The 115,343-nt window shown below is 60.5% G+C and carries 94 protein-coding genes and 3 pseudogenes (2 of these 97 running past the window's edge); 52 read left to right on the top strand and 45 right to left on the bottom strand.

The window, feature by feature from the left end; all coding sequences use genetic code 11:
* The 5 genes from hslU to ACVVH8_RS02105 form a co-directional block, all read right to left on the bottom strand.
* A protein-coding gene (hslU, locus tag ACVVH8_RS02085; protein WP_315445292.1) for an ATP-dependent protease ATPase subunit HslU crosses the window boundary here: on the bottom strand, positions 1 to 753 show its 5' portion. 585 nt of this gene lie to the left of the window's left edge; 753 of the gene's 1,338 nt are visible here — the first part of the coding sequence; its start codon is at positions 751 to 753; the stop codon falls past the left edge of the window.
* 49 nt (positions 754 to 802) lie between these two features.
* Positions 803 to 1,339 carry an ATP-dependent protease subunit HslV gene (gene hslV, locus ACVVH8_RS02090; RefSeq protein ID WP_003220875.1) on the bottom strand — a complete coding sequence of 179 codons (537 nt, stop codon included), beginning with the start codon at positions 1,337 to 1,339 and terminating at the stop codon, positions 803 to 805.
* A 289-nt stretch (positions 1,340 to 1,628) separates the two neighbouring features.
* Positions 1,629 to 2,336 (bottom strand): SPOR domain-containing protein, encoded by a 708-nt coding sequence (locus tag ACVVH8_RS02095; protein ID WP_103307342.1) that lies wholly within the window; start codon positions 2,334 to 2,336, stop codon positions 1,629 to 1,631.
* Between the two features lies 1 nt (position 2,337).
* A complete protein-coding gene (gene argS / locus ACVVH8_RS02100) occupies positions 2,338 to 4,074 on the bottom strand; it encodes an arginine--tRNA ligase (RefSeq protein WP_103307341.1) in 1,737 nt (578 codons plus the stop codon).
* A 210-nt stretch (positions 4,075 to 4,284) separates the two neighbouring features.
* Positions 4,285 to 6,504, bottom strand: coding sequence for a primosomal protein N' (locus ACVVH8_RS02105; protein WP_475228255.1), 2,220 nt, complete (start codon positions 6,502 to 6,504; stop codon positions 4,285 to 4,287).
* A gap of 290 nt (positions 6,505 to 6,794) precedes the next feature.
* Here ACVVH8_RS02105 and rpmE point away from each other — a divergent pair, with 290 nt between their 5' ends.
* The 3 genes from rpmE (at position 6,795) to ACVVH8_RS02120 (ending at position 9,292) form a co-directional block, all read left to right on the top strand.
* Entirely contained in the window at positions 6,795 to 7,025 is a 231-nt protein-coding gene (gene rpmE / locus ACVVH8_RS02110) for a 50S ribosomal protein L31 (protein WP_103305455.1), read from the top strand.
* Positions 7,026 to 7,039: 14 nt separating this feature from the next.
* A complete protein-coding gene (locus ACVVH8_RS02115) occupies positions 7,040 to 7,840 on the top strand; it encodes a thermonuclease family protein (RefSeq protein ID WP_103305459.1) in 801 nt (266 codons plus the stop codon).
* Between the two features lie 183 nt (positions 7,841 to 8,023).
* Positions 8,024 to 9,292 (top strand): malic enzyme-like NAD(P)-binding protein, encoded by a 1,269-nt coding sequence (locus ACVVH8_RS02120; protein WP_103305454.1) that lies wholly within the window; start codon positions 8,024 to 8,026, stop codon positions 9,290 to 9,292.
* Positions 9,293 to 9,553: 261 nt separating this feature from the next.
* On the opposite strand, the gene ACVVH8_RS02125 is transcribed toward ACVVH8_RS02120, so the two are convergent.
* Complete coding sequence (locus tag ACVVH8_RS02125) at positions 9,554 to 11,998, bottom strand: penicillin-binding protein 1A (RefSeq protein WP_371919322.1); 2,445 nt, start codon at positions 11,996 to 11,998, stop codon at positions 9,554 to 9,556.
* A gap of 218 nt (positions 11,999 to 12,216) precedes the next feature.
* Here ACVVH8_RS02125 and ACVVH8_RS02130 point away from each other — a divergent pair, with 218 nt between their 5' ends.
* The 24 genes and pseudogenes from ACVVH8_RS02130 (at position 12,217) to gspM (ending at position 39,681) form a co-directional block, all read left to right on the top strand.
* Positions 12,217 to 13,281 carry a pilus assembly protein PilM gene (locus ACVVH8_RS02130; protein ID WP_103305452.1) on the top strand — a complete coding sequence of 355 codons (1,065 nt, stop codon included), beginning with the start codon at positions 12,217 to 12,219 and terminating at the stop codon, positions 13,279 to 13,281.
* Positions 13,281 to 13,847, top strand: coding sequence for a PilN domain-containing protein (locus tag ACVVH8_RS02135; protein WP_475228257.1), 567 nt, complete (start codon positions 13,281 to 13,283; stop codon positions 13,845 to 13,847). The genes ACVVH8_RS02130 and ACVVH8_RS02135 overlap by 1 nt, the downstream gene beginning before the upstream one ends.
* Entirely contained in the window at positions 13,844 to 14,467 is a 624-nt protein-coding gene (gene pilO, locus ACVVH8_RS02140) for a type 4a pilus biogenesis protein PilO (RefSeq protein WP_103305450.1), read from the top strand. The genes ACVVH8_RS02135 and pilO overlap by 4 nt, the downstream gene beginning before the upstream one ends.
* Positions 14,464 to 14,991 carry a pilus assembly protein PilP gene (locus ACVVH8_RS02145; protein ID WP_103305449.1) on the top strand — a complete coding sequence of 176 codons (528 nt, stop codon included), beginning with the start codon at positions 14,464 to 14,466 and terminating at the stop codon, positions 14,989 to 14,991. Before pilO ends, ACVVH8_RS02145 begins: the two co-directional genes overlap by 4 nt.
* Positions 14,992 to 15,004: 13 nt before the next feature.
* Positions 15,005 to 17,086 carry a type IV pilus secretin PilQ gene (locus ACVVH8_RS02150; RefSeq protein WP_475228259.1) on the top strand — a complete coding sequence of 694 codons (2,082 nt, stop codon included), beginning with the start codon at positions 15,005 to 15,007 and terminating at the stop codon, positions 17,084 to 17,086.
* Positions 17,087 to 17,090: 4 nt separating this feature from the next.
* Entirely contained in the window at positions 17,091 to 17,609 is a 519-nt protein-coding gene (aroK, locus tag ACVVH8_RS02155) for a shikimate kinase AroK (protein WP_045122260.1), read from the top strand.
* Between the two features lie 153 nt (positions 17,610 to 17,762).
* On the top strand, positions 17,763 to 18,863 hold the full coding sequence (aroB, locus tag ACVVH8_RS02160) for a 3-dehydroquinate synthase (RefSeq protein WP_213027297.1): 1,101 nt from the start codon (positions 17,763 to 17,765) through the stop codon (positions 18,861 to 18,863).
* A gap of 10 nt (positions 18,864 to 18,873) precedes the next feature.
* Positions 18,874 to 20,466 carry an AAA family ATPase gene (locus tag ACVVH8_RS02165; protein WP_475228262.1) on the top strand — a complete coding sequence of 531 codons (1,593 nt, stop codon included), beginning with the start codon at positions 18,874 to 18,876 and terminating at the stop codon, positions 20,464 to 20,466.
* Positions 20,467 to 20,816: 350 nt separating this feature from the next.
* Entirely contained in the window at positions 20,817 to 25,262 is a 4,446-nt protein-coding gene (gltB, locus tag ACVVH8_RS02170) for a glutamate synthase large subunit (protein ID WP_475228264.1), read from the top strand.
* A 33-nt stretch (positions 25,263 to 25,295) separates the two neighbouring features.
* On the top strand, positions 25,296 to 26,714 hold the full coding sequence (locus tag ACVVH8_RS02175) for an FAD-dependent oxidoreductase (protein WP_007909438.1): 1,419 nt from the start codon (positions 25,296 to 25,298) through the stop codon (positions 26,712 to 26,714).
* Positions 26,715 to 26,960: 246 nt separating this feature from the next.
* Positions 26,961 to 28,028 (top strand): uroporphyrinogen decarboxylase, encoded by a 1,068-nt coding sequence (gene hemE, locus ACVVH8_RS02180; RefSeq protein WP_083367241.1) that lies wholly within the window; start codon positions 26,961 to 26,963, stop codon positions 28,026 to 28,028.
* A 286-nt stretch (positions 28,029 to 28,314) separates the two neighbouring features.
* Positions 28,315 to 29,782 (top strand): annotated as a pseudogene (gene gbpA, locus ACVVH8_RS02185) (N-acetylglucosamine-binding protein GbpA).
* A 74-nt stretch (positions 29,783 to 29,856) separates the two neighbouring features.
* Positions 29,857 to 30,405, top strand: coding sequence for a cytochrome b (locus ACVVH8_RS02190; RefSeq protein WP_213027299.1), 549 nt, complete (start codon positions 29,857 to 29,859; stop codon positions 30,403 to 30,405).
* 7 nt (positions 30,406 to 30,412) lie between these two features.
* Complete coding sequence (locus ACVVH8_RS02195) at positions 30,413 to 30,919, top strand: type II secretion system protein N (RefSeq protein WP_256583568.1); 507 nt, start codon at positions 30,413 to 30,415, stop codon at positions 30,917 to 30,919.
* 8 nt (positions 30,920 to 30,927) lie between these two features.
* The gene (gene gspD / locus ACVVH8_RS02200; protein WP_475228267.1) at positions 30,928 to 32,817 is read left to right on the top strand and encodes a type II secretion system secretin GspD; all 1,890 of its coding nucleotides are present in this window, start codon (positions 30,928 to 30,930) and stop codon (positions 32,815 to 32,817) included.
* A complete protein-coding gene (gspE, locus tag ACVVH8_RS02205; protein WP_475228269.1) occupies positions 32,814 to 34,286 on the top strand; it encodes a type II secretion system ATPase GspE in 1,473 nt (490 codons plus the stop codon). Before gspD ends, gspE begins: the two co-directional genes overlap by 4 nt.
* 3 nt (positions 34,287 to 34,289) lie before the next feature.
* A complete protein-coding gene (gene gspF, locus ACVVH8_RS02210; protein WP_475228272.1) occupies positions 34,290 to 35,498 on the top strand; it encodes a type II secretion system inner membrane protein GspF in 1,209 nt (402 codons plus the stop codon).
* Positions 35,499 to 35,501: 3 nt separating this feature from the next.
* Positions 35,502 to 35,960 (top strand): type II secretion system major pseudopilin GspG, encoded by a 459-nt coding sequence (gene gspG / locus ACVVH8_RS02215; RefSeq protein WP_103305439.1) that lies wholly within the window; start codon positions 35,502 to 35,504, stop codon positions 35,958 to 35,960.
* Positions 35,960 to 36,427: a type II secretion system minor pseudopilin GspH gene (gene gspH, locus ACVVH8_RS02220; protein WP_213027304.1), complete on the top strand. Its 468-nt coding sequence runs from the start codon at positions 35,960 to 35,962 to the stop codon at positions 36,425 to 36,427. Before gspG ends, gspH begins: the two co-directional genes overlap by 1 nt.
* On the top strand, positions 36,420 to 36,803 hold the full coding sequence (gene gspI / locus ACVVH8_RS02225) for a type II secretion system minor pseudopilin GspI (RefSeq protein ID WP_103305437.1): 384 nt from the start codon (positions 36,420 to 36,422) through the stop codon (positions 36,801 to 36,803). Before gspH ends, gspI begins: the two co-directional genes overlap by 8 nt.
* Positions 36,796 to 37,302 carry a prepilin-type N-terminal cleavage/methylation domain-containing protein gene (locus ACVVH8_RS02230; RefSeq protein WP_213027306.1) on the top strand — a complete coding sequence of 169 codons (507 nt, stop codon included), beginning with the start codon at positions 36,796 to 36,798 and terminating at the stop codon, positions 37,300 to 37,302. The genes gspI and ACVVH8_RS02230 overlap by 8 nt, the downstream gene beginning before the upstream one ends.
* Positions 37,299 to 38,147: a type II secretion system minor pseudopilin gene (locus tag ACVVH8_RS02235; RefSeq protein ID WP_475228274.1), complete on the top strand. Its 849-nt coding sequence runs from the start codon at positions 37,299 to 37,301 to the stop codon at positions 38,145 to 38,147. The genes ACVVH8_RS02230 and ACVVH8_RS02235 overlap by 4 nt, the downstream gene beginning before the upstream one ends.
* The gene (gene gspL / locus ACVVH8_RS02240; RefSeq protein ID WP_475228276.1) at positions 38,144 to 39,238 is read left to right on the top strand and encodes a type II secretion system protein GspL; all 1,095 of its coding nucleotides are present in this window, start codon (positions 38,144 to 38,146) and stop codon (positions 39,236 to 39,238) included. The genes ACVVH8_RS02235 and gspL overlap by 4 nt, the downstream gene beginning before the upstream one ends.
* An 8-nt stretch (positions 39,239 to 39,246) precedes the next feature.
* A complete protein-coding gene (gspM, locus tag ACVVH8_RS02245; protein ID WP_475228278.1) occupies positions 39,247 to 39,681 on the top strand; it encodes a type II secretion system protein GspM in 435 nt (144 codons plus the stop codon).
* On the opposite strand, the gene ACVVH8_RS02250 is transcribed toward gspM, so the two are convergent.
* Positions 39,674 to 40,948, bottom strand: coding sequence for an MFS transporter (locus tag ACVVH8_RS02250; protein WP_103305432.1), 1,275 nt, complete (start codon positions 40,946 to 40,948; stop codon positions 39,674 to 39,676). The genes gspM and ACVVH8_RS02250 overlap by 8 nt on opposite strands.
* A gap of 118 nt (positions 40,949 to 41,066) precedes the next feature.
* On the opposite strand from ACVVH8_RS02250, the gene ACVVH8_RS02255 reads away from it, so the two are divergent.
* Entirely contained in the window at positions 41,067 to 41,963 is an 897-nt protein-coding gene (locus ACVVH8_RS02255) for a LysR family transcriptional regulator (RefSeq protein ID WP_103305431.1), read from the top strand.
* A gap of 144 nt (positions 41,964 to 42,107) precedes the next feature.
* Here the strand turns inward: ACVVH8_RS02255 and ACVVH8_RS02260 are convergent, their stop codons facing one another.
* Positions 42,108 to 42,545 (bottom strand): excinuclease, encoded by a 438-nt coding sequence (locus tag ACVVH8_RS02260; RefSeq protein WP_103305430.1) that lies wholly within the window; start codon positions 42,543 to 42,545, stop codon positions 42,108 to 42,110.
* A 225-nt stretch (positions 42,546 to 42,770) separates the two neighbouring features.
* Here ACVVH8_RS02260 and ACVVH8_RS02265 point away from each other — a divergent pair, with 225 nt between their 5' ends.
* Positions 42,771 to 43,154: a type II toxin-antitoxin system PemK/MazF family toxin gene (locus ACVVH8_RS02265; protein ID WP_213027310.1), complete on the top strand. Its 384-nt coding sequence runs from the start codon at positions 42,771 to 42,773 to the stop codon at positions 43,152 to 43,154.
* A gap of 213 nt (positions 43,155 to 43,367) precedes the next feature.
* On the opposite strand, the gene ACVVH8_RS02270 is transcribed toward ACVVH8_RS02265, so the two are convergent.
* From ACVVH8_RS02270 to ACVVH8_RS02370, 21 genes are all read right to left on the bottom strand, one after another.
* Positions 43,368 to 44,171 carry a hypothetical protein gene (locus ACVVH8_RS02270; RefSeq protein ID WP_315445309.1) on the bottom strand — a complete coding sequence of 268 codons (804 nt, stop codon included), beginning with the start codon at positions 44,169 to 44,171 and terminating at the stop codon, positions 43,368 to 43,370.
* 25 nt (positions 44,172 to 44,196) lie between these two features.
* Positions 44,197 to 45,423, bottom strand: a complete 1,227-nt coding sequence (locus ACVVH8_RS02275; protein WP_103305427.1) for a beta-ketoacyl-ACP synthase — start codon at positions 45,421 to 45,423, stop codon at positions 44,197 to 44,199.
* Positions 45,423 to 46,151 carry a 3-ketoacyl-ACP reductase FabG2 gene (locus ACVVH8_RS02280; protein WP_213027312.1) on the bottom strand — a complete coding sequence of 243 codons (729 nt, stop codon included), beginning with the start codon at positions 46,149 to 46,151 and terminating at the stop codon, positions 45,423 to 45,425. The genes ACVVH8_RS02275 and ACVVH8_RS02280 overlap by 1 nt, the downstream gene beginning before the upstream one ends.
* Positions 46,144 to 46,608, bottom strand: a complete 465-nt coding sequence (locus ACVVH8_RS02285; protein ID WP_213027313.1) for a hotdog family protein — start codon at positions 46,606 to 46,608, stop codon at positions 46,144 to 46,146. The genes ACVVH8_RS02280 and ACVVH8_RS02285 overlap by 8 nt, the downstream gene beginning before the upstream one ends.
* Positions 46,605 to 47,801: a beta-ketoacyl-[acyl-carrier-protein] synthase family protein gene (locus ACVVH8_RS02290; protein WP_475228281.1), complete on the bottom strand. Its 1,197-nt coding sequence runs from the start codon at positions 47,799 to 47,801 to the stop codon at positions 46,605 to 46,607. The genes ACVVH8_RS02285 and ACVVH8_RS02290 overlap by 4 nt, the downstream gene beginning before the upstream one ends.
* A complete protein-coding gene (locus ACVVH8_RS02295; RefSeq protein ID WP_177431435.1) occupies positions 47,798 to 48,403 on the bottom strand; it encodes a hypothetical protein in 606 nt (201 codons plus the stop codon). Before ACVVH8_RS02295 ends, ACVVH8_RS02290 begins: the two co-directional genes overlap by 4 nt.
* Positions 48,403 to 49,128, bottom strand: coding sequence for a class I SAM-dependent methyltransferase (locus ACVVH8_RS02300; protein WP_475228283.1), 726 nt, complete (start codon positions 49,126 to 49,128; stop codon positions 48,403 to 48,405). Before ACVVH8_RS02300 ends, ACVVH8_RS02295 begins: the two co-directional genes overlap by 1 nt.
* The gene (locus ACVVH8_RS02305) at positions 49,125 to 50,372 is read right to left on the bottom strand and encodes an NAD(P)/FAD-dependent oxidoreductase (RefSeq protein WP_103305422.1); all 1,248 of its coding nucleotides are present in this window, start codon (positions 50,370 to 50,372) and stop codon (positions 49,125 to 49,127) included. Before ACVVH8_RS02305 ends, ACVVH8_RS02300 begins: the two co-directional genes overlap by 4 nt.
* Entirely contained in the window at positions 50,359 to 51,522 is a 1,164-nt protein-coding gene (locus ACVVH8_RS02310; RefSeq protein WP_475228286.1) for a cation:proton antiporter, read from the bottom strand. The genes ACVVH8_RS02305 and ACVVH8_RS02310 overlap by 14 nt, the downstream gene beginning before the upstream one ends.
* Positions 51,519 to 53,858, bottom strand: coding sequence for an MMPL family transporter (locus ACVVH8_RS02315; protein WP_475228288.1), 2,340 nt, complete (start codon positions 53,856 to 53,858; stop codon positions 51,519 to 51,521). Before ACVVH8_RS02315 ends, ACVVH8_RS02310 begins: the two co-directional genes overlap by 4 nt.
* The gene (locus tag ACVVH8_RS02320) at positions 53,842 to 54,444 is read right to left on the bottom strand and encodes an outer membrane lipoprotein carrier protein LolA (RefSeq protein ID WP_103305419.1); all 603 of its coding nucleotides are present in this window, start codon (positions 54,442 to 54,444) and stop codon (positions 53,842 to 53,844) included. The genes ACVVH8_RS02315 and ACVVH8_RS02320 overlap by 17 nt, the downstream gene beginning before the upstream one ends.
* Entirely contained in the window at positions 54,444 to 54,866 is a 423-nt protein-coding gene (locus tag ACVVH8_RS02325) for an acyl-CoA thioesterase (RefSeq protein WP_103305418.1), read from the bottom strand. Before ACVVH8_RS02325 ends, ACVVH8_RS02320 begins: the two co-directional genes overlap by 1 nt.
* Positions 54,859 to 56,403, bottom strand: coding sequence for an HAL/PAL/TAL family ammonia-lyase (locus tag ACVVH8_RS02330; RefSeq protein ID WP_103305417.1), 1,545 nt, complete (start codon positions 56,401 to 56,403; stop codon positions 54,859 to 54,861). The genes ACVVH8_RS02325 and ACVVH8_RS02330 overlap by 8 nt, the downstream gene beginning before the upstream one ends.
* The gene (locus ACVVH8_RS02335) at positions 56,384 to 57,331 is read right to left on the bottom strand and encodes an LpxL/LpxP family acyltransferase (protein ID WP_475228291.1); all 948 of its coding nucleotides are present in this window, start codon (positions 57,329 to 57,331) and stop codon (positions 56,384 to 56,386) included. Before ACVVH8_RS02335 ends, ACVVH8_RS02330 begins: the two co-directional genes overlap by 20 nt.
* Positions 57,328 to 58,062 carry a glycosyltransferase family 2 protein gene (locus ACVVH8_RS02340; protein ID WP_475228293.1) on the bottom strand — a complete coding sequence of 245 codons (735 nt, stop codon included), beginning with the start codon at positions 58,060 to 58,062 and terminating at the stop codon, positions 57,328 to 57,330. Before ACVVH8_RS02340 ends, ACVVH8_RS02335 begins: the two co-directional genes overlap by 4 nt.
* Positions 58,063 to 58,190: 128 nt before the next feature.
* Entirely contained in the window at positions 58,191 to 59,870 is a 1,680-nt protein-coding gene (locus ACVVH8_RS02345; protein WP_475228296.1) for an ApeI family dehydratase, read from the bottom strand.
* Positions 59,867 to 60,412, bottom strand: coding sequence for a COG4648 family protein (locus ACVVH8_RS02350; protein ID WP_103305413.1), 546 nt, complete (start codon positions 60,410 to 60,412; stop codon positions 59,867 to 59,869). The genes ACVVH8_RS02345 and ACVVH8_RS02350 overlap by 4 nt, the downstream gene beginning before the upstream one ends.
* On the bottom strand, positions 60,409 to 60,663 hold the full coding sequence (locus tag ACVVH8_RS02355) for an acyl carrier protein (protein ID WP_007909503.1): 255 nt from the start codon (positions 60,661 to 60,663) through the stop codon (positions 60,409 to 60,411). The genes ACVVH8_RS02350 and ACVVH8_RS02355 overlap by 4 nt, the downstream gene beginning before the upstream one ends.
* Before the next feature lie 9 nt (positions 60,664 to 60,672).
* Positions 60,673 to 60,933, bottom strand: a complete 261-nt coding sequence (locus tag ACVVH8_RS02360; RefSeq protein ID WP_103305412.1) for a phosphopantetheine-binding protein — start codon at positions 60,931 to 60,933, stop codon at positions 60,673 to 60,675.
* On the bottom strand, positions 60,914 to 61,723 hold the full coding sequence (locus tag ACVVH8_RS02365) for a lysophospholipid acyltransferase family protein (RefSeq protein WP_103305411.1): 810 nt from the start codon (positions 61,721 to 61,723) through the stop codon (positions 60,914 to 60,916). Before ACVVH8_RS02365 ends, ACVVH8_RS02360 begins: the two co-directional genes overlap by 20 nt.
* Positions 61,699 to 62,424 carry a beta-ketoacyl synthase chain length factor gene (locus ACVVH8_RS02370; protein WP_213027324.1) on the bottom strand — a complete coding sequence of 242 codons (726 nt, stop codon included), beginning with the start codon at positions 62,422 to 62,424 and terminating at the stop codon, positions 61,699 to 61,701. Before ACVVH8_RS02370 ends, ACVVH8_RS02365 begins: the two co-directional genes overlap by 25 nt.
* A gap of 357 nt (positions 62,425 to 62,781) precedes the next feature.
* Between ACVVH8_RS02370 and ACVVH8_RS02375 the strand changes: the two genes are divergently transcribed.
* Complete coding sequence (locus tag ACVVH8_RS02375; RefSeq protein ID WP_103305409.1) at positions 62,782 to 63,552, top strand: ParA family protein; 771 nt, start codon at positions 62,782 to 62,784, stop codon at positions 63,550 to 63,552.
* A gap of 129 nt (positions 63,553 to 63,681) precedes the next feature.
* Here the strand turns inward: ACVVH8_RS02375 and trxC are convergent, their stop codons facing one another.
* Positions 63,682 to 64,116 carry a thioredoxin TrxC gene (gene trxC, locus ACVVH8_RS02380; protein WP_475228298.1) on the bottom strand — a complete coding sequence of 145 codons (435 nt, stop codon included), beginning with the start codon at positions 64,114 to 64,116 and terminating at the stop codon, positions 63,682 to 63,684.
* A gap of 194 nt (positions 64,117 to 64,310) precedes the next feature.
* Between trxC and ACVVH8_RS02385 the strand changes: the two genes are divergently transcribed.
* The 3 genes from ACVVH8_RS02385 (at position 64,311) to ACVVH8_RS02395 (ending at position 65,560) form a co-directional block, all read left to right on the top strand.
* Positions 64,311 to 64,607: a type II toxin-antitoxin system HigB family toxin gene (locus tag ACVVH8_RS02385; protein ID WP_475228300.1), complete on the top strand. Its 297-nt coding sequence runs from the start codon at positions 64,311 to 64,313 to the stop codon at positions 64,605 to 64,607.
* Entirely contained in the window at positions 64,604 to 65,005 is a 402-nt protein-coding gene (locus ACVVH8_RS02390; RefSeq protein ID WP_103305406.1) for a helix-turn-helix domain-containing protein, read from the top strand. The genes ACVVH8_RS02385 and ACVVH8_RS02390 overlap by 4 nt, the downstream gene beginning before the upstream one ends.
* Before the next feature lie 99 nt (positions 65,006 to 65,104).
* Positions 65,105 to 65,560, top strand: coding sequence for a hypothetical protein (locus tag ACVVH8_RS02395; protein ID WP_103305405.1), 456 nt, complete (start codon positions 65,105 to 65,107; stop codon positions 65,558 to 65,560).
* Positions 65,561 to 65,587: 27 nt separating this feature from the next.
* Here the strand turns inward: ACVVH8_RS02395 and ACVVH8_RS02400 are convergent, their stop codons facing one another.
* The 7 genes and pseudogenes from ACVVH8_RS02400 to ACVVH8_RS02430 form a co-directional block, all read right to left on the bottom strand.
* On the bottom strand, positions 65,588 to 66,112 hold the full coding sequence (locus ACVVH8_RS02400) for a hypothetical protein (protein ID WP_213027326.1): 525 nt from the start codon (positions 66,110 to 66,112) through the stop codon (positions 65,588 to 65,590).
* Positions 66,112 to 67,272, bottom strand: a complete 1,161-nt coding sequence (locus ACVVH8_RS02405; RefSeq protein WP_475228302.1) for a hypothetical protein — start codon at positions 67,270 to 67,272, stop codon at positions 66,112 to 66,114. The genes ACVVH8_RS02400 and ACVVH8_RS02405 overlap by 1 nt, the downstream gene beginning before the upstream one ends.
* 90 nt (positions 67,273 to 67,362) lie before the next feature.
* Positions 67,363 to 68,826 carry a protein adenylyltransferase SelO gene (selO, locus tag ACVVH8_RS02410; RefSeq protein WP_475228304.1) on the bottom strand — a complete coding sequence of 488 codons (1,464 nt, stop codon included), beginning with the start codon at positions 68,824 to 68,826 and terminating at the stop codon, positions 67,363 to 67,365.
* Positions 68,827 to 68,874: 48 nt separating this feature from the next.
* On the bottom strand, positions 68,875 to 72,228 hold the full coding sequence (gene mscK, locus ACVVH8_RS02415; RefSeq protein WP_103305401.1) for a mechanosensitive channel MscK: 3,354 nt from the start codon (positions 72,226 to 72,228) through the stop codon (positions 68,875 to 68,877).
* A gap of 34 nt (positions 72,229 to 72,262) precedes the next feature.
* A complete protein-coding gene (locus tag ACVVH8_RS02420; RefSeq protein ID WP_103305400.1) occupies positions 72,263 to 74,005 on the bottom strand; it encodes a potassium/proton antiporter in 1,743 nt (580 codons plus the stop codon).
* Positions 74,006 to 74,245: 240 nt separating this feature from the next.
* On the bottom strand, positions 74,246 to 75,118 hold the full coding sequence (locus tag ACVVH8_RS02425; protein ID WP_371042268.1) for a methyl-accepting chemotaxis protein: 873 nt from the start codon (positions 75,116 to 75,118) through the stop codon (positions 74,246 to 74,248).
* 30 nt (positions 75,119 to 75,148) lie between these two features.
* Positions 75,149 to 75,940 (bottom strand): annotated as a pseudogene (locus ACVVH8_RS02430) (MCP four helix bundle domain-containing protein); the annotation flags it as partial.
* 210 nt (positions 75,941 to 76,150) lie between these two features.
* Here ACVVH8_RS02430 and ACVVH8_RS02435 point away from each other — a divergent pair.
* The 4 genes and pseudogenes from ACVVH8_RS02435 to ACVVH8_RS02450 all read left to right on the top strand — a co-directional run bounded on the left by ACVVH8_RS02435 (position 76,151) and on the right by ACVVH8_RS02450 (position 78,717).
* The gene (locus ACVVH8_RS02435; protein WP_103305398.1) at positions 76,151 to 76,381 is read left to right on the top strand and encodes a hypothetical protein; all 231 of its coding nucleotides are present in this window, start codon (positions 76,151 to 76,153) and stop codon (positions 76,379 to 76,381) included.
* Positions 76,378 to 76,680: a cell division protein ZapA gene (locus ACVVH8_RS02440; protein ID WP_064117128.1), complete on the top strand. Its 303-nt coding sequence runs from the start codon at positions 76,378 to 76,380 to the stop codon at positions 76,678 to 76,680. The genes ACVVH8_RS02435 and ACVVH8_RS02440 overlap by 4 nt, the downstream gene beginning before the upstream one ends.
* A 144-nt stretch (positions 76,681 to 76,824) precedes the next feature.
* Positions 76,825 to 77,850: pseudogene (locus ACVVH8_RS02445) on the top strand (HAMP domain-containing protein); the annotation flags it as partial.
* A 135-nt stretch (positions 77,851 to 77,985) separates the two neighbouring features.
* Positions 77,986 to 78,717: a methyl-accepting chemotaxis protein gene (locus ACVVH8_RS02450; protein WP_371917814.1), complete on the top strand. Its 732-nt coding sequence runs from the start codon at positions 77,986 to 77,988 to the stop codon at positions 78,715 to 78,717.
* A gap of 147 nt (positions 78,718 to 78,864) precedes the next feature.
* Here ACVVH8_RS02450 and ACVVH8_RS02455 read toward each other — a convergent pair whose 3' ends face one another.
* Together ACVVH8_RS02455 and putA are read right to left on the bottom strand one after the other, a co-directional pair.
* Complete coding sequence (locus ACVVH8_RS02455) at positions 78,865 to 80,667, bottom strand: acyl-CoA dehydrogenase (RefSeq protein ID WP_475228307.1); 1,803 nt, start codon at positions 80,665 to 80,667, stop codon at positions 78,865 to 78,867.
* Positions 80,668 to 80,896: 229 nt separating this feature from the next.
* Entirely contained in the window at positions 80,897 to 84,850 is a 3,954-nt protein-coding gene (putA, locus tag ACVVH8_RS02460; protein ID WP_475228309.1) for a trifunctional transcriptional regulator/proline dehydrogenase/L-glutamate gamma-semialdehyde dehydrogenase, read from the bottom strand.
* A 457-nt stretch (positions 84,851 to 85,307) separates the two neighbouring features.
* Here putA and putP point away from each other — a divergent pair, with 457 nt between their 5' ends.
* The 4 genes from putP to ACVVH8_RS02480 all read left to right on the top strand — a co-directional run bounded on the left by putP (position 85,308) and on the right by ACVVH8_RS02480 (position 90,505).
* Positions 85,308 to 86,792 (top strand): sodium/proline symporter PutP, encoded by a 1,485-nt coding sequence (putP, locus tag ACVVH8_RS02465; protein ID WP_103305393.1) that lies wholly within the window; start codon positions 85,308 to 85,310, stop codon positions 86,790 to 86,792.
* A gap of 350 nt (positions 86,793 to 87,142) precedes the next feature.
* Positions 87,143 to 89,158, top strand: coding sequence for a type VI secretion system Vgr family protein (locus ACVVH8_RS02470; protein WP_475228312.1), 2,016 nt, complete (start codon positions 87,143 to 87,145; stop codon positions 89,156 to 89,158).
* Positions 89,148 to 89,852 carry a DUF4123 domain-containing protein gene (locus tag ACVVH8_RS02475; protein ID WP_475228315.1) on the top strand — a complete coding sequence of 235 codons (705 nt, stop codon included), beginning with the start codon at positions 89,148 to 89,150 and terminating at the stop codon, positions 89,850 to 89,852. The genes ACVVH8_RS02470 and ACVVH8_RS02475 overlap by 11 nt, the downstream gene beginning before the upstream one ends.
* A gap of 332 nt (positions 89,853 to 90,184) precedes the next feature.
* Positions 90,185 to 90,505: a hypothetical protein gene (locus ACVVH8_RS02480; RefSeq protein ID WP_475228317.1), complete on the top strand. Its 321-nt coding sequence runs from the start codon at positions 90,185 to 90,187 to the stop codon at positions 90,503 to 90,505.
* A gap of 100 nt (positions 90,506 to 90,605) precedes the next feature.
* Here ACVVH8_RS02480 and ACVVH8_RS02485 read toward each other — a convergent pair whose 3' ends face one another.
* Positions 90,606 to 90,929, bottom strand: coding sequence for a hypothetical protein (locus ACVVH8_RS02485; RefSeq protein WP_475228320.1), 324 nt, complete (start codon positions 90,927 to 90,929; stop codon positions 90,606 to 90,608).
* Between the two features lie 370 nt (positions 90,930 to 91,299).
* Here ACVVH8_RS02485 and ACVVH8_RS02490 point away from each other — a divergent pair, with 370 nt between their 5' ends.
* Positions 91,300 to 92,139: a 23S rRNA (adenine(2030)-N(6))-methyltransferase RlmJ gene (locus tag ACVVH8_RS02490; RefSeq protein ID WP_007915674.1), complete on the top strand. Its 840-nt coding sequence runs from the start codon at positions 91,300 to 91,302 to the stop codon at positions 92,137 to 92,139.
* Positions 92,140 to 92,265: 126 nt separating this feature from the next.
* Here the strand turns inward: ACVVH8_RS02490 and msrA are convergent, their stop codons facing one another.
* The 5 genes from msrA to aceE form a co-directional block, all read right to left on the bottom strand.
* Entirely contained in the window at positions 92,266 to 92,931 is a 666-nt protein-coding gene (gene msrA / locus ACVVH8_RS02495; protein WP_093430120.1) for a peptide-methionine (S)-S-oxide reductase MsrA, read from the bottom strand.
* A 203-nt stretch (positions 92,932 to 93,134) separates the two neighbouring features.
* Positions 93,135 to 95,831, bottom strand: a complete 2,697-nt coding sequence (locus tag ACVVH8_RS02500; protein ID WP_103305388.1) for a putative bifunctional diguanylate cyclase/phosphodiesterase — start codon at positions 95,829 to 95,831, stop codon at positions 93,135 to 93,137.
* A gap of 243 nt (positions 95,832 to 96,074) precedes the next feature.
* Positions 96,075 to 97,472, bottom strand: coding sequence for an alkaline phosphatase D family protein (locus tag ACVVH8_RS02505; RefSeq protein WP_475228322.1), 1,398 nt, complete (start codon positions 97,470 to 97,472; stop codon positions 96,075 to 96,077).
* Between the two features lie 281 nt (positions 97,473 to 97,753).
* Positions 97,754 to 99,724 (bottom strand): dihydrolipoyllysine-residue acetyltransferase, encoded by a 1,971-nt coding sequence (gene aceF / locus ACVVH8_RS02510; protein ID WP_475228325.1) that lies wholly within the window; start codon positions 99,722 to 99,724, stop codon positions 97,754 to 97,756.
* An 11-nt stretch (positions 99,725 to 99,735) separates the two neighbouring features.
* Positions 99,736 to 102,381, bottom strand: a complete 2,646-nt coding sequence (gene aceE / locus ACVVH8_RS02515; RefSeq protein WP_213027339.1) for a pyruvate dehydrogenase (acetyl-transferring), homodimeric type — start codon at positions 102,379 to 102,381, stop codon at positions 99,736 to 99,738.
* A 384-nt stretch (positions 102,382 to 102,765) separates the two neighbouring features.
* Between aceE and glnE the strand changes: the two genes are divergently transcribed.
* The 10 genes from glnE to ACVVH8_RS02565 form a co-directional block, all read left to right on the top strand.
* Complete coding sequence (gene glnE / locus ACVVH8_RS02520; protein WP_475228327.1) at positions 102,766 to 105,705, top strand: bifunctional [glutamate--ammonia ligase]-adenylyl-L-tyrosine phosphorylase/[glutamate--ammonia-ligase] adenylyltransferase; 2,940 nt, start codon at positions 102,766 to 102,768, stop codon at positions 105,703 to 105,705.
* 359 nt (positions 105,706 to 106,064) lie between these two features.
* Positions 106,065 to 107,099, top strand: coding sequence for a lipopolysaccharide heptosyltransferase II (gene waaF / locus ACVVH8_RS02525; protein WP_475228329.1), 1,035 nt, complete (start codon positions 106,065 to 106,067; stop codon positions 107,097 to 107,099).
* 1 nt (position 107,100) lies between these two features.
* On the top strand, positions 107,101 to 108,162 hold the full coding sequence (gene waaC / locus ACVVH8_RS02530; RefSeq protein ID WP_103304612.1) for a lipopolysaccharide heptosyltransferase I: 1,062 nt from the start codon (positions 107,101 to 107,103) through the stop codon (positions 108,160 to 108,162).
* Entirely contained in the window at positions 108,162 to 109,283 is a 1,122-nt protein-coding gene (locus ACVVH8_RS02535) for a glycosyltransferase family 4 protein (RefSeq protein WP_475228331.1), read from the top strand. Before waaC ends, ACVVH8_RS02535 begins: the two co-directional genes overlap by 1 nt.
* Entirely contained in the window at positions 109,283 to 110,089 is an 807-nt protein-coding gene (rfaP, locus tag ACVVH8_RS02540) for a lipopolysaccharide core heptose(I) kinase RfaP (protein WP_213027341.1), read from the top strand. Before ACVVH8_RS02535 ends, rfaP begins: the two co-directional genes overlap by 1 nt.
* Entirely contained in the window at positions 110,089 to 110,823 is a 735-nt protein-coding gene (locus ACVVH8_RS02545; RefSeq protein ID WP_103304615.1) for a lipopolysaccharide kinase InaA family protein, read from the top strand. The genes rfaP and ACVVH8_RS02545 overlap by 1 nt, the downstream gene beginning before the upstream one ends.
* Entirely contained in the window at positions 110,820 to 111,572 is a 753-nt protein-coding gene (locus ACVVH8_RS02550) for a lipopolysaccharide kinase InaA family protein (RefSeq protein WP_213027342.1), read from the top strand. Before ACVVH8_RS02545 ends, ACVVH8_RS02550 begins: the two co-directional genes overlap by 4 nt.
* Complete coding sequence (locus ACVVH8_RS02555; RefSeq protein ID WP_475228333.1) at positions 111,572 to 113,023, top strand: lipopolysaccharide kinase InaA family protein; 1,452 nt, start codon at positions 111,572 to 111,574, stop codon at positions 113,021 to 113,023. Before ACVVH8_RS02550 ends, ACVVH8_RS02555 begins: the two co-directional genes overlap by 1 nt.
* A 226-nt stretch (positions 113,024 to 113,249) precedes the next feature.
* Positions 113,250 to 113,585 carry a YceK/YidQ family lipoprotein gene (locus ACVVH8_RS02560; RefSeq protein WP_103304618.1) on the top strand — a complete coding sequence of 112 codons (336 nt, stop codon included), beginning with the start codon at positions 113,250 to 113,252 and terminating at the stop codon, positions 113,583 to 113,585.
* 172 nt (positions 113,586 to 113,757) lie between these two features.
* Positions 113,758 to 115,343, top strand: partial view of a carbamoyltransferase family protein gene (locus ACVVH8_RS02565; protein ID WP_103304619.1) — the 5' portion only. 169 nt of this gene lie beyond the right edge of the window; 1,586 of the gene's 1,755 nt are visible here — the first part of the coding sequence; it begins with the start codon at positions 113,758 to 113,760; the stop codon falls past the right edge of the window.

The raw sequence follows: 115,343 nt of genomic DNA on the forward strand, positions 1-115,343 counted from the left end.
CACGATACCGTGCTGCTCGACGGCTTCCAGCGCCTTGGCTTTCAGCTCTTCTTCATTGACCAGACGCCCGGCTTCTTCGTCGCGTACCAGTTTCAGTGCTTCTTTGACCTTGAGCTTGCGGGACTTCTTCTTGCCCTTGCCCATGTTGGCAAACAGCGACTGCAACTGGTTGGTCATCTCTTCCATGCCGGGCGGCGTGGCGATTTCGATGCCGGCCACTTCGGCGACTTCGATGTCGATTTCCTTGTCGTCCAGCTGACCTTCTCGCAGGCGCTTGCGGAACAGCTGACGGGTGTTGGAATCCGAGCTTGGCGCTTCTTCATTGCTGAAGCCCATGCGAGCCGGCGGCAGCAGGGCGTCGAGGATACGGTCCTCGGCGGCGTCTTCGGCGCGGTGACGAACGCGGGTCATTTCCTGCTCGCGCAGCATCTTGATCGCAGCATCGGCGAGATCACGGATGATCGATTCGACGTCACGGCCGACATAGCCGACTTCGGTGAACTTGGTCGCTTCGACCTTGATGAACGGCGCGTTGGCCAGTTTCGCCAGACGACGGGCGATCTCGGTTTTACCGACACCGGTCGGGCCGATCATCAGGATGTTCTTCGGGGTCACTTCAACGCGCAGCTCTTCAGGCAGCTGCATGCGGCGCCAGCGGTTGCGCAGGGCAATCGCGACGGCGCGCTTGGCATCGTCCTGGCCGATGATGTGGCGGTTGAGTTCGTGGACGATTTCGCGGGGAGTCATGGACATAATAATTGGCGGTCCTCAAGCAGAAAAAAGCCGTGGCGCAGGGGCCGTATCAGGCTTCTTCAGCGAGATCCTGCTCCTCAATGGTCTGAGTGTGGTTGGTGAATACACAGATGTCGGCGGCGATACCGAGGGCGGTTTCGACGATTTCCCGGGCCGACAGATCGGTCTTTTTCAGCAGGGCGCTGGCTGCTGCCTGCGCGTACCCGCCGCCGGAACCCATGGCGATCAGGCCATTCTCCGGTTCGACCACGTCACCGTTGCCGGTAATGATCAGGGAGGCGTCCTTGTTGGCGACCGCGAGCATGGCTTCGAGGCGGCTCAGGGAACGGTCGGTGCGCCATTCTTTGGCGAGTTCGACGGCGGCGCGGATCAGGTGGCCCTGATGTTTCTCAAGCTGGCCTTCGAAACGTTCGAACAGGGTGAAGGCGTCGGCGGTGGCACCGGCGAAACCGGCGATGACCTGGCCGTGGTACAGGCGACGCACTTTTTTCGCGTTGCCTTTCATCACGGTATTGCCGAGAGAAACCTGGCCGTCGCCGCCCATGACGACTTTGCCGTGGCGGCGGACTGAAACGATGGTGGTCAAGGGAAGAGTCTCCACACTGCAGGGCGAAAATGCCTTATGCCCATTCATATGGGGGTGGTGGAGAGGATTTCAACCGGGAGGGTCAATGGGAGACGAATGGTGTGTGATGACTGTGGCGAGGGGATTTATCCCCGATGGGGCGCGAAGCGCCCCTGAATCCTGCAATGGCGGTAAGACTGACACACCGCGAACGCTGGATTTACGACTGCTGCGCAGCCGGTCGGGGATGAATCCCCTCACCACAGTGATTGTGGGCAGCCTCGGAATGAGGCGCCCACGGGGTGGACAATCAGCGGCTCTGGCGTTGTTGTAACAACAGGTTGCTGAAACCGGCGCCAGCCAGTTGTTTCTGTGCCGTGGTCAGTTGTTCGCGGTTGCTGAACGGGCCGACCAAAACGCGATACCAGGTTTCATCCTTGACCGTGCCGGACTCAACCGCCACCGCCTGCCCGAGCAGAATGATCTGCGCACGGACCTTGTCGGCATCCGTCTCTTTGCGGAACGAGCCGGCCTGGAGGAAGAACTTCGTCACCGGTGCCGCTTTGGCCACCGGTGGCGCTGGCGGCGGGGTAATCCCGGCCAGTGCCGCTTGCGCCCGTGCGGTGTCGATTTTTGCCGCTTCCGCCGGAGTGACCGGAGTCGTCGGCACTTGCGGTGTCGGCAGGGTTTTCTCCGGCACGGCATCCGGCGGCACGATCACTTCCGATTCCGGCAGCAGCGTGTAGAAGTCGTACTTTGGCTTCACAGGTTGCGTCGGGCTCGGCGGGGTCTTGTTGGCCTCGGCGATCTTCGACGCTTTCTGCTGTTGCGCCTGCTCGACCTTCTCACGCTTGACCGTGTCGCTGCCCTTGCCCGGCTCCAGCTTCATCAGGAACACGATGAACGCACCGACCGTCAGGCCGATGGCCATCCACAGCCAGCCCGGAATCGGTTGCTTCGCAGGAGCTTGGTAACGGCTGGCGCCACGCTTGGGTGCAGGTTTTTTCTTGGCAGCCAACTTACATACGCTCCAGAGTTTCCAGACCCAACAGCTCCAGGCCTTGCTTGAGGGTGCGGCCGGTCAGCGCGGCCAGGCGCAGACGGCTCTGCATCTGGGCCGGCGTTTCGGCGGCGAGGATCGGGCAGTTCTCGTAGAAGCTGGAGAACAGACCGGCGACGTCATACAGGTAGGTGCAGAGAATGTGCGGCGTGCCTTTGTCGGACACGTTGTTCAGCACTTCGCCGAACTGCGCCAGTTTCGCTGCCAGCTCTTGCTCGTGTGCCGCGTCGAGAACGATCTGGCCGTCGACTTCGCTGAAGTCCTTGCCCAGTTTGCGGAACACACCGGCGACGCGGGTGTAGGCATACAGCAGATACGGCGCGGTGTTGCCTTCGAAGTTCAGCATCAGGTCGAAGTTGAAGCTGTAGTCGCTGGTGCGGTGCTTGGACAGGTCGGCGTATTTCACCGCGCCGATGCCGACGACTTTGGCGATGTTGCGCAGTTCGTCTTCGGCAAGCTCCGGATTCTTCTCTTTCACCAGGTTGTAGGCACGTTCCTGCGCTTCGGTCAGCAGGTCGATCAGCTTCACGGTGCCGCCATCACGGGTCTTGAACGGACGGCCGTCGGCGCCGTTCATGGTGCCGAAGCCCATGTGTTCCATTTCCATCGGATGGGTCACGAAACCGGCCTTGCGCGCCACGGCGAACACTTGCTGGAAGTGCAGGGCCTGACGCTGGTCGACGAAGTACAGCGCGCGATCGGCTTTCAGCTTGCCGCTGCGGTAGCGCACGGCCGCCAGGTCGGTTGTGGCGTAGAGGTAGCCGCCGTCAGCCTTGACGATGATCACCGGCAGCGGGTCGCCGTCGGCGTTCTTGAATTCGTCGAGGAACACGCACTGGGCACCGTTGCTTTCGACCAGCATACCGGCGGCTTTCAGGTCGTTGACCACGTTGATCAGGTCGTCGTTGTAGGCGCTTTCGCCCATCACGTCGGCCATGGTCAGTTTGACGTTGAGCAGTTCGTAGATTTTCTGGCAGTGCGACAGCGAGATGTCCTTGAACTTGGTCCACAGCGCCAGGCACTCGGCATCGCCGGCCTGCAACTTGACCACCAGGCCACGGGCGCGGTCGGCGAATTCTTCGGACTCGTCGAAACGCTGCTTGGCGGCGCGGTAGAAGTTTTCCAGATCGGACAGCTCGTCGCTGGTGATCGGGTTTTCCTGCAGATAGGCCATCAGCATTCCGAACTGGGTGCCCCAGTCGCCGACGTGGTTCTGACGGATCACTTCGTCGCCGAGGAATTCGAGAACGCGGGCCACGCCGTCACCAATGATGGTCGAGCGCAGGTGGCCAACGTGCATTTCCTTGGCCAGGTTCGGCGCCGACAGGTCGACCACGGTGCGCTGCGCAGGACCAGCCTTGCGTACGCCAACATGGGCGTCGGCCAGCGCGGCGTCGAGGCGCGAAGCCAGAGCCTGAGTGTTCTGGAAGAAATTGATGAAGCCCGGGCCGGCGATTTCGGCCTTGGTGACGTTTTCGTCAGCCGGCAGTGCGGCGATGATTTTTTCCGCCAGGTCGCGCGGTTTCATGCCAGCAGGCTTGGCCAGCATCATGGCGATGTTGCTGGCGAAGTCGCCGTGGGTCTTGTCGCGGGCGTTCTCCACCTGGATCGCCGGCGTCAGGCCTTCAGGCAACACACCTTCGTTGACGAGTTGGGTGAGGGCTTGTTGGATCAGCTGGCGAATGGTGTCTTTCATGGTCTTCTCTTTCGACCGCAAGCGCGGCGGCGCATCGATGCGCGGGTGGAAAAACTGGGCATTATCCGTTGCGAAGACGGGCTTGCCAACCTTAGCAGGCAGGATGTGGATGTGTGGTGACAAATAGAACGCTTTCGCGAGCAGGCTCGCTCACACAGGTACAGCGCAGTCCTTGTGGGAGCGAGCCTGCTCGCGAAGACGATCTTCAGATCAATACAAATCCACGGGATCGACATCCAGCGACCAGCGCACCGCCCGCCCACTCGGCATCTGCTCCAGCACCAGCAGCCAACTGGCGAGCAATCGATGCAGCGGTGCCCGTGCAGTCGCCTGCAACAAAAGCTGCGCACGATAACGCCCGGCGCGTCGTTCCATCGGCGCCGGCACCGGCCCGAGCAATTCAATCCCTCTCAGCCCCTGCTCGACCAGCAAACGCTCGGCCTCGCTGCACGCCTCGTCAAGAAAACCTTCAGCCTGCCCCGGCTTGTGCGCTTCAGCGCGCAGCAACGCCAGATGCGCGAACGGCGGCAGACCAGCGGCGCGACGCTCGCTCAGGGCCTGCTCGGCAAAGGCGAAATAACCCTGTTCGGTCAGTTGCACCAATAAAGGATGGTCGGCGAGGTGGGTCTGGATGATCACCTTGCCCGGCTCTTCTGCCCGCCCGGCACGCCCGGCGACCTGCACGATCAACTGCGCCATGCGTTCGCTGGCGCGGAAGTCACCGGAAAACAATCCGCCGTCGGCATCCAGAATCGATACCAGCGTCACCCGTGGGAAGTGGTGCCCCTTGGCCAACATCTGCGTGCCGACCAGGATGCACGGCTGGCCTTTTTGAATCGTTGCGAACAACTGATTCATCGCGTCCTTGCGCGAAGTGCTGTCGCGATCAACCCGCAGCACCGGGTAATCGGGGAAGAGGATCGCCAGGCGCTCTTCGGCGCGCTCGGTGCCAGCACCCACCGGGCGCAAATCGACCTTGTTGCACTTCGGGCACTGGCGCGGCGTGCGTTCGACGTTGCCGCAGTGGTGGCAGCGCAGTTCGCCGTAGCGCTGGTGCACGGTCATTCGCGCGTCACAACGCGAGCACTCGGACATCCAGCCGCAATCGTGGCACAGCAGCGTTGGCGCAAAGCCGCGACGGTTGAGGAACACCAGCACCTGTTGCCCATTCGCCAATGTCTGGCCGATGGCTTGCTGCATCGGCCCGGAAATGCCGCTGTCCAGCGGACGGCTTTTCACGTCCAGGCGCAGGAAGCGCGGCTGCTTGGCACCGCCGGCGCGCTCGTTCAGGCGCAACAGGCCATAACGGCCGGTGTAGGCGTTATGCAGGCTTTCCAGCGAAGGTGTCGCGGAGCCAAGGACGATCGGGATGTTTTCCTGCCGCGCCCGTACCAGTGCCAGATCGCGGGCGTGGTAGCGCAGACCTTCCTGCTGTTTATAAGAGCCATCGTGTTCTTCGTCGATGATGATCAGGCCCGGATTCTTCATCGGCGTGAACAGCGCCGAACGGGTGCCGATAATAATGTCGGCCTCGCCATCGCGTGCAGCGAGCCAGGCGTCGAGGCGTTCGCGATCATTGACCGCCGAGTGCAGCAGGGCGATGCGCGCATTGAAACGCTGTTCGAAGCGGGCGAGGGTCTGCGGGCCGAGGTTGATCTCCGGGATCAGCACCAGCGCCTGTTTGCCGGCCTCAAGGGTTTCGTGGATCAACTGCAAATAGACTTCGGTCTTGCCGCTGCCGGTGACGCCGGCCAGCAGGAAGGCGTGATAACTGTCGAAGCCGGCGCGAATCGCTTCATAGGCGGCGCGTTGTTCGGCATTGAGTGGCAACTCCGGTTGCGCGAGCCAATGTTCATGGCGTGCGCCCGGTGCATGACGGCGGATTTCCACTTGCACCAGATTTTTCGCCAGCAGCAGATCGAGGCTGTCCTTGCTCAACATCAGTTTGCTCAGCAACTGATGGGCGACACCGTGCGGGTGTTGAGCCAATGTGGTTAGCGCCTCACGCTGGCGCGGTGCGCGGGCGATACGCGGGTCATCAACGCTGGCGCCCGGCACCACTGACCAGAAACGTTCCTGCCGGGCCTCGGCCGGTTCGCCCTGACGCAACAATACCGGCAGTGCCCAACTCAAGGTGTCGCCGAGGCTGTGCTGGTAATACTGGGAAGTCCACAGACACAGTTTGAACAGCGCTGGCGGCAGCGGCGGCGTGGCATCAAGCAGGGCCAGCGCCGGTTTGAGTTTTTCCACCGGCACTTCGCTGGTGTCGGTGACCTCGACCAGAATCCCGATCATCTCGCGCCGGCCGAACGGCACCCGCAGACGCATGCCCGGTTGTAATTGCTCGCGCAGCACGCCGACCGGCGCTCGATAGTCGAACAGGCGGCGCAAGGGCGATGGCAAGGCAAGGCGCAGAATGGCGTCGGGCACGCGGGGGGATCTCTATCAACGGACGATTAAAAGGACTGTGTAAATAGCTTGTGGGAGCGAGCCGGCTCGCGAAAGCGGTGTGTCAGGCGAAGAAAATGCTGGCTGATAGATCGTTTTCGCGAGCAGGCTCGCTCCTACAGAGGATCGCGTATTGGGTCGGGAGCCTAGCAGACGGTCGGTCTAAGGGACAGCTTGCGCGATTGACATTGTCTGGTAGAATCCGCGGCCTAATTACGTGCGGTATTCAACAATAGTGTTGAGTGGCGGCACGCTAGCCTGAGGAAGACATCATGAAAGCTGATATTCATCCAACATACGAAGTCACCGCAGTTACCTGCAGCTGTGGCAACAAGTTCGAAACTCGTTCGAACTTGGCCAAGCCTCTGGCGATCGACGTTTGCAACGAATGCCACCCGTTCTACACCGGTAAGCAAAAGACTCTGGACACTGGCGGCCGCGTTCAGCGCTTCGCCGACCGTTTCGGTGCTTTCGGCAAGAAACCTGCTCCAGCAGCAGAGTAAGGTTGAAGAGCCCGGTGGGCTTTTCCTCACTGCTGAAAAAGGCGTCCCTCGCGGGCGCCTTTTTTATGTCCGCGATTTGGCTGTCCGGCGCTCAGGCCTTCTGCCCGACGCCTTCGGAAATGACCACGGTGACGGTGCAGCGCGTGGTCGATGGCGATACCGTGCGCCTGACCGACGGTCGCAGTGTGCGCATGATCGGCCTCAACACGCCTGAACTGGGCAAGCAGGGTCGCAGCGATGAACCGTTTGCCGTGGCGGCGCGCAAACGCCTTGAGGCGCTGGTGGCCGATAGCGGCGGACGAGTCGGTTTGCGCCTCGGCAAGCAAGTCAAAGACCATTACGGGCGTACGCTCGCTCACCTCTATAACGTCAGCGGCGCCAGTCTCGAAGCGCAAATGCTCGCCGATGGCCTGGGTTTTCAGGTCGCGGTGGCACCGAATGTCGATCTGGTTGCCTGTCAGCAAGCCGCCGAGCGCAGCGCGCGTCAGGCGGGTCGAGGCGTCTGGCGGCAGTCTCCTGTACTGAAAGCAGAGCAGATCCAGCGCTCTGGTTTTGCCGTGGTCAGCGGTCGTGTGAGCAAGGTGCAGCGCAATCGCGGTGGAATCTGGATCGAGTTGCAGGACACACTTGTATTGCGCGTTGCACCCAATCTGGTCGGACAATTTGACAATGCACGCCTGCAAGCTCTGAAGGGCCAGCAGATCGAGGCTCGTGGCTGGGTGGTGGATCGTTCGCGGCGCGGAGGATTGCAGGCGGGTCAGCCGCGTTGGTTGCTGCCACTGACTGATCCTTCGATGTTTCAAAGTACGCGCTGAAGAAAAATTGTAGACATTTTTTCTGTCGATTGTGAACAGTCAAGCCCTTGTGCGCCGTGGCTCTTGGCCCAAAGTCGTAGGACAGGGCGCTTGACAGGGGTGACTGCTCAGTCTTGTGGGGACTTTGCGAGGCGCGTATCCTCGCTGACCAGTCTGTCCAACAGTAAAAAGCGGAATGCCAAAATGTCTGATCTGAAAACTGCCGCTCTCGAATATCATGCCAATCCTCGTCCAGGGAAGCTGAGTGTCGAGCTCACCAAGGCCACTGCTACCGCCCGCGACCTGTCGCTGGCCTACAGCCCCGGCGTAGCTGAACCAGTGCGTGAGATCGCTCGCGATCCTGAACTGGCCTACAAATACACCGGCAAGGGCAACCTGGTTGCAGTCATTTCCGATGGCACCGCGATTCTGGGTCTGGGTAACCTCGGCCCACTGGCCTCCAAGCCAGTGATGGAAGGTAAAGGCGTGCTGTTCAAGCGCTTCGCCGGCATCGACGTTTTCGACATCGAAGTGGATTCCGAAAGCCCGCAGGCCTTCATCGACACCGTAAAACGCATCTCCATCACTTTCGGTGGTATCAACCTGGAAGACATCAAAGCCCCTGAGTGCTTTGAGATCGAACGTGCTCTGATTGAGCAGTGCGACATTCCGGTATTCCACGATGACCAGCACGGCACCGCGATCGTGACCGCTGCGGGCATGATCAACGCCCTGGAAATCGCCGGCAAAACCCTGCCGGAAGCGAAAATCGTCTGTTTGGGCGCCGGCGCTGCTGCCATCTCCTGCATGAAACTGCTGGTGAGCATGGGCGCACGCATCGAAAACATCTTCATGGTCGACCGTACCGGCGTGATCCACTCCGGCCGTGACGACCTGAACCAGTACAAAGCCGTATTCGCCCACGCCACCGAGAAGCGCAGCCTGGCTGACGCTCTGCAAGGCGCTGACGTATTCGTCGGCCTGTCCGGCCCGAACCTGCTGAGCGCTGAAGGCCTGCTGTCGATGGCGGCCAATCCGATCGTGTTCGCCTGCTCGAACCCGGATCCGGAAATTTCCCCGGAACTGGCACACGCCACCCGCAGCGACGTGATCATGGCCACCGGCCGTTCGGACTACCCGAACCAGGTCAACAACGTACTGGGCTTCCCGTTCATCTTCCGTGGTGCCCTGGACGTTCGCGCCAAGCGCATCAACGAAGAAATGAAAGTGGCTGCCGCCAACGCCCTGCGTGAACTGGCCAAGCTGCCTGTTCCACAGGACGTATGCGATGCCTACGGTGGTGCTCCGCTGGAATTCGGCCGTGAGTACATCATTCCGAAGCCAATGGACAAGCGCCTGATCACCCTGATCTCCGACGCTGTGGCCAAGGCCGCAATCGAGACCGGTGTGGCCACCCTGCCGTATCCGAAGAACTACCCGCTGAAAAGCGTGGATGACGTGTTCAACGGCTAAGATGTTGTAGCGCTTCAAACAAAAGCCCCGGCTCGTGAGAGTCGGGGCTTTTGTTTATCTGAAGAATTTGTGTCGGGTCTGGCCCCATCGCTGGCAAGCCAGCTCCCACAAAAGGTGAAGTGAGGCGGATATCGCGCAGGCTTCACAGACACTGTGGGAGCTGGCTTGCCAGCGATGGGGCCAGTACATCCGCTGCTAATCCGGCAGGTATAAAAAAGCCCCGCACTTCTCACGAAGGCGGGGCTTTTTGTCGGTTCGGGATCAGAACAAATCGATCGGCGCCTGTTCATCCGCCGGCAACGGACTGCCCGGCGCGGTGCCATTACCCAGCTCATTCACCGAGGGTGGCGTGTCTTCAGACTTGAACAGCTCGAAGTAGGCGCCAGGCGTACTCGGCGTCGCCGCACGGCCGCTGACCGGATCCACTCGCAGGCTCAGCAAACCTTCCGGCTCAGGCTGGACGTGAGGCGGCTTGTCCTTCAGTGCAGCGCCCATGTAATTCATCCAGATCGGCAGTGCCACGGTGCCGCCGAACTCGCGACGACCGAGACTTTCCGGCTGGTCGAAGCCCGTCCACACCGTGGTCACGTAATCGGCGTTGTAGCCGGAGAACCAGGCATCTTTCGATTCGTTGGTCGTACCGGTTTTACCGGCGATGTCGCTACGGCCTAGAGCCAGTGCACGACGGCCGGTGCCGAGCTTGATCACGTCCTGCAACATGCTGTTGAGGATGTACGTGGTGCGACCGTCGACAATCCGCTCGGCTACGGCCGGCGCTTGGGGCGCCGCTGCAGCGCCCGGGGCTTCACCCGGAACCGGTGCGGCGTTGACGGTAAACGACTGATTGGCTGGCGCCGCAATGCCATCAGTGGCCGAGCCACCCTGCGGCACGGTTGGCGGGTTGGCGACGAACAGCGTGTCGCCATTGCGGCTTTCGATCTTGTCGATGATGTACGGGGTGATCTTGTAGCCGCCGTTGGCAAACGTGCTCCAACCAGTAGCGATCTCCATCGGCGTCAGGGTCGCGGTGCCCAGCGCCAGCGACAGGTTCGGCGGCAGATCCTGCTTGTTAAAGCCGAAGCGGGTGATGTAGTCGATGGTCTTGCCCACGCCCATGGCTTGCAACAGGCGGATCGACACCAGGTTGCGCGACTTGTACAGCGCTTCACGCAGACGGATCGGACCAAGGAAGGTGTTGGTGTCGTTCTTCGGACGCCAGACCTTGTCCAGATACTCGTCGACAAACACGATCGGCGCGTCGTTGACCAGCGTCGCAGCTGTGTATCCGCTATCCAGCGCGGCGCTGTAGACGAACGGCTTGAAGCTCGAACCCGGCTGACGCTTGGCCTGCATGGCGCGGTTGTAGTTGCTCTGCTCGAAAGCGAAACCACCGACCAGCGAGCGGATCGCGCCGTTCTGCGGATCCAGCGACACCAGCGCGCCTTGCGCCTGAGGAATCTGGCTGAACTTCAGCGAGTTGTCCTTCTGGCGCTGCACGCGAACCAGATCACCGACCTGAGCCACATCCGACGGCTGACGCGGGTTGGCGCCCATGCTGTTGGTATTGAGGAATGGACGGGCCCATTTCATCGTGTCCCAGGCGACATGCTCTTCGCCGGTGCGGGTCAGCACTTGCAGGCCGTTCTTCTCGACCTGCGTGACGATTGCCGGTTCCAGACTGCTGATGGTGCGTTGCTTGGTCAGTTCGTTGGCCCACGCCTCACGGGTCTTGCCCGGCAGGCGCGACTCGGGGCCACGGTAGCCGTGACGCTGGTCGTAGGTCATCAAACCTTCGTGCAGCGCGGTGTTGGCCATTTCCTGCAGATTGCTCGGCACCGTGGTGGTGACGCGGAAACCTTCGGTGTAAGCGTCGCTGCCATAACGGCCGACCATTTCGGCACGGGCCATTTCGGCGATGTACGGGGCGTTCACTTCCGGGGTCGGCACGTGATAGCTGGCGTTCAGCGGTTCGTTGATCGCGGCGGTGTAGTCCGCCTCGCTGATCTTGCCGAGCTTGTACATGCGGCCGAGGATCCAGTCGCGACGTTCTTTGCTGCGCGCCGGGTTGGCCAACGGGTTGAAGCGCGAAGGGGCTTTCGGCAGGCCGGCGATCATCGCCATCTGCGCCAGGCTGACGTCGCGGATCGACTTGCCGTAATACACCTGCGCCGCCGCCTCGATGCCGTAGGCGCGGTTGCCCAGATAGATCTTGTTGACGTACAGCTCAAGGATCTCGTCCTTGGTCAACTGTCGTTCGATCTGCAGGGCCAGAAGAATTTCGGTGGTTTTGCGCGAGAAGCTGCGTTCGCTGGTCAGGAAGAAGTTCTTCGCCACCTGCATGGTGATGGTGCTGCCGCCGGACTGAATGTGCCCGCTCTTGACCAGTTGGGTCGCGGCACGCATCAGGCTGCTTGGATCGACGCCGTAATGGTTGGCGAAATTGTCGTCTTCAGCACTTAGTAACGCATTGATGAAATTGGGTGGAATGTCGGCGAAACGGATCGGTGTACGGCGCATTTCGCCAAATTCTGCGATCAACTTGTTATCGCTGCTGTAGACCCTCAGAGGAATCTGCAACTGAATGCTTCTCAGAGCCTCCACGGATGGCAAACCCGGACTAAGGTAAAGATACGCGCCGCTGAGACCTAAAAGCAGTCCGCAGAAAACGGCGACGATGGACCAACCGAAAAATTTCAGCAGACGAATCAAGGCGTTTGGACATCCAGGGCAAGAATGAATTTGGCGACGGGGCTCCGGCAACACACAGAGCCATCCGCGCAGGCAGTAAAAAGCGGAAAAAATCGCTGGGCATTATAAGCACTTTTCTGCTGGGGGCGTCATTTGCGCTTCTGTCAAGACGGGGTGAAGGAACGCAATGCGTATTACAGAGTCCGTAACTCACGGAAAGTCATAGGGAATTGGTAGTGCTGGGACTCTTCAATAAAAAGACCAATACGTTACTGGGGATCGACATCAGCTCCACGTCAGTGAAGCTGCTGGAACTGAGCCGTCAGGGTGATCGCTACCGGGTCGAGGCGTATGCGGTGGAGCCATTGCCAGCGAACGCCGTGGTCGAAAAGAACATCGCCGAACTCGAAGGCGTTGGCCAGGCTCTGACCCGGGTGCTGGTCAAGGCACGCACCGGGGTCAAGAGCGTCGCGGTGGCGGTGGCCGGTTCTGCCGTGATCACCAAGATCATCGAAATGGACGCCGGGCTGTCCGACGACGAGCTGGAAAATCAGCTCAAGATCGAAGCCGACCAATACATTCCCTATCCGCTGGACGAGGTCGCCATCGACTTTGAAGTCCAGGGCGTTTCTGCGCGCAACCCCGAGCGAGTCAACGTACTGCTCGCCGCCTGCCGCAAGGAAAACGTCGAAGTCCGTGAAGCGGCGCTGGCACTCGCCGGGCTGACCGCGCGCGTGGTCGATGTCGAGGCTTATGCGCTGGAGCGCTCGTTCGGCTTGCTCGCAACGCAACTGGCCGCGTCGCAAGAGCGCCTGACGGTGGCGGTGGTCGACATCGGCGCGACCATGACCACCCTCAGCGTCCTGCACAACGGCAAGATCATCTACACCCGCGAGCAGTTGTTCGGCGGCCGGCAACTGACCGAGGAAATCCAGCGTCGTTATGGCCTGACAATCGAGCAGGCGGGGCTGGCGAAAAAGCAGGGCGGCCTGCCTGACGACTACGTCAGCGATGTGCTGCAGCCGTTTCGCGAAGCACTGGTGCAACAGGTGTCGCGTTCATTGCAATTCTTCTTCGCTTCCGGGCAGTACAACGCGGTCGATCACATTCTGCTCGCCGGTGGCACGGCGTCGGTGCCGGGGCTGGATCGCTTGATCGAGCAGCGCCTGGACACGCCGACGCAAGTGGCCAATCCATTTTCCGCCATGGCCTTGAGCAGCAAGGTCAACGCCGGAGCCCTGGCCAGTGACGCGCCGGCCCTGATGATTGCCTGCGGGCTCGCGCTCAGGAGTTTCGACTGATGGCGCGGATCAACCTTTTACCCTGGCGCGAGGAGCGCCGCGAAGAGCGGCGCAAACGCTTCCTGCTGGCGTTGATCGGCGTAGTGGCCGGTTCGGTGGGGGCGGTGTTTATCGCCGACCAGATCGTCAGCGCCGCCATCGATCGGCAAGTCGCACGCAACGATTACATCGGCAAGCAAATTGCCGTAGTCGACGAGCGGATCAAACAGATCAGTGACCTCAAGGCGCACCGCCAGCAACTGGTCGAGCGCATGCGCATCATCCAGGACCTGCAGGGCAACCGGCAGGTCAGCGGCCGAATCTTCGATCAACTGGCGCGAACGCTGCCGGACGGCGTTTATTTCACTGACGTGAAAATGGCCGGGAAGATTTTGTCGATCAGCGGCGCTGCCGAGTCGAACAACCGCGTCTCCGAGTTGATGCGCAATCTGGACGCCTCTGACTGGTTCGATGCACCGAGCCTGACTGAGGTCAAAGCGACTTCCGCCGATCAACTGGAGCAGGCCAATGTCTTTCAGTTGACCGTTCGTCAGACTCAGCCGAAGACGCTGGAGGACGACCAATGAAACCGTCCGACTGGCTGGAAAGCTTGCGCAACATCGACTTCAACGACCTCGACACCAGCAACATCGGCTCCTGGCCAGGCGCAGTCAAAGCCATCGCCGGGGCACTGCTGATGGTGCTGGTGTTGGCGCTTGGCTATAACTTTTTCATCAGTGACATGGAAAACCAGCTTGAGCTCAAGCGCGAGGAGGAAACCACGCTCAAGGAGCAGTTCGCCAGCAAGGCGCATATTTCCGCCAATCTGGAGCTGTACACCCAACAGATGAAGGAGATGGAAAACTCCTTCGGCGTGTTGCTGCGACAGTTGCCCAGCGACACCGAGGTACCGGGCCTGCTGGAAGACATCACGCGTACCGGGCTGGGCAGCGGCCTTGAGTTCGAAGAAATCAAACTGCTTCCGGAGGTCACCCAGCCGTTCTACATCGAGCTGCCGATCCAGATCACCGTCACCGGCGCCTATCACGACCTCGCCACTTTCGTCAGTGGTGTGGCCGGTTTACCGCGCATCGTTACCCTGCACGACTTCGAACTGGCGCCGGCCAATAAAGAAGGCGGGCCGAAACTGCGCATGAGCATCCTCGCCAAGACGTACCGCTATAACGACAAGGGGCTGCAGAAATGAGCCCGACTCGTTATTTCGCACTGGCAGTGGTGTTGCTGGCATTGAGCGGTTGTGGTGGTGGCGATGATTTCAGCGATCTCGATGCCTACATGAATGAAGTGCGGTTGCGCCCGGCGGGCAAGATCGAGCCCACGCCGACATTCCGCTCTTACCCGACCTTTACTTACAGCGCCGCCAACCTGCGCAGTCCCTTTTCGCGCCAGGTGCGCGTCGATCTGGCCGGGCAAAGGCACGGCTCGCGCAACGTCAAACCCGACCCCAATCGGGTCAAGCAATACCTCGAAGGTTTCAACATCGAGCAGTTCGAGATGGTCGGCACGATTGCCAACGCCACTGGCTCTTTTGCGCTGTTGCGTGGAGCTGGCGGTGTGCATCGGCTGAAAGTCGGCGATTACCTGGGACGCAACGACGGTCGCATCGTGGCCATCAGCGCCACTCAGGTCGATGTGGTCGAAATCGTCCCCGACGGCGAAGGCGCCTGGCTGGAACGTCCGCGCACCATTCCTTTGAAAGAGCACTCATAGTGGAAGTCGAACAATGAACAGGATTTTCTCCACCCTCGGTTTTTCGCTATGGATAGCGCTGATGTCGCCGATGGTACTCGCGGCCAATCTGAAGACGCTGGACGTGGCGGCGTTGCCGGGTGACCGCGTCGAACTGAAGCTGTCGTTCGATGGCCCGCCGCCGCAACCCAAGGGCTACACCACCGATTCACCGGCGCGAATCGCCCTGGATTTGCCCGGGGTTGCCAGTCGGTTGGCCAGCAAGAACCTCGACCTGGGCAGTGGCAACGCGCGCACGGCCACGGTGGTTGAGGCCAAGGATCGCACGCGGTTGATCGTCAGCCTCACCCAGCCAGCGCCTTACAACACGCGAGTCGAAGGCAACAATCTGTTCGTGGTGGTCGGTCAGGGGGCGCCGGCAAGCGCTCCCCGTCCCGCCGCTGTTGCTCCAGTGCGCGCGACTGCGGCAGGGGCTCCCGCCAAAGCGTTCGTGCCGAAAACCAAAGCCATTCGCGGCGTGGACTTTCAGCGCGGCACCGCAGGCGAAGGCAATGTGGTCATCGACCTGTCCGACCCGACCATCGCTCCGGATATTCAGGAACATGACGGCAAGATCATCCTCAGCTTCGCCCGCACGCAATTGCCCGACAAGCTGCGGGTACGCCTCGACGTCAAGGATTTCGCCACGCCCGTGCAGTTCGTCAACGCTGCTGCAACAGGCGATCGCGCGATCATTACCGTTGAGCCCAGCGGTACCTTCGACTATTCCACCTACCAGACCGACAACAAGTTGACCGTCAGCATCCGTCCGATGACCGTCGACGATCTGCAAAAGCGCAACGCCGATCGTCAGGCCTACGTCGGCGACAAGCTGTCGCTGAATTTTCAGGACATCGACGTGCGCTCGGTGCTGCAACTGATCGCCGACTTCACCAACCTCAATCTGGTGGCCAGCGATACGGTGCAGGGCGGCATCACTCTGCGTCTGCAAAATGTGCCATGGGATCAGGCGCTGGATCTGGTGCTGAAAACCAAGGGGCTGGACAAGCGCAAGATCGGCAATGTGCTGCTGGTCGCCCCGGCAGACGAAATCGCCGCCCGCGAGCGCCAGGAACTGGAGTCGCAAAAACAGATCGCCGAACTGGCACCGCTGCGCCGTGAACTGCTGCAGGTGAACTACGCCAAGGCTGCCGACATCGCCAAGCTGTTCCAGTCGGTGACCAGCGCCGAAGCGAAAATCGACGAGCGCGGCTCGATCACCGTCGACGAGCGAACCAACAACATCATTGCCTACCAGACTCAGGACCGGCTCGACGAACTACGGCGAATCGTGGCGCAACTGGATATTCCCGTGCGTCAGGTGATGATCGAGGCGCGAATCGTCGAAGCCAACGTCGATTACGACAAGAGTCTGGGCGTGCGCTGGGGTGGGTCGATCCAGAACAAGGGCAACTGGAACACTTCCGGCGTCAGTAACGGCTCGTCGACCACCATCGGCACCCCGGGCAGCACCAGCACCAATTCGCCGTTCGTCGATATGGGCACCGTCAACAATACTTCGGGGATTGGCATTGCCTTCATCACCGACAACGTTTTGCTCGATCTTGAGCTGACTGCCATGGAGAAAACCGGCAATGGCGAAATTGTTTCGCAGCCCAAGGTGGTGACTTCCGACAAGGAGACCGCGAAGATCCTCAAGGGCACCGAAATTCCTTATCAGGAGGCCAGCTCAAGTGGCGCCACTTCGGTGTCGTTCAAGGAAGCTTCGCTGTCGCTGGAGGTGACGCCGCAGATCACCCCGGACAACCGCATCATCATGGAGGTCAAGGTCACCAAGGACGAGCCTGATTACCTGAACAAAGTGCAGGATGTACCGCCGATCAAAAAGAACGAGGTCAACGCCAAAGTGCTGGTAAACGACGGCGAGACCATCGTGATTGGGGGCGTTTTCTCAAATACTCAAAGCAAGGTCGTAGATAAAGTGCCATTTCTTGGCGATGTGCCGTATCTTGGCCGCCTTTTCCGGCGTGATGTGGTTTCGGAGAAAAAATCCGAGCTGCTGGTATTTCTCACTCCGCGTATCATGAATAACCAGGCGATTGCTGTGAGTCGTTGATTCTGTGCGAAATTTGATTCTTGTAGGACCGATGGGGGCTGGAAAAAGCACCATCGGCCGATTACTGGCCAAAGAGCTGCGCCTGCCGTTCAAAGATTCCGACAAGGAAATTGAACTGCGTACGGGCGCCAATATCCCGTGGATCTTCGACAAGGAAGGCGAGCCCGGCTTTCGCGATCGTGAGCAGGCGATGATCGCCGAGCTGTGCGCGTTCGACGGCGTGGTACTGGCGACCGGCGGCGGTGCGGTGATGCGTGACGCCAATCGCAAGGCTCTGCATGAGGGCGGTCGTGTGGTGTATCTGCACGCCTCCGTCGAACAGCAGGTTGGCCGCACCTCCCGCGACCGCAACCGGCCGTTGCTACGCACTGCCGATCCGGCGAAAACCCTGCGTGATCTGCTCGCGATCCGTGATCCGCTTTATCGGGAAATCGCCGATCTGGTGGTGGAAACCGACGAACGGCCGCCGCGCATGGTCGTGCTCGACATTCTCGACCGCCTGGCGCAGCTTCCTCCCCGTTAAAGCATCGCCTGAAATGCGCTATCCTCGGCGTCCTGTCACCGCCCGCCGAGGTTGTGGCGGATGGCGTGCGAGCGGCGTCATACCCGCTATAGGCCGCAGACAACCAATAATTCAGGGCAGGACGCCTGCTTTCCATCTTCACTGTGGGGACACATGCAGACACTCAAGGTCGATTTAGGCGAGCGCAGCTACCCGATTCATATTGGCGAAGGTTTGTTGGATCAGCCCGAGCTGCTGGCGCCGCATATTCATGGGCGGCAGGTGGCAATCATCTCCAACGAGACCGTTGCGCCGCTCTATCTCGAACGTCTGACTCGCAGCCTTTCGCAGTTTTCGGTGATTTCCGTGGTTTTGCCCGACGGCGAAGCCTTCAAGAACTGGGAAACCCTGCAACTTATCTTTGACGGCTTGCTGACCGCTCGTCATGACCGCCGCACCACCGTAATCGCCCTCGGCGGCGGTGTGATCGGCGACATGGCCGGTTTTGCTGCGGCTTGCTACCAGCGCGGCGTCGATTTCATCCAGATTCCTACCACCTTGTTGTCCCAGGTCGATTCGTCGGTGGGTGGCAAGACCGGGATCAACCATCCGCTGGGCAAGAATATGGTCGGTGCGTTCTATCAGCCGAACGTCGTGCTGATCGATACTGCGTCCCTGAAAACCCTTCCAGAGCGCGAGCTGTCGGCGGGTCTGGCGGAAGTCATCAAGTACGGTCTGATCTGCGACGAGCCGTTCCTGACCTGGCTCGAAGACAATGTCGACGCCCTGCGTGCACTGGATCAAAAGGCTCTGACGTATGCCATCGAGCGCTCCTGCGCGGCCAAGGCTGCTGTGGTGGGTGCCGATGAAAAAGAAACCGGCGTACGCGCCACGCTCAATCTCGGCCACACCTTCGGCCACGCCATCGAGACCCACATGGGCTATGGTGTCTGGTTGCATGGTGAGGCGGTGGCGGCTGGCACCGTGATGGCGCTGGAGATGTCCGCGCGTCTCGGCTGGATCAGCGAGCAGGAGCGTGATCGCGGCATTCGTCTGTTCCAGCGCGCCGGTCTGCCGGTGATCCCGCCTGAAGAGATGAGCGAGGCCGATTTTCTCGAACACATGGCAATCGACAAAAAAGTGATCGACGGTCGTCTGCGCCTGGTGCTGCTGCGCCGGATGGGCGAAGCGGTAGTGACCGCCGATTATCCGAAAGAGGTTCTACAGGCCACGCTGGGAGCGGATTACCGCGCCCTGGCTCAGCTTAAAGGTTAATAAGATTCCGATGACTAGTTTGCATGCCGACGAGGCGTTTCTCGGCCATTTCCAGTTAAGTCACGACCCCTTCGCGCCTAGGGTGCCGGGCTTTAAATTCTTCCCGGCCCAGCGCAAACCGGTGCTGGGTCAACTGCATCACCTGGCGCGATACAGCCAGTTGCTGCTGGTGGTCACCGGCCCGCAGGGCAGCGGCAAGACTCTGCTGCGTCAGGCGCTGGTGGCTAGCACCAACAAGCAATCGGTGCAGAGCGTGGTGGTTTCCGCGCGCGGTGCCGGCGATGCCGCGGGCGTGCTGCGTCAGGTCGCTCAGGCGCTGAACGTGGCCCAGGCTGAAGTCGGTGCGATTCTGGATCAGGTGGTGCAACTCGCGCTGACCGGCCAGGAAGTCTATCTGCTGGTGGACGACGCCGAGCAGCTCGACGAATCCGCTCTCGAAGCGCTGATGGCGTTGGGTGCTGGCGCGCCGGAAGGTCGCCCGCATGTGTTCCTGTTCGGTGAGTCGTCGCTGATCGCTCAGCTTGAGGCTTTGCACCTTGAGGAAGAGCGTTTCCACGTCATCGAATTGCAGCCGTACACCGAAGAAGAGACCCGCGAGTATCTCGACCAACGGCTGGAAGGTGCAGGCCGGGGTGTCGAACTTTTCACCGCGGATCAGATCTCTGATATTCACGAAAGCTCCGAGGGTTGGCCGGGCAACATCAACCAGGTCGCTCGCGATGCTCTGATCGAAGTCATGATTGCCAGCCGCTCTGCGGTCAAGCGTCCAAGTATGGGGTTCAACATGCCGAAGAAACACGTATTGGCGATTTCCGCCGTCGTTGTGGTCGCGGTCGCCGCCGCCTGGCTGATGCCGGGTCGCAACAAGGCGCCAACCACCGGCGCGCCAGCCAACGAGCAGGCGCAACTGCCATTGGGTCAGGGCGCAGCGAATGGCGGCGCACCGAACGTTGAGTTCGCCGGTAATACGCAGCCGATGCCGTTGCCGCTGGTCGGCAACTCGCAGCCGGTGATGCGCGGTCCGTTGGCCGAAGCGGCTGGCGGGATCACCGAGGGTGACGACGGCGTGCCTTTGGAAGGTTCCAGCGATACACCGCCAACCGTGACCACTTCGGCACCGCCTGCCGGCGTTCCGGCCGGTCCTGCACCGACTCCGGTTCCAGTGCCAGCAGCCAAACCGACCCCGGCACCGACGCAAATCGCCACCGCCAAGCCTGCTCCGGCAGCGCCAGCGGCGAAACCGGCTCCAGCGCCAGCCAAGCCAGTTGTCGCTGCCAAACCGGCCGAGAAGCCGGTTACCGTCGCCAAAGCCGCCGGTAGCAGCTGGTACGCCGGGCAGCCGACCAGCAACTACGTGGTGCAGATCCTCGGCACCAGCTCCGAAGCGACCGCGCAGAACTTCGTCAAGGAGCAGGGCGGCGAGTACCGTTATTTCAAGAAAGTCCTCAACGGCAAGCCTCTCTACGTGATCACCTACGGCAACTTCGCCAGCCGTGATGCAGCCGTTTCTGCCATCAAGGCCTTGCCAGCGAAGGTTCAGGCTGGTAAACCTTGGCCTCGCACTGTCGCCAGCGTCCAACAGGAACTGGCAACAACTCGCTGAAGATTCGGCGGCCTTACCCAGGCCGCCTCTCCAAGCACCTCAAAATTTCTACGAGTGCGCGCCGTCTCTACAGACCGCGTGCCTTGTGGTGTCTGCGTCACAGTAGTCTTTGAGTCGTTGCGGTCAAAATTAAAAAAGTTTTGACTAGCACAGCAGATCGCTTTAAACCTTTCACAAATGCGACATAGATTTGCGACATTTCGTCGTCAAATTTGTGAGCGTCTGTGTCGCTGTGTACAATGACCACCCTTTTGCCCCCGCTAAGCCGGCGTACGTTCGGCGCGGATCGCAAGTGGTTGAATTGAAAAGAAATTTGCCTCGAAAAGAGGCAGCCTGGTGAGAAAGTGTCTATGAAAGCAGGTCTGTACCAACCAGATGAATTCAAGGATAACTGCGGTTTCGGCCTGATAGCCCATATGCAGGGCGAACCCAGTCATACCCTTTTGCAAACGGCCATTGAGGCCCTGACCTGCATGACCCACCGCGGTGGGATTAATGCCGACGGCAAGACCGGTGACGGTTGCGGTCTGCTGATTCAAAAGCCTGATGCGTTCCTGCGCGCCATTGCTCAGGAAACCTTCAGTGTCGAGTTGCCCAAGCAATACGCTGTGGGCATGGTCTTCTTCAACCAGGATCCGGCCAAGGCCGAAGCCGCTCGCGAAAACATGAATCGCGAGATCCTTGCCGAAGGCCTGCAACTGATCGGCTGGCGCAAAGTGCCGATCGACACCAGCGTCCTCGGCCGCCTGGCCCTTGAGCGCCTGCCGCAGATCGAGCAGGTGTACATCGGCGGTGAAGGCCTGAGCGATCAGGACATGGCGGTCAAGCTGTTCAGCGCCCGTCGTCGCTCGTCGGTCTCCAATGCCGTCGATTCCGACCACTACATCTGCAGCTTTTCGCACAAGACCATCATTTATAAAGGGCTGATGATGCCGGCCGATCTGGCCGCGTTCTATCCAGACCTGAGTGACGAGCGCCTGCAAACCGCGATCTGCGTGTTCCACCAGCGCTTCTCCACCAACACCTTGCCGAAATGGCCGCTGGCGCAGCCATTCCGCTTTCTCGCCCACAACGGCGAGATCAACACCATCACTGGTAACCGCAACTGGGCACAGGCCCGACGGACCAAGTTCACCAATGATCTGATGGATCTGGAAGAGCTCGGCCCGCTGGTCAACCGTGTCGGTTCCGACTCCTCGAGCATGGACAACATGCTGGAGCTGATGGTCACCGGCGGCATCGACCTGTTCCGTGGCGTGCGGATGATCATTCCGCCTGCATGGCAGAACGTCGAAACCATGGACCCGGATCTGCGTGCGTTCTACGAGTACAACTCGATGCACATGGAACCGTGGGACGGCCCGGCCGGCGTGGTCATGACCGACGGTCGCTACGCGGTGTGCCTGCTCGACCGTAACGGTCTGCGTCCGGCGCGCTGGGTCACCACCACCAACGGTTTCATCACTGTTGCTTCGGAAATCGGCGTGTGGAACTACCAGCCAGAAGACGTGATCGCCAAGGGCCGTGTCGGTCCGGGGCAGATCCTCGCCGTGGACACCGAAACCGGGCAGATCCTCGACACTGACGCGATCGACAACCGTCTGAAATCCCGTCATCCCTACAAGCAATGGCTGCGCAAGAATGCCCTGCGCATCCAGGCGACCATGGAAGACAACGACCACGGTTCGGCGTTCTACGACGTCGATCAGCTCAAGCAGTACATGAAGATGTATCAGGTCACGTTCGAAGAGCGTGATCAGGTACTGCGCCCGCTCGGCGAACAAGGCTACGAAGCCGTGGGTTCGATGGGCGATGACACGCCGATGGCCGTGCTGTCCCAGCGTGTGCGCACGCCGTACGACTATTTCCGTCAGCAGTTCGCGCAGGTCACCAACCCGCCGATCGACCCGCTGCGTGAAGCGATCGTGATGTCGCTGGAAATCTGCCTCGGTGCCGAGCGCAACATTTTCCAGGAGTCGCCGGAACACGCCTCGCGCGTGATCCTCAGCTCGCCGGTTATTTCCCCGGCCAAGTGGCGCTCGCTGATGAACCTCGACCGCCCGGGTTTCGAGCGGCAGATCATCGACCTCAACTACGACGAAAGCGTCGGCCTCGAAGCGGCGATCCGCAACGTTGCCGATCAGGCTGAAGAAGCCGTGCGTGCCGGGCGTACCCAGATCGTGCTGAGCGACCGCCATATCGCCCCGGGCAAGCTGCCGATCCACGCTTCGCTGGCGACCGGTGCAGTGCATCACCGTCTGACCGAAAAAGGCCTGCGCTGCGACTCCAACATCCTTGTTGAAACTGCGACCGCCCGTGACCCGCACCACTTTGCGGTGCTGATCGGTTTCGGCGCCTCGGCGGTGTATCCGTTCCTGGCTTATGAAGTGCTGGGTGACCTGATCCGTACCGGTGAAGTGCTGGGCGACCTCTACGAGGTGTTCAAGAACTACCGCAAAGGCATCACCAAAGGTCTGCTGAAGATTCTGTCGAAGATGGGTATCTCGACCATCGCTTCGTACCGTGGTGCGCAGCTGTTCGAAGCCATCGGTTTGTCCGAGGAGGTTTGCGACCTGAGCTTCCGTGGCGTGCCGAGCCGCATCAAGGGCGCGCGTTTCGTCGACATCGAAGCCGAGCAGAAAGCACTCGCCACCGAAGCCTGGAGCCCGCGCAAGCCGATCCAGCAGGGCGGTCTGCTGAAGTTCGTCCACGGTGGCGAATATCACGCCTACAACCCGGACGTGGTCAACACCCTGCAAGCCGCTGTGCAGCAGGGCGACTACGCCAAGTTCAAGGAATACACCTCACTGGTGGATAACCGCCCGGTGTCGATGATCCGTGACCTGCTCAAGGTCAAGACCCTCGACACGCCGCTGGACATCAGCGAAATCGAACCGCTGGAATCGGTGCTCAAGCGCTTCGACTCCGCCGGTATCTCGCTGGGCGCACTGTCGCCGGAAGCTCACGAAGCCCTGGCCGAAGCCATGAACCGTCTCGGTGCGCGTTCCAACTCCGGCGAAGGCGGCGAAGACCCGGCGCGCTACGGCACCATCAAGAGCTCGAAAATCAAGCAGGTCGCGACGGGCCGTTTCGGGGTCACCCCGGAATACCTGGTCAACGCCGAAGTGCTGCAGATCAAGGTCGCTCAAGGCGCCAAGCCGGGCGAGGGCGGGCAACTGCCGGGCGGTAAAGTCAACGGGCTGATCGCCAAGCTGCGTTACGCAGTGCCGGGCGTGACCCTGATTTCGCCACCGCCGCACCACGACATCTATTCGATCGAAGACTTGTCGCAGCTGATTTTCGACCTGAAACAGGTCAACCCGAAGGCGCTGGTCTCGGTGAAACTCGTTGCTGAAGCAGGCGTCGGCACCATCGCCGCTGGTGTGGCCAAGGCCTATGCGGACTTGATCACCATCTCAGGCTACGACGGTGGCACCGGTGCTTCGCCGCTGACCTCGATCAAATACGCGGGCGCACCGTGGGAACTGGGCTTGGCTGAAACCCACCAGACCCTGCGCGGCAATGACCTGCGCGGCAAAGTCCGGGTGCAGACCGACGGTGGCCTGAAAACCGGCCTCGACGTGATCAAGGCTGCGATTCTCGGCGCCGAAAGCTTCGGCTTCGGTACCGCGCCAATGATCGCCCTGGGCTGCAAATACCTGCGCATCTGCCACCTGAACAACTGCGCCACCGGCGTCGCGACTCAGAATGAGAAGCTGCGCAAGGATCACTACATCGGCACCGTCGACATGGTGGTGAATTTCTTCACCTACGTCGCCGAAGAAACCCGTGAGTGGCTGGCCAAGCTCGGCGTGCGCTCCCTCGAAGAGCTGATCGGTCGTACCGATCTGCTGGAAATCCTCGAAGGTCAGACCGCCAAGCAACATCACCTGGATCTGACCCCGCTGCTGGGCAGCGATCACATCCCGGCGGACAAACCTCAGTTCTGCGGCGTTGAGCGCAACCCGCCGTTCGACCAAGGCCTGCTGGCCGAGAAAATGGTCGAGATGGCGTCGTCGGCAATCAACGACATGAGTGGTGCCGAGTTCGATCTGGACATCTGCAACTGCGACCGTTCGATCGGCGCACGGATCTCCGGCGAAATCGCACGCAAGCATGGCAACCAAGGCATGGCGAAAGCGCCGATCACCTTCCGCTTCAAAGGCACGGCCGGGCAGAGCTTCGGCGTGTGGAACGTCGGCGGCCTGAACATGTATCTGGAAGGTGACGCCAACGACTACGTCGGCAAAGGCATGACCGGCGGCAAGCTGGTCATCGTGCCGCCGAAGGGCAGCGTCTATCAGACTCAAAACAGCGCCATCATCGGCAACACCTGCCTGTACGGCGCCACCGGCGGCAAGCTGTTCGCTGCCGGCACCGCAGGCGAGCGTTTCGCCGTGCGTAACTCCGGTGCCCACACGGTTGTGGAAGGCACTGGCGATCACTGCTGCGAGTACATGACCGGTGGTTTTGTCTGCGTTCTGGGCAAGACCGGTTACAACTTCGGCTCTGGCATGACCGGTGGTTTCGCCTACGTGCTCGATCAGGACAACACCTTCGTTGACCGGGTCAACCACGAACTGGTGGAAATCCAGCGGATCAGCGGCGAGGCGATGGAAGCCTATCGCAGCCACCTGCAAAACGTGCTGAACGAGTACGTCGCGGAAACCGACAGCGAGTGGGGTCGTGAACTCGCCGAAAACCTCGATGACTACCTGCGCCGTTTCTGGCTGGTCAAGCCGAAGGCTGCCAACCTGAAATCGTTGCTTTCCAGCACTCGTGCCAACCCGCAGTGATATGCGCCTGAAGAGTTTGATGAGGTTTTAACAATGGCTGAACGTCTGAATAACGACTTCCAGTTCATCGATGTCGGGCGCAAAGATCCGAAGAAGAAACTGTTGCGTCAACGCAAGAAAGAGTTCGTCGAGATCTACGAACCGTTCAAACCCCAGCAGTCGGCCGACCAGGCCCACCGCTGCCTGGGTTGCGGCAACCCGTATTGCGAATGGAAGTGCCCGGTGCACAACTTCATTCCCAACTGGCTCAAATTGGTGGCTGAGGGCAACATCCTCCAGGCCGCCGAACTGTCGCACCAGACCAACACCCTGCCGGAAGTCTGCGGCCGGGTGTGCCCGCAGGATCGTCTGTGCGAGGGTGCCTGCACCCTCAACGACGGCTTCGGCGCGGTGACCATCGGTTCGGTCGAGAAATACATCACCGACACCGCGTTCGCCATGGGCTGGCGCCCGGACATGTCCAAGGTCAAGCCAACCGGCAAGCGTGTCGCGATCATCGGTGCAGGCCCGGCGGGCCTCGGTTGTGCCGACGTGCTGGTGCGCGGCGGCGTGACCCCGGTGGTGTTCGACAAGAACCCGGAAATCGGTGGTCTGCTGACCTTCGGCATTCCCGAGTTCAAGCTTGAGAAGACCGTGCTGAGCAATCGTCGCGAAGTCTTCACCGGCATGGGCATCGAATTCCGTCTGAATACCGAAGTCGGCAAAGACGTAACCATGGAGCAATTGCTCGCCGAATACGATGCGGTGTTCATGGGCATGGGCACCTACACCTACATGAAGGGCGGCTTTGCCGGTGAGGACCTGCCGGGCGTTTATGACGCGCTGGACTTCCTGATCGCCAACGTCAACCGCAATCTGGGCTTTGAAAAGTCGCCGGAAGACTTCGTCGACATGAAAGGCAAGAAGGTTGTGGTGCTCGGTGGCGGCGACACGGCGATGGACTGCAACCGCACGTCGATCCGTCAGGGCGCCAAGTCGGTGACCTGTGCCTATCGTCGTGACGAAGCGAACATGCCCGGCTCGCGCAAAGAGGTGAAAAACGCCAAGGAAGAAGGCGTGAAATTCCTCTACAACCGCCAGCCGATCGCGATCGTTGGCGAAGACAAGGTTGAAGGTGTGAAGGTGGTCGAGACCCGTCTCGGCGAACCGGACGCCCGTGGCCGTCGCAGCCCCGAGCCGATCCCCGGTTCCGAAGAGATCATCCCGGCCGACGCCGTGGTCATCGCTTTCGGTTTCCGCCCAAGCCCGGCGCCGTGGTTCGAGCAGTTCGAGATCCAGACCGACAGCCAGGGCCGCGTCGTTGCGCCTGAGCAAGGTCAGTACAAGCACCAGACCAGCAACCCGAAAATCTTTGCCGGTGGCGACATGGTGCGCGGTTCCGACCTGGTGGTGACGGCGATCTTTGAAGGCCGTAATGCTGCCGAAGGGATTCTCGATTACCTGGGCGTCTAACCCCCGCTCGAAAGTACAACGCAGTACCTGTGGGAGCTGGCTTGCCAGCGATGCAGACACCTCGGTTTCTCAGTCAGACCGAGGTGATGCTATCGCTGGCAAGCCAGCTCCCACAGTGTTTTGTGGTGTTACAAAGTCGGTGTTCCAGCGCAATAAATTGACCCGATAGACAAAAGGCTGACCTGCATCCGTGCCTTTTCCCTCGCGCTCTGAGAAAATGCCCGCACTTTTTTTCCGGATGCCGACATGACTGCCCTGAAGAACGACCGTTTCCTCCGCGCCCTGCTCAAGCAACCCGTAGACGTCACCCCCGTGTGGATGATGCGCCAGGCCGGCCGCTACTTGCCGGAATACCGCGCCAGCCGTGCCCACGCCGGTGATTTCATGAGCCTGTGCATGAATCCGGAATTCGCTTGCGAAGTCACCCTGCAACCGCTCGACCGCTATCCGCAACTGGACGCGGCGATCCTGTTCTCCGACATCCTCACCATCCCCGACGCGATGGGCCAAGGTCTGTACTTCGAGACCGGTGAAGGTCCGCGCTTCAAGAAAGTCGTCAGCACTCTGGCTGATATCGAAGCCTTGCCGATTCCTGATCCGCACAAAGACCTTGGCTACGTGATGGACGCGGTCAGCACCATCCGTCGCGAACTGAACGGCCGTGTGCCGCTGATCGGCTTCTCTGGCAGCCCGTGGACCCTGGCGACGTACATGGTTGAAGGCGGCTCGTCGAAAGACTTCCGCAAGACCAAGGCGATGCTCTACGACAACCCGCAAGCCATGCACCTGCTTTTGGACAAGCTGGCGCAGTCGGTGACTTCGTACCTCAACGGCCAGATCATGGCCGGCGCGCAAGCGGTGCAGATCTTCGATACCTGGGGCGGCAACCTGTCGGCGGCGGCGTATCAGGAATTCTCCCTGGCCTACATGAAGAAAATCGTCAGCGGCCTGATCCGCGAGCACGACGGTCGCAAGGTGCCGGTGATCCTCTTCACCAAGAACGGCGGCCTGTGGCTGGAAAGCATCGCCGAGGCTGGCGCCGACGCACTGGGCCTGGACTGGACCTGCGACATCGGCAACGCCCGCGCCCGCGTCGGCGACAAGGTCGCGCTGCAAGGCAACATGGACCCGACCGTGCTCTACGCCAAACCGGAAGCGATCCGCACCGAAGTCGGGCGCATCCTGGCCAGCTACGGCAAGGGCAGCGGCCACGTATTCAACCTCGGCCACGGCATCACGCCTGAGGTTGATCCGGAACACGCCGGTGCGTTCCTGCGCGCGGTGCATGAGCTGTCGGCGCAGTATCACGAATAACTCAGCGACGGCAGTACAAAAAAACCTGTCCCGTATCATGCGGGGCAGGTTTTTTTTGCCGTTTAGAAAGCTTTAGGTTAATAGTTTCTTATTGTAAGAATTTTTTATTTAGTTGTCGGATTAGTTCCCGTGACGACTATTCCTGCCGAACCCGGTGATTACTCCTACATAGAACTTTTAACTATCCACGTAAGGTTTCAGGCGTGTGTCCGGCATGGCGTCGAGCACCGTATTAGAGCCTGGCGTCGCGCCAGGCTCGCTTATTTGATATGAGCCTGGAATAACAATGAAAAAATCAATTTTCCGGAGGAGTGCATTGGCAACGTGCACTTCTTCGCTACTCTTGCTGTCGGGCATGCTGGGTTCTTCCGGCGCTGCGGCCCACGGTTATGTGGAGTTCCCTCCATCGCGCGCTTTTCTCTGTCAGAAGGGAATGAACACCGGGTGTGGTGGTGCTCAATATGAACCGCAAAGTGTTGGCGAAACCTTTCAGGGCTTTCCGGCCGGCGTCGGCGGCGCGGAGGGCCAAGGACCGATCGATGGCAAAATCGCCAGTGGCGGACACGAGTTGTTTTCTGCCGTGGACGTGCAGTCCGCCACACGCTGGCAGCTCACCGACATCAAAGAGCGCACTCAGGATTTCCAGTGGCATTACGAAGCTCCACATCCGGTGGCCAAGCACGAGTATTTCATTACCCGTAATGGCTGGAACCCGAATGAATCGCTGAAACGCAGTTCTTTTGAGAGCACGCCTTTTTGTCAGGTCGCGGGTGACTTCCAGATGCCGGTTCCCGGCACCAAGCACCGTTGCAGCATTCCCGAAGACAAAAACGGCCACCACGTCATCCTCGCCATTTGGAGCGTGGGCGATACCAAGATGGCGTTCCACAGCGTCGCTGACGTCAACATCCTTGCTGAAGCCGTTCTGCCGGGTGGCTGGTCTGCTGTCGGCAGCCATCGCTGCATCGACGCCACTGCTGGCTGGTGACAAGGTCAAGGCCCGTGCCTTTACCGCTTCCGGTGAAAATCCGTCCTACAGCGCCGAAATTTCGATCGACAATGCGCAAGACGCCGAGGCGCAAAACTGGTCGTTCAAACTCGCCGAGCAGATCAACAAGACACACACCCTGATCCGCGCTGGCGTGCGTGATGAAAACGGCAACATCGAAGCGATCCGCGGCAGCAACACGTTGTACGCGCAAAAAGAAAGCGGCGTCGTCCGCTACGAAGTGCAGTTACTGATGAAAGAGGACGTCGACGCCCGCCTGTCGGTGGCCTCGCAACAAGCGGAATATGTACTCGACAAAGGCGAAACCAAAGTCGACTTCAGCCTGATGTCCAACCGCAAAATGAACGTCGAAGCCAACCTGTTCAACGAGCAGAACAAACTGGTCGGCACCACCACCGCACAAGCGGACAGCGGCGCAACCTGGCTGACCATGGACATCCGCAGCAATCCCGGCCCGCACACCCTGACCCTGGTCGGCACCACGCTGGATGGTCGCACCACCCGTCAGGACACCCAGCCTGTCAACGTCACCGGTGAAGGCGCTGGCGCCGATTACGACTTCCTGTTCCCTGAAGGCCTTAGCGACTACACCGCCGGCACCAAGGTACTGCAGCCGAAAACCAACGAGGTCTTCGAGTGCAAGCCATTCCCGGCTTCTGGCTATTGCAAGCAGTACAAACCTGAGGCGAACGGTTTTGAACCGGGCGTGGGCGAACACTCGCATGCGGCGTGGAACAAGCTCTAAGGCTCCTCCCGTGTAATTACGTCAGACGACCGTCCAGGTCGTCTGATCGCTGGTGGTTTTCAGGGGCGATTCAAATGGCGCTTTCGGTTTATTCCAAGCAACAAATACTGCTGCACTGGGTGTCGGCAGCTGTAATCCTGTGGACGCTGGTCACCGGGTTTTATGTGGCTAACGTCAACGTGGCCAACGACACCAAACAATGGGTGGCCGGGGTCAATGTGTCGCTGACCACGCTGTTCATTCCGGTGTTCTGCTGGCGGCTGGTGGTGTTTATCAGCCATCTGCGACATGAACGCATGTCGCAGTTTTCTTCGGCAAAAATGCTTGCGATGTTTGTCCATCGGCTGATCTATCTGTTGGTGGCCGTGGTGCTGTTGAGCGGGGTGCTGATGATGGATCGGCCGATCCCTGTATTTGGCCTGCTCGAATTCCCCCAGCCGCTGGACGATGTGGCGCTGACTGACGGCTTTTTCGTGCTGCACATCTGGGCCTGCACGGCGCTGGCGGTGCTGGTGGCGATGCACATTGGCGCGGTGATTCTGCACGAGCTGCGCGGTTATCGCGTACTGCGGCGCATGTCGTGGCGCTCGCGCGTTCGGCAGGCGTGCGGGCGCATCGGATGAGCCGTCAGTGAGACTTTTATCGCTCTCGGGACTGTGGGCGCTGCCGTTCGCGTGTGCCGCGTTTCTCGCTTGGCAGGAATGGACATTTCGCAGTGCGCAACGCCTGCCGGCACCGGTCGCTGTGCCGCTGCCGGCATCGCCCGCGCTGGCGCCGTTGAACACCGCAGCGGTGGCGACGGTGTTCGGGCTCGCTGCGCCAACCGCACTTCGGCCAAGCGCCGAGTCGTTGACTCTGCAAGCGACTTTCGCCGTCGACAGTGGTTTGTCGAAAGCCCTGATAAGCGTTGCTCAAGGGGCGCGGTTATATCGGGTCGGCGATGACTTGCCGGGCGGCAGCGTGCTGCGTCGGGTCGAGGCGCAACATGTGGTGCTGTGGAACAAGGGCCGGGAGGAATCGTTGCCTCTCGCACCTTCTGCCAGTGCGTTTCTCAAGCGTTTGCCCGCATCCACCGAGGCAGACCCTGCTGGCATTTCCGCCCGTTTTCTACGCCCGCTCGCCGGGCAGTCAGAGTGATCACATTGATGAACAGCTTGATTGGCGCGCAAGCCTTGCGCGCCCTGTTGGTTTGCGCCGTGTTGGTGATACCGCTCCTCAATCGCCCAGTGCACGCCGGGGAACAGCGCTGGCAGTTGGCGATGAATCAGGCCGAACTGCGCGACATCGTCGAAGAGATCTCGGTGATTCTCGGCACCACCGTGGTGCTCGACCCGCGCGTCTCGGGACGCATTACCGTCATGTCCCGTCAGGCGCTGGATCGCGAAGGCGTACGGCGCTTGTTCTACTCGGTGCTGGACGCGCACAACTTCACGGTGATCGATGAGGGCGACCGCATCCTCATTACCCCGGTGGCAGACGTGAAAACCCGTGCTGGACAGGCTGCCAGTGAGCGCGTCACCCCCGCGCAATTCATTACCCAGGTTATCGAACTCAATACCAGCAGCGCTGCCGATCTCGCCGCGCTGATCCGCCCGTTGGTGTCGGCCAATGGCTACCTTGGCCCATCCGTTTCGGCCAACGCTTTGGTAATCACTGACACCAGCGCCAACGTCAAACGCATCAGCCAGGTGGTGCGCCAACTCGACGCGGGGCAGCAGGATCAGCATACAGTGGTGTCGCTGCGCTTTGCTCAGGCCAGTGATATCGCCACGGTGATCGAGTCCTCATTGGGCAAGCGCAATGCTGACTCGCTCATTCAGGTGCTGGCCGATGTCAGAACCAACCGCTTGATCGTCATCGGCCCGCTCGCCGTGCGCCAGCGCTTGACCGAGCTGATTCGCCAACTCGATGTCCCCGCCACCGCCAGCCTCGATACCGCGCGGGTGATTCGTTTGCGCCATAGCGACGCCAAGCAGTTGGCGCAGGTGCTGGAAAGCATGGGCCAGAATCGCAAGGCGCCGGCGGCCCTCAACGGCAGGGACGCAGCTGCTGCGACGCCGTTCATGCTCAAGGCCGACGAAAGCCAGAATGCGCTGGTGCTGATTGCCGAACCGGCTCAGGTCCGAACCATCGAGAACATCGTCCGCGAGCTGGATCAGCCGCGTGCGCAGGTGCTGATCCACGCCGCTATCGTCGAAATCTCCGGCGATATCGCCGATGCCGTGGGCGTGCAGTGGGGTTTGAACACCGGCGACGCGAAAGGCTTTATCAACTTCCCCGGCACCGACATTCCCATTGTCGGCGGACTGAAGTTCGACGAGAAAAAATCGGCGCCCGACGGTGCGATTCTGCAATTGGGCGGCGACCGTTTCGGCGCGTTGATTTCGGCACTGGCGAGCAACACGCGGAGCAATCTGCTGTCCACGCCGAGCCTGCTGACCCTGGATAATCAGCAAGCGGAAATCATTGTCGGGCAGAACGTGCCGTTCAAGACCGGATCCTACTCTACCAACAGCAGCGGGGCGGATAACCCGTTCACCACGGTCGAACGCAAAGACGTCGGCATCAGCCTGAAAATCAAACCGTACATCAATGAGGGTGCGACCCTGCGTCTGGAAGTCGAGCAGGAAGTCTCGGACATCGCGCCTTCAGTAACAGGCATCGACTCCTCGGATCTGATCACTAACAAGCGCGCCCTGAAAAGCACGATTCTCGTCGACGACGGCGAAATCATCGTCATTGGCGGGCTGATCCGCGACAGCGTGCGCACGCAGAAAAGCGGTGTGCCGTTGCTGCGCGATATTCCGTATCTCGGCGCGCTGTTTCGCTGGAGTCGCGACACCCAGACCAAAAGCAATCTGATGGTGTTCCTGCGCCCGACCATCGTCCGCAGCCGTGAGGATCTCTCGGGCATCAGTCAGCAGCGCTACAACACTTTGCGCGACCTGAGTCAGCCAAAGGCCGGGGAGAGCAACTCGCTATTGCTGCCGGCCGAAGCGCGACAGTTGTTTGAGCCGGCAACGGTGGCGCCATGAGTGCCGCGTTGGCAATCCTGCCATTCGGTTTCGCCCGACGATTTGGCGTGCTGCTGGAAGGCACGGGCACGCAGGCCCGCGTGCTCATGCGAGCCGACACGCCGCTGACGGCGCTGGCCGAAGTGCGCCGCTTGTGCGCTCGCGAACTGCCGATCGAGATACTTGCGCAGGAGTCGTTCGCCGCGCGGCTGGCCGCGACCTATCGCGAAGGACATAGCGCTGCGCAACAGGTCGCGCAAGGGCTGGACGATGAGCTCGATCTGCTCAGCCTCGCCGAACAGGTGCCGCAGACCGCTGACCTGCTGGAGCAACAAGGCGACGCGCCAGTGATCCGCCTGATCAATGCGCTGCTTAGCGAAGCCGTGCGCGCACAGGCCTCGGACGTCCATCTGGAAACCTTCGAGCAGTACCTTTCGGTACGCATGCGCGTCGACGGTCAGTTGCGCGAAATGCTCAGGCCAAGACGTGAACTGGCGACGTTGCTGGTGTCGCGGATCAAGGTCATGGCGCGGCTCGACATCGCCGAAAAAAGCGTGCCGCAGGACGGCCGGATTGCCTTGCGTCTGGCCGGGCACGAAGTCGATGTGCGCGTCTCGACATTGCCGTCGGCGCACGGCGAACGTGTGGTGCTGCGCTTGCTCGATAAGCAAGCCGGGCGTCTGCAACTGCAACGTCTGGGCATGCCGGACGACACTCTCGCTACCCTGCAAAGCCTGCTCGCCAGACCGCATGGGATTCTGCTGGTGACCGGGCCGACCGGTTCCGGCAAAACCACCAGTCTCTACGCGGCGTTGAGCAGCCTCAATGATCCGTCGCGCAACATTCTCACGGTCGAGGATCCGATCGAATATCACCTGCCGGGGATCGGCCAGATGCCGGTCAATCCGAAGGTGGAAATGACCTTCGCGCGCGGCTTGCGCGCCATTCTTCGTCAGGATCCGGACGTGGTGATGGTGGGTGAAATCCGTGATCGCGAGACCGCGCAGATTGCCGTGCAAGCTTCGTTGACCGGACATCTGGTGCTGTCGACCTTGCACACCAACAGTGCGGTCGGCGCGGTGACGCGACTGAGCGACATGGGCGTGGATGCGTATTTGTTGGCCTCGTCGCTGGTCGGTGTGCTTGCGCAACGCTTGTTGCGCACGTTGTGCGTGCATTGCAAGGCACCGTACTTTGCCGACGCTGCGACCTGTCATCGGCTGGGGCTGGATCCCTTATTGGCGGCGCCGCTTTTTCGTGCGCAGGGCTGTGAGCATTGCCAGCACGGTTATCGCGGGCGCATCGGCATCTACGAACTGATCAGCATCACCGATGCGGTTGCCGCGCTGATTCATCAGGGCGCCAGCGAGCGCGAGCTGATTGACGCAACGCGCAAGGAGTCTCGCAGCCTGTTTCAGGCCGGCCGGCAACGTGTGCTCGACGGCGAGACCAGCGTCGATGAGTGGCTGCGCGTGACGCAGGAGGATTAATCGATGCCGACCTTCGATTACCGCGCCGACAATGCTCAGGGCCACCGCTGCCGTGGCAGACTCGAAGCGGAAAACGCCCGGCACGCGCGACAGTTGTTGCGTGAGCGCGGACTGTGGCCGTTGCAACTCAAGGAACTGCAAGGCAATGGCAGCGGCCATGGAGCGTGGCGCGCCGGTCGCTTGAGCGTTGCCGATCTGGCGCTGCTGACCCTGCAATTGTCGACGCTGGTACAGGCCGGTTTGCCGCTGGAAGAAGCGCTGGAAGTGGTCGCCCGCCAGACCGCCAAGCGGCGCGTTGCCGGTTTACTGTGGGCAGTGCGCGGGCGGGTCATGGAAGGGCACGCGCTGGCCGTCGCGTTAAGCCGGTTTCCTGCGGCGTTTCCCGAGTTGTTCCGCGCCACGGTGGCGGCGGGTGAGCGCTCTGGCCATCTCGGTCATGTGCTGGAGCAACTGGCTGTTTACACCCAGGCGCGCCAGGCATCGCGACAAAAGATTCAGATGGCGCTGATCTATCCCTCGATTCTGATGTTCGCCAGCGTGGCCATCGTCGGTTTTCTGCTCGGCTACGTGGTGCCGGACGTGGTGAAAATTTTCGTCGACAGCGGTCAGCCGTTGCCCTGGTTGACCCGCGCACTGATCAGCCTCAGCGACGGTGTGCGCCAGTTTGGTCTGGTATTTCTCGGCGCCAGCCTGGCGCTGTTCAGTGGCTGGCGCTGGAGTTTGCGTCAGCCGCTCTGGCGGCTGCGCTGGCATGCGCTGGCGTTAAATATTCCGCTGCTCGGCACGTTGCTGCGCGCCATGGAAGCGGCGCGATTCGCCAGCACGTTGGCGATCCTCGGCAAGAGCGCCGTGCCCTTGGTCGATGCGCTGGAAATCGCCGCCGCCGTGATCGGCAATCAGACCATTCGCGGGCGTATGAGCGAGGTCGCCCGCTCGGTGCGCGAAGGCTCGACGCTGACCCGCAGCCTGGAACGCAGCGGCGATATCCCGCCGATGATGCTGCACATGATTGCCAGCGGTGAACGCGCCGGCGAGCTCGACGCCATGCTCGCCCGCGCCGCCGAACAACAGGAGGCGAGCCTCGCTGCGCGCATCGCGCTGATGGTGAGTCTGTTCGAGCCGGCGATGTTGCTGGTGATGGGCGCGGTGGTGCTGCTGATCGTCCTCGCCATCCTCCTTCCGATCCTCAGTCTCAACCAATTGGTGAATTGATCCATGGCTCTTTTGCACAGAAAAACATCGGCCGCGCAGCGCGGTTTCACCCTGATCGAAATCATGGTCGTGGTGGTGATCATCGGCATCCTTGGCGCAATTGTCGTGCCGCAATTCATGAGCCGGCCGGATCAGGCGAAAACCACGGCGGCGAAGATCGATATTCAAGCAATCGCCACGGCGCTGGAGATGTATCGCCTCGACAACGCGCGATATCCCACGACGCAGCAGGGCCTCGAAGCGTTGGTCAAGCGCCCCTCCGGGACACCGGCGGCACGTAACTGGAACCCTGCCGGTTATCTGAAAAGTCTGGCGCGCGATCCCTGGGGTACGCCGTACCAGTACCTCAACCCCGGTACGCGTGCGGCGGGTGGCGGTTACGACTTGTATTCGCTGGGCTCCGATGGCGTCAGTGGCGGTGAAGGCCACGCCGCCGATATCGGCAACTGGGCCATCGATTGATGCGCCAGCGCTGCCGGGGTTTCACCTTGCTGGAATTGATGGTGGTCATGGTGCTGATCGGCGTGTTGCTGGGTATGGTCGGCCTGGTGGGCGGGACCAATCCGGCGCAAGTGGCGCGGCAGGAGGCGAGCCGGCTGGCTCGGCTGATCGAGCAATTTCGCGAACGGGCAGTGCTGGAAGGGCGGGAGTTTGGTGTGGGTTTTAGTCTGGAAGGTTATCGCGTTCTCCAGCTCGGCGAGAAAGGCTGGCAGCCGTTGCTGCCCTTGCAAGCATGGCCGCCGGAACTGCAGCCGCGACTTACTGTGGAGGGCCTGCCGGTGCGCTTGGCGAACAGTGCGCAGCTGCCGCAATTGTTGATTCTCAGCAGTGATGAAATCAGCGCATTTACCATGTTTCTAGTAACTCGTGAGCGAGTTTGGGCGAATTTGTCTTCGGATGGTTTGAGTGAGGTCTCACTCGATGAGTGACCGACCGACGATCACTCGCATGCGAGGTTTCACGCTGCTGGAAGTCATGGTCGCGCTCACGATTTTCGCCGTACTCGCAGCGGCGATATTGTCGGCGAGCCGTTACGTGGTGCAGCAGAGCGGCGCCGCTGAGCAACGGCTTTTCGCCGCGTGGCTTGCGGATAATCATCTAAATGAGTTGCGCCTGAAAAACGACTGGGTCGCCGGACAACAGCAGCAGATTGTGCACATGGATCGCCGCGACTGGCGCCTTCGATCATATCTGCGCGTGGGCGAAATGCCGGGGCTGTTCACGGTGGAGCTGGAAGTCAGTCTCGGCGACAGCGATCAACTGTTGTACCGCACGTCTGCGCGGTTGCAGGGCCGCCATGAATAACCAGCGCGGATTCACCTTGTTGGAACTGGTGATCGCAATGGCGATTTTCGCTCTGCTCGGTCTCGCCAGTTGGCGCCTGTTCGACAGCGTGGTGCGCGTGCAACACGCGACGGCGAGCCATGAGCGCGGCTTCAGAAGTTTGCAACGGGCAGTCGCGGTGATCGAGCGCGATCTGCTGCACGTCACCGAACAGCCTATCGTCTTGAGTGCCGGGCAACTGAGTGTGCAACGCAGCAACTGGCGCAATCCACTGGATCAACCACGCAGCGAACGCCAGGAGCTGACATATCGCCTGCTCGACAGTGTGCTGTGGCGAGAGAGCCGCGCCGAAGGATCGCTGACCGTACAGCGGCAGAAGTTGCTGGAGGAGGTTGTCGATCTGCGCTGGCGGTTGCTCGGTGGTTCTGCGGGCACACCTTTGACGCTGGAGTTTCTGGTCTCGACCCGACGCTATGACGGTATTCGCCGGGTACTTTTGCTGCCGGGAGCATTGCCATGAAACACCGGCAACAAGGGCTGGCGTTGATCAGCGTGATGCTGGTGCTGAGTCTCGCCTTGCTGATCACCAGTGGCATGTTGCGTAGCCACCGAATGTCGTTGCAGAGCAGCGCGCAACAGCTGCAAACCCTGCACTTGCGTCAGTGGGCGGTGGAGGGAGAGGTCTGGGCGCTGCGGCGTTTGCACAAGGCTGTTGTGGATCAGCAAAACCATGCCGAGATGCTCCTGGACTGGCCCCAAGACATTCCTGAACTGGGCCGCGAAGACACGCAAGTCGAGGTGTACATCGAAGACCTGTCGGCGCGTTTCAATCTCAACGCATTGCTGCATCAGGGGCAGATTGATGCGGTGACGCTGGAGCGCTGGGCGCGGTTGCTCGAATTGCTGGAGCTGCCTGCGCTGCAGCCGAGCCAGATTGGCCAGTTATCCGAGGTGAGCCAATTACGTTTGCTGCCAGGTTTCGACGCACCAATGCTGCGGCGTCTGGAACCGTGGGTGGCGCTGCTGCCCACGGATGCGACGCTGAATGTCAACACGGCACCGGCGTTGTTGCTGCGTGTGCTCGAGCTGGAACCGGATGTGGCTGACGCCCTTGTTCGCCAACGTTCGACGACCTCCTGGCACAGCGTTCAGGCGTTTAGCGCCGACCCTTTGATCGCCGATATCGGAATCAATACACATGGGCTCGGCGTCGACAGCCGCTGGCATCGCATCACCGTACGCGTGGTGCAAGAACAGCAGGTGGTGACGCTGAACACTGATGTCGAATTCGTCACGAAAACCGCCCGATTGAAAGTCCTGCAACGCCGTTTGCTTCCTTCCCGCGGCATCGAGATAACGCAATGAAAAACTGGCTTTACCTGACCGCCGAAGGGCTTGCGCACCTGTCGTCCGACTGGCCTTGTTGCCTGTGGTCGCACGCCGGCGAACAACAAACGATGTCGCTGCACCAAGCGGTACAAGTGCTGCACGGGAAAAAAATCGACCTGTTGCTGCCCATCGAATCTTGCAGCTGGCTGCGCAGCGAACCCTGGCCCGGGCGACGTGCGCCGACCGCGCAGGCGCTTGCGTTTGCCGTCGAAGAGCAGCTTGGCGAAGTGCTCGACAATGTGCATTTGAGCATGGGTCAAGCGGATGGCGAGCGACGTTATCCGTTGATGGTCATCGCTCGCGAGCGCTTGGCGGCCGTTTTGTCGTTGCTCGCCGAAAGTGGTCTGCAAGTGCGCTCGGTGTTCGTCGATGCCGATTTGTTGCCAATGAATCAGCCTGCTGGTGTCCGCTGGTTCGGGCGCTGGTTGCTGGGCGGGGCGTTACCGGCCCGACTTGCAGTGACAGAGGAGGGATTGCTGGCGTTGAAAGGTGTGTTGCCCGAGAGCATGGTTTGGGTCGATGAGCCGGATGATCGGTTATTGCTGGCGGAAGGTTTTCGACAAGCGATCAATCTGCGGCATGGCGAATTCGCCTTGCGGCATTCGCCGCTGCCGTGGCGTGCGTTCTCGGCAGTATTGCTGATCCTGTTGTTGCTGGGTGTGGGCGCCAGCGAAACGCGGTTCCGTTTCCTTGACGACGAAACCCGGCGACTCGCCGAGCACAATGAGCTGCGCTTTCAAACGCTGTATCCCCAGCACGCGCAAATCCTCGATCTGACCGCACAGATGCAGGCGATTCAAAGTGTGCCAGCGCAGTCCCGTGACACCCGGGTTGCGGCGCTGGTCAGGTTGATCGAACAGGTGATTGGCGCCAGTCAGGTGGAGGTCAGGCGCATCGAGTTTGGCGAGGGCGATGGTTGGAAAGTCCAACTGACGGCCAACGGTTTCGCCGAGCTTGAGCAGTTGCGTGAGCGCGGGCGTCAGCAAGGTCTGGCGATCAAGATTGATGGCGCCAGCAAGATCGGCGATCGGGTGACGGCGGCACTGACGTGTGAGGCTGGCGTATGAGGTCTGTGATGTTCCTTGAACGATGGCGACGGCTGTCAGGTCGTGAGCGCAACCTGATACTTTTTCTGGCGACGGGTTGCCTTGGCGGCGCAATGTTAATGTGGCTCTGGCAACCGAGCGTGCAACGGCTGGAAGCGGCCGAGCGCCTATATCGTCAGCAACAGACTTTTGCGATTCAACTGAATCGCGCTCAGCCACCAAGCGGTGCCGTGTTCGATGCGAGTCAGCCATTGTCATTACGGATCAGCGATAGCCTCGCCACGGCGGGGCTTGACGTTCAGCAAATGGATAGCGACAACGAGCAGATTCGCCTGACCCTCACTGGCCCGCCCGAGCCTTTGCTACTCTGGCTGGACAGGCTTGAGCGTGGCGGTGTGGTATTGCACTCGCTGACGCTTGAACCGCGCGACAATCTGCTGGAGGCGCGGTTGCTACTCAGATAGTCGTGCCGGTCAGGGGTGGCAGCTTCGCCAGTTTCAGTGCGACCAGCAGCGCGATCAGCAACAACGCGCCGATGAACAAACCGATGCCGTTCCAGCCGCCAAGGTGCCAGAAGACCCCACCCGCCGTCCCGGCGATGCTCGAACCGGCGTAATAGCTGAACAGATACAGCGAGGACGCCTGTCCCTTGGCCTTCAACGCCCGCCGACCGATCCAACTGCTCGCCACCGAATGTGCACCAAAGAAGCCGAAGGTGAAAATCAGCATGCCGACGATGACCAGCAACAGCGGTGTAAACATCGTCAGTGCCAGACCGACGAACATCAGCGCAATGGTCGCCCACAACACCTTGCGCCGCCCCAGTTTGTCCGCCAGTGAGCCGATCTTCGCCGAGCTGTAGATGCCCGACAGGTACACCACCGAGAGCAAACCGACGAACACCTGATCGAGGTTGTACGGCGCGGCCAACAGGCGATAGCCGATGTAGTTGAACAGCGTGACAAACGCACCCATCAACACGAACGCTTCAAGAAACAGCAGCGGCAACCCGGCATCGCGAAAGTGCATGGTGAAGCCGTCGAGCAGGCTGCGCGGGTGCAGCGAGCGCGAGCGGAAGTTGCGCGACTCGGGCAGGATCTTCCAGAACACCGCCGCTGCAATCAACGCCAGACCGCCGATCACCAGCATCGCCGTATGCCAACTGACAAAGTCGATCAGCACCCCGGTGATCAAACGACCGCTCATCCCGCCAATCGCGTTGCCGCCAATGTACAAACCCATCGCCAGGCCAATGTGCTGCGGATGAATTTCTTCGCTCAGGTAAGTCATCGCTACCGCCGCAAGACCGCTCAACGACAGCCCGATCAGCGCGCGCATGATCAACACGCCTTCCCAACTCGGCATCATTGCGCTGGCCATGGTGCACAGGGCTGCGGCGAACAGCGCGGTGACCATCACCGGTTTGCGCCCGACCCGATCGGAAATCGGCCCGGTGATCAGCAGGCCGATGGCGAGCATGCCGGTGGCCACCGAGAGGATCAGACTGCTCTGCGCCGCGTTGATCCCGTACTCGTGGGACAGCAGCGGCATCATCGGCTGCACGCAGTACAGCAGCGCAAAAGTCGCAAATCCGCCACTGAACAGCGCCAGCACCGTGCGCATGAACATCGGCGTGCCTTTTTCGATGTAGATCTCTTGCAGTTCGGCGACGACATCGTCGGCCGCTGCAGGCGGGACTTCATGGGCAAGGGGCGCGACAGCTGTTTTCACTTCAGACCTCGGAGGGCACGGCCAGGCAGGCAATGAAAAAATCATATAGCTGGCTAATGTTTCTATCCAATATATTGTTCGACCTGTTTGATAGCTTTAACGACCTAATGGGGTTTCCATGGAATTGCGTCATCTGCGCTACTTCATCGCTGTTGCCGAAGAATTGCACTTTGGCCGCGCCGCCCAGGTGCTGGGGATTTCTCAGCCGCCGCTGAGCCAGCAGATTCAGGCGCTGGAGCAAGAGGTGGGCGCACGGCTGTTCGAACGGACCAATCGTCGGGTCGAGTTGAGTGAGGCAGGGCGGTTGTTTCTGGAAGAGGCGCGGCTGGTGCTGGCACAGGTCGACAAAGCGGCGGACGTCGCCCGGCGTGCGCAACTCGGTGAGCTCGGGGAATTGAAGATTGGCTTCACCTCATCGGCGCCGTTCAACTCGACCATTCCGCAGGCGATTTTCTCTTTCCGTCAGCGCTTTCCGGCGGTGCACCTGAACTTGCGTGAGATGAGCAGCACCCAAGTGGCCGAGTCACTGGTGGACGAATCAATCGAGGTCGGCATCATGCGTCCGCTGGGTTTGCCGGATTCCTTGAGTGTGGTCGAGTTGATGCGCGAACCTTTGGTGGCGGTACTGAGCGCCAAGCATCCGTTGGCTCAAGGCAGCGAGGATGGCCTGTTTCTTTCGGCGCTGGCGCTGGAACCGTTTGTGTTCTTCCCGCGCAGTTACGGCAGCGGCCTCTACGCGCAACTGCTCAGCCTGGCCCGCGATGCCGGGTTCAGCCCCCACTTTGCCCAGGAAGCGGGGGAAGCGATGACGATCATTGGTTTGGTGGCGGCGGGGCTGGGCGTTTCGGTGCTACCGGCGTCCTATCAACGCATGCGCATCGACGGTGTGGTGTATCGGCCGCTGCTCGATCCGGAGGCGATTTCAGCGGTGTGGCTGGTGCAGCGCAAGGATCAGAAATCGCCGATGGCCAAGGCGTTTGTCGAACTGCTCACGCGCAAGGTCGAACAAGCCTGACGGCTGCGCCGCCAATCGCTGCGATGCGGCGACCCGACAAGCCAGCTCCCACATGATTGTGGATGGACACAGAGGATGTGAACACAAACGAAACCTGTGGGAGCTGGCTTGCCAGCGATGACGTCCGTCCAATCACCACAACGCTCAGGGCAACCGCACCAAATCCCCCTTCAACGCCACCCGAGTCACAAAAATCCCCGCCCGACACTCGTAAGTATTCAAATCCTTGCGCACATGCCGGTCGTAATAACTGACGATATTGACCACCGCATTCGCCCCGACCCGCTTGGCCTCGGCTTGCAACTTGATCAGGTTCGATTGCAACACCCACTCGCAGGAATCGTGATCACTCTTGTTGAAACCATTGGTCTTCAGGTCGCTGATCACATCGCGCTGCAACAACCGCTGAGTACCCTGCGGCCCATTCCCGGCCAGATAAAACTTCACACTGCCATCCAGCCGCCCGGCGCGAATGGCGTCCGACAGCACGGTTTCGAAGGGCATGTACATCAGATTGGTGGCATGGCTGGCGCTGGGCAGCAGACTGAAGAGCGTGGCGGCGATCAGGGCTTTCACTTGCATGGTCATCTCCTTGACGGTGAAAGAGAGCAGCGAGTGCTCGACTGATGATGGCTCGCCGTTCTGGCAGGCGTTAAGGGGAGTGGCCTGCTTGAGCGAGTGTAGATGTTGCTGGTGAAGGTGTTCGGTGTGAGTGATTTGCAGCCATACATTTCGAGTTACGGAACTGCCGTTGGGGAAATTGCTGCTGTCGGGCAGGATCAGTTTTTTCTTGAATGAGTGTCACGGATGCCACTTCGATACCAGCCTAGGGAGGGCAGCGTTCTGATTTGCGATTTCAGGGGGCATGAAGTACCTGAGATGGTGAAAGTCAGGCCTGTCGTTGTGATACGCAAGCACCGAACGAATAGCTTGCTGGTGACGGTGGTGCCGCTGAGTACCACTGCTCCGGAGCGCTTGCTCGACCATCATCTTGAACTCGCAAGCCACCTTCACGGAGCCAGTCCAACCTGTTGGGCAAAGTGCGATATGGTTGCGACAGTCAGCCTTTCGCGACTTGATCGAATCAAAAGTCGGGATCGTCAAGGCAAGCGCGTTTACCTGATCTCACATCTTGCAACAGACGAGTTCTACGCCATCAAAACTGCAGTCAGACGGGCGTTGGGACTGTAATGGCAGATGCAGTGGCGCATTGAGGCCAAATGCCAGCCGTTGTCCCTGCCTGTTTTTCGGGCAATACTGCCAGCGTTCCCGAAAGGGGCTTGTGAGACTCTGGGGATCCTGGGCAACCAGCCATCGCAGAGCCAGACAGGTAACTGGCGATGACAAGCCAACCTGTTTGTGAAAGGGCGCCGAAAGGCGCCCTTTGTCGTTTCTACAGCTCAATCAATCAACGTGGGCGAGGTCACCACGCAACGCCACGCTCGACACCACCAGCCCCGCACGGCACTGGAATTTTTCGGTGTCTTTGTACAGGTCGCGCTGGTCGACGCTGGCGATGTTGATCACGGCGTTGGCGTCGGCTTTTTTCGCGGCGTTCTGCAGGGTCGCGAGGGCCGATTGCAGGGCCCAGAAGCAGGCGTCTTCGTCGGATTTGTTCGAACCGTTGGTTTTGCGGCTGCTGCTGACGGTGTCGAGTTTGCGCACTTGTTTCGGCAGGGTTTCGCCGGCCAGGTAGAACTTCACGCTGCCGTCGAGCAGGCCGGCGTCGGTGGCGCGTTTGACGCCTTCGCGAAAGCTCAGGTAAGTCGGTTCGTCCGCACCCTGTTTGATGATGCCCAGGTTGTTCACCGCTTCGATGTCCGGGTTGATCGACAGTTCTTTGAGCACGTTGTCACGCAGGCGGTTGACCCAGCGGTTGTAGTTGCCGTGGATCTTGCCGTCCTTGGCGTCGAGGCCGTAGCTGCTGCGATAGTCGATTTCGAACGAGGTCGGGGTGAACGGGATATCGACTTCGGCGTGGTGGCGGCCACGTACGGTGATCGCGGCTTTGATCATGCCCGGGCGTACCGACTGCACGACCCATTGGCGGTCGTTCAGCGCGGTGACGATGGCGCGGCTCATCTGTGACTGGGTGAAGCCGAGGTCTGGCGAAAACTCTTCCTTGGCGTTGTACACCGGTTTGCTGGTGCAACCGCCGAGGACGAAGGCCAGGGCCAACAGGGCGGCGATGCGGTGAAACTGAGTCATTCCCTTCACTCCAAAGGTATTGCGGTCAGTGCCAGCGGCGGAAAATCAACGAGGTGTTGACGCCACCAAAAGCGAAATTGTTGTTCATCACGTATTCGTGATGCATCTGGCGGAATTCGCCGCGCAGGTAGTCGAGCTTGCCGCAGTGCGGATCGACCTCGTCGAGGTTGAACGTGTGCACGTACAGGTCGCGATTCATCATCTCGATGCTGAACCATGACTCCAGTGCCCCGCACGCCCCGAGCGTGTGGCCGAGAAAACTCTTCTGCGAGCTGATCGGCATGCGCTCACCGAACAAACTGCTGGTCGCCAGTGTTTCGGCAATGTCGCCCTGTTCTGTAGCGGTGCCGTGACCATTTACATAACCGATGGCATCCGGTGTCAGCCCGGCATCTTCCAGGGCCAGCTCCATGGCGCGGCGCATGGTGATCTGTTCCGGGCGCGTGGTGTGCTGGCCGTCGGCGTTGCTGCCGAAACCAACGATCTCGGCATGGATGTGCGCGCCGCGAGCGAGGGCGTGTTCCAGCTCTTCGAGCACCAGCATGCCGCCACCTTCACCGATCACCAGACCGTCGCGGCCCTTGTCGTAGGGGCGTGGGCTGGTTTGCGGTGCGTCGTTTTTCAGACTGGTGGCGTACAGCGCGTCGAAGACCATGGCTTCGGTCGGGCACAGCTCTTCGGCGCCGCCAGCGAGCATCAAGGGCAGGCGGCCGAACTTGATTGCTTCGTAGGCGTAGCCGATGCCCTGACTACCACTGGTGCAGGCGCTGGACGTCGGGATCAGACGCCCGGTGAGGCCGAAGAAGATGCTGATATTGGCCGCCGTGGTGTGCGGCATCATCCGCACATAGGAGTTGGCGTTGAGGCCCTCGGCCACCGAGTTGAGCAGCATGTTGCCGAACGCCTTGATCTCGTCGGTGCTGCCGGTGGACGAACCGCAAGCCACGCCCATGCGCCCGTCCTTGATCGACTCATCACCCAGCAAACCGGCGTCGGCCAGCGCCTGTTCCGCCGCGCCGACCGCCAGCCGCGACACCCGGCCCATGCTGCGCAGTTGCTTGCGCGTCCAGTGCGCCGGGACGACAAAGTCATCGATCGGCCCGGCCAGACGGGTGTTGAGTTCGCTGAAGCGGTCCCACTCGTCCATCCGGCGGATGCCGCTGCGGTTGGCCGCGAAGTTGCCGGCGATGGTCTGCCAATCGCTGCCCAGCGAGGTGATGCCGGCCATGCCGGTGACGACGACGCGCTTCATCAGCACAAGCCTCCGTTGACCGCCAGCACCTGGCGGGTGATGTACGAGGCTTCCGCCGACATCAGGAAATTCACCGCACTGGCTACTTCTTCAGGGGTGCCCATGCGCTGCGCGGGGATCATTTTCATCAGTTCTTCCACCGGCACGTTTTCGTCGAGCATCGCCGTGTCGATCAGGCCCGGCGCGACGCAGTTAACCGTGATTTTGCGCTTGCCCAACTCGATCGCCAATGCCTTTGCCGCGCCGATCACGCCAGCCTTCGAGGCGCTGTAGTTGACCTGGCCACGGTTGCCGATCAAACCCGACACCGAGGTGATGCAGACGATCCGACCGGCGGCGCGGCGGCGGATCATCGGCATCATCACCGGGTGCAGAACGTTGTAGAAACCGTCGAGGTTGGTGCGCAGTACCACGTCCCAATCGTCGTCGCTCAACGCTGGAAACGCTCCGTCGCGGGTCAGGCCGGCGTTGAGCACCACGCCGTAATAGGCGCCGTGGGTTTCGACGTCGGCCTCAAGAATGCTTTTGCACGCTTCGCGGTCGGCAACATCGAATTGCAGGACACGTGCGTTGCGGCCCAGTGCTTCGATTTCGGCCTGCACCGCTTGTGCGTCGGCAATGCCGCTGCGGCAATGCACGACGATGTCATGCCCGGCCTGCGCCAGACGCAGGGCGATGGCGCGGCCGATGCCACGGCTGGAGCCGGTGACCAGTACGGATTCAGTCATCGTTCGACTCCTGTGTTTGTTGCAGATATTGGGACGGTTGGGGCGGGCGAAACACGTTCAACCGGGCGCTGACTTCAATGCCCGGCGCGTTGATATGGCATTCGAAAACGCCCATGCCGTTGTCGTCTTCCAGCGAGCGGATACCGTGGACAGTCAACTCGCTGCCGGCCGGAAATGCGTCGACGTTGCACTCGAACTTGCGTGTGCCGAGCAGGAAACCCAGTTCCACCGGATTGCCTTTCAGGCGTGCGTGGCAACCGGCAAATGCGGCGACACTCTGCGCCATCAACTCGATGCCGACCCACGCCGGCAGGCTGCCGTCGGGCAGGTTGAACAGGCCGTCAGGCTTGACCGTGAGGCGGGTGTAAATCTGTTCATCGTCGAAGCTTTCGATCTTGTCGATCAGAATCATGTCGCCGGCGTGGGGCAGCAGGTCGGCGAGCGGCCAGTCGGTCATGGGGCGTCTCCGATAATCAGGCTGACGTTATTGCCGCCGAAGGCAAACGAGTTGCTCATCAGGTAGCGGGGTGCAATGGACGTCAGGCGTTCGTTCGCGGTCACCCACTTCAGCGGCGGCAGGCCGGGATCGGCCTGGCCATCCCAGACGTGCGGCGGCAAGCCGTGTGCCGGGTTGTCAGCGCTCAGGCTCAACCAGCAGAACGCCGCTTCCAGTGCCCCGGCCGCGCCGAGCGTGTGACCAGTCATGGGTTTGGTCGACGAGCAGGCTACGCCGCCCGGGAACAGTGTGGCGACTGCAAGGCTTTCCATGGCGTCGTTGTGCTGGGTCGCGGTGCCGTGCAGGTTCAGATAGTTGATCTGTGGGGCTTGCAGTTGCGCGCGGCTCAACGCCTTTTGCATCGCTTGCAGGGCGCCGCGACCGCTCGGCTCCGGGGCCGAGATGTGGTGAGCATCGGAACTGGCACCGGCGCCGAGCAGCGCGATGGCCGGGCCGTCACCACGCAGCTTGCTCATCACGAACAGCACCGCCGCTTCGCCGATGTTGATGCCGTTGCGGTTGGCCGAGAACGGATTGCAGCGCTCGTCGGACACCGCCTCCAGCGCGCTGAAACCGTTGAGCGTCAGCTTGCACAGGCTGTCGACCCCGCCGCACAGCACCGCGTCGCACAGACCCAGGTCGAGCAGACGCTGTGCGCTCATCAAGGCCCGTGCACTGGAAGTGCAGGCCGTTGAAATCACGTAGGCCGGGCCGCTGAGCTGCAGCCAGTCGGCAAGAAAGTTCGCCGGGGCGCCGAGTTCCTGTTGCCGATAGTCATACTCGGTGGGGAACTGATGCTCGCGAATATAGTGCGCCAGACCGCGGCTGGCCTCGTCGATACCCGAGGTGCTGGTGCCGAGGACCACGCCGATGCGCTCGCGGCCGTAGGTCTGGATCGCCCGATCGATGTCAGCGCGAATCTGCAGTGCGGCTTCCAGCAGCAGTTGATTGTTGCGGCTGCTCTGGTCCGCCAGTTCGGCCGGAACCGCCGCCAACTCACCGTGCACCGCCGCCACCGGCAACTCGCGCCCGGCCACCCAGCCGGATTCGCGGCGCATGCCCGAGCAGTCGCCGGCAAACAGGTTCGGCGCGACTTGATGCTTGTCGCGGCCCAGGGCGCAGATCACCCCGAGGGCATTGAGGTAGGCAGTCATGGCGTCGGTTCACCGAGGGGGGAAACCCGATAGTGCGGGCCTTGGGGCAGGTTCAATTCGAAGCTCAACGGTTGCGTATAACGGATCGCCCAGCGCGGCGGCAGCGAGCGCTGCCCGGCCTGTTGCTGCGCGGCGGGATAATTGCGCAACAGCTCGCCGGACGGAGTCAGGGCGAACAGCAATGCGGCGAACAGCTCCCGGGCTTCAGGATTGGGCGGCAACAGACCGTCGGCCTGCCAGTGTCCATCGATCAGTTGCTGACGGGCCTGAGGAATACCCAGCGGGTCCATCATCGACCAGCGAATGCCGGGGCCTTCGCGCTGAATCACCAATAGCCAGTCCTGGCGCTGATCGGCGAGGTTGCGTTCGACGTGCAGTTGCAATGGCAATGGCAAGGTCGGGTTGCTCGCAGGCAGGGGCGCCTGGCTGGCGCAACCACCCAACAAGGCAAATAACACCATCAGCCACACCAGAAATCCTGTGGGAGCTGGCTTGCCAGCGATGGCGTCGGCACATCCAGCATTCACGCTGACTGACACACCGCTATCGCTGGCAAGCCAGCTCCCACAGGTTTTGGGTTGTACAGGTCGAATGCGGTACATCAGACGGCACCTTCAAGCGGCTTGCGCGCGACGACGTTGACCAACGTCTCTTCCCGCTGCCCAAACGGTTTCGGCTTGCGCAACCCGAACCGCTCCAACAAGCCAAAGTCCTTGGACCGGCTCCACCACAAATACGGGTATGAAACGTTCCGTTCGCCGAATTCGAAACCCTGCTCGCCAATCATCTGCAAATACTGCGCAGCGCTCTTCTGCACATGCATTGGATGGCGGAACAACCAGCGAATCACCCACGTATCAATGTATGCCTCGGTGGACTCGGCGAACAGCAGATAGCCGCCCGGTTTGAGCACCCGATAAAACTCGGCGAGGGCTTTCTCTTGCTCGACCAGATGATGAAAGGTCTGGTGACAGAACAGTAGATCGACACTCGCATCCGGCACCTTCAGCGTCGCGCAATCGCTGCCAATCAATTCGACCTCCAGACCCTGACGCGCCGCCTCTTCGCCGCTCAACTTCAGGCTGTGTGGGTCGGCATCGACGCCGATCAGACGCTGTGGCGCGAAGGTCTGGCGCAGATGTCGGAACGACTTGCCCTGACCACAACCGGCGTCCAGCAACACCGGGTTCGCCGGCAGCGACTCGCTGAACAAGCCGCGCAGATCGTTGATCGCCACGCGCAACACATGGTGCTGCCAGGTGTGGCTGCGCAGGAACCAGAAACCGAAGCGGGTTTCCTCGACGTAGCTGTCGCTCAGGTAACTCATGGGGCGTCCTTTGCACAAAGTTCGGAAATCATCTTCAAGCGGCGACGCGCTTCGCTGACGAACGGGTTGCGCTCGTCCCAGGCGTAGCCGGCGAGGATCGAGCAGATCATCCGGCGGATTTCCGGCTGGCTGTTTTCATGGAAAATCACGTCCTGAAAGGTCCCGGCGTACCAGCCTTCGACGTAGCAGCGGAAGGTGTCGACGCCGCGCTTCAGTGGCTCGGCGAATTCGCTTTGCCAATCGACCGTTTCACCCTGCAACTGACGGTGCAGCACCGCCGCCGCCATGCTCGCCGAACGCATGGCGATGGTCACGCCGGAAGAGAACACCGGGTCGAGAAACTCCGCCGCGTTGCCCAGTAGCGCGAAGCCCGGGCCGTGCAGGGTTTTGACGTTGGCCGCGTACCCGCCGAGGGTGCGTGCCGGGGTATCCCACACGGCCTTGTTCAACACGCCAGCGAGGCTTGGCGTCTCGGCAATAAAACCGCGCAGGCAAGCGTCGAGGTCGGCATCACGACCGTTGAAGTGCTCGGCCGCAGCGACCACGCCGACCGAGCAGCGGCCGTTGCTGAACGGGATCGTCCAGAACCAGATATCGCGATGGTGTGGATGGGTGGTGACAAGGATTTTTTCGCGATCGAAAGCCGGGTTGTCGATGTGATCTTCGACATGGGTGAAAACTGCCTGACGCACCGGGAAATTCGACGGCGCTTCCAGGTCGAGCAAGCGCGACAACACGCGGCCGTAGCCGCTGGCATCGAGTACGAAATCCGCCTCGATGCGATATTCGCTGCCGTCTTCACGGCGCACATCGAGTCGCGGTTTTGCCCGCTCGAAATCGACGCTGACGATGGCATCGCCATAGCGGATCTCGGCGCCTTGCAGCGCCGCTTGATCAGCCAGCAATTTGTCGAAGTCGGCGCGCTGCACCTGGAACGTGGTCGGTTTGCCGTCGCTGAAGGTATCGCCGAAATCAAAGGCACTGTAGCGCTCGCCCCAGGCAAACGCGGCCCCGGTCTTGCGCTGGAATCCGGCGGCGTTCACCGCTTCAAGCATGCCGGCCTCTTCGACGAAATCCAGGCAATGACTCAGCAGGCTTTCGCCGATGGAAAAGCGTGGGAAGTGCTGGCGCTCGATCACCAGCACGTCGTGGCCCTTGCGCTTGAGCAGCGCAGCGGCAATGGCGCCGGACGGACCGGCACCGATGATCACTACCTGACGACGTTGCATTTCAACGGTTGGCACGTGAACTCCCGGGCGCAATGGCGGTGTGTTTCTGGGGCGCGCGATGCAGGCCGATCAGGGCCGGCAGCAGCGTCGCGATCAGGCCCATCAGCATCAGCGCGAAGTACAGCGCCGGGGTGATGAGCTGTTGTTGCAACAGCAAGTTGAGAAAGACGATTTCGCTGAGGCCGCGAATGTTCAACAGCACACTTTCGCGCCAGCGGCTGGCACCTTCGAACGAGGCACCGGCCCAACCGAGGCCGAGCCAGTTGCCGAGGAGTTTACTGGCAATCGGTAACATCAGCAGCGCGGCCCATTGAGCGGGGCCGAGGCTGGCGAGGGCACTGTGCACGTCAATCTGCACAATGCCAAAGGTGAGGATCAGCGGAATCGCCAACCACGTCTGCAAGCGGCTCATCCAGCGTGCTGGCAATGGCAGCACCAGCGGCACTTTCAACGCAGCCATGCACAGCAGATAACCGATGCCGAAAATCAGCGCGTTGAGTTTGTAGTGCTCGGCCATCACCAGCAGGGCAAAGAAGCCGAGGCTGTAAGTCAGTGGGCGGCGCACACCGAACAGGCACAGCAGCAAGGGCACGCAAGCGAAACCCAGCGGCAGCAAAAGACTGCTCAGGTGCAGACTGCCTTGGGCGAGGCCGAACAACGTCCAGCAGGTCAGGTCGATCAGGATCGCGGTCTGTACCAGGCGTCGGGTGGCGGCGGGCGGGTAATCGATGTGACGCAGATACAGGTACAGCACCGGAATCGCGGTAATCGCGAACACCAGGCCGATGGCCAGTGAGTTGAGCCACGGTTGCGCCGGCAGCAGCCAATACGCGACCGCGAGACCGCAGGCGAACGGTACGGCGAAACTCGGCACGGCGATTTTCACGCTCTGACGATCCAGTCGCAGGTCGATCACATCGCTGAGAATATGCCCGAGCAGCAAGGCAAAACTCAGGCTGTAGAGGTTTTTCAGCCACGCTGGCGCGATAAGTTCAGCGCCGCTGAGCTGCCAGCCCGGCTCAATCCAGAAGTACATCAACAGCGGTAAACCGAAGCTGGCCAACAGCAACTGGCTGACGATCGGGATCAGGCCGAAATGTCGACCGACACGGGTGGCGACGGCGAACAACGCCAACGCCAGCAACCAGAAACCGATGACCATCATGCTGCCGGCTCCGCTACAGGCGCCGCATGCTCATGTCGGCCGGCCCACGGCGCGAGCATGAAACTGAACGCCAGACCGAGGCTCACCGACAAGCCGAAATTGCTCACGGCCGGCGTGCTGGAAACCGCCAGCAAACCAAACGACAGCCAAGTCGTCACAGCCGCCAGCAAGGTGCCGAGCAGACTTACCGCTGCACCGCCGACCTGCTCGCGCATGAGAATCGCGTAGTCGACGCTGATCGCCGTCACCAGCAGCAGGCCGAACAGGCTGAACAGGGTCAGCGGTTGCCCCAGCCAACCGAGACTGGCGAGACTGCACAGTGCAGCCAGCAACGGCAGGGCAACGATGCGCAGCGCGCCGCCGAAACCGAATGGCAGGATCAGCACCAGCACGATCAACACGCAGGAGGCGAGTTTCAGTTCGGCGGCGCTGATCTGCGTCGCGGCGAAAACATTGTTCAGATCGCCGAGACGATCCACCAGCATCACCCCCGGCAGATCCAGCGCCTGCACCCGCAGCAACGACGGATTATTCAGGCCTTGCAGGCTGGTCATCGCCGCGACGCCGTCCTCGGTCGGGCCGAGCCACAACGTGCGATACGGTTCGCCGAGCGGCCCGGCCAGCGCAGCGTCGATGTCCTCGGTCGGCAGTGCCTGCAACTGTTGCAGCTCGGTTTGCAGCGCAGCGAGGGGTACGCCGAGGTCGAGCAGCGGCTGCCAGAACTGCGGCAGTTTGTTCAGCGCATCGCGCACTTGCTGTTGCTGGCCTGGCGGGCTGACCAGTTGATCCAGCGCGAGATAGCCTTGCAGCTTGTCGAGATTGACCAGTTGTTCCAGACGCTCGCTCAGCGCCGCTTGCCGCTCCAGCAATTCTTGCTGATTGGCCGCACGCACGAGGAAAAACTGGCTGGTCGGCTGATAGCCTGTGATGCGCGCAATGGTCTGCGCTTCATCGGTCAGACGTTGCGGTGCGCCGACCCATTGGCGGATGTCGTTCTTGCTTTGCAGTTGCACCAGACCGCCGGCGCAGAAGGCGATCAGTAGCGCCAGCAACACCGGGGTACGCACGCGTTCGAGCAGCTTCTCGCGCAGATTGACCATGCGCTCAGCCAGGTGCAGCGGCCATTGCGCCGGGCGCAGTTCGACGTTTTTCAGCAGCGCCGGCAGCAAGCACACGGCTGACAGATAGGCACCGAGCAACCCTGCCGCGGAGAACACGGCGATTTGCGTCAGCGCCGGGAACGGCGTCCACGCCAGCGCCAGATAACCGATGGTGCTGGTGAGCAGGCTCAGGGTCAGCCCGGACAGCGTCAGGCGCAAGGCTGGCCAACTGCGCCACGGCTTGAGGCTCCAGCTCTTCGACAGATAGTGCAACGGGTAATCCACCGCCACGCCGATCAGGCTGGAGCCGAGCACCAGCGTCATCACGTGCATGTGGCCGAACAGCGCCACGCACGCAACCGCGCCGAACAACATGCCCACCAGCACCGGCACGAACGCCAGCAACACGCGCCAGCGGCGGAAGGCGAGCAACAACAGCAACAAAATACCGATCGTCGCGCCGCCCCCGACCCAAGTCATTTCACGGGTCGCTTGCTGCTGACCATTGGCCGCGTAGAGCAAACCGCTGGCGGCCAGCAACTGCACGTCTGATTGCGCCGCTTGCTCACGGCTGTGTTGCAGCAGGGCGGCGACTTGCAACGGTAGGTTCATGTCGAAAGCATTGCCGGTGGTGCGTGCACGCAGTAGCACCCAACTCTTGCCGTCAGCATCGGCGACCAATGCGCCGCTGCCGATATCCAGTTGCACCGCGCCGTGTTTCGGCTGGCTGTTCTGGATACGCCCGGTCAGGCCCAGCCAGTCATCCTGGCTCGGCACCAGGCTGAAACCGGTAAAAGGGTCGAACAGTGCCTGCACCCGTTGTTGAATAAACCCATCGGGATGCTCGGTGAGAAGTTGCCGGTCATCCGCCGAAAGCATCGCCAGCCGCCCTTGCAACAATTGCGTGCGCAAGGCTGGCAGATCGGCTTGCAGGTTCCACTGGACTTTTTCGAACAGTCCACTGGCCTGCCATTGCTCGCCCAGCGTCTGCGCCATGGCTACCGCTTGCTGGCGATCGGCGTGGCCGACCAGCACCAGCATTTCGCGGTTGAGCGGTTCCTGCATGCGTTGTTCGGCGCGCAGTTCGAGGGCGTCAGGATGGGTGCCGGGCACCAGTTCCATCAGGTTCGCCGACAGTGGCGCACCGTCGCGCCATTGCCAGCCGGCCAGCGCGACAACCGCCAGCAGCAGAATCAGGAACAGCCAGGGCAGCCTGCGTTCACTCGGCAAAGTCATGTTGCTCCGTGTCGCTCAGCGGTTGGCCGGCGGTACTGTTCTGCATGCGCAGCACCGTGCTGTCGCCCTGGGTTTCCAGCAGTTCAATGGTTTGCACCAGAGCGCCGCCGTCGATGTTGATCTGATTGAACACTTGCTTGAGCAGCAATGAGCGTGGCGTCAGGGTCAGTTTCCACTGTTGCGCATCGCCGCTCAGGGCCAGTTCGAAGTCCCGTTGCAGGCCGCTGCTGTCACCTTGCAGCACGGCGAGGAACAAGCGGTTCTGCTCGGCCCCGGCGCTCTTGTTCGGCAGCAGTTGCCAGCCATCGCCGTCACGCCGGGCGATGCCTTTGGCAGTGATGCGGTAATCCTGTTGCAGCGGAGTTTTCAGCAGCCAGAGCAGGCCGTGATTTTTCGCGAGGACGAAACTGCCCTTGCTGATCAGCGGCTGGGGCAGGGCGCGCAGGTGTTTTTCCTGAATGAACTGGCCGTGGATCACGTCCGGTTTGGCCAGTTGCTCGCTGAGTTGTTGCAGGTCGAAGGCGTTGGCCAGTGTCGATATGGCCAACAGCGCCAGCGCGCCAAGACTTTTGCAAAACAGGTTCATCACAGCATCCTTTCCACGGCATCGGTGAAGACTTTCGGCGAGGCCAGTTGCATCTCGCGACTGCTGACTTCGACCGCCACTTGCACCGAGCTGGCGCGGGTCAGGCGTTCGCCGGTTTGCGCGTCCGTGATCAGGTAGTTGATCTTCAGCCGGTTTTCCCACTCCACCAGGCTAGCGCGCACGTTCAGACGCTGGCCGAACACCGCACCGCGCACGTAGCGCAGTTGCAGATCGATCACTGGCCAGGCGTAACCCGAGTCGACCATCTGGTTGTAGTTGTGGCCGATCTTGTCGAGCAGCGCGCAGCGCGCCACTTCGAGATATTTGACGTAATGGCCGTGCCAGACGACATGCATGGTGTCGACGTCGAAAAACGGTACGAGGATTTCCGTGTCGGCGTGAATCACTCCGGCGCTACGCATGCAGCCTCCAGTGTTGCGCGGCGATGCGTTGCAGGCACAGGCGCAGTTCGCCTTCCAGCGCGCGGTCCTCGATGACCGGCGGGAAGTCTTGGGCAAGTGCTTCGTGCATGGCAGCCAGCGCGGGTGGCAGTGGTCGGGCGTCTTCGGCCTGGCCCCGCAGCCAGACGCCTTGGTTGGCGGCGAGCAGGGTGGCGGCGGCGACCTGTTCGGTCAGTTCCAGCACACGGATTGCGTCGCGGGCGGCGATGGTGCCCATGCTCACCTTGTCCTGATTGTGGCACTCGGTGGAGCGCGAGAAGACGCTGGCCGGCATGGTGTTTTTCAGCGCTTCGGCGGTCCAGGCGCTGGTGCCGATCTGCACAGCCTTGAAGCCGTGGTTGAGCATTGCGCGATCCGCCGGAGCGCCGGACAGGTTGCTCGGCAAGCCGTGGTTGTAGCGCTCGTCGACCAGCAGCGCGAGCTGCCGATCGAGCAGGTCGGCGACGTTGGCCACCAGATTTTTCAGGCTGTCCATGGCGAACGCGATGTGCCCGCCGTAGAAGTGGCCGCCGTGCAGCACGCGTTCGGCTTCGGCGTCGATGATCGGGTTGTCGTTAGCGCTGTTGAGTTCGGTTTCGATGAACGAGCGCAGCCAGTTCAGGCTGTCGGCCAGCACGCCGAGCACATGCGGTGCGCACCGCAGCGAGTAGCGATCCTGCAAACGATGCAGCGGTGCGGTCGGTGCGTCGATCGCCAGATCCTTGCGCAGCCATGCGGCGACCTGCATTTGCCCCGGATGCGGCTTGGCGGCGAACAGGCGTTCGTCAAAGTGCTCCGGATTGCCTTGCAGTGCCACCACGTTGAGCGCGGTGATGCGCGTGGCCAGTTGCAGCAGATAATCGGCGCGGGCATAGGCGAGGCAGGCGAGGCCGGTCATCACCGCGGTGCCGTTCATCAATGCCAGCGCTTCTTTCGGGCGCAACACCAACGGCGTCCAGCCGAGTTCGCGGTGCACATCCGAGGATTGACGGCGTTCGCCACGGAACATCACTTCACGCTCACCGGACAGGGTCGCGGCGACGTAGGACAGTGGCGTCAGATCACCGCTGGCGCCCACCGAACCTTCTTCGGGAATCAGCGGCAGGATGTCGTATTCGAGGAACGCGTGCAGACGCTCCAGCAGTTCAATCCGCACTCCGGACACGCCGTGGCACAGCGACTGCAAACGCGCCGCCAGCACCGCACGGGTGGCTTGCGCATCGAGCAGTTTGCCCAGCCCGCAACCGTGAAAGGTGTAGAGATGACGCGGCAACGCCTCGACGTGATGCAGCGGCACCGCGACCACGCAGGAGTCGCCGTAACCGGTGGTCACGCCGTAGATCACGCCTTCCTTGTCCAGCAGCGAATCGAGGAACCGCGCACCCTTGGCGATGCGCTCGCGATAGTCGGCGTCGCTCTGCAACTGCACGGGCGCCTGACGGTTGGCCAGGGCCAGCACGTCTTCGATGCGCAAAGGGCGTTCGCCGAAGGTTACCGGCTCATGGGTTGGCGTCGTCATCGGTCTTCCAGAAAGGGTAAAAGTTGAACCATTGCTGCGGGGCTTCGAGGCAATAGTGACTCAGGCGCTGCGCATAGCGGGTGGCCCACTGATGAATGACCTGCTCGCGCTCGCGGCGTGTCCACGTCACGGCATCGGCGAAGGGCTCGAGGGTCAGGCGATAGTGGCCGTCGGGTTGTTTCAGGCACATCAACAGGTTGACCGGGCATTTCAGCAGGCCGGCCAGCAGCCACGGCCCTTGCGGGAACGGCGCCGGATGGCCGAGAAAGTCGACGGTCACACTGCGTCCGCCGTGCAGCGGCACGCGGTCGCCGGCAATCGCCAGCCACTCGCCGCGCTCCAGGCGTTCGTGCAGTTGCAGCATGATCACCGGGTCCAGTTCGCTGACCTGAATCAGACGCAGATTGGTCGCCCCGGCCTCGCCGAGCAAGCGGTTGAACTGCTCGGCGTGCTTGGTGTGCACCAGCACATTCATGGTGACCTTTTCGCCGATCTCCGCCAGCGCCCGGCACACTTCGAGATTGCCCAGATGTGCGCCAACCAGCAGTTGCCCACGGCTGCCACGCAATTGATTACGCAGCAGGGCCGGGTCGATGATTTCAATCTGTTCGATGCGGATCTTGCCGTTCCACACGTCGAGCTTGTCGAGCATCGAATCGGCGAACGCCATGAACTGGCGAAATACCCGCCAATGACTCGGGCGCAAGTCTGCACGGTTGCTCCACTCGGCCAGCCGTTGCTGGTATTGCCAGGCACTGCGTCGCGCGGTGCGGCCGAACAGGAAAAAGTACAGGACGATGCCGTACAGCAACGGGCTCAGCAGCCGCCGGCCAAGAACCTTGGCAGCGAATGCGGTGGATTTCATCAGCAGGAAACTGCCGCGCTCCTCGCGGTCGGCCCAATGCTTTTTGTCGGCCTCGACAGTCATGGGCGCCACCGCCGCCAGAGGATCACCGGCAAACGCAGCAACATGCCGAAGAACAGGCGCGTGTGCATGCTGGAAATCAGTGCGTTGTCGTGGAACAACCGGAAGTGCGAGACGCCATCGAGCGGGTAATGCACGCTGGTTTGCAGCCAGCGCATCGGCTGATTGCGCCAGGCCAGACGCACAAGAATGTCCGAGTCGAAATCCATGCGTTTGCCAACCTTGGCCGAGTCGATCACGGCCAGCGTCGGCGCCAGCGGATAGACACGAAAGCCGCACATCGAATCGCGGATCTGCAACGACAGCGTGTTGATCCAGACCATTACGTGGGTCAGATAGCGCGCGTACAAACGGCCCTTGGGCACGCTTTCATCGAACAGCGGATAACCGCAGATCATCGCCTCCGGATGGGCGCGGGATGCCTCGACGAAACGGGCGACGTCGAGCAGGTCGTGCTGACCGTCGGCGTCAACCTGCAAGGCATGGCTGAAACCCAGTCGCGAAGCTTCGCGCAGACCGGTCATCACCGCGCCGCCCTTGCCCTGATTGACGGTGAGGCGGACCAGATAGACGTTGTCGCGCTCGGCCAAAATATCTAGCACTTTCGCGCAGGATGGCGTGCTGGCGTCGTCCACCAGAATGCACGGCAGATGTTGCGCGAGCAGCGCATCGACCACCGTGCCGATGGCGGTTTCGTGGTTATAGACCGGGATTACTGCACAGGGGTTATGCATGGATCACATCTCCCCTGTGGCGAGGGAGCTTGCTCCCGCTGAGCTGCGAAGCGGCTCCAAATGCAGTCGACTCAAAATTGCTGGCGAGCGCTTCGCACTCGAGCGGGAGCAAGCTCCCTCGCCACAGGTTATGCATCGCCAGTCCCCAGAAGGATTCGGCCGCTGGAGCAGGTCGCGGTGTCGTTGCGGTAGGCGAAATACAGCTTGCTGCGCTCGGGATCGAAGCGCAGGTGCAACTGGATTTCATCGCCGGGGCGCACCAGTTGCTGAAATTTCAGCACTTCCATGCCGGCAAACGGGCCGGTCAAGTTGAGTAATTGCCGACCGAGGTCCAATGCCCATTCGACCTGGACCACGCCGGGCAACACCGGGGCTTTGGGGAAGTGGCCGCTGAAGTAGGCCAGGTCCGGCGGCACGCTTAGTTGCAGGCTCCATTCGCCCTCGGTTTCGATTTGCTCCAGTACTTCGGGGGCTTTCGGCCGTGGTGCGACAAGCAGCGCCTCGACGTCGGCCTGAGGCAGTTTGCCCTGGCTGTTCAACGGCATTTGTCGCAGCAGACGCCAGCGACGGGGCAGGGCGAGGGCTTCGCAATGCTCGCGCAGATGCTGACGCAACGTTTCGGTCAGGCTGCGGCGGCCGTGTTCGCGCAAGGCAAACAGGCCCGTTTCGCTGAGCACCAGCAATGCGCCGAGGGAGGCACGGTTTTCCTGGACCACGCCCAGTCGTGCTTCGGCGACCCATTCATGGCTGACCAGCGCTTGCTCGAGCATCGGCAGGGAAATACGTTTTTCTTCGAGTTTGACGATCCGGTCCAGCCGTCCGAGCAGTTCGAAACGACCATCGGCGGCGATGCGCGCAGCGTCGGCGGTGTGTTCGACATGGCCCGTCGGCAGATACGGTGAGGCGATCAGCAGCGCGCCGTCGTTGTCCTGACTCAGTTCGACACCGGCGAATGGCTGCCACAGGGCTTCACCCTGTCGCCAGGCAATGCCGCCGGTTTCCGAGCTGCCGAGGATTTCCGTCGGCCACTGTTGCAGGCGTTGATGCAGGCTCTGCGCCGCGTCGGCTGGCAGTGCGCCGCCCGAGGAGAACACTCGCCGCACGGCGCTGAGGGCCGGCCAGTCGAGGTTGTCGCCCATGCGCTTGAGCAGCGCCGGGCTCGCGACCCAGGCGAAGGCCGCATGCTCGCGGCTGGCGCGCTGCATATCCTCGGGGAAGGCCAGTTGCTTGCGCACGAATGTCCGCCCGGCACACAGCGGCCACAGCACGCGAAACAGCAATCCGTAGATGTGTTGAGTGGCGACGCTGCCGATGATGCACGCCTCACCGAGATCCGCGCCCCATAGCTGCTCCAGCGCTTCGACCTCGTTGGCCAGTTGGCGCAGAGTCTTGTCGATACGTTTGGGTTCACCGCTGGAGCCGGAGGTGCACAGGCTCAAACGGCACTTGTCGAGGTCCAGTTCGGCGCCGGGCAATGGCGCCTGCTGAAGGTTAGTTAAACAGCTGTCACCCGGTAGATCGGTCAGCCACAGATCGACTTCGCCCGACCAGCGCTGACGGGTTTGTACTTGCAGATCCGAAGGCAGCAACACGCTGACGCCTGCGCGCCACGCGCCGAGTAGAGCGATGGCCAGTTCGGCGGCATCTTCCAGATGCAACGCCAGACGTCGCACACCCTGGGCTTGCAGGCCGGCGGCAACAGACAGCGCCTGTTCGCACAGATTCGTGTGATCGAGAGCCGGCGCGTGGCTGATCGCCCGCGCCGGCAAGGCCTTGAGCAACAACTGCTCAAGTTTTATCCAGTTCATGTACGGCCTCTTACCCGTTGTCGTATCAGCCATTCAATGGCAAACATCAGGCCGATCAATCCGTAGGAGATCAGGCCGGTGTACAACATCCACCAATTCAGCGGCGCCCACAGTGTCAGCAGGGCGGCGCACAAACCGTTGCAGAAGAAAAACACGCTCCAGGCCACCGTGACCTTGCGGGTGTAGACAATCGCGTTGGCCGGCAACTGCGGTTCACGCAGCCGGGCCAGACGTTCGACCATCGGCGGGCCGTATTTCAGGCTGAGGCTGAACAGCACGAGCATGAAGCCGCTGATCAATACCGGATACCAACGCAGCAACAGCGGGCTGTCGAACACTGCCAACAACAGGCAGAAGCCGATGGCCACGCAGGCCATCCACAGGCTGCCGGGTTTGCGTTCACCGGTCAGGGCCCGCGCCAGCCACAGGCTGCCCAGCAGCAGGCCGAACTGCCACGGGGCGAAATGCTCCATGCCGAAATACACCGCAAAGGGGTACAGCAGACCGGCCAGCAGCAGGCCGAGGCCGATCAGACGGCTCATGCGGCCGGTTGAACCAGACGGTAGACCGCCTCGACCACGTCACCCACGGTGCGCACCGATTTGAATTCTTCGGCGGCGATTTTCTTGCCGGTCTGGCGCTTGATGTGATCGATCAGATCGACCGCGTCGATGCTGTCGATTTCCAGATCCTGATACAGATTGGATTCCAGGCTCACACGGGCCGGATCCAGTTCGAACAGCTCGACCAGGGCATCGCGCAGGGTGTTGAAAATGTCGTCACGAGTTTGCATGGTCCGGTCTCAAGCTGCCTGTTTTGCCGTGACGAACGCCGCAAGGCTGGCCACGTTGGTGAAATGGTTGCGGGTGTCTTTGGCATCGGCGTCGATCTTGATGCCGTATTTTTTCTGGATCGCCAGACCCAGTTCCAGCGCGTCGACGGAATCCAGGCCCAAGCCCTCACCGAACAGCGTCTGGTCGTCGCCGATGTCGTCGACGCTGATGTCTTCGAGGCCGAGGGCGTCGATGATCAGGCCTTTTATTTCACGGTGCAGATCGCTCATCTTCGGCGAGCTCCTTAATAAAGTAAGAGTGCAAATAATCGTTGAGCTTGCGCGAGGCTTGCGGAGCTGGCCCTTGCGCGGCAAATGTCTGTGGGTCTATATCGGCCCCGACCCGAAAACTGAAGTGCACACGGCGATTGGGAATCCGATACCACGGCTCGGCTTTGGTCAGCGTGGTCGGGCTGACCTTGATGATCACCGGCGTGAGGATTTTCGCACCTCGCAGGGCAATCGCTGCGGCCCCCCGATGAAAGGCCGGTGCCTGCCCCGGCTGAGTACGCGTGCCTTCGGGGAAAATGATCAGGGTCTGGCCGTTTTGCAGCGACTCGGCGGCGGCATCGAGCATGTCCATGCTGCCGTCGTTGCTGATGTATTCGGTGCTGCGCAGCGGGCCACGGGTGAAGGGGTTTTCCCACAGGCTTTTCTTCACTACGCAATTGGCGTTGCGCACCAGTCCGATCAGAAACACCACGTCGATCAGCGAGGGGTGGTTGGCAATGATCATCTGCCCTGGACGACCGAGGCGCTCGGCGCCCTGAATGTCGTAGGTGAGCACGCCGGTGCGGGCCATGAAACGCACGAAAAACCAGAACAGCCGACTGACCGTTTGCCGGGCGCGCTGGCGGTGCTTGATGGCATCGCCCGGCAGACAGCCGAGCAGCGGGAAAACCACTAAACGCAGGCACAGCCCGCCGAGCCCGAACAGGGCGAAGCTTGCAGCGGTGGCCAGTAGACGCCAGTAGTAGGCGTCGCGGTGCTTCGCGATCACGGGCTGCGTTGCCAGGTCCATACACGATTTTTCCAGGCATGTTGGCAAAGGGTTTGCTGGCCTAGCAGGGTGCGCAGCAGATTGAGCGCGTGGGGCCAGTGCGCTTTGGACAGTGCTTCGGTGGTGCTGTTCAAGGTCAGCCGCCAGTCGGTACCGGGGGTCAGCAGCAGACCCAGCGCATAAGGAAACGGCACGTCGTCGATCCACTTCGAATAGGCTTCGGGCGGTTGTTCTTCGGTGATGATCAGCAGTACCGCCGCAGCGCCCTCATTGAGCAGGGCGGCGGCTTCGAGCATGCCGTGTTCGAGGCCGTCGCCCGCAGCGGCGAGTGCGGTCATTTCGGCGGTTTCGCCGCGCATGATCGACCACAGGCCAATGATTGCGTTGTGCACCGAGAGGCTGAACTGGGTTGGCGACAGCGGTTCGTCCCTGGCCAGATCACTGAGAATGTCGTAGGTGCGCGGGGTTTCGCCGTGCCGCGAGACAAACACCAGCGGCAGGTTTTCCCGTCCGTCTGCCAGTGGCCAGCCCACACTGAACGCCATCCGGGCCAGTCGGCTGAGGCGACGCCGTTGCATGGCCGGCAAAAACGACACATCGGGCGCGGCATCACTGCTCTGGAGCACGACCGGCTGTCGGCTCCAGGCCTGCCAGGCGTCCACGCTGTCGAGCCCCGGGGCCCACGCGCGCCATTGGGCGATGTTGAAGTTGATCACGGACATTTATCCCGCCCCTGCGGGCTTAGTATTGACGCATTGAGTCGCCAAAGCCGCAGCGGGCCTGACATAGCGCTTGGCGCCGGGTGGCGCGCATTATCCCGGTGCGACGAGTGTGTAGCAAATGCTGGTTACATTTTGTGCAACGAAATGTACCGACTGGTTCGCCGCAGAACTGTCACTTGGCCATTATCCAGATTGCGGCCGGCTTGTCTGTCGGGAATCTCGGCGATTCATGACGGTTTTTACTCGGTCTCCACGGGGATATTTGCACCTGACCCTGTAGTCCGTGTCCGTGGAGGTAGCGAAGCGAGGTCGCGCGCATCTACACTCGGTCATTCTTTGATACACGGAGGTTTGGTCATGCGGCGCGTGGTGTTCAATCAGAAAGGTGGCGTAGGCAAATCCAGCATTGCCTGCAATCTGGCGGCGGTCAGCGCGAGCGAGGGTTATCGCACGCTGTTGGTGGACCTCGATGCCCAGGCCAACTCCACTCAGTATCTGACCGGGCTCACCGGCAACGATATCCCGATGGGCATTGCCGACTTTTTCAAGCAGACCCTGTCTTCCGGGCCGTTCTCGAAGAAAAATCAGGCCGATATCTACGAAACTCCGTTCGATAACCTCCACATCATCACCGCCACCGCCGAACTCGCTGACTTGCAGCCCAAGCTTGAGGCCAAGCACAAGATCAACAAACTGCGTAAGTTGCTCGATGAGCTCGATGGCGAATACGACCGTATTTACCTCGATACGCCGCCAGCCTTGAATTTTTACGCGGTATCGGCGCTGATTGCTGCCGATCGTGTGCTGATCCCCTTCGATTGCGACAGCTTTTCCCGTCAGGCCTTGTACGGCTTGATGGCCGAAATCGAAGAATTGAAGGAAGACCACAACGAAGGCCTGGAAGTTGAAGGCATTGTGGTCAACCAGTTCCAGGCACGGGCCAGCCTGCCGCAGCAGATTCTGGATGAGTTGATTGCCGAGGGTTTACCGGTGTTGCCGGTGTATCTGACCAGCTCGGTGCGCATGCGTGAGTCGCATCAGGCCAGCATTCCGCTGATCCACCTTGACCCACGGCACAAGCTGACCCAGCAGTTCGTCGAGCTGCACAATTTGCTCGAAGATCACTGATCCCTGAGTTACACAGATCCCCTGTAGGAGTGAGCCTGCTCGCGATGGCGTACTGTCAGTCAACACCTGAGTTGACTGGCCGGGCGCCATCGCGAGCAGGCTCACTCCTACAATTGGATTTATGGTGTATCAGATACCCTGGCTGCGCAGCCACGCCATCAGTTGCGGCAGCGGAAACGCGCCACTCTGCCGCGCCACTTCCCGGCCGTTCTTGAACAGAATCAAACTCGGAATCGAGCGAATCCCCAACTGCGCCGACAACTGCTGATTCGCCTCACTGTCGAGCTTGGCCAGTCGGCACTTGCCCGCCAGCTGCCCAGCCGCCTGCTCGAACACCGGTGCAAACGACTTGCACGGCCCGCACCAGTCCGCCCACACATCCACCAATAGCGGCAGATCGCCCTTGATCTGGCTGGCGTAATCGCCTTGCTTGAGTTCGAACGGCTTGTTCAGCAGCACTGCGGATTTGCAGCGGCCGCATTTTGGTTGGTCAGCAAGGCGCTCGGCGGGAATGCGATTGAGGCCGTTGCAGGAGGGGCAGGGGATAAGCAGTGGGTCGGTCATGAGCGTGGTCCGGTGAAGAGCTGATATCCCTTAGTTGGAGACGTTTGCTCATATTTTCAATCGTGCGGAGTTCGGCGGTGATCCTAGGCTGAAGCACGCCGAGCAGGTCCGTTGGTCTGCTTGGAAGTATCGCAACTTGCGATAATCCTGATCTGTGATTAACTCCCCATAGCAAAATGCGATAAGGATGTTGCATGCATGTCATCACCGCAAAACGGATACGAGAAGCGAAAGATAAATGGCCGAAAGCGGCCACCGCACTGGATCACTGGCTTGAAGTGGCAAAAGGAAGCAAGCCGTTGGACTTTGCTGCCATGAAGGCGCTGTTCCCGGCTATCGATAAAGTGGGTGAATTTCATGTGTTCGATATTGGCGGTAATAAACTGAGATTGATCGCCTACGTCAGATACCGACCACAAAAGTTGTATATCAAGTATGTGCTGGATCATCGCGAATATGATCGCGGTAAATGGAAGGAGGCGCAGGCATGAGTGTTCTGATCAAAAAAGCCGCCGAGCACTGGGAGTTCGTCTCGCCATTGCTGCGCAAACCGAAAAACGAAAGCGATTACGACAGACTGGTCCAAGCACTCGACGAGTTACTCGAAATGACCGGCGATGACGAATCCCATCCTTTAATGAGCCTGGTAGATATCATCGGTGACTGGATCGAGGAATGGGATCACACTCATCACCCAATGCCCAAACCACCTGGTTACGAAGTGCTGGGATATCTGATGCGCGAACATGGTTTGACCCAGAGTGACTTGCCCGGTGTTGGCCCTCAGTCAGTCGTTTCGGAAATTTTGAGCGGCAAGCGCCAGCTCAACTTGCGCCAGATCCGCTGGCTGGCCGATCACTTCAAGCTACCGGTAGATGTATTTATCTGAAGGGCGTTGCAGAGCCATACAAGGCCAAGGCAGTTGCACTCTGCTAGCATGTCGCGCGGCTTTTTCGGCCGCGCTTTCATCTAAAGGGAATTAACTGTCATGAGCACCACCCAAGAGGCCGCTGCGCCTACCGATTCCACGCCTTACAAAGACGCAAGCATGAGTTGCGGGCATTGCAGCTATACGCTCAAGCCGACGTATCACCAGGCCTTCGAGCTGGTTCGGTTGCAGCCGATCAACTGTTATCAGTGCAGTTCGGATCTGTTGCTCGAAGAGGCTGACCGTCAGGTCCTGGACAAAAAACTGCAGACTGCCACCCGTATCGGCAAGCTGGCGTTGCTGATTCTGGGGCCGTACTTCCTGATCAGCATGCTTGCGACGCTCTATTTCATGTTCTTCGCCGAGCCGCCGTTCTCCGGGTTCACGGGCGTGTTGTTTGGCGGTGGGTTAGTAATCGGCTTCCTCCTCAAGAGCGCCGCCACGGATAGCGAAGAGCGCGATTTCGTCCTGTTCAAACAGGGCGAGCGACCTGCTGCCGAGGCGCAAACTGCGTAACTGACTGATGGTGCGGCCTCGCGAGCGCTACTGTGTTCCGGGCTCAAAGATGCGCTGCTTCCACGCAGCGCTGGCATCGACCAGCGAGTAGCCATCGTTGCAGCTCAGCACGATGCCGACGTTCTTGCAGAACACCACCTCGACGATGTTCTGTTCGCGGGTGAAATCCGTCAGTTGATCCACTGCCATGAACACCTCGACGTTTTGAATCGCGTAATGCACTTCCCCGCCCCATTGCGAACCATATCCGGAAATCTTCAACGGCCCGCGTAACTGATAGACCCCAGCGGCTTTGCCCTGCGCGGTTTCCAGCTCACGGAAGGGCAGAATGGTCGTCCCCACCAGGTGAAGGAAGCCGATCGCCCGACTGTCCATGAACGCCAGCGCGGCCCTTTCCGCGTCGTTCAGTTGACGAAGGGGTTGCGCCTTGGCGATGAAACGGCGAGTCGACCAGGACAGGGCCACGAGTTTCCAGAGAACCACCACCGCCGGCCCGGTGAGCAGCGCCACGATGACGAAAACCGCGAGCATTTCGAACTCTGACTGGCCCATCAGGAGGCGCTCACGCCGTTCGACAAGGGCCGGCGCTCCCACAGACGCCTGGCCAGATTGGCGCCGTAGGCGACGCACAATCCACCGCTGACATATTCCACCCACGCCTGCGCGTTGCTGCGATCCGCGTCGGGGTAGCACAAGTGCGCCACCAGCCAGGAAGTCGCGAACAGTCCCATCATCACCGCGTTGCCGAGCCAGGCTTCGTGTTCTTGATACCGCCAGTCGGCATAGGCGTCGGGCAGACCTTCGATCTTGAGCAGCCAGTCATACCAGCCTCTCTGCGCATCGACCTCGATATGAGCAATAACGGTCTGGCCTTCCTTGATGTGATTTTCAATCTGCAGCCGGACCGGTGGTTCGACGGCCACACGTTTTTTACCGATGGTCATTCCCTCCTCAGGAACCCGGCGATAAACGCCTTGAATCAGATTGACCACGCTGCGTGGCTGATGCTTCTCCAGCGTCATGGGCAGGAAGCCCGCAAGGGTCACGAAGAAGAAAGGGACAAACCATTCCTTGGCTGTCAGCCACTCAAATGCCATCGCCCAGAACAGCAGCACGCTTGCCACGACCGCACAGGACCCCCAAAAGCGCCGCAGACAGGGCATGTGCGTGTTCATTTCATACGCGAGGCGTCGACGCTCTTTCTTGCGGGCAGGGCGCTGTCCCAGGATCAGTGTCTCTTCGTCGCCGATACATGGGCCCGGGATGCCGAACGTCCATTGAACGTCAGCCCGCTCGTCGGTTTCGACACGCTGGGCGAACGCCTCGATGTGGTAGCCGTCATTCAGGCGGATCACATAAGCGCGTTTTTTGCCGCAGATGATTTCGGCCTCGTTGTTGCCTTCCTTGTTCAGAAACGGCAGGGCGAGTGCAGGCAGGACTACCGGTAATTCAGCGATGCGGTCCATGCCGGACCAGTCTTTCATGGTGCCGGTTTTTCGATAGGCGCCGCTGATCAGGTGAACATCGCGCTCGAATGTTTCCTTGGGGTAATAGAGGGCGAGCAGCCGGTGCTCTTCGATCGTCGCGCACCGCGCAGGTTCGTCGCGGCGCAGGGCGTTGAGTCTGAACTGACATGCCCAGATGCCGCCGACATACATAAGCATTGAAAGCGTTTGAAACAGCGTGATGCCAACGGAAAGATAGCCGAGCACTGCAACGTCCTTGTCCTGTAGTGCCGCGTTGTCCCGTACGCGGCGGTGTTCTATGAAGCCAGAATGCCCGGCAGTGTCACATCGCTTGCCTCACGACGAACAACTGATCTCCAGATGCTTGCCCCATTCCGGCGGCCGCTCGGCGTAGCTTTCCATCCCCGGCTGCTCCTCGAAAGGTTTGCTCAGCACCGCGTGCAGGCGGCGAACCTCGGAGTAGTCGCCCTGTTCAGCCGCATCAATGGCTTTTTGCGCCAGATAATTGCGCAGGATGTACAGCGGATTGACCGCATGCATCCGCGCGCGACGTTGCGTTTGATCAGCCGCGCCATCACGGGCAACCCGCGCCACGTAGCGCTCGCCCCAGGCATCGAAACCTTTGATGTCGACGAAGTCGTCACGCAAAAGGGCGACGGCTTGTTCTGCTGAGTCCTCTCCGAGCCGGCGGAAAAACAGCGTGTAGTCGACGCCACTGTTCTGCATCAGTTGCAGGAGGTTTTCCAGCAGTGTCTGGTCGTCCTCTTCGGCGCTGGTGAAACCGAAGCGACGGCGCATCAGGTCGAGGTAATGCGCCTGGAACAGCGGCAGGTACAGGCCGAGGGTTTCGCGCAATGCTTCGACGCTGATGAACGGCGTCAGCGCCTGCGCGAGGGCGCTGAGGTTCCACTGGCCGACCGGCACCTGATTGCTGAACGAGTAGCGACCCTGATCATCCGAATGGTTGCAGATGAAGTTGGCGTCGAAGTCATCGAGGAAGGCGAACGGGCCGAAGTCGAAAGTGATGCCGAGGATCGACATGTTGTCGGTGTTCATCACGCCGTGGCAGAAACCATAAGCCTGCCATTTGGCGATCAGTTCGGCGTTGCGCTCGACGATCTCGCGGAACATCGCCAGATACGGTTCCGGCTGCTCCAGGCATTGCGGATAGTGCATCGCCAATACGTGTTCGCCGAGCTGCTTTTGCTGCTCGGGACGCTTGGTGTAGTAGAAATATTCGAAGTGGCCGAAGCGGATATGGCTCGGCGCCAGACGCAGCACCATCGCCGCACGTTCCTGCTTTTCCCGCCAGACCGGCGTGTCGGAGCCGATCACACAAGCCGCACGCGACGAAGGAATGTTCAGCGCATGCAGCGCTTCAGAGGCAAGGAATTCGCGGATCGACGAACGCAGCACCGCACGGCCGTCGCCCATGCGCGAAAACGGCGTTTGCCCGGCGCCCTTGAGGTGCAAGTCCCAGTGCTCGCCGGCCTGGTTGTAGACCTCGCCCAGCAACAGACCACGTCCGTCGCCCAGTTGCGGCGTATAGCCGCCGAACTGATGCCCGGAATAGACCATCGCCCGCGGCTCGGCATCGGCCCACAGTTTGTGGCCGCCAAACAGCTCGGCAAACTCCTGGGTTTGGGCGGTCGCCGGATCGAGATCCAGCAAGGCCAGGGCCGCCGGGCTGGCGACGACCAGGCGCGGATTGTCGATCGGCTCGGGCAGCACGTGGGCGCAGAACGCATCACCGAGGCGGGCGAAGCGATTGTCGAAGGTCAGTTCGTCGAGGGCTTTCAAGGGCCGGCTCCAGCAGAATGTCCGAGCATTCTGCTGGGAATAGACCGGTTAGTCGAGTTTGGCCGGCGGCGGTTCTTGCAGCGGCTTCTGCTCGTCGGGCACTGCGACGATGGTTTTGGCTTCCGGCTCGATGGGCACCAACTTGTATTCCTGGCCATGCAGGTTCTTCAGGTAAACCTCCATCTGGCGGAACGAGATGTTGATGTGCTGCTTCTTGAACTCGCGGTTGATGAAGCGGTTCACTTCATCGATCACCGGGTTACGGTCGCCGAGGTCACGCACGTGCATGCGCAGTTCGTGGTCGAGGGTGCTTTCGCCGAAGTTGAGGAAGTACACGTGCGGCTCGGGTTCCTTGAGCACGCGCGGATTTTCCCGGGCAGCCTTGAGCAGCAGTTCCTTGACCAGATCCAGATCGGAGCCGTAATCGACACCGAGTTTCAGCGTCACACGGGTGATGGTGTCGGTCAGCGACCAGTTGATCAGTTGTCCGGTGATGAACGTCTTGTTCGGGACAATGATGTCTTTGCGGTCAAAGTCGGTGATGGTCGTGGCGCGGATGCGGATCTTGCTCACCGTACCCGACAGGTTGCCGATGGTGATGGTGTCGCCGATCCGCACCGGGCGTTCGAAGAGGATCATGATGCCGGAGATGAAGTTGGCGAAGATTTCCTGCATACCGAAGCCGAGACCCACCGACAGCGCCGCCACCAGCCATTGCAACTTGTCCCAGCTGACGCCGAGGGTCGACAGCGTCGAGACGAAACCGACGCCGGCGATCACATACGACAGCAGCGTTGTGGTCGCGTAGGCGCTGCCCTGAGCCAGATTGAGCTTCGACAGCACAAACACTTCAAGCAGGCCCGGCAAGTTGCGCGCCAGGGCGAAGGTGATGCCGATGATGATCAATGCACCGAGCATGTCGCCGATGCTGATCGGCACCATGCTCATGTTGGCGCCGGTGCCGCTGGTGTATTCGTAGAGGGTGATGTTGTCGAGGTACGAGAACACCGAGATCAGGTCCGACCATACCCAGTACAACGCCGCGATGAAGCCGCCGAGCAGGGCCAGACGGATCAGGCGCAGGGACTGTTCGTTGACCTTTTCGATGTCCAGCGTCGGCTCTTCGATCACTGCCTCGCCGTCGCCGGCTTCTCTCGCCGCCTGGCGTTTGGCCAGGGCGCGCTGGTAGGCCAGGCGTCGTGCGGCGACGCTCAGACCACGGACGAAGGTGGCTTCTATCACCAGCCAGAACATCAGCAGGTAAAGGGTATTGATCAGACGGTCGCTGAGTTTCAGCGCGGTGTAGTAGTAGCCGAAGCACACCGCAACGAACAGGGCGATTGGCAGCAAGGTGAACATCACGCCGACGGCTTTGCGGAACAGCGAGGTGTTTTCGTGGGCCGGGCTGCTGATCAGCAGGCGGCTGAGCAACCACGCCATCAAGGCGTAGCAGGTCAGCACGACCGGCATGCCGAGCACGTCGTCTGCCAGCGCCGCCGGTTGCAGTTCGGCCACCGCCACCACGGTGACCAGCGCCATGACCACCAGCCCGAGTCGACGGATCCAGCCTTGCAGGAATTCGACTTGCGGCTTCTCCCAACGGAAGTGCAGTTCGGCCACGCCGCCCGGCGCAAGAATCCGGTAGGCGGTGTAGAACACCAGCCACGCCTGACCCATTTGCAGCAGCGCCGCGCCCATGTTGGCGTTCTGCCCACGGGCGTCGATCTGCAAGGCCAGACCGCACAAGGCCAGACCGAGCGCCACCGGCATGGCCAGCAGAATATTGATCAGAATGGCCTGCGGCGTGTGCCACTGGCTGTCACGCTTGAAGTGGCCGATGTCCTGGTGAACCTTGTTCAACCGCGCATATAGAGCCTTGCGGCGCCACAACAACGCACCGATCAGCAGCGCCAGCGGCAGGAACAGCAACGGGCGCTGAGTCAGGCCGTCAGTCAGCTCGCTCAGGCTTGAGGCCAGCGGCAGGGTGTCGACCTGACGTTTCAGGCGTTCCGGCACGCCACGCATCCACTCGATGTCCAGCGGCTTGTTGCTGGGGATCCAGAACATCTGTTCGTCGAGGGTCGCGCGCAGGCTCTGCGCAGTGCTCAGCAGCTGCTTCTGATTCAGTTGCAGGGTGATCGATTCATTGAGCATCGCGCTCAGTTCGCGATTCAGACGCTCCAGCAAGTCGGCACGGGTGCTGGCCAGCTCGAGCAGGCTCTTGCGCAGTTGCGGTGTGACTTGTTCCGGTGGCTGGGTGGACAGCAGGTTGTCGACATAGGCCGCCGGATTGCTCAGTTGTTCACGTTGCTGGCTGACGTCGAATTGCCACAGGCGAATGTCGGCGATCTGATCCGCCAGATCGCGGTCGACCTTGAGGCGCGGCAGGGCTTGTTTCTGCTTATAAAGAATCTTCGACAGCAGCAGGCTGCCCTTGAGCACGTTGATCTGCTCGTCGAGGGCCGAATCGCTTTGGGTCAAGCTGTCGAGCTGCTGCTTGGTCTGCAGATTCTGCTGAGTGACTTCGTTGAGGCGGTCGGTGCTTTTGAGCAGATAGTCCGACAACTTGAGGTTGGCCGTACTTTCGATGGCAAGCAGGCTGCTGCTGCCGGCCTTTTGCGCTTCGATCGATTGCTGGGTGACGGTTTCCTGAGACTGCGCCAGACGCTTCTGGTTGATCAGCGTTTGCAGCTCCTGGATCTCGCGGTCGAGGCGGTCGGACTTCTCCGAGAGCAAGTCATGCAGGCTGTTGCCCAGATCCTGCAACTGGTTGTTGCCGGCCAGTTCCTGGCGGCGCAGCGGAATCAGTGCGTTCAGCGCGGCCAGCTCGGCGTTCAGCAGGTCTCGCTGCTCGGCGCTGACGGTCTTGCCCGCGTCCTTGCCGGACTTGAGGATGTTGTTGATTTGCTGGATGCGCGTCTGACTGGCGGAAATTTCCGCCTGGGCGCGCTCGGGCCGGGTCTGCGCGGTAATGATCAGACTGTTGGCGTCGGCCAGGGCTTTTTGCAGATCGCTTTGCTGGGTCGAACGATCGGTCAGAATCTGCTCCAGCTGCGTGATCGACTCTTTGGGAAAGCGCTGGGCCACCGGCACTACCGCGTTCGCCTTGAGCCGCGTCAGTTCGCGATTGTTCTCGATGGTCTGCTTTGGCGCGGTCGCCAATTGCTGCTTCAGATCGCTGAGTTTCTGCTCGTAATCACGCCGGTTGTTGAGCTGATTGAGCGTGTTCTGCAAAACGGCTTGCAGGGGCTTTTTATCAGCATCCGGCAGTTTGCTGTCGGCAAGCTTGTCCAGACTGGCCTGCACGGCGTCGCTGGACGGTGGTTCGGCGGCGTACAGCGGGCCGACAGTAAGACTCAGGCCCAGCAGGGCCGCGGCGAAAAAGGAACGCAGGATAGGCATAGAGACCGGTCAAGCAAGTGAGAGTGGACGCAGTTTAGAGGAAGAGCCCGGGGCCCGGGCGACTTCCTTCGGGGAATCTGACGCCCACTTTGCCGATCTTGTTCCCGTCCATGACCGCAACCGTCCAGTGAGTGTTGTTCCACTCCACCTGGTCACCGACGATTGGCGCACCGCCGACTTTCTGCGCGATGAAGGCGCCCAGGGTCATGTCCGGATCGATACCGTCGGCCGGCAACCCGTAAAGCGCTGCAACCGCTTTAAGCTGGGCGTCTCCTTCGAGCACAAAGTCGCCGAAGAAACGCAGATCGAGGCCACGTTGCGGCGCCTGGCTGAACAGTTTTCCTAGAGCCGGCAAGTTGTGTTCATGGCCGATAACACACAGCAAATCATCGACTTCCAGCACCGTACTACCCGACGGATGGAGCAATTGCTGGCCACGAAACAGGGCAGCGATACGGGTGCCTTCGGGCATTTTCAGCTCACGCAGGGGCGAACCGATGCACCATTTCTCCGCGCCGAGCTTGTACACGAACAGCTCCCATTCGCTGGTGACGTGGACTTCCAGCGCTGAACGGGAAATGGGCGCAGGCTCGGGCGGTACCGTCACCTTGAGCAGTTTGGCCACCCACGGCAGGCTCGTGCCCTGTACCAGCAGCGACACCAGCACGATGAAGAAGGCGAGGTTGAAGTACAGCTGCGCGTTCGGCAGACCGGCCATCAGCGGGAACACCGCCAGAATGATCGGTACGGCGCCGCGCAGGCCGACCCAGGAAATAAAGGCTTTCTCGCGGCCATGGAAGGCCTTGAATGGCAGCAGGCCGACGACTACCGACAGTGGTCGCGCGAACAGAATCATCCACAGTGCCAGACCCAGGGCAGGCAGGGCGATCGGCAGCAAATCATGCGGCGTGACCAACAGTCCCAACACCAGGAACATGCCGATCTGCGCCAGCCACGCCATGCCGTCGAGCATGTGCAGGATGCCGTGGCGACTGCGCACCGGACGGTTGCCGATCACCAGACCACACAGATAAACCGCAAGGAAGCCACTGCCGTGCAAGGCGTTGGTCAGGGCGAACACCACCAGACCACCCGCGATCACCAGGATCGGATACAGGCCGGCGGCGAGGTTGATCCGGTTGACCAGTTGCAGCATCAGCCAGCCACCGCCCAGACCGATCACGCCACCGATGCCGAACTCGCGGATCAGGTGGGTCAGCAGGCTCCAGTGCAGGCCGGTCTGGCCGCTGGCGAGCATGTCGATCAGGGTCACGGTGAGAAACACCGCCATCGGGTCATTGCTGCCGGATTCGATTTCCAGGCTGGCGGTCACCCGTTCGTTCAGGCCTTTGCCACCGAGCAGCGAGAACACCGCTGCGGCGTCGGTCGAGCCGACGATGGCGCCGATCAACAAGCCCTGAATCAGGTTCAGGTCGAACAGCCACGCCGCCGCCATGCCGGTCAGCCCGGTGGTAATCAGCACCCCGACCGTGGCCAGCGACAACGCCGGCCATAGCGCCACGCGGAAACTCGACACCCGCGTGCGCAAACCGCCGTCGAGGAGGATCACCGCCAGGGCGAGGTTGCCGACCAGATAGGCCGTCGGGTAGTTATCGAAAATGATCCCGCCGCCATCAACCCCGGCCGCCATGCCGACCGCAAGAATGATGACCAGAATCGGAATGCCGAGACGGGAAGACAGAGAGCTGACAAGAATGCTTGCGCCTACCAGCAACGCGCCGATCAAGAACAGGCTGTTGATGGTCGTCGCATTCAAAGGCAGTACTCCAGAAGCGTAAAGACGGGCACAAACTGACCATGCAGTCTGCGTGCCAGCGATTCTAACCTGTTGAAATGTGATGCTGTCAAAAAGGTTTTTGCGCTGGGGCTGTTGATCGTTCCCACGCTCTGCGTGGGAACGCCTCAATGGACGCTCTGCGTCCGCTTGGGACGCGGAGCGTCCCGGGCTGCATTCCCACGCAGAGCATGGGAACGATCGACAGCAGAGGAGGCAGGTTTAAAGGCTAAACCGCCCAACCATATTGTTCAGGTCCAGCGCCAACCGCGACAGCTCGTTGCTCGCCGCACTGGTCTGATTCGCGCCGGTCGCCGATTGCACCGACAGGTCGCGGATGTTCACCAGGTTACGGTCCACTTCCCGCGCCACTTGTGCCTGTTCTTCGGCGGCGCTGGCGATCACCAGGTTGCGCTCGTTGATTTCGACGATGGCAGTGTTGATGGTGTCCAGCGACATCCCGGCACCACGGGCAATGTTCAGCGTCGACTCGGCGCGCTCGGTGCTGTTACGCATCGAATCCACCGCGTGTTCGGTGCCGCTCTGAATGCTGCCGATCATGCGCTCGATTTCGCTGGTCGATTGCTGAGTGCGGTGCGCCAGTGCACGAACCTCGTCAGCCACCACCGCAAAACCACGGCCGGCCTCACCGGCACGGGCCGCTTCAATAGCTGCGTTCAACGCCAGCAGGTTGGTCTGGTCAGCCAGACCACGGATCACGTCCAGCACCTTGCCGATGTCGCGAGATTCATTGGCCAGATCGCCGATCAACGATGCAGTGCTCTGCACGTCGGCGCTCATCCGTTCGATGGCGCTGACGGTTTCCTGAACCAGATCACGACCGTCGCCGGCCGAGGTGGTGGCGTTCTTCGACGCTTCCGAAGTGCTCACTGCGTTGCGTGCGACTTCTTCCACAGCACTGGTCATCTCGTTGACCGCAGTCGCCGCCTGTTCAATTTCGTTGTTCTGCTGAGTCAGGCCCCGCGCGCTTTCGTCGGTGACACTGTTCAGTTCTTCAGCGGCAGAAGCCAGTTGAGTGGCCGAACCGGAAATTCGCTGCAAAGTGTCGCGCAGTTTCGATTGCATCTTGGCCATGGCAGCCAGCAGGCGCCCGGCTTCATCGGAACCGTCGACGTGAATTGGCTGGGTCAGGTTGCCCTCGGCAATGGTTTCCGCCGCGTCGAGTGCCTTGGAGATCGGCCGGGTGATGCTGATGGTCAGCAACCAGGCGAACAGGAAGGTCAGGCCGGTGGCGATCACCAGCAGGGTCACCACCAGATCGAACGCCGAGGAATACTGATCGGCCGCTTGCTGATTGGTCTCGCTGATCTGCTCGCCGTTGATCTGCATCAGGCGGTTGAGCACGGTGTTCATGGCTTCGGAGTTGTTCAGCAACTCGGTGTTGAGCAGGTTGCGCAGCTCATCCACCTGATTGTTGCGCGACAGGCTTTTCATCCGGTCTTCGATCTGGCGGTACTGACCGAGCAACTGCACGTACTGATCGTAGGCCGAACGCTCTTCCGGGCTGCCGATCAGCGGCTCGTAATCAGTCTGGGCCTTGCGGATCTGCTGATTGCGCATGTCCAGCAGCTCAATGGTTTTTTGCTGCACATCCGGTTCACGGTTGACCAGCAGGCGGTACGACAGCACGCGCAGACGCAGAGTCAATTGAGTGAACTCGTCGAGGTTCTTGATGCTCGGCACGCTGCTCGACGAGATGTCCTCGGCGGCGCTGCGAATTTTGCTCATCTGATTCAGCGCGAACACGCCCAGAATCAGCATCAGGCCGCCGATCAGGGCGAAACCGGTAAACGCCCGGGGGGCGATGTTCATATTGCGAAGGGACATGGGGCGGATACCAAGAGAGGGCCGCATCCATGCGGGCTGAGACTGCTGTATGGATGACTTATCGGTCATACGACTAAAGTCTTGAGGCGGTGTGCGTATTTGTCGCAGAAGGTCTTGGGCGACGAAGTGCAGGAACCAGATCGGCAGATCACAGTCTTTTAAACTCGCGAGAACGCTCGCCCGCCAGGAAAATCAAGGCCTTGCGCCGGTTAAACCCTGGCATCCGTGGTGACTTTTCTTTATCGTACGCGCCCTTTGAAAAACGCTTGGAAGATCAAAATGTTGGAAGCATCCCTCAGCCAATTGGAACAGCTCGTCAGCGACCTGGTGCAACAGAACCAGGCCCTCTCGCAAACCAACCAGACCCTGTCCACGGAACTGGCCCAGGCCAAGGATGAAAACGAAAGCCTGCAACTGAGCCTGATGGAACAGGAAGAAAAGCACGGCGCCACCGCCGCACGCATTCAAGCCCTGGTTGATCGCGTCAACGCAGGTCCTGTCAGCGCATGAACCACCACACAGCAGGGGTAAAAGTCGTCTCCATTCTCGGGGAGGACTATTCGATCAAGGCACCGGCCGGGGAAGAACAGACCCTGCTGGACGCGGCAATGATGCTCAAGGCCGCTTTGGACGACACCAAAAGGAAATACCCGACGCTGATCGGCGACCGCCTGCTGGTGCTGGCGGCAATGAATCTGTGCTCGCAGCAGATCGAAATGAAGAAGCAGCACAAAGAAGAACTCGACCGTTACCAAGAGCAAGTCAGCGCCACGGTCGACACCATCGCCAAGACCATCAATCAGGGCTGATGGGTTTGCGCACAACCAAAGAATAGATTGTCGATTGGGTTGTATACAATCGGCACGGCTGTTGCATTGTTTCGGCCACTTATTCTTTGGGGGTGCTCCATGCAGTTGTGGCGACGCAGTATTCAATGGCAGCTGATTCTCAGCATGGGCACCGCCCTGCTGGTCAGCATCCTGATCGTGGTTGGCATTTATACCCTGGTAGTCAACCGCCTTGCCCAGAGCTATCTGGTCGAACAAGCGTTGCCGTCGAGCATCGAGGCGACGCGCAACGACATCGAACGCATCCTTATCCAGCCGTTGACGGCCGCGAAAGACATCGCCAGCAATTCCATGGTGCGCGATTGGTTGGCGGCGGGTGAAGAAGGCAGCAAAACGGCCGCCTTCGCGCAGTATCTGGAAGGCATCCGCGCCGAACACAAGGCTTTTACCGCTTTGATCATCGGCACCGAATCGAATCACTACATCACCGAAAAAGGCCTGGATCGCACCCTCAGTCGCGCCAAACCGGCCGACGCCTGGTTCTATTCTTTCCTCGACAGCAGTCAGCCGCGCACCCTGAACATCGACAACGATGGGGCCACCGGAGAATTGGCGCTGTTCATCGATCTGAAGGTTGAACAGGCCGGCAAAGTGGTCGGCGTAGCGGGGCTTGGGCTGAGCATGAAAGAGCTGTCCGAGCTGATTCACAACTTCAGCTTCGGCGAGCGCGGCAAGGTCTATCTCGTGCGTTCCGAGGGTTTGATCCAGGTGCACCCCGAGGCGCAGTTCAGTGGCAAGCGCACCTTGAGCGAGCAGATTGGCGCTTCTGCGGCGCAGGCCGTCATGGGTCAAAAAACTGCCATAAGCAGCAGCTTCCAGCGGGATGGCGAAGACTTCCTTGCCTTCAGCCTGCCTTTGCGTGATTTGGGCTGGACGTTGGTGGCCGAAGTGCCGCAGTCGCAGATCTATGCCGAAGCCCGCAAGGCGATGTGGATGAGCGGCGGCATCGGATTGGCGGTGGCGCTGGTGTGCCTCGCGTTGGTGGTATGGCTGGCCCAAGGGTTGGTGCGACCGATTCGTCAGGTAACAGCGGCGCTGGTAGCAATCGGTAGCGGTGGGGGAGATTTGACCCATCGGTTAGATTCCAGTCGTGCCGATGAGCTAGGCGATCTCGCCCGCGGCTTCAACCGTTTCCTCGATAGCCAACGGGGGATGATCGGCGAAGTGCTGACCACCAGCGAGCGCTTGCGCACGGCGGTCGGGCAGGTGGCAAAGGTGGTGGAGAACACCGCCGAACGCTCTGGTCGGCAGCAGGAAATGACCGACATGGTCGCCACCGCCGTTCACGAAATGGGCCTGACCGTGCAGGAAATCGCCCAGAACGCCGGCAACGCCGCGCTTGCCTCGCAAACCGCGCGGGATGAAGCGATGCAGGCACGGGAAGTGGTCGGTGGCTCCATTCGACATATTGAGAGCATGTCCGATGAGATCGGTGTGGCGGCGGGAGCGGTGGGTGAGTTGGCGCAGCAAGTGGCGTCGATCGATTCGGTGCTGGCGGTGATTCGCGGGGTTTCCGAGCAGACCAATCTATTGGCGCTGAACGCTGCCATCGAGGCCGCACGCGCCGGGGACATGGGCCGAGGGTTCGCTGTCGTTGCAGACGAGGTGCGCACCTTGGCGCGCAGAACCCAGGCGTCCACCGACGAGATTCAGCAAATGATCGGCAGCCTCAAGCAAGGTGCGGAAAACGCCGTGTCGTCGATGCGCACCGGCCAGGCTGCGACGGGCACCGGGGTTGAGTCGAGCCAGCGTACCGGCGCATCGTTGACTGCGATTACCGGGCAGGTCGAGCGCATCAGTGACATGAACCACCAGGTGGCGACAGCGACCGAGGAGCAGTCGGCGGTGACCGAGGAGATCAACCGTAACGTGCAGGGGATTTCCGATCTGGCGCGGGCGACGGCGGGAGAGGTTCGGGCTTGTCGAGAGGATTGTCAGATGTTGCAGCGGTTGGCGGATGATCTGGCGCGGCAGATGGGTGGGTTCAAGCTGAGCTGAGAGATGTGTTGTTTGAACTGACGTCTTCGCGGGCAAGCCCACTCCCACAGGGTTGTGCGGTGTTCACACAGTATGTGAATCCGCCGCAACACCTGTGGGAGCGGGCTTGCCCGCGAAAGCGATATTAGCCGTTACGCATAATCCGGATCAGAACCAGGCATCCTGCATCGTCAGACACGTATCATCCCGCGCCTCGAGCAACGCCAGCTCATGGTGACAACCCGGCACTTCCCACGTCAGGAAATACCGTGCCGCCTGCAACTTGCCCTTATAGAAGTCGACATCCGCCGCATTGCCTTTCAGCAAGCCTTCTTCGGCACGAATCGCCTGCTCCAGCCAGCGCCAGCCAATCACCGTGTGCCCGAACACCTTCAAGTACAACGCCGAGTTCGCCAGGCTGCTATTGACCTTGCCCTGCGCCAGATCGGTCAACAAACCTATGGTCACGACTTGCAAACGCGCGACCAGTTTCTCCAGTGGCTCACGCAGCGCGGTCAGCGATTCGTGCGCCGTTGCGCGCTCAGCGGTATTGGCAATCAGACGAATCAATTGCTTCAGTCCCGCGCCACCGTTCTGCGCCAGCTTACGCCCGAGCAAGTCCAGCGACTGAATGCCATGAGTGCCCTCGTGGATCGGGTTCAGCCGGTTGTCGCGGTAATACTGCTCCACCGGGTATTCACGGGTGTAACCGTGGCCGCCGAGAATCTGGATCGCCAGTTCGTTGGCCTTCAGGCAGAACTCAGACGGCCAGGATTTGACGATCGGCGTCAGCAGATCCAGCAACTCATGGGCCTGCTTACGCTCGCTTTCGGTCTCAAGCGTGGTGGTGTCGTCAAATAAACGCGCGGCATACAAACCGAGGTCAAATGCCCCTTCGACGTAGGACTTTTGCGTCAGCAGCATGCGTCTGACGTCCGCGTGTTGAATGATCGCCACTGGCGCGGTGCTTGGGTCTTTGCTGTCCGGCACTCGACCTTGCGGACGCTCGCGGGCGTATTCCAGCGAATACAGGTAACCGGCATAACCGAGCATCACCGCACCCATGCCGACGCCGATCCGCGCTTCATTCATCATCTGGAACATGTAACTCAAACCGTGATGCGGCTTGCCCACCAGATAGCCGACGCATTCACCGTTATCGCCGAAGTTCAGTGCGGTGGAAGTGGTGCCACGCCACCCCATCTTGTGGAACAGCCCCGCGAGCAACACATCGTTGCGCTGACCGAGGCTGCCGTCATCGTTGACCAGAAATTTCGGCACGATGAACAGAGAAATGCCCTTCACCCCCGGCGGCGCGTCCGGCAGTTTGGCCAGCACCATGTGCACGATATTTTCCGAGAGGGGGTGATCACCGCCGGAAATGAAGATCTTGTTGCCTTTGAGGCGATAAGTGCCGTCGGACGCAGGCTCGGCGCGTGTACGAATATCCGACAACGATGAGCCAGCGTGGGGCTCGGTCAGGGCCATGGTGCCGAAGAAACGACCGTCGATCATCGGTTGCAGAAAGCGCTGCTTCTGCTCGTCGGTGCCGAAGCTTTCGATCAGGTTCGCCGCGCCCATGGTCAGGAACGGATACGACGTCGATGCGGCGTTGGCCGACTGGAAGTGCGCGAAGCAGGCCTGCGAGAGCAGCGTAGGAAGTTGCATGCCACCGGCGTCGAAACTTCTCGCGGCGTTGAGGAATCCGGCCTCAAGGAAGGCATCCACCGCCGGTTTCACCTCGGGAATCAGAATCGCCTTACCGTCCTCGTAGCGCGGCTCGTTCTCGTCGCCCTTGCGGTTGTGCGGCGCGAAGTATTTTTCGGCGATGTTGCGTGCGGTGCCGATGGCGGCGTCGAAGGTCTCGCGATTGTGCTCGGCAAAACGCTCACGGCGGGTCAGGCCCTCGGCATCAAGGACTTCATACAGCTCGAAAGCCAGATTGCGGGAACTGAGCAGCGTCTCGGACATGGCGGCCTACCTTTTTTTGGGTTGGGCCGAGTCTAGGCGTGCTGATAAAAGCTGAACAGGATGATTGATAAGCGTGATGGAGGGGCAAAACGAGGGTAGGGCATGATCGTTCCCACGCTCTGCGTGGGAATGCAGCCCGGGACGCTCCGCGTCCCTAAACGGCGTGACGCAGAGCGTCACAGGAGGCATTCCCACGCGGAGCGTGGGAACGATCAATCAACCAGGGACGTTAGCCGATGGTCATCAAGCTGGCATTACCACCCGCCGCCGCAGTGTTAACACTCAACGCCCGCTCGATCACCAGACGCTCCAGCGCAATGTTGGTCTCGCCCTGGGACAAGCCCTGAACACCAACAATGGCACCGGCACGCTTGGCAATCTGCTGGCAAACGCCACGCAACTGGTCGGAATGGCCGTGATGCAGAACCGCATCAAACACCACTTCGTCTTTATTCCAGTCGGAAACCAGCTTGATCCGCGCCTGAACGTCCTTCGGCAAGCGTGCGAACAAGGCCTTGCTGATGTCGGATTCCGGCCATACCGCCGAACCGCCAACCGCCAGCACTGCTGCCAGTTGCGTCAGCAGATCACCTTCAACCTCCGTCAGGCACAGCACGTGCTCGCGCGGCAGGATGGCGTAGCTGTTCTTCTCACCGGTCGGGCCGGCCAGCATGCGGGTGATGCCGCTCTGCGACTGCGCAGCGTACTGCACGCACAGAGTGCTCAAGTCGGCGTACTTATTGCTCTCGGCCCAGGCTTTCAGGGCATTCAGCGGTTTGCTCATGGCATCACGCAGACGCACGTCCGGCGCCACGGCAGCATCACCGCGAGCGAAGGATTGTTCGATCGCATCGGTAGGACGCGTTGACAGCAAGCGGTATAGGTACAGCGGGCCACCGGCTTTCGGGCCAGTGCCCGACAGGCCTTCGCCGCCGAACGGCTGCACGCCGACCACGGCACCAACGATGTTGCGGTTGACGTAGACGTTACCGGCGTTGACGTTGTCGATCACCTTGGCGATGGTCTCGTCGATACGTGTGTGTACGCCGAGGGTCAGGCCGTAGCCGGAAGCGTTGATCTGGCCGATCAGTTGATCGATCTCTTTACGCTTGTAGCGCACCACGTGCAGCACCGGACCGAAGATCTCGCGTTGCAGCTCATCGAAGCTTTCCAGTTCGATCAGGGTCGGCATGACGAAGGTGCCGCGTTTGACTTCTTCAGTGTCGGCAATCGCCACCTGGTACACGTTGCGACCTTTGTCGCGCATGCCCTGGATGTGCTTGTCGATGCCAGCCTTGGCTTCAGCGTCGATGACTGGGCCGATGTCCACGGACAGGCGTTCAGGATTGCCGAGACGGCTTTCAGCCATCGCGCCTTTGAGCATTTCGATGACGCGATCAGCGGAATCTTCCTGCAGGCAAAGGACGCGCAGCGCCGAGCAACGCTGACCGGCGCTGTCGAAGGCCGAAGACACCACGTCGATGACCACTTGTTCGGTCAGTGCCGAGGAGTCGACGATCATTGCGTTCTGGCCACCGGTTTCGGCGATCAGCGGAATCGGACGGCCCTGGCTGTCCAGGCGACCGGCAATGTTGCGTTGCAGCAGACGAGCAACTTCAGTGGAGCCGGTGAACATCACGCCTTTGACGCGCTCGTCACCGACCAGACCGGCACCGACGGTTTCACCGCGCCCCGGCAGCAGTTGCAGCACGCCTTCCGGAATCCCCGCTTCGAGCAGCAAGCGCACGGCTTGTGCGGCAACCAGCGGGGTTTGCTCGGCCGGTTTGGCCAATACCGGGTTACCGGCCGCCAGTGCCGCAGCGACTTGGCCGCTGAAGATTGCCAGCGGGAAGTTCCACGGGCTGATGCACACCACTGGGCCCAGTGGGCGGTGGGCGTCGTTGCTGAAATCGTTGCGTGCCTGCACCGCGTAATAACGCAGGAAGTCGACGGCTTCGCGGACTTCGGCGATGGCGTTGGCGAAGGTCTTGCCGGCTTCGCGAGCCAGCAGACCCATCAGCGGCTGGATCTCACCTTCCATCAAGTCAGCTGCACGTTCCAGAATCGCCGCGCGCTCGGCCGGCGGGGTGGCCTGCCAGATCGGTGCAGCGTTCAGCGCGCACTGGATGGCGTTGTCAACGTCTTCGACAGTGGCTTCTTGAACGTGGCCGACCACATCACGATGGTCTGCCGGGTTCAGTACTGGCGCAGGCGTTTCGTTGCTGGAAGTGCAACCGAGCATCGGCGCGGCTTTCCAGTTGTTGTGCGCGGTGGCGAGCAGGGCGCAGGACAGCGAGGCCAGACGATGTTCGTTGGCCATGTCGATGCCGCTGGAGTTGGCGCGCTCGGAACCGTACAAGTCACGCGGCAGCGGAATACGCGGGTGCGGCAGGCCGAAACCACCTTCCACGGTTGCCATCTGCTCGATCTGCGCAACCGGATCGGCCACCAGTTCCTGAATCGAAATCGACTGGTCGGCGATGCGGTTGACGAACGAAGTGTTCGCGCCGTTTTCCAGCAAACGACGTACGAGGTACGCCAGCAGGGTTTCATGAGTACCAACCGGAGCGTACACGCGGCACGGACGGTTCAGCTTGCCTTCGGAAACTTTGCCTACAACCTGCTCGTACAAAGGTTCGCCCATGCCGTGCAGGCACTGGAATTCGTACTGGCCCGGGTAATAGTTCTGACCGGCAATGTGGTAGATGGCCGACAGGGTGTGGGCGTTGTGCGTGGCGAACTGCGGGTAGATGACTTCCGGCACCGACAGCAGTTTGCGGGCGCAGGCGATGTAGGAAACGTCGGTGTACACCTTGCGGGTATAGACCGGATAGCCTTCCAGGCCTTCGACCTGGGCGCGCTTGATCTCGCTGTCCCAGTACGCGCCTTTCACCAGACGGATCATCAGGCGATGACGGCTGCGGCGGGCCAGATCGATCACGTAGTCGATCACGTACGGGCAACGCTTCTGATAAGCCTGGATAACGAAACCGATGCCGTTCCAGCCGGTCAGTTGCGGCTCGAAGCACAGACGCTCAAGCAGATCCAGCGACAGCTCGAGGCGGTCGGCTTCTTCGGCGTCGATGTTCAGGCCGATGTCGTATTGCTTGGCCAGCAGGGTCAGCGACAACAGGCGCGGGTACAGCTCGTCCATCACGCGCTCGTACTGCGCACGGCTGTAACGCGGGTGCAGTGCCGAGAGCTTGATGGAAATGCCCGGGCCTTCATAAATCCCACGACCGTGGGAGGCTTTGCCGATCGAGTGAATGGCTTGTTCGTACGACGCCAGGTACTTCTGCGCGTCGTGCTCGGTCAGGGCTGCTTCACCGAGCATGTCGTAGGAATAGCGGAAACCCTTGGCTTCGAACTTGCTCGCGTTGGCCAGTGCTTCGGCGATGGTTTCGCCGGTAACGAACTGCTCGCCCATCAGGCGCATGGCCATGTCGACGCCCTTGCGGATCATCGGCTCGCCACTCTTGCCGATGATGCGGCTCAGCGACGAAGTCAGTCCGGCTTCATTGTGCGTGGACACAAGCTTGCCAGTCAGCAACAGGCCCCAGGTCGCGGCGTTGACAAACAGCGAAGGGCTGTTGCCCAGGTGCGGGTGCCAGTTACCGGTGCTGATCTTGTCGCGGATCAGTGCGTCGCGAGTGCCCTTGTCCGGAATACGCAGCAGCGCTTCGGCCAGGCACATCAGCGCCACGCCTTCCTGGGACGACAGGGAAAATTCCTGCAGCAGACCCTGAACAATGCCTGCACGACCGCCGGCACTTTTCTGGTTACGCAGTTTTTCGGCGATGGAGGCGGCGAGTTTGTTGGTGGCTTCAGCCATCGGCGCCGGCAGGCGCGCCTGCTCGATCAGCATTGGCACCACTTCCGGCTCAGGGCGGCGGTAAGCGGCGGTGATCGAAGCGCGCAGAACCGACTGCGGCAAGATGCTTTCAGCAAATTCGAGGAAGCACTGGTGGGCGTGATCGGTATGAAGTTCGCCAGCGTCGTCGGCGTCCTTGGCGGTCAAACCGTTCAGCTCGGTCAGGGTTGCACCACCCTCGAGTTTTTCCAGGTAATTGAAAATTGCCTGCTTGATCAGCCAGTGCGGTGTGCGATCAATCGAGGTCGCGGCAGCCTTCAGGCGCTCGCGGGTCGGGTCATCGAGTTTGACCCCAAGGGTGGTGGTAGCCATATTTTTATCCTCATGGTTGCCACAGTTGCGTGGCATCAGCTGGCGGCAAGATTAGCCGTGCGCTGAAAGAGGTGCAACCGGGTGCAACCCTTTTTTTGTCGGAAAAATAAGCAGCTCATCAGGAAATATTTTCTGGTACGAAAGTGCCGCTCCTGCTTGGTGCTTTTGCTTCTAGCAAAGCGCGTTGACTGCGCTAAAAGGGAGCAAAAACCGCTTGTTTGTCGATATATCCGACTAGGTGCAACTAATTCTCGCGAAACTGGTTGCACCTTTTTTGGTTTGTTGCATAGCATTCGCGCCCAAGGTGCAACCGGTGTAAACCGGTGCATCGGCTGGTGGCTTTCCTGGGGAAACATCAGTCCTAAATGCTCGGGATCCGGATTCGTCTGCCAAACGTCGTCGTTTGTGTGCGATCCATCACCGCTGCTACATAAAAACAAAGCCAGGGCGTAACTTAATGAGCGTAAGCAATCCAACACTGATCACGTTCGTGATCTACATCGCAGCAATGGTGCTGATCGGCTTCATGGCCTATCGCTCCACCAATAATCTTTCTGACTACATTCTTGGCGGCCGCAGCCTCGGCAGCGTGGTGACGGCATTGTCTGCCGGTGCTTCCGACATGAGTGGCTGGTTGCTGATGGGCCTGCCGGGCGCCATCTACATGTCCGGTCTGTCCGAAAGCTGGATCGCCATCGGCCTGATCGTCGGCGCCTACCTGAACTGGCTGTTCGTTGCCGGTCGTCTGCGCGTGCAGACCGAGCACAACGGCGATGCCCTGACTCTGCCGGACTACTTCTCCAGCCGTTTCGAAGACAAAAGCGGCCTGCTGCGGATCATCTCGGCCATCGTGATTCTGGTGTTCTTCACCATTTATTGCGCATCCGGCATCGTGGCTGGTGCCCGTCTGTTCGAAAGCACCTTCGGCATGTCCTACGAGACCGCGCTGTGGGCCGGTGCTGCAGCGACGATTGCCTACACCTTCGTGGGTGGTTTCCTGGCGGTGAGCTGGACTGACACCGTACAAGCCACGCTGATGATCTTCGCCCTGCTGCTGACGCCGATCATCGTGCTGCTGGCCACCGGCGGTGTCGACACCACGTTCCTGGCGATCGAAGCCCAGGATCCAAGCAACTTCGACATGCTCAAGGGCACCACTTTCATCGGCATCATCTCGCTGATGGGCTGGGGTCTGGGCTACTTCGGTCAGCCGCACATTCTTGCGCGCTTCATGGCCGCTGATTCGGTTAAATCGATCGCCAACGCTCGCCGCATCTCCATGACCTGGATGATCCTGTGCCTGGGCGGCACCGTGGCGGTGGGCTTCTTCGGTATCGCCTACTTCTCGGCGCACCCGGAAGTGGCCGGTCCCGTGACCGAAAACCACGAGCGTGTGTTTATCGAGCTGGCAAAAATCCTCTTCAACCCATGGGTTGCCGGTGTGTTGCTGTCGGCCATTCTGGCGGCGGTAATGAGCACCCTGAGCTGCCAGTTGCTGGTGTGCTCCAGCGCTCTGACCGAAGACTTCTACAAGACTTTCCTGCGTAAATCCGCTTCGCAAACCGAGCTGGTCTGGGTCGGCCGCGCCATGGTGCTGCTGGTTGCCCTGATCGCTATCGCGATGGCGGCGAACCCGGAAAACCGCGTGCTGGGTCTGGTGTCCTACGCCTGGGCCGGTTTCGGTGCTGCGTTCGGTCCGGTGGTGTTGATCTCGGTGATCTGGAAAGGTATGACCCGCAACGGCGCACTGGCCGGTATCCTGGTCGGCGCGATCACCGTGGTGGTATGGAAGCATTTCGAGGTGATGGGTCTGTACGAAATCATCCCGGGCTTCATCTTCGCCAGCCTGGCAATCTACATCGTCAGCAAGCTCGGTTCGCCAAGCAAAGGCATGGTGATGCGCTTCGAAGCGGCGGAAAAAGATTTCCATCTGAACAAGTGATGCACTGAGCTTCGGCTCACCTGAAAACGGCCCGATTCCTACAAGGAACGGGCCGTTTTTTATTGCCCAGAATTTCTCAAGAGCACTGGAGAAACCTGTGGGAGCTGGCTTGCCAGCGATAGCGGTGTGTCAGTCAATGCATGTGCTGAAGGTGCTGGCATCATCGCTGGCAAGCCACCTCCCACAGGTTCCGTGTTGGTTTTGAGGCGTGTGTCTGTAGTCGGATGCGCCGACTTTTTACGGGATATTCAGCAGTCCATGTAGGGCAAATCTGATTTTCCTGTCGCCCGCTCAATCGCTCTTGTCCCTCATGCAGAATCGGCCGCCCTCACACTGCAGAGAAACATCGGATGTTCGCGCCTGCCAATCAACCGCGCTTCACGTTGACCCTTGAAGGCGCCCAGCACGACCTCAAAGTCCTTGAGTTCACGGGCAAGGAAGCCATCAGCCAACCTTTTCGTTTTGAGCTGGAACTGGTCAGCGAGCGACCGGATCTGGACCTCGAAAGCCTGCTGCACTGTCAGGCATTTCTGAGTTTTGAAGCGGACGGTTCCGGTGTGCACGGTCAGATTTATCAGGTCGGACAGGGCGATTCCGGCAAACGTCTGACGCGCTATCACATCAGCCTTGTCCCGCGTCTCACATACCTCGGGCACCGGACCAATCAGCGGATATTCCAGCATCAGAGCGTACCGCAGATCGTTGCGCAGATTCTCAAGGATCACGCGATCCTGCGCGATGCCTTCGAGTTTCGTCTCGGCAGCGATTACCCGGTGCGAGAGTATTGCGTGCAATACGCCGAGAGCGATCTGGCGTTTATCCAGCGTTTGTGTGCCGAGGTCGGCATTCATTACCATTTTCAGCACAGCCTCGAGGGGCACTTGTTGGTGTTCGGCGATGATCAGACGGTGTTTCCGCGTCTCGCTGAACCGACCCTCTACCTGCCCGGCAGCGGCATGGCTGGCGGGGCGCCGGCAATCAAACGCTTCAATGTCCGCGTGGAAACCCGCACCAGTGCCGTCACCCGACGCGACTACAACTTTGTAAAGCCGCAGTTGCAACTGGAAAGTCGCATCGACAGCGAACAGCGCCCGGTGCTTGAGGACTATCACTTTCCTGGCCAATTCAACGATCGTGAAACCGGCAAGCATCTGGCGCAACGCGCACTTGAAAGGCATGTCGCCGATTTCCGTCAGGCCGAGGGCATCAGCGATCAATCCGCATTGGTTTGCGGACATTTCCTGCAACTGACTGACCACCCGCGTAACGACTGGAATGATCTGTGGCTGCTCACCGGTATCGAACACCATGGCCGACAACCACAAGTGCTGGAGGAGTCGGTCACCAGCGATGGAGGAGAATTCCAGGGCTACCGTAATACTTTTCTTGCGACGCCGTGGGACGTGTTCTTTCGTCCGGCGCTGGGCCCGGAAAAACCACGGATGCTCGGTTATCAGCCGGCCGTCGTTACCGGGCCGAAAGACACGGAAATCCACTGCGACGAGTTCGGCCGGGTCAAGGTGCAACTGGCCTGGGATCGCGATGGCGAGTTGAACGAGCACTCCAGTTGCTGGCTGCGCGTCGCCACCGGTTGGGCCCACGACCGTTACGGCAGTGTGCTGATTCCACGGGTCGGCATGGAGGTGCTGGTCGGTTTCATCGACGCCGACGCCGACAAACCTCTGGTGGTGGGCTGCCTGCCCAACGCCGCCACCCCGGTGCCACTGGATCTGCCGGCGGACAAGACCCGCAGCATTTTCCGCAGCCAGAGCAGCCCGGGGGGCGGTGGCTACAACGAGTTGCGCATCGAGGACAAAAAAGGCGCCGAGGAGATTTACCTGCGCGCCCAGCGCAACTGGACCCAGCATGTCTTGCACGACCAACAGGTGCAGGTCGATAACGCACGCAGCATCGTCGTCACCGGCATCGCCAAACATGAGTTGAAGGCTGACGAGCAACGCATCACCCACGGCCAGCGCCAGGCTGAAGTGAAACAGGACGATCACCTGACGGTGGTCGGCGACCGGCATATCCGCGTGAGCAGTCAGGCGACCAGCGCCAGTCAGCAAATTCACGTCAGCGCCGGCCAGCAAGTGGTGATCGATGGCGGTGCGAGCGCAACCATTCAGGCGGGCGGGCAGTGGATCAACATCGGCCCCGGCGGGATTTTCAGCAGCGTGCCGATCATGGTCGGCGGTGCGCCAATGGTGGCCATGAGTGCGGCGCCAGTTGTGCCTGGATTGCCGGAAAAACTGACGGCAGCGCCGGCGGCCATTCTTACCGCAGCACAGATCATGAGCTTCAAGGGCGATGCGCCATTCTGCGAAGAGTGTGAGCGTTGCAAGGATGGTGTTTGTGCAGCCTGATTTTCTAAAGCCTTCAGAGTGGCTGGAGCGTGAGCCGCTGAAATGTTCGGAACAGCTGTTCGCGATCTTCAGTCATGCCAGCGCCGCCAAGCCGCCGCAGGTAGCGGCTAGCCCGATTTGGGCGGATACGATTTATGCCGAGTGGGATGCAGTGATGCCTTTCGTGGGAATTGTCGCTGTGGATAGTGAGTTTCTCGAATGGGTGGCGACTACTGAGTCTCATGATTGGGGCTGGCTGGCGGTGTCTTCAGCGAGCCTTGAAGTGGTGGTTGAGCATTTTCGCAGTTTGACTCAGGTGTTGATGCCGGACGGCAAAGCGGTGTTTTTCCGTTTTTGGGATGGACGGTTTTTGTCGCCGATCTTGCAGTCCGAGGCGGTCAGCGCGGCGCAGCTGTTGCCGGTGATCTCGCGTGGATTGATTAATGGTCAGGCCATTGATATCGGGGGGAAGGCGCAGGTTTCCGGGCGGGTGTTTCCATGGTGGGAAGTGCCTGATTCGGTATTGGCGGCGGACGGAGCTGATGTTCAGGTCAGTAATGCTGTGCAGTGGCTGAGCGAGGAGCATCCGGCGCTGTTCGAGACATTTCCCGAGGCGGTATCGCGTTGTAAGGTCAGGCAGTTTTTTCAGGTCGCAACGTCGGAAGAATCGTCGAAATCGGCGTTGTTGGAGTTTTTGCTGGCAGAGTCAGAGTGAGATTTCCGGGCGAAGGCCTCGGACGTTTCCTTCGAGTCACGGCGGTTTTCATGAACTGGTGGGCGATGGGTTGCAGGGATAGTCTTTTCGTTGTCACCGCGAGAGTGGTGGCAGGGTGTAGGAACCCTCGCTTTCATGGCGTTACAGTTCGTTGGCTTTTTGCGGCACTTGATTCAAGTTCGTAAAATCGTTCGCGGCGGCTGTGCGCGGGACACGCTTCGGCGTGACCGAGGTCCATGATTGCTCGGTTCCTACTCTTGCGCACAGCTGCCACCCAAACCTGTAGGAAGGTGCGTTGGCAGCTCACGTTTATCAATCATGGAGATAATGAAATGACGACTTTGCATCCCGATCCACCCTACGTAAAACATATCCCTCACCCCGACAACCGCTACATGGCCCTGACCAGCAACTGCAACGACATGCCCACGCTGTTCGTCGACACCCACGCCCCTTCTGATGTCCTGATGGACGCCGCCAACTACCGTATCCGCACCGTCGTCCAGGTGCTGGAAAACCTGTGCATGCGCGGCTCGATCGAATGCGATTCCCTCATCCTCAGCGACTTCGCCAAACTCTGCGCCATTCCCTTGCGCGACGGTTGTGATTTGCTGGATGTCATCGGTCGACGTTTGGGCGCCACGCCTTCCTGAATCTGCAAACCAAAAGATCGCAGCCTTCGGCAGCTCCTGCACGAGATCATCCGTAGGAGCTGCCGAAGGCTTCGATCTTTTGACGTTGAGGGTGCGGCAGTCAGTCGATGTACCGATCCTGAGTTTTGATAAAACTGTCGAAAGCCTCTGAGTTGTAGACCTCCAGGCACCCATAAAAAACGACATGGCTGTTCGAGTGCTTGCTGATCGACGGTGTCTGCTCATAGGCCGCATACACATAGTTTCTGGTTTCTTTATATGGATCGTGCAGCACCTGCAGCGTGTCTTCATTTTGCAGGACGGTGTGCATGCCTTTGCCCATGAACGAGTAGGCGCCAGCGGACAAACCGATGTCTTTTTCCAGCGCTGAATTTTCTTTGAATGACTTCAGGATGCAGTGGCTCAAGCCGTAGTTCTTGAGCATTTGGCGAGCCTGCGCTCTGTGACTTTCGCCCGAAACGGCGTGCATTGAGCAGGTCAGGCACAGAGAGAAAATAAGTGTGCGACGCATGGGTTTGACTTCCTGTCGAGGTTACTTGCCAGTTAAGCGAGATAAATGACCTGTGGCGAGGGGATTTATCCCCGATGGGCAGCGAAGCGGCCCCAAGACGTCATCGCGATGCACCAGACACACCGCGTCGGCAGAATCGGGGCCGCTGCGCAGCCCATCGGGGATAAATCCCCTCGCCACGGGTATTGGGCCAGATTCTTAACGAGTAAGAGGCCGCTCGGCTGCGAACCCCTGACTTGCCGGCCGGTAAAAGGTAAACTTTGCGCCCTTCGCAGGAGCAGCCATGAATTATCGTCACGCCTTCCATGCCGGCAATCACGCCGATGTGTTCAAACACCTGACCTTGACCCGCCTCATCGCCCTGATGTCGCGCAAGGAGCAGCCGTTTGCCTATCTCGACACGCACGCCGGCATCGGTCTGTATGACTTGCAGGGCGATCAGGCCAACCGTACCGGCGAGTACCTGGAAGGCATCGCGCGCTTGTGGGATCAGCCTGATCTGCCGGCGCTGACCGCCGACTACATGAAGGTGTTGCACGAGATGAACCCGGATGGCCAGTTGCGCTATTACCCGGGTTCGCCGGAGCTGGCGCGGCGCCTGACTCGCCCGCAGGATCGGGTGATGCTCAACGAGAAGCACCCCGAGGACGGCGTGCTGCTCAAGGACAACATGGCCGGTGACCGTCGGGTGAAAGTGCATCTGGGCGAGGGTTGGCATGTGGCGCGGGCAATGCTGCCGGTGCAGGAGAAGCGTGCGGTGATGTTGATTGATCCGCCGTTCGAGCAGCTCGACGAGATGCAGCGTTGCGCGGCGTCGTTGAAAGAGGCTATTGGCCGTATGCGCCAGACCGTGGCGGCGATCTGGTATCCGGTGAAGGATCAGCGCGCGTTGCGTCGGTTCTATCAGGACCTGGCCGGCACCGGTGCGCCGAAGTTGTTGCGTGTTGAGCTGCTGGTGCATCCGCTGGACACGCCGAACAGCCTGAACGGTTCGGGCATGGCAATTGCCAATCCGCCGTGGGGGCTGGAGGAAGAATTGCGTGAGTTGCTGCCGTGGTTGTCCAAGAAATTGGGCCAGACCCAGGGTGGCTGGCAGATGGATTGGTTGATTGCCGAGAGTTAATCAATTGCTTTGATGGTGTCTGAACGGACGCCTTCGCGGGCAAGCCCGCTCCCACAGGTTTAGCGCCGAATTCAAAAATAGCGCATGACCCTGTGGGAGCGGGCTTGCCCGCGATGCTTTTGGGGTTTAGTTACCCGCCAGACTCGGCGGCATGCACACACCGGTGCCGCCGATCCCGCAATAACCTTCCGGGTTTTTCGCCAGATACTGTTGGTGATACGCCTCGGCGAAGTACACGGTCGGTGCCTGTTCTATCTCGGTGCTGATCTCGCCCAGGCCAGCCTTCGACAGCTCGGCCTGATAAGTCGCCTTGCTCTTCAGCGCCGCATCCAGATGCTCGGGCGAGGTCGCATAGATTACCGAGCGGTACTGCGTGCCGATGTCGTTGCCCTGACGCATGCCCTGTGTCGGGTTGTGCAATTCCCAGAACATCGCCAGCAGCTCTTCGTAGCTGACTTTGGCCTTGTCATACACCACCAGCACCACTTCAGCGTGGCCGGTCAGGCCCGAGCAGACTTCTTCGTAAGTCGGGTTCGGTGTGAAACCGCCGGCATAACCAACGACCGTGCTGACCACGCCTTCACGCTGCCAGAAGCGACGTTCGGCGCCCCAGAAGCAGCCCAGACCGAAGATTGCAAAATCGACGTCCTGGAAAAACGGGCCAAGCAGCGGGGTTTCTTCGAAGACGAAATGCTTTTCCGGCAGGGTCATCGCGGTTTCGCGGCCGGGCAGAGCTTGTTCTTTAGTCGGGAGCACGTTTTTGTTCACCAGTATTTCCGAGCGCAGAACCATGATCGTTCCTCTCAGTCAGGATGGGATGTAAAAAGTCAGACCGCCAGTGTGCCCAATGATGCCGAGTTAATCACTAGTCAAAATGTGCGGGTACTCGCACACATTGTAGGAGTGAGCCTGCTCGCGATAGCGGTGGGGCAGTCAGAGGATTTGTTGCTGACACACCGCTATCGCGAGCAGGCTCACTCCTACAAGGCGGTGTTTTAGAGGCAGAGCGGGCCGCGCGGGTAGCGCTTCAGGGCCTGGATCAGTTCGGCGCCGGGGATCGGTCGGTCGAACAGGTAGCCTTGGCCGACGTCGCAACGGTGGCGGCGCAGGAAGGCCAGTTGTTCAGCCGTCTCGATGCCTTCGGCCACGACCTTGAGCTTGAGGTTGTGGGCCATGGCGATCACGGCGGAGGTGATTTCCATGTCGTCCTGGTTGTCCGGGATTTCGTGGATGAAGCTGCGATCGATCTTGATGATGTCGATCGGGAATTTCTTCAGATAGCTGAGCGATGAGTAACCGGTACCGAAGTCGTCCATCGCCAGGGTCAGGCCCAAGCGCTTGAGCTGATCGAGCTGCAAGTGGGTGTCCTCGGTGGCTTCCAGCAGCAGGCCTTCAGTCAGCTCCAGTTCGAGCAGATTGGCCGGCAGCGCTTCTTCCTTGAGGATATTGGCGATGGACGCGACCAGGTCCGGATCGGAGAACTGCTTGGGCGACAGATTGATCGCCACTTGCAGATTGCCCATGCCGGCTGCGGTCAGCGCCTTGCTCATGCGGCAGGCCTGGCGGGCGATCCACTTGCCGATCGGAATGATCAGCCCGGTTTCTTCGGCGACGCTGATGAACTGGTCCGGGCGGATCATGCCGCGCTCAGGGTGATTCCAGCGCAACAGCGCTTCCATACCCAGCAAGCGACCACTGCGCAGGCACAGTTTGGGCTGGTAGAACACGTCCAATTCATTCTGGGTCAGGGCGCGACGCAGGTTGTTCTCGACGAACAGCTTGTAACTGGCCTCGGCGTTCAGCGCTTCGGTGAACACCTGCACCTGATGTTTGCCGTTGGCCTTGGCCTTGTGCAAGGCGAGGCCGGCGTTGCGCATCAGGGTTTGCGGATCGCGGCCATGCAGCGGCGCGCAGGCCAAACCCACGGAACCGGTGACGCTGATCAACTGGTTGTCGACAAACATCGGCTTGTCGAGGGTCATCAGCAACTGGCTGGCGATTTGTTGGCCGGCCTCAAGGTCGGTGTTGTCGAGCAACACCGCGAACTCGTTACTGGCGAAACGCGCGAGGCTGCCGCTCGGGCTCAGGCTGTTGCGCAGGCGCCGGGCGAGGCTGATCAGCAGTTTGTCGCCGGTCTGGTGGCCGAGGCTGTCGTTGATGCGCTTGAAGTTGTCGATGTCCACCAGCAGCAGGCTGATCGGGGTATCGCTATCCCGGGCGAAGCGTTCGTCCAGATTGCGGATAAACGCCGGCCGGTTACCGAGGTTGGTCAGGTTGTCGGTGTACGCCAGACGCTCGATGCGCTGTTGCGCGAGTTTGGTCTGAGTGATGTCTTCGTAGATGCCGATGTAGTGGGTCAACTCGCGGTTGTCGCCATACACCTTGGAGATCGACAACTGGCCCCAGTACGGTTCGAGATTTTTGCGGCGGCTCTTGAATTCGCCCTGCCAACTGTTGCTTTTGGCCAGCGCCGAGGGCGCGTCGAACAGCAGTTCGCTGAGGTTTTCCAGGGCCGGCAGTTCCGAGAGGCGCTGGCCGTGAACTTCCTCGGTGGTGTACTGGGTGATCGCCGTGAAGCTCGGGTTGACGTACTCGACCACGCCGTCGCAGTTGACCAGCAAAAACGCGTTGGCGCTTTGCTCGACCGCACGCTGGAACAGGTGCAGGGCGCTGGTGGCGGTGCGGCGGTTGTGGTTGTTGATGACTTGCGCGAACTGATCCGCCAGTTCACCGGCAAAGGCGATTTCATCGGATTGCCAGGCGCGGGTCACGCCGGTCTGCTCCAGGCACAACACACCGACTACCTGGCCGTCGACGCGAATACTGGCATCGAGCATCGCGTTGACGTCACGCGGGCGCAAGGCTTCGGCCATCTCGCGGGTGCGCGGGTCGCGCATCGCGTTATGCGCGTCGATGGCGCGGCTGCTGTGCAGTGCTTCCATGTAGTCGGGGAAGCCGCTGACGTCGATCACGTCCGGCAGAATGTATTCCTGCGTCGCGCGATGGTAGGCCGAGATCGGCACCAGTTGCTGGCCTTCGAGGTTCCACAGGCTGGCGCAGTCGATTTCATAGATATCGCAGGCGCAGCGGGTGATCAGTTCGGCGGCTTCTTGCAGCGAGTTGTGCGAGCTGTAGCGCTGGCGGGCGAGCAGCAGAATCAGATCTTGCTGGGCGCGCACGCGTTCGAGGTGTTGCAGTTGTTCCTGCTGGGCGCGCTGGTTGAGTTCGAGGGCGATTTGCAGGCGCGAGTTCTGGGTTTCGAGGTCGACGCAGGGCACCTGCGGCACTTCGTCGAACACATCATCGACCGCCAGTAGATAGCCGCGCAGCAGATGACGATTGTGCTGTTTGTAGGCTTCGCCCAATTCGAGGATGTTCAGCTTGCCCGCGGCGGTGTGCAGGGCATAGCGCACCAGATAATGCGGGCTGTCACGCAGTTGTTGCTGGATCGTGTCGTGCAGTTGGTAACGCGCTTCCGGTTCCATCAGGCTGGCGTAGGGCGAGCCGACCAGTGCACAGAGTTCGACGGCCGGCTGACCGAACTGGCGTTCGCAGTTTGGATCGAGAAACAGCATCGCCCAACTGGCTTCATTCAGGCGCTCGAAACGCAGCATGCCGAGCCGCGAGGGCACAGGCAACTGCGTCACTACCTCGGCCGCCATACGGCTGGCGGCATCGGGTTGGCTCTTCATGAAGGGAACTCGCTTGGAAATATGCTGAACGCGCCGGGCTCTCGCCCTCTTTACTGTTGCCTGCGGCAAGGTTGCATCATTGCGGCACCGACTGACAAGAGTGATGAAGGCCAAGTGCTATAAGAATGTGTCGGCTGCGTTGGGCATTTCTCCAGCGTCGTTCAGAAAAGAGCAAAAGATCGCAGTCTGCGGCAGTTCCTACGGGGCTTACGGTAGCTGCCGAAGGCTGCGATTCATAAAGGCTCAGCGCAGTTTTATGGCGATCGACTGCAACTTTTTCCCATCCCGATCATGGTAATTGACCAGAATTTGATCAGCCTCAACCAGCACATGGGCAAAGTTGTCCTCACTGATCACGGTGCTGGTCAACTCATGCCGATAATCGCCCGCCGCCGTCGTCACCAGCGGCTGGTCAAGAATGAACGTGGACGCCTTGGCGTATGGCAGCAACTTGCTGTTGCACAGAGGCGAGGAGACGATGGTGTGCACTTCGAAGTCCGCTGCTTCGCTGTGGGTCAGGCGCGACGTCAACGAACCATGCACATCACCCGAAATGAACACGACGTTCTTGATGCGTCGAGTGCGGATTGTTTCCAGAAGGCGTAGACGCTGTTCCGGGAAGGCCTTCCAGGCATCGTCGCCCAGCACTTTGCGGTCCGGGTAGAACATCACGCTGGTGACCACGAACTTCACCCGTGCCGGACTGTTGATCAGCCAGTTGAGTAACGCCTGTTCCTGCGCCTCATCAAGGATGCGTCGATCATCGGCCGACAAGTTGCGTCGGGTGCGGCTGTCTGTGACAAACCATTCGATATCACCGTCGCTGAACTGATACCAGTAGTGCTCAAGTTTCGAACGGTTGACTTGCCCATTATCTGTCAGTTCATGTGCCGGACTGTGACTGACTTGATACAACTCATAGGCCGCCATGGCATTACGGTATAACTCGCCATCGGACTTTCCGGCATTGGCTGGCCAGTTATCTTCTATTTCGTGATCATCGAGAATCATGTAAGTCGAAGTGCCGGACATCAAATGTTTAATGTGGGGTTGGGAAAAGGCCGCGCGGTATTTACTGAGTATGTCTTTGTATTCGCGATCCGGTGCAATCAGATTGAGATCGTCGACATAGATTTGATCGCCGGTCATGAGTGTTGCGCTGATTGCTGGTTGTGCGCCTTCAATCAATTGACTGATGGAAGCAAAGATCCGGTCGCCCAAGTGTGGCAACGAGGCAATACCGGCGGTCATGCGCAAGTAGCGGCAAGATCCGACAATGTAGGCCCGGGCCTGCATGGCTTTGCTGGAACGAGTGCGTAGGCGGTAAATCTCCCGTGGCCATTGCAGCGGCAACTCGGCGACAGAGTCCGTGGTGTGTACCGGGCTCATCGGGCTGAACCAGCCGGCCTGATATTCATACTCGGTGTCCGTGCTCAAATTATTAAGTACAAGCACTTCAGACATGTCGCGCAACTCGCTCAGTTTGGCGAAGATGGCTTTTGACCATTGTTGTGTTCCGCTAATGCGATAGCGTATCCCGCCAAATACCGGGGCGTTGTTTTGACTGTTGCCGCGAATAAAGATGCGTGCGTGATTAGTTGTAACGTGGCCAATGATCGGGCCGATAGTCGGTTTTAACATGTCGAATCCATTCGAGTGGGTGCTGCGTAAGTAAGTCATTCATGCAAAGTTCGATTGATTAACTTTGTTGTACCAAGGTTAGTTGCATGGCGAGTAAAAAAGTCGGCGCGAAGTTGACTTCGGTCGTGGCTGATGTCAGCGCAACTTGTAGGAAAAATACTAAGGCGGGTTTATTTCGGACAAAAAAAAGCCCCGTCAATTGACGGGGTTGAGGTACGAGCGTGTGGCGCTCGAAAACGTGAAACACAAGCGGCCCTCCGTTGCCGGAGGGCCACTTGGGATTACAGCAGGATGGTACGGATGTCCGCCAGCAGGCTGCCCAGACGCTGGGTGAAGCGGGCGGCAGCGGCGCCGTTGATCACACGGTGATCGTAGGACAGCGACAGCGGCAGCATCAGTTTCGGCTGGAAGGCTTTGCCGTCCCAGACTGGCTGGATGGTTGCCTTGGAAACACCGAGGATCGCCACTTCCGGCGCGTTGACGATCGGCGTGAAGCCGGTGCCGCCAATGTGGCCGAGGCTGGAAATGGTGAAGCACGCACCTTGCATGTCGTCAGCAGTAAGCTTCTTGTCGCGGGCCTTGGCGGCCAGCGCAGCGGCTTCGGCTGCCAGTTGCAACAGACTCTTCTGGTCGACGTTCTTGATGACCGGTACCAGCAGGCCATCCGGAGTGTCGACGGCGAAGCCGATGTTGACGTACTTCTTGCGAATGATCGCCTTGCCGCTTGGCGCCAGCGAACTGTTGAAGTCCGGCAGTTCCTTGAGCATGTGCGCGCAGGACTTGAGCAGCAGCGGCAGGATGGTCAGCTTGACGCCAGCCTTCTCGGCAACGGCTTTCTGCGCGACGCGGAACGCTTCCAGCTCGGTGATATCAGCCGAATCGAACTGAGTCACGTGCGGGATGTTCAGCCAGCTACGGTGCAGGCTCGACGCGCCGATCTGCATCAGGCGAGTCATCGGCACTTCTTCGATTTCGCCGAAACGGCTGAAATCGACGACCGGGATCGGCGGGATGCCCGCGCCACCGGTTGCGCCAGCAGCAGCGGCCGGTGCTTCCTTGGCCTTCTGCATCATCGCTTTGACGTAAGTCTGCACGTCTTCTTTCAAGATACGACCGTGCGGGCCGCTGGCGCCGACAGCGTTCAGCTCGACGCCGAACTCACGGGCCAGTTGACGCACGGCCGGGCCGGCGTGAACTTTCGCGCCTGGCTTGGCCGGTGCGGCGGCTGGAGCGGCAGCAGGTGCAGGTGCAGCGGCAGCCGGAGCAGCAGCGGCAGGTGCCGGAGCGCTTGGAGCAGCAGCGGCAGCCGGAGCCGGGGCAGCAGCAGGGGCCGCGCCTTTGACTTTCAGCTTGAGGATCAGGTCGCCAGTACCGACTTCGTCATCCAGCTTGATGGAAACGCTTTCCACCACGCCAGCGGCAGGCGATGGGATTTCCATGCTTGCCTTGTCGGATTCCAGGGTGATCAGCGATTGATCAGCCTCGACGGTGTCGCCAGCCTTGACCAACACTTCGATGATCTTGGCCTTGCCGGCCGAACCGATGTCCGGGACGTGGATGTCCTGGACGCTGTCGGCAACTGGAGCAGCCGGGGCTGCTGCAGGAGCAGGCGCAGCGGCAGCAGCCGGTGCAGCAGCCTGAGCCGGAGCGGCCGCAGCAGGGGCCGCAGCACCCGCCACTTCCAGGTCCAGAATCAGGTCGCCAGTGCCGACTTCGTCGTTGAGCTTGACGCTGATGGCCTTGACCACGCCAGCGGCAGGCGACGGGATTTCCATGCTGGCCTTGTCGGATTCCAGGGTGATCAACGATTGATCAGCCTCGACTTTATCGCCGACCTTGACCTGGATCTCGATGATCTGGGCCTTGCCCGACGAACCAATGTCCGGCACGTGCACTTGCTGAACCGAAGCGGCGGCAGGTGCAGCAGCGGCTGGCGCGGCAGCAGCAGGAGCGGCAGCCGGTTTGGCTTCAGCTTTTGCAGCAGGCGCAGCCGCCGGAGCAGGGGCCGCTTCAGCGGCGCCCTCGACTTCCAGCTCGAGCAGTTCGTCGCCTTCTTTCAGACGGTCGCCCAGCTTCACTTTCAGGCTTTTGATGACGCCGGCTTTCGGGGCCGGCACTTCCATGCTGGCCTTGTCCGATTCCAGGGTCAGGATGCTCTGGTCGGCTTCGATACGGTCGCCGACCTTCACAAACAGTTCAATTACTTCACCTTCACCGCTGCCGATGTCAGGTACGCGAATGAGTTCGCTCACAAAATGTCTCCTCAGCAGTCCAGTGGGTTGCGTTTTTCCGGGTCGATGCCGAACTTGACGATGGCCTCGGCCACGACTTTAGGTTCGATATCACCACGGTCAGCCAGTGCTTCCAGGGCTGCCAACACCACGAAATGACGGTCGACTTCGAAGAAATGACGCAGTTTCTTGCGGCTGTCGCTGCGGCCGAAACCGTCGGTGCCCAGGACTTTGAATTCCTTGGACGGTACCCACTGACGGATCTGCTCGGCGAACAGCTTCATGTAGTCGGTAGAGGCAATGACCGGACCTTTACGGCCGTTCAGGCACTCTTCGACGTAGCTCAGCTTAGGCTTCTGGCCAGGCTTCAGACGGTTGCTACGCTCTACGGCCAGGCCGTCGCGACGCAGTTCGTTGAAGCTGGTGACGCTCCACACGTCGGCGCCGACGTTGAACTCTTCACGCAGGATCTTCGCCGCTTCACGGACTTCACGCAGGATGGTGCCGGAGCCCATCAGCTGTACGTGGTGCGCCGCATCGCGGGTGTCTTCTTCGAGCAGGTACATGCCTTTCTTGATGCCTTCTTCGGCACCGGCCGGCATGGCTGGCTGCTGGTACGACTCGTTCATCACGGTGATGTAGTAGAAGATGTCCTGTTGCTCTTCGGTCATCTTCTTCATGCCGTCCTGAATGATCACCGCCAGCTCGTAGCCGTAGGTTGGATCGTAGGTGCGGCAGTTCGGGATGGTCGCGGCCAGCAGGTGGCTGTGACCGTCTTCGTGTTGCAGACCTTCACCGTTCAGGGTGGTGCGGCCGGCGGTGCCGCCGATCAGGAAGCCACGGGTACGGCTGTCGCCGGCAGCCCAGGCCAGGTCACCGATACGCTGGAAGCCGAACATCGAGTAAAAGATGTAGAACGGCAGCATCGGCTGGTTGTGGCTGGAGTACGAAGTACCAGCGGCGATGAAGGAGCTCATGGCGCCTGCTTCGTTGATGCCTTCTTCAAGGATCTGACCTTTCTGGTCTTCCTTGTAGAACATCACTTGGTCTTTATCGACTGGCTCGTAGAGCTGGCCGACGGAGGAGTAGATGCCCAGCTGACGGAACATGCCTTCCATACCGAAGGTACGGGCTTCGTCCGGGATGATCGGAACGATGCGCGGGCCGATTTCCTTGTCCTTGACCAGTTGCGCGAGGATCCGCACGAACGCCATGGTGGTGGAAATTTCACGGTCGCCCGAGCCATCGAGGATGGCTTTGAGGGTGTCCAGATCCGGGGTCGGTACGCTGAAGCTCTGCGCGCGGCGCTGAGGTACGAAACCGCCCAGTGCAGTGCGGCGCTCGCTGAGGTAGCGGGCTTCGGCGCTGTTTGGCTCTGGCTTGAAGAACGGCAGGTTCTCCAGCTCTTCGTCCTTGACCGGAATGTCGAAACGATCGCGGAACAGCTTCAGGCTTTCAACATCAACCTTCTTGGTGTTGTGCGCGGTGTTTTTCGCTTCGCCGGCACCGGTGCCATAACCTTTGATGGTCTTGGCGAGGATGACGGTCGGTTGTTCTTTGTGGTTGACCGCTTCGTGGTACGCCGCGTAGACCTTGTACGGGTCGTGGCCGCCACGGTTGAGTTTCCAGATCTCGTCGTCGGACAGATCAGCAACCATTGCCTTGAGTTCAGGCGTGTTGAAGAAGTGTTCACGCACGAACGCGCCGTCTTTGGCTTTGTAGTTCTGATACTCGCCGTCGATGACTTCGTCCATACGACGTTGCAGGATGCCGTCGACGTCTTTGGCCAGCAGTGGGTCCCAGAAACGGCCCCAGATGACTTTGGTCACGTTCCACTGAGCACCGCGGAACACGCCTTCGAGTTCCTGGATGATCTTGCCGTTACCGCGAACCGGGCCGTCGAGGCGCTGCAGGTTGCAGTTGATGACGAAGATCAGGTTGTCCAGCTTCTCGCGGCCGGCCAGGGAGATGGCGCCCAGGGATTCCGGCTCGTCGCACTCGCCGTCGCCCAGGAAGCACCAGACTTTCTGTTTGCCCGGCTGGATGAAACCGCGGTGTTCCAGGTACTTCATGAAGCGCGCCTGGTAGATCGCCTGGATCGGACCCAGACCCATCGATACGGTCGGGAATTGCCAGAAGTCAGGCATCAGCCAAGGGTGCGGGTAGGACGACAGGCCCTGACCGTCGACTTCCTGGCGGAAGTTGTTCATTTGGTCTTCGGTGATGCGGCCTTCCATGAACGCACGGGCGTAAACGCCTGGCGAGGTGTGGCCCTGGAAGTAGATCAGGTCGCCGCCGTGTTCGTCGGTCGGGGCCTGGAAGAAGTAGTTGAAGCCGATGTCATACAGGGTCGCACTGGAAGCGAAGCTGGAGATGTGACCACCCAGGTCAGAATCTTTCAGGTTCGTACGCATTACCATGGCCATCGCGTTCCAGCGTACCAACGAGCGAATGCGGCGTTCCATGAACAGGTCGCCAGGCATGCGTGCTTCGTGGGTTACCGGGATGGTGTTGCGGTAAGGCGTGGTGATGGCGTAAGGGAGTTGCGAGCCGCTGCGGGTCGCCAGTTCACCCATACGGGTCATCAGATAGTGAGCACGGTCTTCGCCTTCTTTGTCGAGAACCGATTCCAGGGCGTCCAGCCATTCCTGGGTTTCGACGGGATCGAGGTCTTGCATGGCTTGCTCCAGGGCGGAAAGGCTTCCAGAATCGGTTGCCTGAGTTTGCGACTGGCCTTGTGGGCAGACGATTTAAAATTCTTGGATTGCCGACAGGTTGTTCCGGCGGCGTGTAGTTTTACTACAAATCTTCGGGCATTTCAGCCTTTCGAATGTATAGACGAGTAGTAAAACTACAGATGAAAGGCTTGTGGCCTCTGACTGCGTTGTGAGAATAATCGTTAAGGTTGGTCGATTACCATCCGAAAAAGGTGAAAGTTTGATGCTGGGTGCCAAAGAAGAAGAAATTTCAGCTATTTCTAACTTTTGTTCGACAGTCCTTCACGTAGCGGGTTTTCATCATTCACTACAAGCGGCCCTTTACACGCCGATCAAGGATAGACCATGACCCTGCCCGTGCTTGCCGAACTGCCCGCCATTCTCCTGCCGTTGGTCAGCCGATCCGAGCAGTCGTTCCGTACGGCCGTCGCCTCGCTTGAGGACGATCACGGCTTCTCCACCTGGACGCCAGAGCGCTGGGCGCAATTCGCCCGCGTTACTGCGGCCAGCGAGTTTGTCATTGAACAGAGCGTTCGTGACCCTTTGATGTTGCTGTCGCTGGTGCAGTCCGGAGAGCTCGACCGACCGTTTGCACCGGGTGAACTCTGCGCGCAGATTGCCGCTGTGGTGAACGCCGCCGAGAGCGAAGATGAACTCGGTCGCGTGCTACGCCGTCAACGCACCCGGCACCAAGTGCGCATCATCTGGCGCGACCTGACCCGCCAGGCCGATCTGGTGCAGACCTGCCGCGACCTCTCGGACATGGCCGACGCGACCATCGATCAAGCCTATCAATGGCTGTACAGCCGCCATTGCCAGCAGTTCGGCACACCGACTGGCCGACGCAGCGGTCTGCCGCAGCAAATGGTTGTTCTCGGCATGGGCAAGCTTGGCGCGGTCGAGTTGAACCTGTCTTCCGACATCGACCTGATCTTCGCCTACCCCGAGGGCGGCGAAACCGTCGGCGTGAAACGCGCGCTGGATAACCAGGAATTCTTCATCCGGCTCGGTCAACGCCTGATCAAGGCCCTCGATCCGATAACCGTCGACGGCTTTGTGTTTCGCGTCGACATGCGCCTGCGCCCGTACGGTTCGTCCGGCGCGCTGGTGCTGAGCTTCAATGCGCTGGAGCAGTATTACCAGGATCAGGGTCGTGACTGGGAGCGCTACGCGATGATCAAGTCGCGGGTGGTGGCCGGCGATCAGCAGGCTGGCGCGCAATTGCAGGAGATGCTGCGCCCGTTTGTTTATCGGCGTTATCTGGACTTTTCGGCCATCGAAGCGCTGCGCACCATGAAGCAGCTGATCCAGCAGGAAGTCCGCCGTAAAGGCATGGCCGACAACATCAAACTCGGCTCGGGCGGTATCCGCGAAGTCGAGTTTATTGCCCAGGCTTTTCAGCTGATCCACGGCGGGCGCGACTTGAGCTTGCAGCAGCGTCCTCTATTAAAGGTGTTGAGCACGCTGGAAGGGCAGGGTTATCTGCCGCCGGCGGTGATCAGCGAATTGCGCGAAGGCTACGAGTTTCTGCGTTACACCGAACACGCGATTCAGGCCATCGCCGACCGCCAGACCCAGATGCTCCCGGATGGCGCTCAGGATCAGGCGCGCATCGCCTTCATGCTCGGTTTCGCTGACTGGCAAGCTTTCCACGAAAAACTCATGTTCTGGCGCGGCCGCGTGGCCTGGCACTTTGCACAGGTGATCGCCGATCCCGATGAGGACGAAGGCACTGAAAGCGAAGTGGTGGTCGGCGGTGAATGGCTGCCGCTGTGGGAAGACGCGCAGGACGAAGAGGCCGCGTGCCGGCAGTTGGAGGAGGGCGGTTTTACCGATGCGCCCAAGGCGCTGAAAGCACTGGCCGGTTTGCGCAACAGTCCGCAGTTGCGAGCGATGCAGCGTTTGGGCCGTGAACGTCTCGATGCATTTATCCCGCGCCTGCTGGCGCAAGCGGTCGAGCATGACAATCCCGATCTGGTTCTTGAGCGAGTGCTGCCGTTGGTTGAGGCGGTCGCCCGCCGATCGGCCTATCTAGTATTGTTGACGGAAAACCCCGGTGCATTGCGCCGTTTGCTGACACTGTGCGCGGCGAGCCCGTGGATTGCTGAACAGATCACCCGTTTCCCGCTGCTGCTTGACGAACTGCTCAACGAGGGGCGTCTGTTCAAACCGCCGCTGGCGCCGGAACTCGCCGCCGAATTACGCGAGCGTCTGACGCGGATTCCCGAGGACGACCTCGAACAACAGATGGAAGCCCTGCGCCATTTCAAACTGGCGCACCGCTTGCGCGTCGCCGCCTCGGAAATCGCCGGCAGCCTGCCGTTGATGAAAGTCAGCGATTACCTGACCTGGCTGGCTGAGGCGATTCTCGAACAGGTGCTGGCCCTGGCCTGGCGCCAGACCGTGGCCAAGTACGGCACGCCGCTGCGCACCGACGGCACTCTGTGCGATCCCGGTTTCATCATTGTCGGCTACGGCAAAGTCGGCGGGATCGAGTTGGGGCATGGTTCGGATCTGGATCTGGTGTTTATCCATGACGGTGATCCACAGGCGGAAACCGACGGGCCGAAACCGATTGATGGCGCGCAGTTCTTCACCCGGCTGGGCCAGCGGATCATTCACTTGCTGACTGCACAGACCAACTCCGGCCAGCTCTATGAAGTGGATATGCGCCTGCGGCCGTCCGGTGCCTCCGGGCTGCTGGTCAGTTCCCTCGGCGCGTTTGCCCGCTATCAGGAAAATGAAGCCTGGACGTGGGAGCATCAGGCGCTGGTGCGGGCGCGGGTGCTGGTCGGTAGTCAGGATGTCGGTCAGGCCTTCGAGAAAGTCCGTGCTCAGGTATTGGGCAAGGCGCGGGACCTGGCCAAGCTGCAACAGGAAGTCAGCGAGATGCGCGCGAAGATGCGCGACAACCTCGGCAGTAAGAGCACGGCGGCCGGTACGGCGGCAAATGCCTTCGACGCCACGGCGCCGTTCGATCTCAAGCAGGACGCCGGAGGTATCGTCGATATTGAATTTATGGTGCAATACGCGGCCCTGGCGTGGTCGCAAAGCCACCCGCCATTGCTGCGCTGGACCGATAACATCCGCATTCTGGAAGAGCTGGAACACGAAGGGCTGATGCCTGCCGAAGATGCCAGTCTGTTGCGTGAGGCCTATAAAGCCTACCGCTCCGCCGCCCACCGGCAGGCCTTGCAGAAGGATGCCGGGGTGATTGCAGGCGACCAGTTTGCCGACGAACGCAGGCAGGTTTTACGGATCTGGAAAGAGTTGGGGCTAAGCTGAAACCGGATATTTGAAACACCTGATGGCCCATGTGGGAGCGGGCTTGCCCGCGATGACGGAGTGTCAGCCACCATCACTATCGAATGTGATGGCCTCATCGCGGGGGGGGGGGGNCCCCCCCCCCCCCCCCCCCCCCCCCCCGCTCCCACAGTGATCTGCGTTGAAATGCAGATGTGTGAAGGAATGCAAAACCCTGTGGGAGCGGGCTTGCCCGCGATAGCGGAGTATCAGACGACAATAATGTTGAATGTGAAGACCCCATCGCGAGCAGTCTCGCTCCCACAGTAGATCTACAGTGTTTGTAGAATTCTCGAGGCGGGGAGGCGTAAATGCCTCCCCGGTTCGTTTTTGGAAACCACATGAATATTCTGATCGTTGGGCCCAGTTGGGTCGGTGACATGGTGATGGCGCAGACACTGTTTCAGTGTCTCAAGCAACGCCACCCGCAATGCGAAATCGACGTGCTGGCCCCCGAGTGGAGCCGGCCGATCCTTGAGCGCATGCCTGAAGTGCGCATGGCCTTGAGCTTTCCGCTCGGCCACGGCGCGCTGGAGCTGGCGACCCGTCGACGCATCGGCAAATCCCTGCGCGGCCAGTACGACCAGGCGATCCTGTTGCCGAACTCGCTGAAGTCAGCGCTGGTGCCGTTCTTCGCCGGCATCCCGAGACGCACGGGCTGGCGTGGCGAATTCCGCTACGGCTTGCTCAATGACGTGCGCACCCTCGACAAAGAACGCTATCCGTTGATGATCGAGCGGTTCATGGCCCTGGCTTACGAGCCGAACGCCGAGCTGCCGAAACCCTATCCGCGCCCGAGCCTGCAAATCGACCCGGTCACCCGCGAAGCGGCGCTGGCCAAGTTCGGCCTGACCCTCGACCGCCCGGTGTTGGCCCTGTGCCCCGGCGCCGAGTTCGGTGAATCCAAGCGCTGGCCGTCCGAGCATTACGCCAAAGTCGCCGAAGCGCGGATCCGCGAAGGCTGGCAGGTGTGGCTGTTCGGTTCGAAGAACGATCACGCCGTGGGCGAAGACATCCGCGCGCGGCTGATTCCCGGCCTGCGTGAAGAGTCGGTCAACCTCAGCGGCGGCACCTCGTTGGCCGAGGCCATCGACCTGATGTCCTGCGCCGACTCCGTCGTCTCCAACGACTCCGGCCTGATGCACGTCGCTGCTGCCCTGAATCGCCCGCTGGTGGCGGTTTACGGCTCGACTTCACCGGGCTTCACGCCACCGTTGGCCGAACACGTCGAAGTCGTGCGCCTGGGCCTCGATTGCAGTCCGTGTTTCGACCGTACCTGCCGTTTCGGCCATTACAACTGCCTGCGCCAGCTGATGCCGGACGCGGTCAACGATGCCTTGCAGAAATTGCAGGGCTCCGTGGTCGAGGTTCATTAAGTTGCGGGTATTGCTGATCAAGACTTCATCGCTGGGCGACGTGATTCACGCGTTGCCGGCGCTGACCGACGCGGCCCGGGCAATCCCCGGGATCAAGTTCGACTGGGTGGTGGAAGAAGGCTTTGCCGAGATTCCGACCTGGCACCCGGCGGTTGGCAAAGTGATTCCGGTGGCGATCCGTCGCTGGCGCAAAAATATCTGGCAGACGATCAAGAGCGGCGAGTGGAAACGCTTCAAGCAATCGGTTCGCGCGCAGAAATATGATTTGGTGATCGACGCCCAGGGCCTGCTCAAAAGTGCCTGGTTGACCCGTTACGTCAAAGCGCCGGTAGCCGGCCTCGACAAAGGTTCGGCCCGCGAGCCGATGGCGGCGCGTTTCTACGACCGCAAACTGGCCGTGGCCCGTGGTCAGCACGCGGTCGAGCGCGTGCGGCAGTTGTTCGCCATTGCGCTGGGTTACGACTTGCCCAAAGGCTTGGGCGACTACGGCCTTAACGTCGAGCGTCTGGTCGAACTGCCGCGCAAGAACGCCTTTGTGGTGTTCCTGCATGGCACGACGTGGGACACCAAGCACTGGCCGGAAAGCTACTGGCGCGAACTGACCGAGCGGGTCGGTTATCTCGGCGTCGGTGTCAAATTGCCGTGGGGCAATCCGCTGGAGAAGGCCCGTGCCGAGCGGATCGCCGCCGGTTTCAAGCACGCCGAAGTCTTGCCGAAACTGAATCTGGCCGGTGTCGGCAAAGTGCTCGCAGGGGCGCAAGCCTGTGTGGCGGTAGACACGGGTCTTGGCCATTTGGCCGCGGCGCTGGACGTGCCGACCATATCGCTGTTCGGCCCGACCAACCCGGGCCTTACCGGCGCCTACGGCAAATTGCAGATTCACCTGGCCAGCGATTTTCCGTGCGCGCCGTGCCTGCAAAAGAAATGTACCTATCAACCGACCGCGCAGGATGCCCGTCAGTTTGACCTGAAACGCGAGCAGCCTCTGTGCTTCACGCGTCTGAATCCCGAGCGTGTCGCCAGCCGACTGAGCACGTTGTTAATGGCTGAGGAGCTGCGCTGATGCAATTGGCATTCGTCCTGTACAAATATTTCCCGTTCGGTGGCTTGCAGCGCGACTTCATGCGCATCGCCCTCGAATGCCAGAAGCGCGGCCACCAGATCCGCGTCTACACGCTGATCTGGGAAGGCGACGTGCCGCCCGGTTTCGAAGTGCTGGTGGCGCCGGTCAAGGCGTTTTTCAACCATCGTCGTAACGAGAAACTCACTGCGTGGATGGAAGCGGACCTGGCCAAGCGTCCGGTAGACCGGCTGATCGGCTTCAACAAGATGCCGGGTCTGGACGTCTACTACGCCGCCGACGGCTGCTTTGAAGACAAGGCGCAGAACCTGCGCCATTCGCTGTACCGTCGTTGGGGCCGTTATCGCCACTTCGCCGAGTATGAGCGTGCGGTGTTCGGCAAAGACGCGAAAACCGAAGTGTTGATGATTTCCGAGGTGCAGCAGCCGCTGTTCATCAAGCACTACGACACTCCGCTTGAGCGCTTTCACCTGCTGCCGCCGGGCATTGCCCAGGATCGTCGCCGCCCAGCGGATGCCGATGAAATTCGCGCCGGATTTCGCGCCGAATTCAACCTCAAGGACGATGACCTGTTGCTGGTACAGATCGGCTCCGGGTTCAAGACCAAAGGCGTCGATCGCAGCCTGAAAGCGCTGGCCGCATTGCCGGCGGAACTGAAGAAACGCACCCGGCTGTTTGTAATCGGCCAGGATGACCCCAAATTGTTCCAGATGCAGAGCGCGACTTTGGGGTTGGGCGACAACGTGACGTTCCTCAAGGGCCGCAGTGATATTCCGCGGTTCCTGCTCGGCGCCGACCTGTTGATCCACCCGGCCTACAACGAAAATACCGGTACAGTGCTGCTCGAAGCGCTGGTCGCCGGGCTTCCGGTGCTGGTCAGCGCCGTCTGCGGCTACGCCCATTACATTGCCGAGGCGAGTGCCGGGCGAGTACTGGACGAGCCGTTCGACCAGGCGCAACTGACGCAATACCTGACCGATATGTTGAACGACGACGCTGCACGCGCGGCCTGGAGCCGCAACGGTCTGGCCTTCGCCGAGACGGCCGACCTTTACAGCATGCCGCAGCACGCGGCCGATGTGATTCTGGCGGAGCGCGCTTAATGAAGTTGATGCTGGCTGAACCGTTCAAGAGCCTTTGGGCCGGACGGGACCCGTTCGCCGAGGTCGAAGGCTTGCAGGGCGAGGTTTACCGCGAGCTGGAAGCCCGCCGGACGCTGCGCACGGAAGTCGATGGCAACGGTTTCTTCGTGAAGATTCACCGTGGCATTGGCTGGGGCGAAATCTTCAAGAACCTGCTGACCGCCAAGCTGCCGGTGCTGGGCGCGGGTCAGGAATGGAAAGCGATCCAGCGGTTGCAGGAAGTCGGCGTGCCGACCATGACCGCCGTGGCGTACGGCGAAAAGGGCAGCAACCCGGCGGATCAGCATTCGTTCATCGTTACCGAAGAACTGGCGCCGACCATCAGCCTCGAAGACTTCAGTATCGACTGGGTCAAGCAGCCGCCAGAGCCAAGACTCAAACGTGCGCTGATCGCCGAAGTGGCGCGCATGACCGGCATGATGCACCGCGCCGGGGTCAACCACCGCGACTGCTACATCTGCCACTTTCTGCTGCACACCGACAAGCCGATCACCCCGCAAGACTTCAAGCTCTCGGTGATCGACCTGCACCGCGCCCAGACCCGCGCAAAGATCACTCAGCGCTGGCGCAACAAGGATCTGGCCGCCCTGTACTTTTCCGCTTTGGACATCGGCCTGACCCGCCGCGACAAATTGCGTTTCCTCAAAGGCTATTTCCAGCAACCGCTGCGCCAGATCCTGGCGGAAGAAGCGCCGCTGCTGAACTGGCTGGAAGGCAAGGCCAACAAGCTCTACGCGCGCAAGCAGCGTTACGGGGATGCGCTCTGATGGCGGGTTGGACTCTTGAGCCGCAGTACAGCGATCTTGCCGAAGACTTCGGCAGCCTTCAGGCCGTATTCGCCCTGCAAGGCGAGCGGCTGACCCGCGATCCGTTGTCCGAAGTCATTCGCGTGCAACGCAACGGCGTCAACTATTACGTCAAGCGCTACGTCGGTGCCGGCAAGGGCTTGCGCCGATACCTCGGCAAGCCGCGAGTGAAGATGGAATGGCAAAACCTCAAACGCTTCGCCAAATGGGGCATTCCCACCGCTGAAGTGGTGGCCTGGGGCCTGGAGCGACGCGGCGCGGCGTACGACCGTGGGGCGATGATTACCCGTGAACTGCCGCATACCGAAGACCTTGCGGCCTTCGCCGAGCGCAAGGATCCGAGGCTCAAGGATCGCGCCTGGGTCGATGGCATCAGCCGGCAGTTGGCGGGTTATACCCGAACGATGCATGATCACCGTTTTACCCATAACGATTTGAAATGGCGCAACCTGCTGATCGACGATCAGGCGCGCGTATTTCTCATCGATTGCCCCAACGGCGAGTTCTGGCGCGGCTTCTGGCTCAAGTATCGGATCACCAAGGATCTGGCCTGTCTCGACAAGCTCGCCAAATATCACCTGTCCAATACCCAGCGCCTGCGTTTCTATAAGCAATACCGCCAGTGCGATCGGCTGAATACGGCCGACAAGAAACGGATTCGGCACGTGGTGAGATTTTTCGAGGGACGTGAATGACTGATTTTCTGGCCGAAGAGGACCGTGCGCTGCTTGAGCGTCACGGTCTGGGCACTTTTGACGCGCTGTGGGCCAAACAGCTTGAGGCGGTGGACGAACCCAATACCGCCCGTGGCGGTTGGAGCAGCGTGTTTCGTCTGGATCTGGAGGGCCAGGGTTTCTACCTCAAGCGCCAGAGCAATTACCTGACCCGCACCTTGCACGCGCCGTTTGGCGAGCCAAGCTTTGCCCGTGAATTTCGCAATATCAGCCGCTATCGCAAGCTCGGCATTCCCGCGCTGCAAGCGGCGTTTTTTGGTCAGCGCAAAGTCGATGGCGAAGTCCGGGCAATTCTGCTGACGCGCGCCCTCGACGGCTGGAGCGATCTGGAGTCGTTGTTGGCGCGCTGGACTCAGCTCGCTACTGCACAGCAATCGGCGATTCTCAAGGCCTGCGGGCTGCTGGCGCGGCATCTGCACGGCGTGCGTCAGGTGCACGGTTGTTTCTATCCAAAACACATTTTTCTGCAAGCCAGTGGCAACGGGTACCAGGCGCAATTGATCGACCTGGAAAAAACCCGGCCACTGCTATTCGGCATGCGTGACCGGATCAAGGATCTGGAGCCGCTGCAACGCCGTGCCCCGGAGTGGAGCGAGGCGCAGTTGCGCGAATTGCTGGCGGCGTATCTCGACCAGCCGACCGACAGCTCGCTGCTCGACAGTTGGCTCGCCCGGCTGACCGCGCGCCGTAGTCACAAGGAGACCCGCTGATGCAATTGTCCGAGCTGGCCGCTGCCGGGCGCACCCCGCAACTGCCGCTGACAATAACGCTGGCCGATGCGGCCGGCACCGCGGACTTGCAGTTGCTGAGTCTGTTGCGTGTTTTGCCGGGGCAACGCTACGTCGGCGCTGGCGTCTGGCGTGGGCGTCCGGTGCTGGCCAAGTTGCTGGTCGGCAGCAAGGCGGCCCGGCACTTTCAGCGAGAGCTGGAAGGCGTGCGCATGCTGGCTGCTCAAGGCCTGACGACACCGTTGCTGCTGGCTGATGGCCTGAAGAACGCTGAGGGCGGCTGGCTGCTGTTCGATTTTCTTGAGGGTGCTGAAAGCCTCGGCGACGCCTGGACGAAAGTCGAGGCGCTGCCGATGTTGGCGGATGAGCAATCCGCGGTGCTGGCCGAGGCGCTGGGTGCGATTGGCCAGTTGCACGGTAAAGGGCTTTGGCAGGAGGACCTGCACCTGGACAATCTGCTGCGTCACGGCGGGCAGTTGTATTTGATCGACGGTGCGGGCATCTGCGTGGAAACCGCCGGACAGCCGTTGTCGCGGCAGAAAGTCCTGGAAAATCTCGGTGTGTTTTTCGCCCAGTTGCCCAAGGCGCTTGAACCGTTCACCGAAGAACTGCTGGTGTATTACCTGCTGAGCAACAGCGAGCACGCGCTGCCACTGGAAGCCTTGCAGAAACAGATCGACAAGGTTCGCCGCTGGCGTCTGAAGGATTACCTGATCAAGGTCGGTCGCGAATGCACGCTGTTCAGCGTTCGGCGGGGAGCCTTTGGTTTGCGCGCGATCCGTCGCGAGGAAGAGGCGGCAATGCTGCCGGTGCTGGAACAGGCCGATCAGTTGCTGGACAAGGGGCATCTCTACAAGACCGGCGGCGCCGCGAGCGTCGGCAAGGTCGACGTGGAGGGGCGCGCGCTGGTGATCAAGCGCTATAACATCAAAGGCTTCGCCCATTGGCTCAAGCGTTTCTGGCGCCCGAGTCGTGCCTGGCATTCGTGGCGTGAGGGCAATCGCCTGGCGTTTCTCGGCATCGCCACGCCCAAGCCGCTGGCGGTGCTGGAAAAGCGCTTTTTGTGGCTGCGCAGCCGTGCATATCTGGTCACCGAGTTCCTGCCGGGGCCGGACATCATCGAGCGCTTTGCGCCGTATGTTGAAAGTGGTGATGCTCCGGAAGCGGAGTTGCAGGCGCTGGATCAATTGTTTGCCCGGTTGATTGCCGAGCGCATCAGTCATGGCGACTTCAAGGGCCATAACCTGTTCTGGCAGAACGACCGCTGGGCGCTGATCGATCTCGATTCGATGTGCCAGCACGGCTCGGTGAACACCTTTGCTGGTGCCTATGCGCGGGATCGGGCGCGTTTCATGCGTAACTGGCCGGCGAGTAGTGCGTTGTATCAGGTCATCGATCAGCGTTTGCCTAAAGATATCTCCAGCGCCGGCTGAATCGGCTCTTCGACCCTTTCGCAAGCAAGCCCGCTCCCACCCTTGGGATGCATTCCTCCTTTGGGAGCGGGCTTGCTCGCGAAGAGGTCTGTAAAAACACCGAAAATGTTCCTCGCTCAGTGAGGGACAATATTTTCTGAATGGTCCTACAGCTTCATCAGAAGCCATGAACTGTGCCCGCTTCAGCCACGATGCTAGTTTGCCTGACGACAATGGAGGGCAAATTTTGATGATCAAAAAGGCTGTGATGCTGGGCGCTTTTTCATGGGGTTTATCAGGCTGCGGCAGTGTCCTGACTGTATTGCAGGATGATGCCGATGTCGCCCGGGACATGCGCAAACAAAAAACCTACTGCCAATCCATTCCGCGCGTTTACAGCGGTCTGGCCTACGATTTCTGCGTGTTGAACGCACCGCCCGATCCAAGTGGCTTTCTCGCGCCATTCGTCTTGCTGGATCTGCCATTGTCCGGAGTGGCCGATACGGTTGTGCTGCCCTACACCATTTATCGTCAGGCGACTGACGGTAATCTCGGTATCTACTGGCGCACGGGCGGTTATTGAACCCACAGGCAGGGTTTATCCGATCCATTCAACCTGGGGCAATTCGCACAGGGTAATTCCCCGCATGTTTACGCTATAATCCCGCCCTTTAGCTGTTCCTCGCCCTTTGCGAGGGCACATCAATTTTCAAGGCGCATCGCGCCTGCACGCAGACTAAAGAGGCTAGACCCCTGTGGCATTGACGATTCTTGGCCTGTCCGGCGCCCTTAGCCATGATCCATCAGCAGCCTTGTACATCGACGGCAAGCTGGTGGCGGCGGCCGAAGAAGAGCGCTTCGTACGCGATAAGCATGCAAAAAACCGCATGCCCTACGAGTCGGCGAAGTTCTGTCTTGAGCAGGCCGGTATCAAACCGTCCGACGTTGACGTGGTAGCGATCCCGTTCGCTCCGATCAGTCTGTTCGGCAAGGCCCGTTGGCACTATGCCAAGCGTTACTGGTATGCCCCGGATCGCGCGCTCGATGCGATCCTGATGGGCAACCGTCGCTACAAACGCTATCGCAACAAGATCGTCTGGTGCCTGGAGCAACTGGGTTTCGATCCGAAAAAAATCAAGATCGAACCGGTCGAACACCATCTGGCCCACGCTTCCAGCGCTTACCACTGCTCCGGTTTCAAAGAGAAAACCGCGATCCTCGGTATCGACGGCAAGGGCGAGTACGCCACGACCTTTTTCGGTTATGGCGAGAACGGCAAGATCCACAAGATCAAGGAATTCTTCGATCCTGACTCCCTCGGCGGCCTGTATGGCGCGATCACCGAGTTCCTCGGTTTCGAGATGCTCGACGGCGAGTTCAAGGTCATGGGCATGGCGCCGTATGGCGATGCCAGCAAATACGATTTCTCGCGTCTGGCCTCGTTCGAGAACGGCGAGCTGGTGATCAATACCGACTACGCCAACGTGATCGGCCTGCGCCGCTATAAAGAGAAGGGCAAGGGTTTCTACTTCTCGCCGAAGCTGATCGAGTGGCTTGGTCCGAAGCGTGAAGGCGATATTGCTGACGAACCGTACATCCACTATGCCGCCAGCATGCAAGCGCTGTTCGAGAAACTGGCGCTGCAGATGATCGATCACTACCTGGGCGACGTGCTCAAGGAAACCGGCAAACTGGCGTTCGCCGGTGGTTGTGCGTTGAACGTCAAGCTCAACCAGAAAATCATCGCCCGTGACGACATCAAGGAGCTTTTCGTGCAGCCGGCGTCCGGCGATGCCGGTACTGCGGTTGGCGCGGCAGCCTATGTGTCTCATGCCCGTGGCGTGCCGGTCGAGAAGATGGAACACGTCTACCTCGGCCCGTCGTACAGCAACGAAGACGTGATCGCCGCGTGCGCTCGTCACGAGAACAAGCCTGCCTGGCGCAAGCTCGACAACATGCCGGAACAGATCGCCAAAATCATGGTTGAAGGCAATCCGGTGGCCTGGTTCCAGGGTCGCATGGAATTCGGTCCGCGCGCATTGGGCGGCCGTTCGATCATTGGCTGCCCTAGCGTGGCCGGCGTGGCTGATCGTATCAACCACCAGATCAAGTTCCGCGAGCGCTGGAGGCCTTTCTGCCCGTCGATGCTCGATACCGTCGCGCCACAGATGATCAAGATCGATCACCCGGCTCCTTTCATGACCTTCACGTTCGAAGTGGCGGAAGAGTGGAAAACCCGTGTGCCGGAAGTCGTCCACGAAGATGGCACTTCCCGGGCGCAGGTGCTCAAGCGCGAATACAATCCGCGTTACTACGACATGATGAAAGCGCTGGAAAACCT

It is taken from the genome of Pseudomonas trutticola BRTCR10, from assembly GCF_056155105.1.

Bases quoted from the DNA above. Each gene is read 5' to 3' on its own strand.
- ACVVH8_RS02455 (WP_475228307.1), bottom strand. From the start codon at position 80,667: ATGTCCGAGACGCTGCTCAGTTCCCGCAATCTGGCTTTCGAGCTGTAT.
- ACVVH8_RS02390 (WP_103305406.1), top strand. From the start codon at position 64,604: ATGAGTGTTCTGATCAAAAAAGCCGCCGAGCACTGGGAGTTCGTCTCG.
- ACVVH8_RS02165 (WP_475228262.1), top strand. From the start codon at position 18,874: ATGACTAGTTTGCATGCCGACGAGGCGTTTCTCGGCCATTTCCAGTTA.
- ACVVH8_RS02295 (WP_177431435.1), bottom strand. From the start codon at position 48,403: ATGTACCGCATTCGACCTGTACAACCCAAAACCTGTGGGAGCTGGCTT.
- glnE (WP_475228327.1), top strand. From the start codon at position 102,766: ATGACCCTGCCCGTGCTTGCCGAACTGCCCGCCATTCTCCTGCCGTTG.
- ACVVH8_RS02355 (WP_007909503.1), bottom strand. From the start codon at position 60,663: ATGCAAACTCGTGACGACATTTTCAACACCCTGCGCGATGCCCTGGTC.
- ACVVH8_RS02365 (WP_103305411.1), bottom strand. From the start codon at position 61,723: ATGGACCTGGCAACGCAGCCCGTGATCGCGAAGCACCGCGACGCCTAC.
- ACVVH8_RS02310 (WP_475228286.1), bottom strand. From the start codon at position 51,522: ATGATGGTCATCGGTTTCTGGTTGCTGGCGTTGGCGTTGTTCGCCGTC.
- ACVVH8_RS02480 (WP_475228317.1), top strand. From the start codon at position 90,185: ATGACGACTTTGCATCCCGATCCACCCTACGTAAAACATATCCCTCAC.
- ACVVH8_RS02230 (WP_213027306.1), top strand. From the start codon at position 36,796: ATGAATAACCAGCGCGGATTCACCTTGTTGGAACTGGTGATCGCAATG.
- ACVVH8_RS02270 (WP_315445309.1), bottom strand. From the start codon at position 44,171: ATGACTCAGTTTCACCGCATCGCCGCCCTGTTGGCCCTGGCCTTCGTC.
- ACVVH8_RS02440 (WP_064117128.1), top strand. From the start codon at position 76,378: ATGAACCACCACACAGCAGGGGTAAAAGTCGTCTCCATTCTCGGGGAG.
- ACVVH8_RS02435 (WP_103305398.1), top strand. From the start codon at position 76,151: ATGTTGGAAGCATCCCTCAGCCAATTGGAACAGCTCGTCAGCGACCTG.
- ACVVH8_RS02150 (WP_475228259.1), top strand. From the start codon at position 15,005: ATGAACAGGATTTTCTCCACCCTCGGTTTTTCGCTATGGATAGCGCTG.
- ACVVH8_RS02385 (WP_475228300.1), top strand. From the start codon at position 64,311: ATGCATGTCATCACCGCAAAACGGATACGAGAAGCGAAAGATAAATGG.
- hemE (WP_083367241.1), top strand. From the start codon at position 26,961: ATGACTGCCCTGAAGAACGACCGTTTCCTCCGCGCCCTGCTCAAGCAA.
- ACVVH8_RS02340 (WP_475228293.1), bottom strand. From the start codon at position 58,062: ATGCATAACCCCTGTGCAGTAATCCCGGTCTATAACCACGAAACCGCC.
- gspG (WP_103305439.1), top strand. From the start codon at position 35,502: ATGGCTCTTTTGCACAGAAAAACATCGGCCGCGCAGCGCGGTTTCACC.
- rfaP (WP_213027341.1), top strand. From the start codon at position 109,283: ATGAAGTTGATGCTGGCTGAACCGTTCAAGAGCCTTTGGGCCGGACGG.
- rpmE (WP_103305455.1), top strand. From the start codon at position 6,795: ATGAAAGCTGATATTCATCCAACATACGAAGTCACCGCAGTTACCTGC.
- ACVVH8_RS02255 (WP_103305431.1), top strand. From the start codon at position 41,067: ATGGAATTGCGTCATCTGCGCTACTTCATCGCTGTTGCCGAAGAATTG.
- ACVVH8_RS02290 (WP_475228281.1), bottom strand. From the start codon at position 47,801: ATGACTGCCTACCTCAATGCCCTCGGGGTGATCTGCGCCCTGGGCCGC.
- ACVVH8_RS02490 (WP_007915674.1), top strand. From the start codon at position 91,300: ATGAATTATCGTCACGCCTTCCATGCCGGCAATCACGCCGATGTGTTC.
- ACVVH8_RS02135 (WP_475228257.1), top strand. From the start codon at position 13,281: ATGGCGCGGATCAACCTTTTACCCTGGCGCGAGGAGCGCCGCGAAGAG.
- ACVVH8_RS02375 (WP_103305409.1), top strand. From the start codon at position 62,782: ATGCGGCGCGTGGTGTTCAATCAGAAAGGTGGCGTAGGCAAATCCAGC.
- ACVVH8_RS02275 (WP_103305427.1), bottom strand. From the start codon at position 45,423: ATGAAGCGCGTCGTCGTCACCGGCATGGCCGGCATCACCTCGCTGGGC.
- gspM (WP_475228278.1), top strand. From the start codon at position 39,247: ATGTTCCTTGAACGATGGCGACGGCTGTCAGGTCGTGAGCGCAACCTG.
- ACVVH8_RS02235 (WP_475228274.1), top strand. From the start codon at position 37,299: ATGAAACACCGGCAACAAGGGCTGGCGTTGATCAGCGTGATGCTGGTG.
- ACVVH8_RS02485 (WP_475228320.1), bottom strand. From the start codon at position 90,929: ATGCTCAAGAACTACGGCTTGAGCCACTGCATCCTGAAGTCATTCAAA.
- ACVVH8_RS02450 (WP_371917814.1), top strand. From the start codon at position 77,986: ATGGTCGCCACCGCCGTTCACGAAATGGGCCTGACCGTGCAGGAAATC.
- gspD (WP_475228267.1), top strand. From the start codon at position 30,928: ATGAACAGCTTGATTGGCGCGCAAGCCTTGCGCGCCCTGTTGGTTTGC.
- ACVVH8_RS02505 (WP_475228322.1), bottom strand. From the start codon at position 97,472: ATGTTAAAACCGACTATCGGCCCGATCATTGGCCACGTTACAACTAAT.
- ACVVH8_RS02300 (WP_475228283.1), bottom strand. From the start codon at position 49,128: ATGAGTTACCTGAGCGACAGCTACGTCGAGGAAACCCGCTTCGGTTTC.
- ACVVH8_RS02370 (WP_213027324.1), bottom strand. From the start codon at position 62,424: ATGTCCGTGATCAACTTCAACATCGCCCAATGGCGCGCGTGGGCCCCG.
- aroB (WP_213027297.1), top strand. From the start codon at position 17,763: ATGCAGACACTCAAGGTCGATTTAGGCGAGCGCAGCTACCCGATTCAT.
- ACVVH8_RS02425 (WP_371042268.1), bottom strand. From the start codon at position 75,118: ATGGCCAAGATGCAATCGAAACTGCGCGACACTTTGCAGCGAATTTCC.
- ACVVH8_RS02330 (WP_103305417.1), bottom strand. From the start codon at position 56,403: ATGACGACGCCAACCCATGAGCCGGTAACCTTCGGCGAACGCCCTTTG.
- ACVVH8_RS02280 (WP_213027312.1), bottom strand. From the start codon at position 46,151: ATGACTGAATCCGTACTGGTCACCGGCTCCAGCCGTGGCATCGGCCGC.
- ACVVH8_RS02535 (WP_475228331.1), top strand. From the start codon at position 108,162: ATGCAATTGGCATTCGTCCTGTACAAATATTTCCCGTTCGGTGGCTTG.
- gltB (WP_475228264.1), top strand. From the start codon at position 20,817: ATGAAAGCAGGTCTGTACCAACCAGATGAATTCAAGGATAACTGCGGT.
- ACVVH8_RS02550 (WP_213027342.1), top strand. From the start codon at position 110,820: ATGACTGATTTTCTGGCCGAAGAGGACCGTGCGCTGCTTGAGCGTCAC.
- ACVVH8_RS02145 (WP_103305449.1), top strand. From the start codon at position 14,464: ATGAGCCCGACTCGTTATTTCGCACTGGCAGTGGTGTTGCTGGCATTG.
- trxC (WP_475228298.1), bottom strand. From the start codon at position 64,116: ATGACCGACCCACTGCTTATCCCCTGCCCCTCCTGCAACGGCCTCAAT.
- gspF (WP_475228272.1), top strand. From the start codon at position 34,290: ATGCCGACCTTCGATTACCGCGCCGACAATGCTCAGGGCCACCGCTGC.
- argS (WP_103307341.1), bottom strand. From the start codon at position 4,074: ATGAAAGACACCATTCGCCAGCTGATCCAACAAGCCCTCACCCAACTC.
- ACVVH8_RS02190 (WP_213027299.1), top strand. From the start codon at position 29,857: ATGGCGCTTTCGGTTTATTCCAAGCAACAAATACTGCTGCACTGGGTG.
- ACVVH8_RS02345 (WP_475228296.1), bottom strand. From the start codon at position 59,870: ATGAACTGGATAAAACTTGAGCAGTTGTTGCTCAAGGCCTTGCCGGCG.
- aceE (WP_213027339.1), bottom strand. From the start codon at position 102,381: ATGCAAGACCTCGATCCCGTCGAAACCCAGGAATGGCTGGACGCCCTG.
- ACVVH8_RS02260 (WP_103305430.1), bottom strand. From the start codon at position 42,545: ATGCAAGTGAAAGCCCTGATCGCCGCCACGCTCTTCAGTCTGCTGCCC.
- ACVVH8_RS02265 (WP_213027310.1), top strand. From the start codon at position 42,771: ATGCCACTTCGATACCAGCCTAGGGAGGGCAGCGTTCTGATTTGCGAT.
- putP (WP_103305393.1), top strand. From the start codon at position 85,308: ATGAGCGTAAGCAATCCAACACTGATCACGTTCGTGATCTACATCGCA.
- pilO (WP_103305450.1), top strand. From the start codon at position 13,844: ATGAAACCGTCCGACTGGCTGGAAAGCTTGCGCAACATCGACTTCAAC.
- ACVVH8_RS02400 (WP_213027326.1), bottom strand. From the start codon at position 66,112: ATGGGCCAGTCAGAGTTCGAAATGCTCGCGGTTTTCGTCATCGTGGCG.
- ACVVH8_RS02120 (WP_103305454.1), top strand. From the start codon at position 8,024: ATGTCTGATCTGAAAACTGCCGCTCTCGAATATCATGCCAATCCTCGT.
- waaF (WP_475228329.1), top strand. From the start codon at position 106,065: ATGAATATTCTGATCGTTGGGCCCAGTTGGGTCGGTGACATGGTGATG.
- ACVVH8_RS02395 (WP_103305405.1), top strand. From the start codon at position 65,105: ATGAGCACCACCCAAGAGGCCGCTGCGCCTACCGATTCCACGCCTTAC.
- ACVVH8_RS02360 (WP_103305412.1), bottom strand. From the start codon at position 60,933: ATGAGCGATCTGCACCGTGAAATAAAAGGCCTGATCATCGACGCCCTC.
- mscK (WP_103305401.1), bottom strand. From the start codon at position 72,228: ATGCCTATCCTGCGTTCCTTTTTCGCCGCGGCCCTGCTGGGCCTGAGT.
- msrA (WP_093430120.1), bottom strand. From the start codon at position 92,931: ATGGTTCTGCGCTCGGAAATACTGGTGAACAAAAACGTGCTCCCGACT.
- ACVVH8_RS02555 (WP_475228333.1), top strand. From the start codon at position 111,572: ATGCAATTGTCCGAGCTGGCCGCTGCCGGGCGCACCCCGCAACTGCCG.
- gspL (WP_475228276.1), top strand. From the start codon at position 38,144: ATGAAAAACTGGCTTTACCTGACCGCCGAAGGGCTTGCGCACCTGTCG.
- ACVVH8_RS02325 (WP_103305418.1), bottom strand. From the start codon at position 54,866: ATGCGTAGCGCCGGAGTGATTCACGCCGACACGGAAATCCTCGTACCG.
- ACVVH8_RS02545 (WP_103304615.1), top strand. From the start codon at position 110,089: ATGGCGGGTTGGACTCTTGAGCCGCAGTACAGCGATCTTGCCGAAGAC.
- gspI (WP_103305437.1), top strand. From the start codon at position 36,420: ATGAGTGACCGACCGACGATCACTCGCATGCGAGGTTTCACGCTGCTG.
- ACVVH8_RS02470 (WP_475228312.1), top strand. From the start codon at position 87,143: ATGTTCGCGCCTGCCAATCAACCGCGCTTCACGTTGACCCTTGAAGGC.
- ACVVH8_RS02285 (WP_213027313.1), bottom strand. From the start codon at position 46,608: ATGACCGACTGGCCGCTCGCCGACCTGCTGCCCCACGCCGGCGACATG.
- ACVVH8_RS02315 (WP_475228288.1), bottom strand. From the start codon at position 53,858: ATGACTTTGCCGAGTGAACGCAGGCTGCCCTGGCTGTTCCTGATTCTG.
- ACVVH8_RS02500 (WP_103305388.1), bottom strand. From the start codon at position 95,831: ATGAAGAGCCAACCCGATGCCGCCAGCCGTATGGCGGCCGAGGTAGTG.
- ACVVH8_RS02175 (WP_007909438.1), top strand. From the start codon at position 25,296: ATGGCTGAACGTCTGAATAACGACTTCCAGTTCATCGATGTCGGGCGC.
- ACVVH8_RS02335 (WP_475228291.1), bottom strand. From the start codon at position 57,331: ATGACTGTCGAGGCCGACAAAAAGCATTGGGCCGACCGCGAGGAGCGC.
- putA (WP_475228309.1), bottom strand. From the start codon at position 84,850: ATGGCTACCACCACCCTTGGGGTCAAACTCGATGACCCGACCCGCGAG.
- ACVVH8_RS02350 (WP_103305413.1), bottom strand. From the start codon at position 60,412: ATGAGCCGTCTGATCGGCCTCGGCCTGCTGCTGGCCGGTCTGCTGTAC.
- gspH (WP_213027304.1), top strand. From the start codon at position 35,960: ATGCGCCAGCGCTGCCGGGGTTTCACCTTGCTGGAATTGATGGTGGTC.
- gspE (WP_475228269.1), top strand. From the start codon at position 32,814: ATGAGTGCCGCGTTGGCAATCCTGCCATTCGGTTTCGCCCGACGATTT.
- ACVVH8_RS02320 (WP_103305419.1), bottom strand. From the start codon at position 54,444: ATGAACCTGTTTTGCAAAAGTCTTGGCGCGCTGGCGCTGTTGGCCATA.